This is a genomic window from Exiguobacterium sp. s194 (genome assembly GCF_018618275.1).
GTDB classification, from domain to species: Bacteria; Bacillota; Bacilli; order Exiguobacteriales; family Exiguobacteriaceae; genus Exiguobacterium; species Exiguobacterium chiriqhucha.
On record NZ_JACSLT010000007.1, the window covers coordinates 115,344 to 206,510 of the forward strand.

At 53.4% G+C, this 91,167-nt stretch carries 86 protein-coding genes, 1 tRNA gene, 2 rRNA genes and 3 riboswitches (1 of these 92 cut by a window edge); of the genes, 21 read left to right on the plus strand and 68 right to left on the minus strand.

Going from position 1 to position 91,167, the window contains the following annotated elements; genetic code table 11:
• A protein-coding gene (locus KNP85_RS10340; protein ID WP_214715530.1) for a hypothetical protein crosses the window boundary here: on the plus strand, positions 1-344 show its 3' end. It extends 526 nt beyond the left edge of the window; the window shows 344 of its 870 coding nt (coding positions 527-870); the start codon falls outside the window, past its left edge; it ends in the stop codon at positions 342-344.
• A 56-nt stretch (positions 345-400) separates the two neighbouring features.
• Here KNP85_RS10340 and KNP85_RS10345 read toward each other — a convergent pair whose 3' ends face one another.
• A complete protein-coding gene (locus KNP85_RS10345) occupies positions 401-772 on the minus strand; it encodes a hypothetical protein (RefSeq protein ID WP_029596068.1) in 372 nt (123 codons plus the stop codon).
• Positions 773-875: 103 nt separating this feature from the next.
• Between KNP85_RS10345 and KNP85_RS10350 the strand changes: the two genes are divergently transcribed.
• The gene (locus KNP85_RS10350; RefSeq protein WP_029596069.1) at positions 876-1,289 is read left to right on the plus strand and encodes a VOC family protein; all 414 of its coding nucleotides are present in this window, start codon (positions 876-878) and stop codon (positions 1,287-1,289) included.
• A gap of 9 nt (positions 1,290-1,298) precedes the next feature.
• Here KNP85_RS10350 and KNP85_RS10355 read toward each other — a convergent pair whose 3' ends face one another.
• Positions 1,299-2,348 (minus strand): NAD(P)/FAD-dependent oxidoreductase, encoded by a 1,050-nt coding sequence (locus KNP85_RS10355; protein ID WP_214715532.1) that lies wholly within the window; start codon positions 2,346-2,348, stop codon positions 1,299-1,301.
• 189 nt (positions 2,349-2,537) lie between these two features.
• Between KNP85_RS10355 and KNP85_RS10360 the strand changes: the two genes are divergently transcribed.
• On the plus strand, positions 2,538-3,386 hold the full coding sequence (locus tag KNP85_RS10360) for an ABC transporter ATP-binding protein (RefSeq protein ID WP_214715534.1): 849 nt from the start codon (positions 2,538-2,540) through the stop codon (positions 3,384-3,386).
• 107 nt (positions 3,387-3,493) lie between these two features.
• Positions 3,494-4,048 carry a methyltransferase family protein gene (locus KNP85_RS10365; RefSeq protein ID WP_021065269.1) on the plus strand — a complete coding sequence of 185 codons (555 nt, stop codon included), beginning with the start codon at positions 3,494-3,496 and terminating at the stop codon, positions 4,046-4,048.
• A gap of 47 nt (positions 4,049-4,095) precedes the next feature.
• On the opposite strand, the gene KNP85_RS10370 is transcribed toward KNP85_RS10365, so the two are convergent.
• Positions 4,096-4,905, minus strand: coding sequence for a DUF368 domain-containing protein (locus KNP85_RS10370; protein WP_214715536.1), 810 nt, complete (start codon positions 4,903-4,905; stop codon positions 4,096-4,098).
• Between the two features lie 85 nt (positions 4,906-4,990).
• The gene (locus KNP85_RS10375) at positions 4,991-5,557 is read right to left on the minus strand and encodes a GNAT family N-acetyltransferase (protein ID WP_241764610.1); all 567 of its coding nucleotides are present in this window, start codon (positions 5,555-5,557) and stop codon (positions 4,991-4,993) included.
• 97 nt (positions 5,558-5,654) lie between these two features.
• Between KNP85_RS10375 and KNP85_RS10380 the strand changes: the two genes are divergently transcribed.
• A complete protein-coding gene (locus KNP85_RS10380; protein WP_021065266.1) occupies positions 5,655-6,407 on the plus strand; it encodes a sugar nucleotide-binding protein in 753 nt (250 codons plus the stop codon).
• 20 nt (positions 6,408-6,427) lie between these two features.
• On the opposite strand, the gene cypC is transcribed toward KNP85_RS10380, so the two are convergent.
• A complete protein-coding gene (gene cypC, locus KNP85_RS10385; protein ID WP_353048049.1) occupies positions 6,428-7,675 on the minus strand; it encodes a CYP152 family fatty-acid peroxygenase CypC in 1,248 nt (415 codons plus the stop codon).
• 79 nt (positions 7,676-7,754) lie between these two features.
• Between cypC and KNP85_RS10390 the strand changes: the two genes are divergently transcribed.
• Positions 7,755-8,114 carry a potassium channel family protein gene (locus KNP85_RS10390; RefSeq protein ID WP_021065264.1) on the plus strand — a complete coding sequence of 120 codons (360 nt, stop codon included), beginning with the start codon at positions 7,755-7,757 and terminating at the stop codon, positions 8,112-8,114.
• An 18-nt stretch (positions 8,115-8,132) separates the two neighbouring features.
• On the opposite strand, the gene KNP85_RS10395 is transcribed toward KNP85_RS10390, so the two are convergent.
• Both KNP85_RS10395 and yidD read right to left on the minus strand, forming a co-directional pair.
• Positions 8,133-9,491 (minus strand): alanine/glycine:cation symporter family protein, encoded by a 1,359-nt coding sequence (locus KNP85_RS10395; protein WP_021065263.1) that lies wholly within the window; start codon positions 9,489-9,491, stop codon positions 8,133-8,135.
• Between the two features lie 129 nt (positions 9,492-9,620).
• Entirely contained in the window at positions 9,621-9,896 is a 276-nt protein-coding gene (gene yidD / locus KNP85_RS10400; RefSeq protein WP_082665786.1) for a membrane protein insertion efficiency factor YidD, read from the minus strand.
• 198 nt (positions 9,897-10,094) lie between these two features.
• Here yidD and KNP85_RS10405 point away from each other — a divergent pair, with 198 nt between their 5' ends.
• Positions 10,095-10,877, plus strand: a complete 783-nt coding sequence (locus tag KNP85_RS10405; protein WP_058765705.1) for a pyrroline-5-carboxylate reductase family protein — start codon at positions 10,095-10,097, stop codon at positions 10,875-10,877.
• A 37-nt stretch (positions 10,878-10,914) separates the two neighbouring features.
• On the opposite strand, the gene KNP85_RS10410 is transcribed toward KNP85_RS10405, so the two are convergent.
• From KNP85_RS10410 to KNP85_RS10435, 6 genes are all read right to left on the minus strand, one after another.
• Entirely contained in the window at positions 10,915-11,619 is a 705-nt protein-coding gene (locus KNP85_RS10410) for a DUF554 domain-containing protein (protein ID WP_021065260.1), read from the minus strand.
• A gap of 159 nt (positions 11,620-11,778) precedes the next feature.
• Positions 11,779-11,851 (minus strand) — tRNA-Val (locus KNP85_RS10415).
• 87 nt (positions 11,852-11,938) lie between these two features.
• Positions 11,939-12,496, minus strand: coding sequence for a GNAT family N-acetyltransferase (locus KNP85_RS10420; RefSeq protein WP_029596076.1), 558 nt, complete (start codon positions 12,494-12,496; stop codon positions 11,939-11,941).
• A 67-nt stretch (positions 12,497-12,563) separates the two neighbouring features.
• Positions 12,564-12,878, minus strand: coding sequence for a DMT family transporter (locus tag KNP85_RS10425; RefSeq protein WP_021065258.1), 315 nt, complete (start codon positions 12,876-12,878; stop codon positions 12,564-12,566).
• Positions 12,875-13,204, minus strand: a complete 330-nt coding sequence (locus KNP85_RS10430) for a DMT family transporter (RefSeq protein ID WP_029596077.1) — start codon at positions 13,202-13,204, stop codon at positions 12,875-12,877. The genes KNP85_RS10425 and KNP85_RS10430 overlap by 4 nt, the downstream gene beginning before the upstream one ends.
• A gap of 11 nt (positions 13,205-13,215) precedes the next feature.
• Positions 13,216-13,794: a TetR/AcrR family transcriptional regulator gene (locus KNP85_RS10435; RefSeq protein ID WP_021065256.1), complete on the minus strand. Its 579-nt coding sequence runs from the start codon at positions 13,792-13,794 to the stop codon at positions 13,216-13,218.
• Positions 13,795-13,920: 126 nt separating this feature from the next.
• Here KNP85_RS10435 and KNP85_RS10440 point away from each other — a divergent pair, with 126 nt between their 5' ends.
• Complete coding sequence (locus KNP85_RS10440; protein ID WP_214715538.1) at positions 13,921-14,703, plus strand: alpha/beta hydrolase; 783 nt, start codon at positions 13,921-13,923, stop codon at positions 14,701-14,703.
• 41 nt (positions 14,704-14,744) lie between these two features.
• Here the strand turns inward: KNP85_RS10440 and KNP85_RS10445 are convergent, their stop codons facing one another.
• Positions 14,745-15,983: an aminopeptidase gene (locus KNP85_RS10445; RefSeq protein WP_214715540.1), complete on the minus strand. Its 1,239-nt coding sequence runs from the start codon at positions 15,981-15,983 to the stop codon at positions 14,745-14,747.
• Between the two features lie 113 nt (positions 15,984-16,096).
• Between KNP85_RS10445 and KNP85_RS10450 the strand changes: the two genes are divergently transcribed.
• The 3 genes from KNP85_RS10450 to KNP85_RS10460 all read left to right on the plus strand — a co-directional run bounded on the left by KNP85_RS10450 (position 16,097) and on the right by KNP85_RS10460 (position 20,162).
• Positions 16,097-16,504 (plus strand): YkvA family protein, encoded by a 408-nt coding sequence (locus KNP85_RS10450; protein ID WP_021065253.1) that lies wholly within the window; start codon positions 16,097-16,099, stop codon positions 16,502-16,504.
• Between the two features lie 87 nt (positions 16,505-16,591).
• Positions 16,592-17,458, plus strand: a complete 867-nt coding sequence (locus KNP85_RS10455) for a YitT family protein (protein WP_021065252.1) — start codon at positions 16,592-16,594, stop codon at positions 17,456-17,458.
• Positions 17,459-17,558: 100 nt separating this feature from the next.
• Positions 17,559-20,162: a putative bifunctional diguanylate cyclase/phosphodiesterase gene (locus tag KNP85_RS10460; RefSeq protein ID WP_251136281.1), complete on the plus strand. Its 2,604-nt coding sequence runs from the start codon at positions 17,559-17,561 to the stop codon at positions 20,160-20,162.
• A 40-nt stretch (positions 20,163-20,202) separates the two neighbouring features.
• Here KNP85_RS10460 and KNP85_RS10465 read toward each other — a convergent pair whose 3' ends face one another.
• Positions 20,203-22,272, minus strand: coding sequence for an alpha-amylase family protein (locus KNP85_RS10465; protein WP_251135300.1), 2,070 nt, complete (start codon positions 22,270-22,272; stop codon positions 20,203-20,205).
• A gap of 165 nt (positions 22,273-22,437) precedes the next feature.
• On the opposite strand from KNP85_RS10465, the gene KNP85_RS10470 reads away from it, so the two are divergent.
• On the plus strand, positions 22,438-23,058 hold the full coding sequence (locus KNP85_RS10470) for a CHASE3 domain-containing protein (protein WP_236355795.1): 621 nt from the start codon (positions 22,438-22,440) through the stop codon (positions 23,056-23,058).
• 35 nt (positions 23,059-23,093) lie between these two features.
• On the opposite strand, the gene KNP85_RS10475 is transcribed toward KNP85_RS10470, so the two are convergent.
• Entirely contained in the window at positions 23,094-25,127 is a 2,034-nt protein-coding gene (locus tag KNP85_RS10475) for a heavy metal translocating P-type ATPase (RefSeq protein WP_214715542.1), read from the minus strand.
• 104 nt (positions 25,128-25,231) lie between these two features.
• Positions 25,232-25,606 (minus strand): ArsR/SmtB family transcription factor, encoded by a 375-nt coding sequence (locus KNP85_RS10480; RefSeq protein WP_021065247.1) that lies wholly within the window; start codon positions 25,604-25,606, stop codon positions 25,232-25,234.
• 146 nt (positions 25,607-25,752) lie between these two features.
• Here KNP85_RS10480 and yhfH point away from each other — a divergent pair, with 146 nt between their 5' ends.
• Complete coding sequence (yhfH, locus tag KNP85_RS10485) at positions 25,753-25,911, plus strand: protein YhfH (RefSeq protein ID WP_021065246.1); 159 nt, start codon at positions 25,753-25,755, stop codon at positions 25,909-25,911.
• A gap of 34 nt (positions 25,912-25,945) precedes the next feature.
• On the opposite strand, the gene KNP85_RS10490 is transcribed toward yhfH, so the two are convergent.
• From KNP85_RS10490 to KNP85_RS10500, 3 genes are all read right to left on the minus strand, one after another.
• Complete coding sequence (locus tag KNP85_RS10490; protein ID WP_029596084.1) at positions 25,946-26,290, minus strand: fluoride efflux transporter FluC; 345 nt, start codon at positions 26,288-26,290, stop codon at positions 25,946-25,948.
• Positions 26,287-26,691 carry a fluoride efflux transporter CrcB gene (crcB, locus tag KNP85_RS10495; protein WP_021065244.1) on the minus strand — a complete coding sequence of 135 codons (405 nt, stop codon included), beginning with the start codon at positions 26,689-26,691 and terminating at the stop codon, positions 26,287-26,289. Before crcB ends, KNP85_RS10490 begins: the two co-directional genes overlap by 4 nt.
• An 89-nt stretch (positions 26,692-26,780) precedes the next feature.
• Positions 26,781-27,983 (minus strand): ornithine--oxo-acid transaminase, encoded by a 1,203-nt coding sequence (locus KNP85_RS10500; RefSeq protein ID WP_021065243.1) that lies wholly within the window; start codon positions 27,981-27,983, stop codon positions 26,781-26,783.
• 156 nt (positions 27,984-28,139) lie between these two features.
• Here KNP85_RS10500 and KNP85_RS10505 point away from each other — a divergent pair, with 156 nt between their 5' ends.
• Positions 28,140-30,182 carry a bifunctional diguanylate cyclase/phosphodiesterase gene (locus KNP85_RS10505; RefSeq protein WP_058765698.1) on the plus strand — a complete coding sequence of 681 codons (2,043 nt, stop codon included), beginning with the start codon at positions 28,140-28,142 and terminating at the stop codon, positions 30,180-30,182.
• A gap of 41 nt (positions 30,183-30,223) precedes the next feature.
• Here the strand turns inward: KNP85_RS10505 and KNP85_RS10510 are convergent, their stop codons facing one another.
• Positions 30,224-31,627 (minus strand): basic amino acid/polyamine antiporter, encoded by a 1,404-nt coding sequence (locus KNP85_RS10510; protein ID WP_021065241.1) that lies wholly within the window; start codon positions 31,625-31,627, stop codon positions 30,224-30,226.
• 224 nt (positions 31,628-31,851) lie between these two features.
• On the opposite strand from KNP85_RS10510, the gene KNP85_RS10515 reads away from it, so the two are divergent.
• Positions 31,852-33,480 carry a peptide ABC transporter substrate-binding protein gene (locus tag KNP85_RS10515; protein ID WP_021065240.1) on the plus strand — a complete coding sequence of 543 codons (1,629 nt, stop codon included), beginning with the start codon at positions 31,852-31,854 and terminating at the stop codon, positions 33,478-33,480.
• Between the two features lie 114 nt (positions 33,481-33,594).
• Here KNP85_RS10515 and KNP85_RS10520 read toward each other — a convergent pair whose 3' ends face one another.
• The 3 genes from KNP85_RS10520 to ade form a co-directional block, all read right to left on the minus strand.
• Positions 33,595-35,187 (minus strand): Na+/H+ antiporter NhaC family protein, encoded by a 1,593-nt coding sequence (locus KNP85_RS10520; protein ID WP_214802926.1) that lies wholly within the window; start codon positions 35,185-35,187, stop codon positions 33,595-33,597.
• A 112-nt stretch (positions 35,188-35,299) separates the two neighbouring features.
• A riboswitch (Lysine riboswitch) is annotated at positions 35,300-35,474 on the minus strand.
• Between the two features lie 57 nt (positions 35,475-35,531).
• Positions 35,532-35,816: a hypothetical protein gene (locus KNP85_RS10525; protein ID WP_021065238.1), complete on the minus strand. Its 285-nt coding sequence runs from the start codon at positions 35,814-35,816 to the stop codon at positions 35,532-35,534.
• Between the two features lie 117 nt (positions 35,817-35,933).
• Entirely contained in the window at positions 35,934-37,643 is a 1,710-nt protein-coding gene (ade, locus tag KNP85_RS10530; protein WP_214715548.1) for an adenine deaminase, read from the minus strand.
• Between the two features lie 120 nt (positions 37,644-37,763).
• Between ade and KNP85_RS10535 the strand changes: the two genes are divergently transcribed.
• Both KNP85_RS10535 and KNP85_RS10540 read left to right on the plus strand, forming a co-directional pair.
• Positions 37,764-38,291 carry a gamma carbonic anhydrase family protein gene (locus tag KNP85_RS10535; protein ID WP_029596089.1) on the plus strand — a complete coding sequence of 176 codons (528 nt, stop codon included), beginning with the start codon at positions 37,764-37,766 and terminating at the stop codon, positions 38,289-38,291.
• 119 nt (positions 38,292-38,410) lie between these two features.
• The gene (locus KNP85_RS10540; RefSeq protein WP_214802928.1) at positions 38,411-38,590 is read left to right on the plus strand and encodes a hypothetical protein; all 180 of its coding nucleotides are present in this window, start codon (positions 38,411-38,413) and stop codon (positions 38,588-38,590) included.
• A 143-nt stretch (positions 38,591-38,733) separates the two neighbouring features.
• On the opposite strand, the gene KNP85_RS10545 is transcribed toward KNP85_RS10540, so the two are convergent.
• The 11 genes from KNP85_RS10545 to KNP85_RS10595 all read right to left on the minus strand — a co-directional run bounded on the left by KNP85_RS10545 (position 38,734) and on the right by KNP85_RS10595 (position 49,224).
• Positions 38,734-39,282 (minus strand): nitroreductase family protein, encoded by a 549-nt coding sequence (locus tag KNP85_RS10545; RefSeq protein ID WP_214715550.1) that lies wholly within the window; start codon positions 39,280-39,282, stop codon positions 38,734-38,736.
• Between the two features lie 117 nt (positions 39,283-39,399).
• Positions 39,400-40,692: a diaminopimelate decarboxylase gene (lysA, locus tag KNP85_RS10550; protein WP_058765694.1), complete on the minus strand. Its 1,293-nt coding sequence runs from the start codon at positions 40,690-40,692 to the stop codon at positions 39,400-39,402.
• Positions 40,662-41,750 carry an alanine racemase gene (gene alr, locus KNP85_RS10555; RefSeq protein WP_214802930.1) on the minus strand — a complete coding sequence of 363 codons (1,089 nt, stop codon included), beginning with the start codon at positions 41,748-41,750 and terminating at the stop codon, positions 40,662-40,664. The genes lysA and alr overlap by 31 nt, the downstream gene beginning before the upstream one ends.
• A gap of 13 nt (positions 41,751-41,763) precedes the next feature.
• Complete coding sequence (locus KNP85_RS10560; RefSeq protein ID WP_021065231.1) at positions 41,764-42,690, minus strand: branched-chain amino acid transaminase; 927 nt, start codon at positions 42,688-42,690, stop codon at positions 41,764-41,766.
• A gap of 46 nt (positions 42,691-42,736) precedes the next feature.
• The gene (gene dapD / locus KNP85_RS10565; RefSeq protein WP_021065230.1) at positions 42,737-43,444 is read right to left on the minus strand and encodes a 2,3,4,5-tetrahydropyridine-2,6-dicarboxylate N-acetyltransferase; all 708 of its coding nucleotides are present in this window, start codon (positions 43,442-43,444) and stop codon (positions 42,737-42,739) included.
• Positions 43,422-44,171 carry a 4-hydroxy-tetrahydrodipicolinate reductase gene (gene dapB, locus KNP85_RS10570; protein ID WP_029596093.1) on the minus strand — a complete coding sequence of 250 codons (750 nt, stop codon included), beginning with the start codon at positions 44,169-44,171 and terminating at the stop codon, positions 43,422-43,424. Before dapB ends, dapD begins: the two co-directional genes overlap by 23 nt.
• Positions 44,168-45,049, minus strand: coding sequence for a 4-hydroxy-tetrahydrodipicolinate synthase (dapA, locus tag KNP85_RS10575; protein WP_021065228.1), 882 nt, complete (start codon positions 45,047-45,049; stop codon positions 44,168-44,170). Before dapA ends, dapB begins: the two co-directional genes overlap by 4 nt.
• A gap of 12 nt (positions 45,050-45,061) precedes the next feature.
• The gene (locus KNP85_RS10580; protein ID WP_214756703.1) at positions 45,062-46,057 is read right to left on the minus strand and encodes an aspartate-semialdehyde dehydrogenase; all 996 of its coding nucleotides are present in this window, start codon (positions 46,055-46,057) and stop codon (positions 45,062-45,064) included.
• Between the two features lie 12 nt (positions 46,058-46,069).
• Positions 46,070-47,269 (minus strand): aspartate kinase, encoded by a 1,200-nt coding sequence (locus KNP85_RS10585; protein WP_021065226.1) that lies wholly within the window; start codon positions 47,267-47,269, stop codon positions 46,070-46,072.
• A 114-nt stretch (positions 47,270-47,383) separates the two neighbouring features.
• A riboswitch (Lysine riboswitch) is annotated at positions 47,384-47,564 on the minus strand.
• A gap of 77 nt (positions 47,565-47,641) precedes the next feature.
• Complete coding sequence (locus KNP85_RS10590; RefSeq protein ID WP_214802933.1) at positions 47,642-48,070, minus strand: GNAT family N-acetyltransferase; 429 nt, start codon at positions 48,068-48,070, stop codon at positions 47,642-47,644.
• Complete coding sequence (locus KNP85_RS10595; RefSeq protein WP_214802935.1) at positions 48,064-49,224, minus strand: alanyl-tRNA editing protein; 1,161 nt, start codon at positions 49,222-49,224, stop codon at positions 48,064-48,066. Before KNP85_RS10595 ends, KNP85_RS10590 begins: the two co-directional genes overlap by 7 nt.
• Before the next feature lie 96 nt (positions 49,225-49,320).
• Between KNP85_RS10595 and KNP85_RS10600 the strand changes: the two genes are divergently transcribed.
• Entirely contained in the window at positions 49,321-50,049 is a 729-nt protein-coding gene (locus tag KNP85_RS10600; protein ID WP_029596096.1) for a GntR family transcriptional regulator, read from the plus strand.
• Positions 50,050-50,081: 32 nt separating this feature from the next.
• Here the strand turns inward: KNP85_RS10600 and KNP85_RS10605 are convergent, their stop codons facing one another.
• The 4 genes from KNP85_RS10605 to KNP85_RS10620 all read right to left on the minus strand — a co-directional run bounded on the left by KNP85_RS10605 (position 50,082) and on the right by KNP85_RS10620 (position 54,786).
• Positions 50,082-51,185: an LCP family protein gene (locus tag KNP85_RS10605; RefSeq protein WP_021065222.1), complete on the minus strand. Its 1,104-nt coding sequence runs from the start codon at positions 51,183-51,185 to the stop codon at positions 50,082-50,084.
• Positions 51,186-51,336: 151 nt separating this feature from the next.
• The gene (gene nagB / locus KNP85_RS10610; RefSeq protein ID WP_058765690.1) at positions 51,337-52,101 is read right to left on the minus strand and encodes a glucosamine-6-phosphate deaminase; all 765 of its coding nucleotides are present in this window, start codon (positions 52,099-52,101) and stop codon (positions 51,337-51,339) included.
• Complete coding sequence (gene nagA, locus KNP85_RS10615) at positions 52,098-53,243, minus strand: N-acetylglucosamine-6-phosphate deacetylase (protein ID WP_214802938.1); 1,146 nt, start codon at positions 53,241-53,243, stop codon at positions 52,098-52,100. Before nagA ends, nagB begins: the two co-directional genes overlap by 4 nt.
• 172 nt (positions 53,244-53,415) lie before the next feature.
• The gene (locus KNP85_RS10620; protein ID WP_029596101.1) at positions 53,416-54,786 is read right to left on the minus strand and encodes an MATE family efflux transporter; all 1,371 of its coding nucleotides are present in this window, start codon (positions 54,784-54,786) and stop codon (positions 53,416-53,418) included.
• 37 nt (positions 54,787-54,823) lie between these two features.
• On the opposite strand from KNP85_RS10620, the gene KNP85_RS10625 reads away from it, so the two are divergent.
• Positions 54,824-55,597 carry a CHAD domain-containing protein gene (locus KNP85_RS10625; protein ID WP_214802941.1) on the plus strand — a complete coding sequence of 258 codons (774 nt, stop codon included), beginning with the start codon at positions 54,824-54,826 and terminating at the stop codon, positions 55,595-55,597.
• Here KNP85_RS10625 and glsA read toward each other — a convergent pair.
• Positions 55,594-56,535: a glutaminase A gene (gene glsA, locus KNP85_RS10630; RefSeq protein WP_021065217.1), complete on the minus strand. Its 942-nt coding sequence runs from the start codon at positions 56,533-56,535 to the stop codon at positions 55,594-55,596. The two genes, KNP85_RS10625 and glsA, sit on opposite strands and share 4 nt — an antisense overlap.
• A 58-nt stretch (positions 56,536-56,593) precedes the next feature.
• Positions 56,594-56,767, minus strand: coding sequence for a hypothetical protein (locus tag KNP85_RS10635; protein ID WP_021065216.1), 174 nt, complete (start codon positions 56,765-56,767; stop codon positions 56,594-56,596).
• A 110-nt stretch (positions 56,768-56,877) separates the two neighbouring features.
• Here KNP85_RS10635 and hemG point away from each other — a divergent pair, with 110 nt between their 5' ends.
• Complete coding sequence (gene hemG, locus KNP85_RS10640) at positions 56,878-58,242, plus strand: protoporphyrinogen oxidase (RefSeq protein WP_214802944.1); 1,365 nt, start codon at positions 56,878-56,880, stop codon at positions 58,240-58,242.
• Positions 58,239-59,312 carry a TIGR04053 family radical SAM/SPASM domain-containing protein gene (locus KNP85_RS10645; RefSeq protein WP_214802947.1) on the plus strand — a complete coding sequence of 358 codons (1,074 nt, stop codon included), beginning with the start codon at positions 58,239-58,241 and terminating at the stop codon, positions 59,310-59,312. The genes hemG and KNP85_RS10645 overlap by 4 nt, the downstream gene beginning before the upstream one ends.
• A gap of 38 nt (positions 59,313-59,350) precedes the next feature.
• Here KNP85_RS10645 and clpB read toward each other — a convergent pair whose 3' ends face one another.
• The 27 genes from clpB to KNP85_RS10780 all read right to left on the minus strand — a co-directional run.
• Entirely contained in the window at positions 59,351-61,942 is a 2,592-nt protein-coding gene (gene clpB, locus KNP85_RS10650; RefSeq protein WP_058765687.1) for an ATP-dependent chaperone ClpB, read from the minus strand.
• Positions 61,943-61,960: 18 nt separating this feature from the next.
• Positions 61,961-62,827 carry a DnaJ C-terminal domain-containing protein gene (locus KNP85_RS10655; RefSeq protein ID WP_021065212.1) on the minus strand — a complete coding sequence of 289 codons (867 nt, stop codon included), beginning with the start codon at positions 62,825-62,827 and terminating at the stop codon, positions 61,961-61,963.
• A gap of 140 nt (positions 62,828-62,967) precedes the next feature.
• Positions 62,968-64,140 (minus strand): CamS family sex pheromone protein, encoded by a 1,173-nt coding sequence (locus KNP85_RS10660; RefSeq protein WP_058765686.1) that lies wholly within the window; start codon positions 64,138-64,140, stop codon positions 62,968-62,970.
• Between the two features lie 141 nt (positions 64,141-64,281).
• On the minus strand, positions 64,282-66,147 hold the full coding sequence (locus KNP85_RS10665) for a DUF7507 domain-containing protein (protein ID WP_214802950.1): 1,866 nt from the start codon (positions 66,145-66,147) through the stop codon (positions 64,282-64,284).
• 226 nt (positions 66,148-66,373) lie between these two features.
• Positions 66,374-68,368 (minus strand): NAD-dependent DNA ligase LigA, encoded by a 1,995-nt coding sequence (gene ligA, locus KNP85_RS10670; protein WP_214802952.1) that lies wholly within the window; start codon positions 68,366-68,368, stop codon positions 66,374-66,376.
• 9 nt (positions 68,369-68,377) lie between these two features.
• Complete coding sequence (pcrA, locus tag KNP85_RS10675) at positions 68,378-70,594, minus strand: DNA helicase PcrA (protein ID WP_021065208.1); 2,217 nt, start codon at positions 70,592-70,594, stop codon at positions 68,378-68,380.
• A 38-nt stretch (positions 70,595-70,632) separates the two neighbouring features.
• Positions 70,633-71,310, minus strand: a complete 678-nt coding sequence (gene pcrB / locus KNP85_RS10680; RefSeq protein WP_214802955.1) for a heptaprenylglyceryl phosphate synthase — start codon at positions 71,308-71,310, stop codon at positions 70,633-70,635.
• A 93-nt stretch (positions 71,311-71,403) separates the two neighbouring features.
• A complete protein-coding gene (locus KNP85_RS10685; protein WP_021065206.1) occupies positions 71,404-71,640 on the minus strand; it encodes a hypothetical protein in 237 nt (78 codons plus the stop codon).
• A 12-nt stretch (positions 71,641-71,652) separates the two neighbouring features.
• A complete protein-coding gene (locus tag KNP85_RS10690) occupies positions 71,653-73,035 on the minus strand; it encodes a TrkH family potassium uptake protein (RefSeq protein WP_214802958.1) in 1,383 nt (460 codons plus the stop codon).
• Between the two features lie 36 nt (positions 73,036-73,071).
• A complete protein-coding gene (locus KNP85_RS10695) occupies positions 73,072-73,377 on the minus strand; it encodes a YerC/YecD family TrpR-related protein (RefSeq protein WP_021065204.1) in 306 nt (101 codons plus the stop codon).
• A 67-nt stretch (positions 73,378-73,444) separates the two neighbouring features.
• Positions 73,445-75,187 (minus strand): adenine deaminase C-terminal domain-containing protein, encoded by a 1,743-nt coding sequence (locus KNP85_RS10700; RefSeq protein ID WP_131472918.1) that lies wholly within the window; start codon positions 75,185-75,187, stop codon positions 73,445-73,447.
• A 179-nt stretch (positions 75,188-75,366) separates the two neighbouring features.
• Positions 75,367-77,652 carry a bifunctional diguanylate cyclase/phosphodiesterase gene (locus tag KNP85_RS10705; RefSeq protein WP_353048939.1) on the minus strand — a complete coding sequence of 762 codons (2,286 nt, stop codon included), beginning with the start codon at positions 77,650-77,652 and terminating at the stop codon, positions 75,367-75,369.
• Between the two features lie 99 nt (positions 77,653-77,751).
• Positions 77,752-79,005 carry a phosphoribosylamine--glycine ligase gene (gene purD / locus KNP85_RS10710; protein WP_214802964.1) on the minus strand — a complete coding sequence of 418 codons (1,254 nt, stop codon included), beginning with the start codon at positions 79,003-79,005 and terminating at the stop codon, positions 77,752-77,754.
• 13 nt (positions 79,006-79,018) lie between these two features.
• The gene (gene purH, locus KNP85_RS10715) at positions 79,019-80,539 is read right to left on the minus strand and encodes a bifunctional phosphoribosylaminoimidazolecarboxamide formyltransferase/IMP cyclohydrolase (RefSeq protein ID WP_058765680.1); all 1,521 of its coding nucleotides are present in this window, start codon (positions 80,537-80,539) and stop codon (positions 79,019-79,021) included.
• Positions 80,536-81,114 (minus strand): phosphoribosylglycinamide formyltransferase, encoded by a 579-nt coding sequence (gene purN, locus KNP85_RS10720; RefSeq protein WP_214802967.1) that lies wholly within the window; start codon positions 81,112-81,114, stop codon positions 80,536-80,538. Before purN ends, purH begins: the two co-directional genes overlap by 4 nt.
• The gene (gene purM, locus KNP85_RS10725; RefSeq protein ID WP_021065198.1) at positions 81,111-82,145 is read right to left on the minus strand and encodes a phosphoribosylformylglycinamidine cyclo-ligase; all 1,035 of its coding nucleotides are present in this window, start codon (positions 82,143-82,145) and stop codon (positions 81,111-81,113) included. The genes purN and purM overlap by 4 nt, the downstream gene beginning before the upstream one ends.
• 12 nt (positions 82,146-82,157) lie before the next feature.
• Complete coding sequence (purF, locus tag KNP85_RS10730) at positions 82,158-83,567, minus strand: amidophosphoribosyltransferase (RefSeq protein ID WP_058765678.1); 1,410 nt, start codon at positions 83,565-83,567, stop codon at positions 82,158-82,160.
• Positions 83,543-85,762: a phosphoribosylformylglycinamidine synthase subunit PurL gene (purL, locus tag KNP85_RS10735; RefSeq protein WP_214802969.1), complete on the minus strand. Its 2,220-nt coding sequence runs from the start codon at positions 85,760-85,762 to the stop codon at positions 83,543-83,545. The genes purF and purL overlap by 25 nt, the downstream gene beginning before the upstream one ends.
• Positions 85,746-86,426, minus strand: a complete 681-nt coding sequence (gene purQ, locus KNP85_RS10740) for a phosphoribosylformylglycinamidine synthase subunit PurQ (protein ID WP_029596116.1) — start codon at positions 86,424-86,426, stop codon at positions 85,746-85,748. The genes purL and purQ overlap by 17 nt, the downstream gene beginning before the upstream one ends.
• A complete protein-coding gene (gene purS / locus KNP85_RS10745; protein WP_021065194.1) occupies positions 86,423-86,665 on the minus strand; it encodes a phosphoribosylformylglycinamidine synthase subunit PurS in 243 nt (80 codons plus the stop codon). The genes purQ and purS overlap by 4 nt, the downstream gene beginning before the upstream one ends.
• A complete protein-coding gene (gene purC, locus KNP85_RS10750) occupies positions 86,662-87,366 on the minus strand; it encodes a phosphoribosylaminoimidazolesuccinocarboxamide synthase (protein ID WP_021065193.1) in 705 nt (234 codons plus the stop codon). The genes purS and purC overlap by 4 nt, the downstream gene beginning before the upstream one ends.
• Before the next feature lie 48 nt (positions 87,367-87,414).
• On the minus strand, positions 87,415-88,707 hold the full coding sequence (purB, locus tag KNP85_RS10755; protein WP_021065192.1) for an adenylosuccinate lyase: 1,293 nt from the start codon (positions 88,705-88,707) through the stop codon (positions 87,415-87,417).
• Complete coding sequence (gene purK / locus KNP85_RS10760) at positions 88,704-89,798, minus strand: 5-(carboxyamino)imidazole ribonucleotide synthase (protein ID WP_214802971.1); 1,095 nt, start codon at positions 89,796-89,798, stop codon at positions 88,704-88,706. Before purK ends, purB begins: the two co-directional genes overlap by 4 nt.
• Positions 89,798-90,286: a 5-(carboxyamino)imidazole ribonucleotide mutase gene (gene purE / locus KNP85_RS10765; RefSeq protein WP_021065190.1), complete on the minus strand. Its 489-nt coding sequence runs from the start codon at positions 90,284-90,286 to the stop codon at positions 89,798-89,800. Before purE ends, purK begins: the two co-directional genes overlap by 1 nt.
• A gap of 69 nt (positions 90,287-90,355) precedes the next feature.
• Positions 90,356-90,457: riboswitch (purine riboswitch) on the minus strand.
• Positions 90,458-90,597: 140 nt separating this feature from the next.
• The gene (locus KNP85_RS10770; RefSeq protein ID WP_021065189.1) at positions 90,598-90,789 is read right to left on the minus strand and encodes an NETI motif-containing protein; all 192 of its coding nucleotides are present in this window, start codon (positions 90,787-90,789) and stop codon (positions 90,598-90,600) included.
• Between the two features lie 83 nt (positions 90,790-90,872).
• Positions 90,873-90,988, minus strand: a 5S ribosomal RNA gene (gene rrf, locus KNP85_RS10775).
• Between the two features lie 58 nt (positions 90,989-91,046).
• A 23S ribosomal RNA gene (locus KNP85_RS10780) occupies positions 91,047-91,167 on the minus strand; the annotation flags it as partial.

The window sequence follows — 91,167 nt, forward strand, 5'->3', positions numbered from 1 at the left end:
CCCTTACGGCTCGGGCACTTGATATGCTCCATCGAAGGCAAACAATCTTTTATTCGTTAAAATGGAAAGGCACCGTGGTCGGTACGATGTACGGCGAGATTAAGCAAGGTCGATTGTACCTCCACGAGTTGCATATCGTTGGCCAAAAAGAATTTACTCAAGAAGGCATCTCATTTTTTCAGCAATCATACTATGATAAATTTAAAAAGACAGAATTGATGAGTGTCACTGCCACTTCGATGCAGACACACGTCCTGCACGCTTTATACGAGCAAGGCGCCCGTCCAACGCCATCATCCACTTATACATTATTGAAGTATTTGACTCCAGCGCGAACGGATTAATAAAAAAAACACGAAACGTCCGCGGTCCGTCAATCAGACTCGTTCGTTTCGTGTTTTTATTCGGCAGCGTTTGTCGAATCCATCGCGAGCGGTGGCATCTTTTCAAAGAGATTGGTCCGAAGACCCGTATCACGTCGGTCCAACGATTCAATCCGGTCGAACTGAATTTCACGATCCGTCACACTGAACCAGTACGTGATGTGGGGCTCGTCTGTAAACCGCAGGGCGTAGTTCGAACCGTTCAAGTGAAAGTCCACTTCTGTGGATAGAAGTTCAGATGGGCCAATTTTTTTATGGGTCGTCAAGCGTTCCAGAACGACTTGCTCTTCATTGATCCGATAGTCGACAAACGTCGCAAGTGAGAGTCCAAACACAAATGACACCAGCGCGAACGCGCTGACCAATCCAAGAGTGATCTTTCCGTTCATTTCGCCGTCCCTCCCTCTTTTAGTATATCGGATTCCGACAAAACGTTGTGAAGTGACAATTTGTTCAAGTTTCGTCAAACTAGAGCGAGAGGAGGGAACAACCATGCACATTGACCATACCGGAATCGCCGTCCGTGACTTAGACGAGGCGATCGCATTTTACACGACCGTTCTACAAGGAAAGTTGGTCGACCGTTATACGAACACAGCCATCGGCGTCGAGACGGAGATTGCCGTCATCCACGTGGGTGACGACGTAATTGAACTATTATTGCCGACGAGTCCGACCAGCCCAATCGCTCGCTTCATGAAAGCGCGTGGTAAAGGTGTTCACCATATCGCCTATCGCGTCGAGGATTTGGACGAGTCAATCGAGTCACTTAAACGTGACGGTGTAACTTTTTTAGAGGACACGTTGCGGACGACGGCCAAAGGCCGGCGCCTCATCTATATGGACCCCCGTCATTCCGGAGGCGTCATCGTCGAACTATGTGATTATCCAACAATAAAGCAGTGAGGGCTCCCCTCACTGCTTTTGTAATGCCTGTTCGATGATATCCCGGTTCTTCGTTTTCAATCGTTCGTTATGGGATGATACCATTGCGGTTTTCGTCGCGTCCGGATCGATGAACGTTTTCGCTCGGTTGACAGCGTTGGCCGCATCTTGGAAAGCACCCGCAATCAGATGGACTTTCCCTTCATGCGTCAAAATGTCGCCCGCTGCGTATAGACCTGGCACCGACGACTCACTGCTCGCATTGCCTTTCACGTAAAAATCGTTCACCATCTCGACTTGAAGCTCACATTCCCCGAGAAGCGCTGTATCCTGCTCATACCCATGATTGATGACGACCTCGTCCACTTCCACAACCTCGCGGGCGCCTGTTCCGCAATCGACGAGAGCGACGGCATGAATCGTCGTCCCGTCCCGGGAAATCAAATCCTCGATTTGCGTATGCAATCGACAGTCGACACGTCCACAGAGGAGCTTATCGACTTGCGACTCATGTCCTTTAAGCGCCTCTTTTCGATACGTCAAAATGACACGCTCGGCAATCGGTTCAAGCTCGTTGGCCCAATCAATCGCACTGTTGCCGCCACCCGAAATCAACACCGTCTTCCCTTTGAACGCCATGAGCGATTTGACCGTATAGTGTAAGTTGGAGACCTCGAAGCGCTCCGCTCCGCTAATATCAATTTTCTGCGGTTGCAGGATACCACTTCCTGTCGCGACAATGACCGTTTTCGATCGATGTTGCCCGTGCGTCGTATCCAATACGAAATGGCCATCGTGATCTTTCGTCATCGCTTCGACCTTTTCTCCGAGCACGACGGTCGGGTCGAACGTCAAGCCTTGTTCTACCAGTTGTTCGATGAGTCGAGCCCCGGTCATCGGCGTGACACCCCCGACGTCCCAAATCATCTTCTCTGGATAGACATGGATTTTCCCGCCGAGATGCGGTTGAAACTCAATCAATTTCGTTTTCATCCCCCGCAATCCGCTGTAAAACGTCGCATATAGCCCGGCCGGTCCGCCTCCAATAATCGTTACATCATATAGGTCCTGTTCGCTCATCGTCCTCACCCTTCCTCAAAACTCCTGCGCCATTGATTCTCATTCTCATTCACTATACCGCGAATTAGACCGCTCGACAATCTATTTTGACATCAAACAAACATTGACACGATGTGTCGCACTTGCTATAGTAAACTCGATATTGAGAATCATTATCACGGGCGTCATTTACGGAAAGGGGAATCCATCATGTCACGGATACATACGACGGATATCAAGGTCGGATATGGGGACAAGACGATTGTAAAACAATTGAGCTTGTCGATTCCCGACCATAAAATCACGACGATTATCGGACCGAACGGTTGTGGAAAATCGACGCTCTTAAAAGCGATGACACGGATTCTTTCTCCATCTGCTGGCGCTGTGCATTTAGACGGGGCCGACATCGCGAAATGTAATACGAAAGAGATTGCCCGTAAAATGGCCATCTTGCCGCAAACGCCGGAAGGTGCCGGCGGCTTGACCGTCGGCGAACTCGTCTCCTACGGTCGATTCCCTTATCAGTCCGGATTTGGACGCCTCTCGAAACATGACCATGAAGTCATCGATTGGGCACTCGATGTGACCGGGACGCTCGCTTATAAAGACCGCAGCGTCGACGCCCTGTCTGGGGGACAACGTCAACGCGTGTGGATTGCGATGGCACTCGCCCAAGAGACCGATTTAATCTTCTTGGATGAACCGACGACTTACCTTGATTTGGCCCATCAGCTCGAAGTGCTCGAACTGCTCGAAACGCTCAATCGAGAGCAAGGGCGGACCATCGTCATGGTGCTCCACGATTTGAACCAGGCCGCTCGCTTTGCCGATCATATCGTTGCGATGAAAGACGGCGAGGTGCTCGCGACCGGTTCGGCTGAGGAAGTCATTTGTCCGCTCGTGCTCAGACAAGTGTTCCATATCGATGCCATCATCGGGCGTGACCCCCGGACCGAAAAACCGATGTGTCTCACTTACCATTTGATTAAAGATGAGCTAAAAGAAGCGCCCCCTGCCCAGCAGGCCGCCGCAACTTTGCTTGCCAATGCCCGTTAGGCTTTCTTGACGTCCCGCACATCGCGAGACGTTTTTTCGTCTCCTGCACGTTAGTGAGGAGGAAGACACGGGTAATACATCGAAGGTATTGAAAAAGGAGGCACGTTATGGATTGGCTCGATGGATTATTTGTTCTCACCTCGGTCGCTTGGCTATATGAAATTTGGCGATACCGAAACCGGTCCGAACCGACCGATGGTGCCAGTGAGCACGCCAGTTTTTATATCGTCTCATTGATGATGGTTACCGTATTCGCTATCTCGATCGGACTTTCTGTTTGGACCGATACACGTCAGGCCACACTGCAACGCCTGCTCGGCCTGAGCGGGTTCATCGCCGGTGTCTCACTTCGCTATTGGGGCATCCGACAATTGCGCCATCAGTTCACCCGCCACGTCGTCGTCCGGCCCGCGGATGAGCTCGTCAGTTCGGGACCGTATCGTTATTTACGCCACCCCCTCTACACAGGGCTCTTATTTATCACGTTCGGATTTTCACTCTTTTTCGCACCTTGGACGATTGCTCTCGTCGGTACATGTTTGATGAGTCTCGCTCTCTTATGGCGCATCCATATCGAGGAGAAGATGTTGACGTCTCACTTCGGTGTGACGTATCAGACGTGGGCCAAGTCACGTAAACGCTTGATCCCGTTCATTTATTAAGCAAAAAACATGCACGCTCGTCTTCATTGACGGGCGTGCATGTTTGGTTAAACGGAGAAACGTCCAAGTAGACGGACGATGATGAATCCAGCGAAGAACGAGAAGATACTGAGTATCCACATGATTGTCGTGTCCGGCAGACCTGGGAACACGACCGCAAGCGAGCCGATGACCAACCCGATGATGACCGAAAACGTCATGCCCGGAAAATGACCGAGCAAATAGCGAATCACTTTACTGCTGACGATAAAACCGACGGCCACTCCAAGACCGACGATGCCGATAATGAGCAAGTTCAAGTTCGACAACGCGCTGATGACGGTCGGATACACCCCGATCAAAAGCAATACGAATGAGCCACTGATTCCCGGCAACAACATCGCCATACTGCCGAGCCATCCTGAGAAGAACAAGAGAATCGTCGTCCCTGTCGAGAGTTCCGTGATGATCGCCGTATCTGCTGGTTTGATGATTGCCATGCTGGCCACAAGAATCGCTCCGATGACCATCGCGACGATATGCACCGGTCGCATGACGGCTCTCGTTCGAAATTCAAAGAAGAGCATCGGGATAATCCCGAGAATCAATCCGATGAAAAAGAACTGGGTCGGTTCATAATATTCGAGCAAGAGGAACTCAATCACGCGGCTGAGTCCTAAAATCGCCCCTGCCATTCCAATCCCGAGCGGAATCAAGAACAACAAGTGCTGTTTCCAATGCCGACTGAAGATACCACTGATTGCTTCAATCAAACGGTCATAAATTCCTAAAATGACTGCAATCGTCCCGCCGCTGACGCCAGGAATCAAATCACTCGTTCCCATCGCGATGCCGCGCAACATATTCTTCCACTCCATACACAATCTCCTTTTTCTCTCTCAATGTGATCAAGCCTATAGTATAGCCGAGTCCCGATCGGTTTGCATCGGTTTCGTGACGTGTTCAGGCGTTCTCGCTTACCGTAAACGTCATATAATCGAACCGTCCCCCGGATATCTCAATCTCTTTCTCTTTCATAAAGCCGAGACGTTCATACAATCGACCTGCTGCCGGGTTCGTCTGATCGACGTTGAGCGTGACGCGAGGAATGTTCATGGCACGCGCATGAGCAATCGCCTGTTGAATCAAGCCCGTCCCAATCCCGCGTCCGCCGAACGTCGCGTCGACGGCGACCGAGTCGATATACAGGACGTCGCCTTCCGTTTCGACATCCAACTCGTCGGGCTGACCGTTTGTCCGGAGCCAAGCTTTAATCGGTTCGTCGAGCATTGCCGCCTGCTCGCCGTGATACGCAATCAGGATGCCTGCAATCGTCGCATCGGATTCGGCCACCCATATGTTCTCGTAGCTCAAGCGGTTGCCAGGCTGACCAATCCACATCGCGAGTCGATCGAGCACGTGCTCTTGATCGGATGTGCCGGTCAATGAATAGGCGATTTCATGAATCGCCGTATAGACGAGCGGTGCAATCTGCAACTGATCGTCCGGTGTCGCTTTTCGAATATTCATCATTATCGCCTCCACTCAACAGTCTAGCATAAAGCTGTCCACAAAGGGTTTGTCAGTTCGTGAAGTGTGGGATGATAGAAACAAAAGGGAGGAATGCATGATGAAAGCAATTTTGACTGGTATGAACGGGACCGTCGCCCCCGTCGTCGCCGAGACGTTAACGCGGCATGGCATCGAGCCCGTGGCCTGGGACCGAACGAAAGTATCGACCACAGATGAGGCCGAGATGCGACGTTTCATCGAATCGGTGCGTCCGAACTACTTTCTTCATATCGGGATGGGTGCCGTCGAATGGGCCGACACGCTAGCTCGGCTATGCGGAGAATATAAGATTCCATTTCTCTTCACGAGCACCGTCTCGGTGTTCTCTGACAACGTGACAGGGCCAATCACACCGGACATGCCTCCTGACGCGACCGATGAATACGGGGCTTATAAGCGGGCCTGCGAAGAGACGATTGCCCGGACCAATCCTGGTGCCCAAATCGTACGGCTCGGTTGGCAAATCGGGCATCGTGCCGGTTCGAATAACATGATGGATTATTTCGAGAACGAGATGAAACGACATGGCGTCATCGTCGCGAGTGCCCACTGGTATCCGTCTTGTTCGTTTTTGGAAGACACGGCCGATGCCTTGTTCGAGATTTTGACGAAGCGCGGGCCCGGCCTGTACCAATTGAACGGTAATTCGAGTCACTCTCTGTATGACATCGCGATGGCGCTCAAAGAGTCACATGATACGTCGTGGCAAATCGAACAGACTGATGAACCGAAACGTGATAATCGAATGGTCGATACGAATATCACGATTCAACCGATTACAAAACGGTTAGCGTTACACACGAAATGAGTCGCCCGCGGGCGACTCATTTATTTGTTCTTTCGAATTTGATTCAGCACGAAACGGCTCTTCGGTAAACTCGGCAAATCGACAAAGCTATAACTGAGGTCTTGCGGCGGCACCTCGTAACGGTAACGTGTTAGGAACACGTCGATCGTCTCACGCATGATTGCAATCGTCACGTGCTCCCCCGCACAGCGGTGTCCGAAATCGACATCCCCGCCACCTTGCGGAATGAACGTGAACGGACTTTCCATCCAGTCTTTGAACCGATCGGGGTTGAATGTATCCGGTTCCGCCCACAAGGAAGGATCATGATTCGTCCCATATAAGTCGAGCAAGACGAGCGTCCCTTCTTCGAACGTAAATCCGTTCCACTCGAAATCTTGCTTGACCCTCGCAGCGGTCACGGGGAAAAATGGATAAAAGCGTCTCACTTCTTGGACGAACCATGTCGGTTCGGTCTCACAACGAACCAATCGATCCCGCGCTTCTGGAAATTGGTGGAGCGCCAATACAGTGAACAACACATAAATCGAGACGGCAACGGTCGGGCGCAATATATTGATCACTTCGACAGCAACGACGTCGGCCGGAAGCAGATGACCCGCTTCATCCCGATGCCAAGAAAATTCATATAACGCTGTTTGTTCGTTTGGGAGAAGCCGGTTCTTCCGCACTTCTTCGACCATGCCACGCACCCACGCCTCGGCCGAGGAGCGGGCCGCTCGCCCACGAACATGTTTTGGTCCGAGCGCAGTCCCAGATTCAAATAGCAATCGCATCTCGTCCGTCCGGCGAGCTACTTCGCTTTCACGGAGCGGGACCCCCGCCCATTCACAGACGGCCCGCATGAGAACTTCTTGCGCCGTGTCATAGAGCACCGTCTCGTCAGCCGACGCGTCGAGCGCCCGTTCCCACTCCCGGCTGACGAGCTTCGTTAACCGCTTGATATTTTGGGGGAACATGAGCGCCATGAACATCTGTTTGCGATGTGTATGGGCCGAGCCGTCTAACGTCTGCACCCCGTCCTCACCGAATAGTGTTTTCAGCAACCGTTTCGGTGCCGCATCTTTGCGCACGAACTTGTCCGCGTCATAAAACAAGGCTGCCGCCTCGCCGCCTCCGAGACAGATGACTCGTTCGCCGAGCAAGCGTGTTTCAAACAGATTGGACTGGAAGCTCTTCCGGCGGTTCGGGACGTATAAATATCCTTCCCGTAGGAACGCCAGGCTATGATCGAGCCCTTCTTCTTTTGGAATCAGTCGTGTCATCATGATCATCCTCTCCAGTTTTGCTATAAAGGATGTTCCCCTGTTGCTAGCGAACAAACCTATAGGGAAAGGAGGAAATGAAATGCTATCTTTCATCTTGACGTTCCGGCGCATGTTCCGCGGGATTTGGCGTGGCTTGAAGGATGCGGAGTTTCAAGTCTTGTTCAGTCTCGCCTTCCTGACCATCCTCTCCGGGACACTGTTCTACTCACGCTTCGAAGACATGCGTTGGCTCGATGCCCTGTATTTCAGTGTCGTCACACTCACGACAATCGGCTATGGGGATTTTGTCCCGACGACCGATATCGGCAAAGTGTTCACGATCGGCTATGTCATCACGGGTGTCGGTATCATGGTCGGTTTCATCACGAAAGTGTTCGACCATCTTCAACAAGCACGGCTCGAAGAGGTTCGCAAACGAAATACGCCACCGTCCCCGTGAGGATGGTGGCGTATTGGTTTAAGAGGCTTTTCGATTTCGATTTTCGAGTTCGAGCTGTTGATTGAATCGCTTCGTCTCAGCAATGACGACACCCGACAAGAACAGTAAGCCAATCAAGTTCGGGATGGCCATCAAGCCGTTGAACACGTCCGAGAGCGCCCAAACCAAGTTGAGGTTCGTCGTCATCGCACCGAGACCGGCAACGAGAACGAACGCAATCCGATAAGGAAGAATCGATTTTTGACCGAACAAGTAATGAATCGACCGTTCCCCGTAGTATGACCACCCGAGCACCGTCGAATAGGCGAACATGACGAGTCCAATCGTCACGATATAACCGCCGGCCGGTCCAAGGAATTGCTCGAACGTCGCCGTCGTCAATTCGACCCCCTCGAGGCCCGAACCGATTTGACCGCCCATGACGAGCGTGATTCCCGTGACAGAACAGACGATGAGCGTATCGAGAAACACTTGCGTCATCGAGACGAGCGCCTGACGTCCCGGCATATCCGTTTTAGCAGCCGCTGCGGCAATCGGCGCCGAACCGAGACCTGCCTCGTTCGAGAAGACGCCGCGCGCCACACCGTAACGAATGGCGGCCCCGATGGCTCCGCCACCAATTGCTTCGGCACTGAACGTGCTGCTGAAGATGAGGGCGATGGCATCCGGAATGAGCGTATAGTTCATCACCATAATCAACAATCCGCTGCCGAGATAAAAGACGATCATGACTGGTACGAAGTAACTGACGACGCGACCGATTGATTTGACACCGCCCAAGATGACCGCGCCTGTGAAAATCATAATCAAGATACCAGAGACATACAACGGCACGTCAAAGGTCGTCTTGAGCGCCATCGCGACCGAGTTCGTCTGCACCCCGTTCCCAATCCCAAATGCCGCGAGCGAGGCGAATCCTGCGAATGCGACGGCGAGCCAACGTTGCTTCAAGCCACGTTCTAAGTAATACATCGGCCCCCCGGCCATTTGTCCGCGTTCATCGGTCACCCGATATTTAACGGCGAGCACGGCTTCGGCGTATTTCGTCGCCATACCGAAAAATCCGGATACCCACATCCAGACGATCGCCCCCGGTCCACCGAGCACGACCGCGGTCGCAACCCCGACGATATTCCCCGTACCGACGGTTGCTGCGAGCGCCGTCATGAGCGCTTGGAAGTGACTGATATCCCCTTTCGATGTTTTGTCTTGATTTTTAGAAAACGCGAGCTTCAATGCGTACGGCAACTTCGTGACTTGAAGTCCCCCGAGCCGTACCGTCAAGTAGATGCCTGTCCCCACAAGCAAAATCAATAACGGTGGTCCCCACACAAAGTTCGAAATCGTACCGATGAGTTCACTGAACGATTGACTCATATTGAATTCCCCTTCCCCTTATGTAATCGTACACCTCTATTTTTTCAGAATACTTAGAAGATTGTCAAAAGTATTGTAATAAAACAACAATTTGATTTTTAAGCTGTATCTAAAACAGCGAGCCGCCGGTTAGACGTCTCGCTGAGAAGGGGGTTTTTCACGTTGTAAAGGGGCGCGCCAATCAAATTCATCCGGCACGTAGTCGAGTCCGCCTGAATGAAACGGTTGGCATCGCATTAAGCGGCGAGTCGTCAAATACCCACCTTTAAGGGCACCATGCTTTTCAATCGCCTCGATTCCATAGTGCGAACACGTCGGATAAAAACGGCAAGTCGGCGGTTTCAACGGCGAGATGAACCGTTGATACCCTTGAATCCCCCGCACTAACACTCGTTTCACTCTCATCGCCTCCAGTTTGATTACTGCCATAATAGCTTGCCCGGGCCAGCTTGTCATCTATGGCGCATGCGACAATCAAATGACAAATCGCTCATCTTTTTTTCCTTTGTTTTACAATTTGAGCACGATGGGCGCTATTTGTTGCGTCATTTGTTATGATAAGCAACATGTATACGACCGAATCTATATGAAGAGGTGACGAGAATGAATATTTTAATGGTAGGTGCAGGATCGATGAGTGAGTCACTCGTACGCGGATGGCTTGCCTCAGGTGTGTTGCCTGAACAAATCACGATGACGAACCGGAGTGACCGGACCCGTTTGACAGCGTTACAGGCCGAGCTCGGCGTGCAAATCGTCGACGAAGAGGATGTCAACGCGTATGACATCGTCGTCCTCGCGATGCAACCGGACGGAGTCATTCCTTACGTGCAATCTAAAACGTGGAGCACACCGCTCCTCGTCTCCGTAGCAGCTCATATCGAACCGAGCGAGATTGAAGAGGCGTCAGGTCTCCCTGCCGTCTGCGCGATGCCGAATACCCCAGTCGCTTATCGGAGCGGGATGACCGGACTCTGGTTCGGCCCAGAGACCGATGATACGGTCCGTGAGACCGCGACGGCGCTGTTTGAACGCGTCGGACGGACGGCCGTGACGGATGCGAAGACGATGTCCGCCTTCATGGCTGCCGCCGGATGCAGCCCCGCTTTCTTTTATGAAATCGTCGGTTCGATGACGCCCGTCTTGACCGATGCCGGTTTCGATGAAGCGACGGCGCGCCAAATCGTCGCCCAGGCGATGAAAGGATCGGCTGAACTGTTGCTTCACGAGACACGGCCGACGAACGACTTGATTGCGGACGTGGCCGCGCCAGACGGTCCGACCGACCGCGGTGTCGGTGTGCTCCGCTCGCGCGATTTAGCAGACGTCATGGCTTCTGCCCTTCGCGAAAGTGCGAGAGAAGAAGTCGAACAACCGAAGAATTGAAAAAATCCGAGAAACGCATCGCGTCTCTCGGATTTTTTTATTGGACGATATGTAAAATCGAGACGATGACCGCGACCATCAAGATTCCCGGCAATAAGTTCGCGACACGAATCCGCGTGATGCCGACCAAGTTCAACCCAATCGCGACAATCATGACACCACCGGTCGCCGTCATCTCTAAAATAAAGTCATCCATGAGCGACTCCGGGATGAACTTCATGATTTGAATGGCGAGCAAGGCGATTGCCCCTTGGTATAAGAGAACCGGGACAGCCGAGAACATGACCCCGATGCCGAGCGTCGAGCTGAGGACGAGTGCCGTGAAACCGTCAATCAATCCTTTCGTATAGAGGACGTCATGATCCCCGCGTAATCCGCTGTCGAGCGCGCCGATGACGGCCATCGCCCCAATGACGAAGATGAGCGTCGCCGTGATGAAGCCCTCGGCGATACTTGACTTGCTCTTGCCCCCGAGGCGGCGTTCCAATTGATAGCCGACCTCGTTCAACTTCTCATCGAGCTTCCACCATTCGCCGAGTGCGGCCCCGATGACGAGACTGCCGATGACGATTAAAAAGTTCTCACTTTTCATCCCCATTTGAACGCCAAGCAAGACGACGGCGAGACCGATGGCTGCGGTGACCGTCTCTTTCATTCGTTCGGGGATGCGGTGAAACAAGAGTCCAAGTAATGTGCCAATCACGATCAACGCCGCGTTGACGATTGTTCCGGTTAAGACCATCGTATAATTCCCCGTTTCTGTATGTATTGAGAGGAATATACCAACTGTTTATGTAGGCTGTCAATTGAAAGAAAAACAAAAAAAAAGCCACTTCTCGCAAGAAGTGGCGTCGCGGAAACCCACGTTCCTATGGGTTTCGCATCGGGTTTGGCACCCAAGTGATTCTGACTGGGCTCGAACCAGCGACCTCTACCCTGTCAAGGTAGCGCTCTCCCAGCTGAGCTACAGAATCAGGTCGTGTCCTCTCTTAAGGACACTATTAATATATCAAGAAACTAATGCCTTGGCAACTGTTTTTTAAAACTTTTTTTTACTTTTTTTAACGCGTCATTTCTTCCCGTTTCATATGGCGGCACAACCGTTCTAAATCACCGGCATATACCGAGACGAGCATGCCTTGATATTCGGTATCCCGATCCCAATGCAGTCCGTTCGCTTTCGCGACCCGTTGCGATGGGACGTTATCCGGATGAATCAAGGAAATGATCTCTTTCTCACCTTCTTCGAACGCATGACGCATGAGACGAGCCGCTGCCTCGCGTCCGTAGCCCATATGCCAATGCTTCGGCGCCAACCAATATCCGACTTCAAGTTCAATCGTGCCGTCGAGTTCATGGAGCAACGTGCCGGCATGACCGATTGGCTCGTCATTTTCATGCGACATCAATTTGAGCAACCCGGTTTGACGACCCGTCTGATAGCGGGCCAACTGGCGCTCGAACCATTCGATCGTCTGTTCATCCGTATATGGCTTTCCATCCGGGCTAATGAAACGCATCACGCGCGGATCTTGGAGTAGCGATTTCACGAAATAAAAATCAGCAATCGTGTAAGGTTCGAGTCGTAGACGCTCGGATTGCAGTTTGATATGACTCATCGTCCCCGCCCCTTTCGTTCACAGTCTGAACTATTCAATTCCCGTTTTTATTCGAAGCTAATCCTGATCACGCGACAACTTTTAATCCGATGACACTCCCGATAATAAGCAATAAGAAGAAGATACGCCACCGGTCCCGCGATTCGTTCAAATACAGCATGCCGAGCACGACGCCGCCGGCCGCCCCAATCCCGACCCAAATCGAATATGCCAGCCCGAGCGGGAGCGTCTCGAGAGAGCGCGACAACAAATAAAAACTTAAGGCAAACGTTCCGACGGACAAGATCGACCATTTAACAATCTGATAGCCTTTCGATTTTCCCATCCAAAAGACCGCCATCATCTCGGCAAGACCCGCGCCAATCAAAAATACCCAACTCATGCCGATTCTCCTCCTGTCACTTGTTTCAGTCCAATCACACCGATGAGGAGCGTCGCGATAAAGACGAGCTTCATGCCGGTCAGCGCCTCATCGAACAAGACTGCACCGACGATGACCGTTCCGACGGCCCCGATGCCGGTGAACACTGCATAACCGGTCCCGGCCGGTAACGTCCGGAACGACATCGCCAACAACCCAAAGCTCACAACTAATAAGAGAACGGTCACCACGCTCGGACCGAGCACCGTGAAGCCGTTCGACAGTTTCATCGTCGTGGCCCAGACGATTTCAAGCAGGCCGGCTAGAATGAGCCAAACCCAGGCCATTTGATCTTGTTTCATGTCCATCCGACTCCTTTCTTATAGATGGTGAATGCGGCCTGTTGCCGCTTGACGCGATTCGTCTCGAGCGTGAAGAGTGAGATGAGCGCGCCGTCGAGAAAACAATAGTAGGCATCGTAAACGTCCTCGAGCGACTGTTCGGGTAACGCCCCTTGCTCCATCGCCAATCGAAACTGTTCTTTCTCAAACGCTTGCAAGTCCGTCTCGACCGACCCGAGCGTCGTCTCGATGAACAATCGCAATTCAGGCGGCGGGACGAGCAACATCCGCTTCGTCAGCATCCATGTCTCCTCTTCTTCAAAGAAGCGAATCAACGTCTCGACGATGGCCTCGATCCGTTCGAGCGGTGCCGCGCCCTCAGTGGCGTCCCGCGCTTCTCGCCAGACGCGATCGTAACGATCTGCCATGTCCTCGACGACTTGTTTGAACAATTGCTCTTTTCCTTCGATATGGGCGTATAGCGACGCTTTCTTAATGCCAACATCCTCGGCGAGTGCCGCTAATGATAGTCCTTCATACCCTTCAAGCGCAAAGCGCCGCCGTGCCGCCAGCTCGATTCGTTGTTTCGTATTCATCCGTCATCGACCCCTTTCTTCATTATCACTTTACCTAACGAACGGTAGGTAGTCAAGTGTCGCGATTGCATTTCTCGTCCACACCCGGCAAACTAAAACCAGTTGACTGCGAAAGGAGCGCTTTATATGCTCGACCAATTCAGCTTCACCTTACCGACCGAGGCCATACGTGGCCGGAAGCGGATTGTCCGTGTCTATCGTCCCGACTTCGTGTCGGCTGACGAACGAATCCCGGTCCTCTATATGCACGACGGTCAAAACGTGTTCGACGGCAAGACCGCCACGATCGGCGAAGGTTGGTCAATCGACCGCCACATCGAGGACTTGCAATTGCCGCTCATGGTCGTCGCCATCGCGAGTGCCCCGGACTGGCTCGACCGCTACGATGAGTATTCGTTTTATGAGGATGAGATGCTATATCGCCGAATCGGGCCGGAACTCGCCAAGACACGGCCCACGCTCGGCGGGAGAGGTCGGGCTTACGCCGACTGGCTCATGAAAGAGTTGAAGCCGTGGATTGATGAACGCTACGCGACCGACCCGGACAACGTCGGCGTGATGGGCAGCTCGATGGGCGGGGTCATCTCGCTCTATATGATGACGGCCTATCCGTCCATCCGGCGCGTCGGCTCGCTCTCGACAGCCGCTTGGGCCAATCTCGACTCCCTCATTCGGGATGTGAAGCAGGCCGATGTGACGGCGCGTCTCTATATGGACATCGGGACGAACGAGACGAGCGGACCGATCACGCCCGAGGATTACCTCTATACGAACGCGAAACTCGTCGAGACGGTCGCGCGAACAGGGATCGCCTTCCGCTATGAAGTCGAGCCCGGTGCCGTCCATAATGAAATCGCGTGGCGGCGTCGGCTACCGAACGCCCTCGCCTTCCTCTATGAATTGACATAAAAAAGAGACGAATTCCACGAAGGGATTCGTCTCTTGCTTGATTAAATGACCCAGTTGCCGTCACGCATGATGGCTTCGCGTGAACCGTCTTCGAGTTCGCCGTCGATGTTCATCTCGGCCGAGCCGATCATGAAGTCGACGTGTGTCATCGAGTCGTTCGCACCGTTCTCGGCGAGCTCTTCAGCTGACATTTGCGGTCCGCCTTCGAGACATGTCGAGTAGGCGCGTCCGAGCGCCAAGTGGCATGATGCGTTCTCGTCGAACAACGTGTTATAGAAAAGGAGACCCGAGTTCGAGATTGGTGAGTCGTCCGGCACGAGCGCAACTTCTCCGATACGACGCGCCCCTTCATCGAGGTTCAACAACTCATCGAGTGCCTGTTGGCCTTGTTTCGCTTCCGCCTTCACGACTTTCCCGCCTTCGAACCAAAGCGTGAACCCATCAATCAAGTTGCCGCTGTAGCTGAGCGGTTTCGTGCTCGAGACGTGTCCTTCGACCGAATCTTTATCAGCGAGCGTGAACACTTCTTCGGTCGGCATGTTGGCGATGAAATCGACGCCGTCGATGTTCGGACCGCCGCCGCCAAGGAAGACGTGCTTTTTCGGCAAGCCGATCGTCAATTCCGTGCCCGGTGCCTTGTAGTGGAGCTTCGCATACTTCTTATTCGTGAGTAATGTCGCTCGTTCACGGAGCGATGCGTCATGCGTATCCCACGCCGCAACGACATCCGGTTGGTCCATTCGCGTCGCTTCGAAAATCGCTTTCCAAAGGGCCGGTACAGCGTCTTCACGGTCTGGGAAGACTTTCTTCGCCCACGCTTCCGAAGCGCCAGCGACGATTGACCAGCTGACGTTGTCGCTCATGACGTATTTACGCCATTTGGCAAGTGCCACGCCGGCAGCACGATTCGAGTCCGCGATGCGTGATGACTCAACGCCGTTCAGTGCGTCCGGGTCGTCGCTGACGATTGATAGGAAGGCTGTCTTCTCTTCGGCCAATTGTTCAAAGCGTGCCTTGAGCCATTCCGGGTATTCTTTGAAGGCATCCGCCGGGGCGTTGAAGTAACGGACTTTCGTCGTCTCTTCGTCGCTCCAGTTGACATACACTTGTTTCGCGCCAGCCGCGTAAGCTGCTTTCACGATTTGACGGACGAGCGGTGCTTGGCTAATATCAGCTCGGACTTCGAGCTGTTGGCCCGGCTGAATGTTGACGCCTTTTTTGACGGCAAGCTCAGCGTAGCGGGCAAATTCTGCCTCGGTCGGCATGGTTACAGTAGACATATGTACAGTTCCTCCTTTTTCACTTATTTCTATTTTCTTAAATTTTCGGAAAAGTTGCAACCAAATCGCAAAAACGGGCATATTAGTAGATGAAGACAGAAGGAGGAATATACATGTCAGATTGGAAAACGACGTACACACACTTTTTAACAAGCGCGACCGAGGACTATACCAACAAAGAAAAATTGGGTGACCTCTTGGTCCAAGGTGAACTCGCTCTCGCTAAAGTGACAGTCGATGTCGCGTCAAGCGAGATTAGCAATATCGAACGGGAAGAAGAACTGACGCTCTACTTCCAAATGAAACAATTGCTCAATATGTTGCGCGCCCTCTATAACGACCAGTTCGAGATGCAGCCAGACAAACAGCATGCCCTCGTCGCCGCCGTCCTCTACTTCGTATCCCCATTCGATGCGATTCCGGATGACGCTCCGCTCGGCTTATTCGATGACGCTCAAGTCATCGATTACGTTCATGAACAGCTCGCAAGTGATATCGACCGCTTCCATAATGAATTGTAATCATTCGACGCTTGAAATTCCGACATCGTCGGAGTACGCTTGAATGAGTTTATTTCAAAGGGGGCGTATGGCGCCTAGCCATTATCTATGTACGCAAAAACTAGAAAACGGATCGCCGTCGAGACGACCTTGTTCATCATCGCCGGAACGATTCTACAATCGATTTTTGTCGGTCTATTGCTCAAACCAAACGAAATCGGGTCCGGGGGTATCGTCGGGATCACGTTGATCGTCAATGAACTGTTCAACACGCCGATTGGATTCACGCAACTCGTCTTGAATATCCCGCTCTTCATCGTCGGGATTAAATATCTGGGGAAACGGTTCATTCTCATGACCGGCCTCGTCGTCGTCTTATCATCCATCTTGATTGACACGTTGCCCGTGCTCATCCCGCCGACACCGCTCGATGACCCGCTCGTCGCCTCGGTGTTCAGTGGGATCGTTTCCGGCCTCGGGCTCGCCCTGCTGTTGTTCGCAGGCGCTTCGACCGGAGGACTCGACATTCTCGGGAAAGTCATTTATACGAACAACCGGAACTTATCACTCCCGAAAATCTTTTTGACACAAGATATCATCGTCTATATCCTCGTGTTCATCACGTTCGACATTAAAGCGGTCATGTATGCGCTCGTTCTCAGTTTCGTCCGGTCGCGGACGTTGTTGACGATTCACCGGTTCTTCTCGGCGCAGAAGCAGTGTTTCATCATCTGTAAGAAAGCCGATGAAATCAACCTTGTCATCAAGCAGAACTTGAAACGCGGCGTCACGATTATGGACGCGACCGGCGGTTACTCGAACGACTCGAAGAAGATGTTGTATGTCGTCGTCCAGAACAACGAAATTCCAAAACTGCGTCAAATCGTCTCCGAGATTGATTCAGAAGCGTTCGTCACCGTCTCCGAAATCGATTCGGTCGTCGGTAACTTCAAAGAACATTCGTATACACTTTAATCGACAGCGAGTTGCTGTCGATTTTTTTGTGTAACAAACGCATGAACAATCCGATAATAATGGTGAGCCTCTTAGACATATACAGAAGGAGGTGCATGAGTTGACCAACCACTCGTTGCGCCAAACAGTCCCCGCTTTGCTCGTCGGGACCTTTTTTCTCGGACTTTTATTGATTCTGTTCACCCCTTACGCCTTGAGAGAGACGAGTTTGTTCGTCTATTTCACGGCGGTCACTCTCATCGCGACCGTCTTCAGCGCGACGGCCGTGTTTCAAAATCGTGGGATGCGACGCTACATACATTTACTGATTAGCGCCGGCAATGTCTGCTTCATCGCTTATTTGGTCGGACACCATTTTGGCGCATCGACAGCAATCAACCATATGCCGTTCATTCAGAACTTTTTTTATTTGATTATGTCGCTGATTGTCATCACGCAATCGATTGAAATTCGGACATTGAAACTGCGAACATTCGACATTTTCGCCTTGTTCAGCTTCGTGTTGATCGGGGCGTTGCATCTGTTCATTTATTCGAACGACGGTGGGCGTTATGCGGCTCACTTGAACGGGTTTGAAGAACAGATGGTGTTGATTAGTCTCTACATGATGCTCGGCTTCCTGTACTTGAATCGCATCACCTCGGTCGGCCAAACGTTCCGTGTGCTCTTGTTGATCGGCATTCTCGGCTTCACGACCGCCTCGATTTTGAACCAATTGCTCATCTTCAACGGCATCGGCCATGAGTTGGTGCACCTGCTTCAAGTGAGTAGCATCTTTATCATTTCAATCAGCTACGTGTTCGATGAATCGAGAGAAGATGCCCTCGTCTATGACTCCGTGTTCGACTACGTCGTCTATAGCGCGATCGTCATGCTATTCATGCTCGCCTCGGATCGGCTGCTCGGCACATCTGTGCTCGACTCGATGACGGCGAACGCCGTCTTGTTGCTGCTCATCCGTCAGTTCGTCGTCGCCAAACAAAACGCATTGATCAGTCACCGTTTACATACCGTCAATACCGACCTCGAAGTCGCGGTGACGACGAAGGCGCATGAACTCGAGGTCCGCGAACAACAGTATCGCTCGCTATTCGCCTATCATGCCGAACCGATTTTCTTGTTCGACCTCCATGGCGAAGTATTGTCTGTGAACGTGGCCGGCAGCTCGGTGCTTGGTCATGATACGGAAACGTTGATTGGCTCCAACATTTTAGACATTATCGAACAAAAAGACCGGTCCGCCTATGCGACCGTGTTGCACGATTTAACGAACGGTCGCCCCCGGACGCTCGACGTCGATGTCGTCACCGAAGACGGGGCGAAACGGGTGTGGCAGTTGATGAACATTCCGATGATTATCGACGGCGAAGTCGAAGGCATCTATGCGATCGTCAAGGACATCACGCAAATGATCGTCCAACAAGAACAGATTTATTATCAAGCGAACCATGACAGTCTGACCGGGCTTCATAACCGCTACGCCCTGCAAGAACAGATTGAACGGCTGATCGCGGAAGGACGTCCGTTCTCGCTCATGTTCTCCGACCTCGACGGTTTTAAAGAAATTAACGACCAGTTCGGCCATCATATGGGTGACGAGTTGTTGCAACATATCGGTAAACGTCTGCGGGGCGCCTTGTTGCCGAACGAGTATGCGGGCCGGCTCGGTGGTGACGAATTCATCGTTGTCGCCGAGCATGACGACGATGAGATGCTCGTCGAACGGTTACGGCGCTCCGTCTATCGTCCGCCGTACTTCATGGGCGGGACGCTCGTCGAGATTCACGCGTCCATCGGTATCGTCCGCTATCCTGAACACGGTTCGACGCTCAAGCATTTGCTGTCGAACGCCGACCTTGCCATGTATAAGGCGAAGGACAAAGGACGCAACGAGACCGTTTTGTTCGCTCCTGAATTACGGGCCCACAAAGAAGAGCGCAAACTGTTGATGGAAGGGCTTGATACCGCCCTCGAGAAAGGCGAGATCTCACTTTATCTTCAGCCTCAAGTTGACGCTTCGACGAAAGCCATCATCGGGGCCGAGGCGCTCATGCGTTGGCAACGAGATGGCGTCTTCATCCCGCCAAGCCAGTTCATCCCGATTGCCGAAGAGACGGGGCATATCCATGATCTCGGCCGCTGGATGATTCATGAAACATTCCAATTGATGTACGCATTCGAGCAAGGCGATATCGATTTACCAAAACTATCGGTCAACCTATCCGTCCGCCAACTGTTCGATGAGCACTTAATCGAATATTTGACGACGTTATTCGAACGGTTCCCGATTGAACCTGGCCGACTTAACTTCGAGTTGACCGAGACGGTCGCGGCCCATCAATCCGACCGCGTGTTGACACGGATTCTCGAGTTGAAGGCGCTTGGCATCAAACTGTCGATCGACGATTTCGGTACCGGCTACAGCTCGCTCGCCTACCTCGTCCGCTATCCAATCGATGAGCTGAAAATCCCGCGCGAGTTCACGATGCAACTCGAAGAAAACCGGGAGTATCAGACCGTCACCGCGACCATTGTCGCGATGGCCCGGCAACTCGGGATGGCGCTCGTCGCTGAAGGTGTCGAGACCGAGTATCAAGAGAATTTCTTACGGAAAATCGGCTGTGATTCGATGCAAGGCTATCGCTATGCGAAACCGATGCCACTCGATGAGTTTGTTATTTACTATATGAAGCAGACGATGTAACGAACATGCCCCGAACCGGTATCCGGTTCGGGGCATTTGCTTATTTCATCTCATAAATCTTCACTTCGCCCGGCTTCAAATCGACCCACAGGTCCCAATTCTCGTCGAACGAATGCTCGGCGTACGGCCATGACGTCGGTGAGTACACCATCTCGGCGAAACGGCTCGCGTTCCAGTTGCGGCGTCGTACCCCGTCGAGCGGGACTTTCCCTTGCAACGGTTGGTGCATATCCGTATTGGCCACGACGAGAAGCGTCTCGTTCGTATCCGGACGCAACCAAGCGAGACCGATGAACGGCGCATGCATATGTGCCATGGCGAGCGGTTCGAAATGACTCGGGTTGACCAGGACGTCCAACCAACGACGACGCACCTCGGCCACTTGATGCATCAGTTCGATCATCTCGTCTCGCTCGGGATGATCCCAATGGAACTGGTACGCATCGAAGAAAGCAAGCTTTCCAAAGTATGGATCGGTCGGGAAGAGTTGATACGCTTCTTCCGGTCGGCAGTCGAGCCCGGTGTTCATCGGCTGTGTCTCATACAGTTCGAGTCCAGAGTTCGTCATCGGGACGCCGTTCGGTACGAAGCCGTTCAAGACGGTGAGCAAGCGACTCGCCTGCCGTCCCCCATCTCGTGTCGCGATACGGCGCGTGTCTGCCGTTTCTCCGGCCGCAAACACCGGTAACGGTAAGAAGCGCGAGTCATAAACGAACTGGTGCGTCTCATGTGTATCAAAGCGTGGCTCTTTATAGAACCCGTACCCGATAATCATGTTATAGCCCGCTTCTTTCGCCGCCCACGCACCGATTTCAATCAATTCTTCAGCGATGAAGCTGAAGTTGGCGTCGAGTTCACGCGGTTGCTGTAGAATCCGTTGCGCCAAATCGACCGGCAAGGCGTGCCCCATGTCGATGCGAGCTCCATCAATCCCATATTCACGCTGATAGTGCGGAATGATGTCGGCGAGCATCGCCCAGAGCGGCTCGTTGATTTGATCGCCTCGGAATTGATTCGATTTGATCGAGTCGAACAAGATATAAGGTGCCAAGTTCGCTTCGCTCACGTAAGGTGCTGCCGCTGTCGGGTGGTCCAAGAACAGACGGAAATACGTCACATCTGACCATGGTGGCTGCGGATCATTGATGCAATCGGAGAAGGCTGGAGCGGTCGTCAAGCCGAACTCGCGCTCGATGACGGCAAGCAAGTTCTCTTCTGGATGCTCGAGCAAGTACGCTCTCACCGTCTCCCACTTGTCCGCATCGACGAGATTCGGTGCCATCGAGAAGCGACGTAAGTGCGCCCAGACGTCTTCTGACCCATAAATCATAGGTAAGAAAGCATGCTCTGGTTTCACGTTCTCACCAATTCCTGGTACGTGCGGCGGATGATAGTAATCGAGTTCGGTCACCGGAATCCAATAAAACCATTCCGGATTTTCGAGAATGAGTCGGTTGTCACGAGCACATGTACGCGGGATGACATCGATGACGACACGAATCCCCACCATGTGACATGCTTCGACGAACGCCGCGAACTCTTCTTCGACCGTCAAGCCGTCTCCGGTCAACGTCTCTTTCAGTTCCTCATCGATTCCAAAAAAATCTTGCACGGCATAAGGAGAACCAAATTCGCCTTTTTTGTTTTTATGACTGTGTTGCGAGATTGGCAATAAGAACAATGTGTCGATTCCCATATAAAGGAGATGCGGAATCAACGCGAGCGTTTTGACGAACGTCCCTGTGTCTTTCATGCCGATCGAGTTCTCCATTTCGACATAACCTGATCCATCATGATCCCATGATGTCGACGTCCGGACTTGCATCGAGTAGACCGAGGCCCGCTTGATCCAATCGCCGCCAGTTTGCAAATATCCGTCCGCTTGGGCGACCGATTGATGGTAACCCCGTCCGTCGACCGCATGGGGAAGAATAGCTTTTTCAATCGTCTCGATCAAGAAATCATACGGATTGACCCGTTCGACCCCATCACGTACAGGCTCTGAAGCGAATTGCAGCCGGTTCCATAACGTCGGAATCTCATAATGGACGTTCGTTCGTTTATCTTTCAAGACTTGGTGCAACTTGATTAACGATGAGTTCTCTGGCATGTGTATTCTCCTTGTGAATAAAATCGTTCCTCTATCATTGTAAACGATATCAAGAAACGCATTACTATATATTTATACCTTTACCCGATTTTTTCCTTTTCCAAAAAAATATTTTGCGGTGAAATCAGGAAGTATTGTACGATGTTTACAGAAGGAGGGATGACCATGTCCCAACGAAAATGGCTGACCGTACTCATTTCGTTATCCGTCTTATCCATCCTCGTTCTCGCTAGTTTCGCCTTCCAACTTCGCGACACGACAAGGCAAATCGAATCGATTCACGGTCAACGTCTCGACTCGTATGACGCCATCGAGGATATCATGTATTTCAACATCGAACGAGCCAACGCCATCCGTGGTCTTCTCGCCTATGAAGACCGGCGCTTTTTAGAATCGTATTACAGTATGTCCCAGCAAGCAGAAGAATTGAAAACATCCATTGCGAATGATCCCGGCACTCCGAGCTCACTCATCGATTTGCTCCATCGCGACGGGATTTGGGAGCAAGGGGCTGATCAAGTGCTCGTCCTCTATGAAAGGGGCGACATCGAAGCCGCGACCGACCTCGCTGAAACGATGACTGATCAACGTCAAACGATTCTCGAAGATTTGCGTGCCTTAAAAAAGATGCAGTATGACGACATCCGCAAACAATTGATTGCGACGGAGAATCAAATCGATGTGCTGATGCAAGCGCTCACGTCCATCGCCATCCTCCTTAGCGCTGCGATTATCGTCATTTTATTTTTGATTTTCAAAACACGCAAAAAGAACCGACCCCAGTGAGTCGGTTCCCAGCCTCGAGCATGCTCGAGGTTTTTTTATTTGGCGTGAATCAATCGGGCGGCATTTCCGATAGCGAGTAAGGCGACCCCGACATCGGCAAACACGGCTTCCCACATCGAGGCGAGTCCGAATACGCCGAGTAAGAGGAAGAGCGCCTTCATCCCGAACGCGAACGTAATGTTTTGCCAGACAATCCGTCGTGTCTTTTTGCTCAAATCAATCGCCGCCACAACATCGTGTGGGGCATCATTCATGAGAACAAGGTCAGCTGCTGCGACCGCAGTATCACTACCGACACCACCCATCACGAGTCCGACATCAGCACGCGCAAGCGCCGCCGCATCGTTCAAGCCATCACCGACAAAAGCGACCTTGCCGGTTGTTGCCAACCGCTCGACTTCCGTTACTTTTTGATGTGGAAGCAACTCGCTGTACACTTCATCGATGCCAATCGCTGAACCGACGGCATTCGCGACTTCTTGCCGATCACCCGTCAGCATGACTGTCCGATATCCGTATTGTTTCAACGCACGAATCGTCTGTTCCGCATCCGCCTTCACTTCGTCCCTCAACTCGATTCGTCCGAGCCAGCGATCATTTTTCACGACATGCACAATCGTCCCCGACGTCTCCGTCGGGATCGAGCAGCCCAATTTTTTCATATAGCGGGCACTACCGACGTAAATGCGGTGTTCACCCTCTATAGCCATCAGTCCGTAACCCGGCTCTTCTTGGATTGTTGCGAACGGCGCGACCGGACCGGCTTGCTCGACGATTGCTTTTGCAAGCGGATGCGTCGAAGCCATCTCGACTCGGGACGCAAGTTGGAGCAACTCGTCCTTCGTCAATTCTCCATTCGTCGCGATATCCGTCACTTCAAAACGTCCCGTCGTGAGCGTTCCGGTCTTATCAAAGATAACCGTCTCAACTTCGGCGAGGACGTCCAAATACTCGCCGCCTTTCACTAAAATGCCACGCCGCGAGCCAGCACCAATTCCACCGAAATAACCGAGCGGAATTGAGATCACTAAGGCACACGGACAACTAATGACGAGGAAGATTAAAGCCCGGTACACCCACTCCTCCAAATTTCCGACAAACAATGGCGGGACAAACGCGACCACAGCCGCTAAAACGACGACGATTGGCGTGTACACTTTGGCTAACCTTGTAATCATCTGTTCCGTCTTCGCCTTGTTCATGCTCGCCTGTTCAACGAGGGCAATCATCTTTTGAAGACTCGACTCCGCAGCCGGTCGCTCGACCCGAACTTCGAGCCGCCCTTCGAGGTTGATCATGCCGGCCAATACGTCTTCACCAGGCCCGACTTGGCGTGGCAACGACTCTCCTGTCAGAGAAGCCGTATCCAGTGAGCTGTCCCCTTGTAACACCTGACCATCCATCGGCACTTGTTCACCAGCCCGCACTATGATGACGGAGCCGACCGTTACGTCCTCAGGTCGTTGCTCAACTTCTAGCCCCTCAACAAGAACGCGTGCGCGTGTCGGTTTCAAATTCAATAGCGATTGAATCGACCGCCGTGAAGCGTGGACCGCTTTCGCTTGGAAATACTCACCGAGTTGATAAAACAGCATGACGGCGACCGCTTCCGGATACTCCGAAATCGCAATCGCACCGACCGTCGCAATCGTCATTAAAAATTTCTCATCAAACCATTCCCGATGCCATACGTTACGAAATGCGGCATAGACGACATCATAACCCGCAACCACGTAGGCGATTCCGTACACGACAAGCGAATCGGTATACAGACCGACGAGCAGGAATGCGAATGCAATCCCGAACCGCCATAACAAGCGACTCGACATAGGTACTTCCTCATCATCTTTCACAAAATGAGCACCCGGTTCAATTCGCGCCATCGACGCTTCGATAGCCCGTAGCGTCTCCGTATGATCCTTCGAATCATTCCATTCGATAATCATTCGACTTGTCGCAAAATCAATCTGACAAGCGGCGACACTGTCCTCTCCCGTCACACTCTTCTCGATTTTGGCGGCGCAGTTCGTACATGTAATCCCTTCGACGGGCAATGCATCTCGTTTCATCTTAATTTCGCCCCTTTTATATTCAAACGTTCATTTGAATATATCGTAACGCGGTCGCCTCACAATTACAACCGAAAAAAAGCCGACTGGAATCCCAGTCAGCCTCACGTGTCTGATTCAGTCTCATCTTGCTCGGCGCTATGGGCCATCGCAATCTCGACGAGCAACCGGACGTGGTCATCGTCGAGCGAATAATAAACGACTTTTCCATCCTTTCGATATTTGACAAGTCCTTGCTCGAGCAATGTCCGTAAGTGATGGGACGCCGTGGCATTCGAATGTTTAATCACGGCCGCCACGTCACAGACGCACAGTTCCGCTTCGAGCGTGAGCACGTAGAGCACTTTAAGTCGGGTCGGATCGGCGAACGCTTTGAATAATCGACTGACCCGCGTCGCATCAAGATCGGTCAACGCTTGTTGTAATACCCCGACATCCTCATTCTGAATGGCAATCGTTTCGCATTGGGGTGCTTTCATCCATCTCACCTCATTTTCTATACTCTCATTCTAACAAAATCCGATTTATAAATCTGTTATATATTATTGTTGACTTATCACCCTCTGTTATAATACAATCAAAACAACATAACAGCTACGTTACTTAAATAAAGGGGGCAGTTATAATGAATGAATGGGCAAGCCGACTTGAATCTTCCGTCGAATTTTATCGGAAGTTACCGGACAAGACGTGTCAAGAGTGCGGGAAACAGATGGATGAGCAGTGCGAGTCTTACGAGAACACGTGCCCATCTTGTGCTGAAAAACTCCAACTTAGCGAATAAAACAATCCCTCGGAAACGTGTTCCGAGGGATTTGTCATGGCAGATGATAACCGAGATAGGCCGCCAGCAGACCAAGTACATAGGTCGCAAGCAAATACATCCCGAAACGAAGCCAGTCTTTGGCGACGAACCGCATCACTTCGAGCTTGAACGTCGAGAACGTCGTGAACGAACCGAGAAAGCCGACACCGAGTCCGAGCATGAGCGACGGGCCGGCACTCGACGCATATAAATAGCCGAGACAAAACGACCCACTCACATTGACGAACAGCGTCGCCCACGGGAACATAGATGTCGTCCATGTTTTGACGAGCTGACCAATGCCAAACCGTGCCATCGCTCCAAAGAACGCCCCCAGCATAATGATGGCGATCGTCATCGCACCACCTCTTCTCGCCTGAACTGTTTGAACCGACGCCGTCCGAACCAAAACCCGAGCCACGAACTGAACAGACCGAGCATAAGGCTTAGTGTCACGTAGAGCAAGGCCATGCCAATTGCGCCGGACTCCAGCAACTCAATCGTCTCCACACTGAACGTCGAGAACGTCGTGAACGAGCCGATGAATCCTGTTCCGACCGCGGTGACGACACTCGGGGAGAGTCGTCCGGACCGAAACAAGAAGTGTGTCAGCCAACCGAGCGCGAAACTGCCTGATAAATTGATGAGCAGCGTCCCGAGCGGAAACATACCGACCCAAAACGTCTCGATGCCCGTGCCGATCCCATAACGTGCCAAGGCTCCTAGCGCTCCTGCCAAACCGACGTATACATATAGCATCGCCAGGCCTCCCTTCAAAAAAACACCTGCCGCGCGCACGTCGCGAGACAGGTGTTGAGTCTGTAACCATTATACCAAGCGATGCGTGATCACGAAATAGCTGCTGGTGCGAACACGGCCGAGATGGCCTCGAACGCCTCATCGAGCTCCTCTTTCGTGATGACGAGTGGTGGTGCCAATCGAATCACCGTCTCATGTGTCTCTTTGCAGAGTAGGCCACGTTCTTTAAGCGCCTCACAGTATGGACGGGCTGCTTCCGTCAATTCGATCCCGATGAACAGACCGCGACCGCGCACATCTTTAATGAGCGGATTGTCGATTGATTTCAAACGGTCCATGAAATATGTCCCGAGTTCGAGAGAACGTTGTGGCAACTGCTCTTCTTCTAACACTTCGAGTGACGCGATCGACACGGCCGCCGCGAGCGGATTCCCTCCGAACGTCGAACCGTGTGAGCCTGGATTGAATACACTCAAGACGTTTTCATTGGCCGCCACACACGATACCGGGAACACGCCGCCCCCGAGCGCTTTTCCGAGAATATACATATCTGGCTCCACATCTTCCCATTCGATGGCGAACCATTTACCTGAGCGACCGAGCCCTGACTGAATCTCATCGGCCACAAATAACACGTTATGCTGTTGGCACAGTTCACTGGCTCGTTTCAAGTAACCAGCCGGTGGGATGATGATGCCGGCTTCGCCTTGAATCGGTTCGACGATGAACGCCGCCGTATTTTCAGTGATGGCCGCCTCGAACGCATCGATGTCACCGTACGGCACGACTTTAAACCCTGGCAATAGCGGCCCGAATCCACGTTGGTATTCCGCTTCTGTCGACATCGACACCGCCGCCATCGTCCGGCCGTGGAAGTTGCCCGAGCAGACGATGATTTCCGCTTGACCTGGGATTTGTTTCACTTCATACGCCCAGCGCCGCGACGCTTTGACAGCCGTTTCGACTGCTTCCGCACCCGTATTCATCGGCAACACCATCTCTTTGTTTGTAAGCGCTGCCACTTTTTTGTAGAAACGACCGAGTTGATCATTGTAAAACGCACGTGACGTCAGCGTGATTTTATCGGCTTGGTCCTTAAGCGCTTGAATGATTTTCGGATGACAATGACCTTGGTTGACGGCCGAATAGGCACTCAACATATCCATGTAGCGATTCCCCTCTGGGTCTGTCACCCAGATCCCCCTCGCTTCCGAGATGACGATTGGAAGTGGATGATAATTGTGCGCCCCGAATTTCTCTGTCAATTCAATCACTTCTTGTGTCTTTGACATTTGATTTCCCCCTTATCAAAAAACTATCTTACTCCTTCAGTATATGATGACCGTCTTTCTTTTGACAACGACCAACTTGCCCATTCCTCGGTTTGGCAAAATAAGGTACACTGAACGTAGAATATGATTCATTTGATGTAGATTGGAGGAAACAATGTGGCTTCATTGCGTGATTTGCCGATTGACGAGTTTATCGATGCTTTATCTGTCCCATGCTGTTACATCAATCTCGATGGCAACGTCCTGCTGTGGAACGAATATGCGGAAACGCTGTTCGGATGGGGACGAGACGAGGTGCTTCACCATCCGCTCCCTGTTGTCCAACACTTACAGGATGCGCTTGAATCCTGGTCACCGATGCTCCTTCAATATCCGTTCTCGACGACGGCGATGACGCCGTTCAAACATAAAAACGGATCAGTCGTCTATGCGACTGCTTATTTACAATCTTTTTCCATCAACGACTATACGGGGTACTTCCTTGCGTTCCTGCCGAAAGGATTTGGGCCGCTCATCAGCACGGAACAGTTCAATCTGCTTCACCACTTTCAAGCGATGATTGAACAATCGACGTATTATTTGGCAACAAACGCTTACGGCGAGATTACAGAAATCAATCCGTTGCTATGCGGGTTAATCGGCGCACCCGATCATCAATTCATCGGTCGTAACTGGTTCGAGCTCATCCATCCGTCATTTGAGAATCATCCGCTTGCCGAGGACGTGCTTCAAGCACTTACGACCGACCGCATCTGGAACGGTGAAATGCCTGTCCGTTCCGAGCGGCATGTCCGCAACATGTGTTGGCTCAATTTGACGGTCGTCCCGATTCTGAGTGATGAAGGCGAAATTGTACAGTATACCGCCTTCGGCTTTGACGTCTCAGATAAAAAGCGACTCGAGCAAGAGGTCAATTATCTCGCGTACCATAACGATTTGACCGGACTCTTGAACAAGAAAGGATGGCTCCGTCAGTACAGCCACGTGTTGACGGATGTCGATCAGGGAGATGGCTTGGTTCACGTCGCCTTGTTCGATATCGATCGCTTCAAAATCATCAATGAATCGTTTGGTTCACGCGTCGGCAACGAATTGCTCCTTCAAATCAAGGACCGGGCCGCGCAGTTCTTGCCTGAGACGAGCGTCATGTTCCATCCGTCGGGCGGTTTGTTCGGGTTGATTTTCTTTGAACAGTCGAAAGAAGAAGTGTTCCAGTTGCTGCGCCAACTGCAACATGAATTGCAGCGTCCGTTCCGGATTTATCATCACTCCATCATGGTATCGATTTCCATCGGGTGTGTCTTCTATCCGTCCGCCACATCTTCATTAGAAGAACTGTACACGCGCGCCGAGAGCGCCCTGTTCAAAGGCAAACGAATCGGTGTCGGGACGATCCAGTTCGTCACGAAAGATATGGACGATGCGTTCTCACGTCAAATCCATATCGAGAAAGCACTTTATCAAGCACTTGAAGAAAAACATTTCTATTTAGAATATCAACCAAAATATGAGTTAAAGACCGACACGCTCATCGGGTTCGAGGCGCTTCTCCGTTGGCATCATGATGAACTCGGACAGATCCCACCTTCAGAGTTCATCCCACTCGCCGAGGAGATGGCACTCATCGTCCCAATCAACAACTGGGTCATTCTTGAGGCGGCCAAACAGTTGAAAGTCTGGCAGCAACTCGTCGATCGCCCGTTGTCGATGGCCGTCAACATTTCACCGAATCAATTCCGGAGCGACAGCTTCATCAATACGCTCCGTAATATCAAGCAACAGCTCAATTTGAACCCGTCCGACATCATCCTCGAGATTACCGAGAGTCTCGTCATGCAGCAGACGGACGAGATTATCGCCCGGATGGATCAAATCAAACGTCTCGATTATCGCCTATCCATCGACGACTTCGGGACCGGCTTCTCGTCACTGCAATACTTGAAGTCGTTCCCGGTCGACGAGCTAAAAATCGATAAAGTCTTCCTCGATGATTGGTTGACGTCGAAGTCACACTTACTCGATGTCATCGTCCACCTCGGCAAGAGCCTGAATCTGCACGTCGTGGCCGAGGGTGTCGAGGACCAAGAGATGCTCGACCACTTGAAGCAAACCGCTTGCGACTCGTTCCAAGGGTTCTTGTACGCCAAGCCGCTTCCTCCAATTGAAGTCGTTCGCTTATTGACGGACAACAGTCAATGAAAAAAGTCATCGCGCGTCTCCCGACGTACGATGACTTTTTATTATAGGCTAATTGTCGCCGTCCATAGTCCATATACACCGTACGTGGCTGCCAAGAGGATGACGACCGCAATCATGTATTGCAACCGGCTGAGGTACGGCCGGCCTTGTTCGCGTTCGGCCAACATGAAGACGAACACGCCCGGCGCGTACAAAATCATGGCGATGAGCATATACTCGACACCTGACGCATAAAGGAGCCAGGCCGCATAAACGGTCGCAATCCCGGACATGACGAGCATCGGGCGTGTTCCGGTCCGCCGTGCCTCTTTCCAACCGAACAAGGCCGAGAACAAATACGGCACGAGCGCAGCGATGCCGGCGATGCTCGAGAGCACCAAGTACGTCTGTTCCGAGAAGAGAGCGATGATGGTGACGAGTTGCGTGAACGCTTGTGTGATGAACAAGGCGCTCACCGGCGTCTCATTTCGATTGAGCCGATTGAACAGTTTCGGGAACACGCCGTCACGACTGGCGACGTACGAAATCTCCGTCGCGAGAATCGTCCACCCGAGCAGGGCACCCGAGAGCGAGACGAGGAGTCCGATGTTGATGATGGTCGCACCGACCGGTCCGACGACAGCCTCGAGCACGTACGCCATCGACGGTTCCGAAAGTGCCGCGAGTTGTTCCTGGGTCATCACCCCGAACGATAAAATCGAGATCATCATATAAATGACAAGCGTTCCAACGAGTCCGATCACCGTCGCCCGACCGACGTCTCGTTTATGACGAGCCCGTGATGATAGGACGACCGCCCCTTCAATCCCGACGAACGCCCAAAGCGTCACGAGCATCGTCGACTTCACTTGCGGGAACACTTGTGACCAGCTGAATCCAGATTGACCCCAGAAGTCGATTTGGAACGTATCGATTCGAAACGCAAACAAGATGAGGACAATAAACAAAAAGATGGGTACAAGTTTTGCGATCGTCGTGACGATATTGAGTAGCGCCGCTTCTCTCATCCCGCGCGAGATAATCCAAAACAGCCCCCAAATGACGACCGCACTCATAAGTAAGCGGAACGTCCGGTGCTCGGCTGAAAAGATCGGGAAGAAGTAGCTGAGCGTGCTGAAGATTAACGTGATGTTCGCGACCGTCCCGATCCACGCCGACATCCAGTAGCCCCACCCGCTATTGAATCCGACAAACTTGCCGAATCCTTCTTTCGCATAGGCGTAAATCCCACCTTCAAGTTCAGGACGTGTATTAGCTAAAAATTGGAACACGAACGCGAGCATGACCATCCCGATACCGGTGATCGTCCATCCGATTAACACTGAACCGACTCCAGCACCTTGTGCCATCGCTCCCGGTAAATTAAATGCGCCTCCGCCAATCATCGTTCCAACGACCATGGCAGCGAGCCCAAAAAAGCCGATTCCGGCTGACTGTGACTTCATTTAAAACCCTCCACAAAAAGTTGACGTCTGACGAATAACTATACATCGATAATGTATAATCATTCGATGATTTCCTTATTCTACTGAAACTAATGGTGTTTAGATAGGTATTTTGCTAATGTTTATATTTTCGAATAATTTAAAAAATTTTATTGCGCATTCATCTTGTTTGTAGTTTAATTGCAATATATTCGAAACAATCAGAATTTTCGGGAGGTAACACAATGCGCAACAAAAAATGGTTAGCTTTATCGGGTGTCGCTTTGCTTGCGACAGCAGCATGTGGCGGTGGAGAAGAAACAACAGATTCGTCTGAAGGGTCTTCATCAAGTGATGCGAAAAAGGAAATCACGCTCGTCTCGGCGACAGATTTACCACAGCTCGATCCGACGCTCACAACGGACTCGACGTCAATCATCGTGACGAACAACGTCTTCGAGGGACTGTATCGTCTGGATGAAAATAACCAACCGGTACCCGGAATTGCTGAAGACGTAGAAATTTCAGAAGATGGACTTACATACACCTTCAAATTGCGTGACGCGAACTGGTCAGACGGTTCACCGGTCACAGCTGAAGATTTCGTCTACTCATGGAAACGTGCCCTCAATCCTGAGACAGGTGCCGAGTACGCGTATATCCTTCAAGATTTGAAAAACGCCAATAAGATTCTCGCAGGCGAAGAAGAACTCGATACGCTTGGCGCGAAAGCGCTCGATGAGAAGACACTCGAAGTACAATTGGAGGCACCTGCCCCTTACTTCCTCGGGTTGACAGGATTCCCGACGTACATGCCGCAAAAGCAAGAGTTCGTCGAAGAACAAGGCGAGTCGTTTGCGACAGCTGTCGATAAGACACTTTACAACGGACCATACGTGTTAGATAGCTGGCAAGACAATGAAGGTTGGGTCTATAAAAAGAACCCTGAGTATTGGGACGCTGAAAACGTCAAGATGGATACGATCAACGTCAAGGTCGTTAAAGAAGTCGCGACGGGCGTCAACTTGTTCGAATCGGGCGAAGTCGATTACACGCTCTTGTCATCTGAATTCGTTCCACAATTCCAAGACTCGGATGAGTTCAAGACACGTGCCGACGCACGAATCAACTTCCTTCGTTTCAACCAGAAGAACGAATCACTTCAAAACGTCAACATTCGTGAGGCACTCGCAAAAGGCTTCGATAAGCAAGGCGTCACAGACGTCATCTTGACGGACGGTTCACAGCCGGCCAACTATATCGTCGCGAAAGACTTCACGTTCACAGAAGATGGAGCTGACTTCCGCGAGAAGTATCCAGACCTTCAAAGCTATAACGTCGACGAGGCGAAAGCTGCATGGGAGAAAGGTCTTGCCGAACTCGGTGTCGAGACAATCGAACTTGAGTTCCTCTCACGTGACGAAGAAGCGTTCAAGAAAGTCAACGAGTATATCAAAGGTGAGCTCGAGAAGAACCTTCCTGGCCTCACACTTAACATTAAGCAACAGCCGTTCAAAAACTTCCTTGAACTTGAAGGCGCTGGCGACTATGACGTCTCCGCTGCCGGTTGGGGCCCTGACTATCAAGATCCGATGACGTACCTCGACATGTGGGTCACAGACGGTCCGTTCAACCGCATGGCTTACTCGAACGACGAGTACGACAAGTTGATTCAAGGCGCGAAACAAGAAGCCGATCAAATGAAACGTTGGGAAGCGATGCAAGAAGCCGAACGCATCTTGCTCGAAGATGATTTCGCGATCGCACCGATTTACCAAAAAGGTGAAGCTTACCTTGAGCGTTCAAACATCGAAAACATGTACCGCCACCCGTTCGGAGCTGACGCTAGCTTCAAATGGTTGGACGTCAACTAACCCACAAACCCTGCCGCTTGCTTGCGGCAGGGTTTGTTTGTTGGGGCTATGCCGTTGTGACGCAAAAAAAAGGGGGCGTACCACGAAGTTGTGGTACGTCCCCTATCTAGATGATTACGCTTCGCGCTCAGCCCGCATATCGGCTGGTACGCGTCCGCGTTTTGAAATGATTTGTGCAATGATGAGAGCCACGATGAACGTCGCGAGGGCTGCAAAGAATCCAATCCACATCGATCCCGAAACACCGAGTACCAAATATCCGACAGCTGCCACGCCCGCTGAAATCAACGCGTATGGAAGTTGCGTCAACACGTGGTCGATATGGTGCGATCCAGCACCCGTCGAACTGAGAATCGTCGTATCCGAGATTGGTGAACAGTGGTCTCCGAACACCGCTCCGGCGAGAACAGCGGCAAGTGTCGGAAGCAAGAGCTCCGGCTCGACTGCCATAATCAAATCGGCTCCGATTGGAAGCATGAGACCGAACGTCCCCCAGCTCGTTCCTGTCGAGAACGCCATGAGACCGGCGATCATGAACAAGAGGAACGGCAAGTAAGATGGTGAAATCGAATCCGTAACGAAACTTGCCAAGTAGTCACCTGTCTTCATGTCACCGATGACGGCGATAATCGTCCAAGCAAACAACAAGATGAGCACGGCTGGCCACATGGCGCGAATTCCGCCCCATGTCGCTTGTCCATAGTCTTTCGCCGGAATCTTGCGGCCAATCAACAATAAGAGGGCGACAATCAAGCTGATGACAGCACCCGTTACGAGTGAACGTGTCACGTCTGTTGATTCGAACGCTCCGATCAACGAGAAGCTCTGACCGTCAGCGGCAAGCGCCTGTCCGCCCGTGTAGAGCATGGCCGACACCGTCGCGATAATCAAGGCAATAATCGGAACGATCAAGTCACGTACTTTTCCGCCTTCATGTTCGTTCAAGTCTTCACTCATCCCCATCGGTGCACCTTTCGATGTATCGTAGAGCTCCCCTTGGAGGGCACGGAGTTCATGTGTGCGCATCGGTCCGATGGCAAGTCCCGTGTAGGCGACGTAAGCCGTCAAGAGAAGCGCGAATACCGCGTAGAAGTTCATCGGGATGATTTGGATGAACGCTGAGAACGATGAGTAGCTATCAATCGAATACTTCGCCAGGATACCTGCGATGATGGCGATGATATAAGCTCCCCAACTCGAGAGCGGGCTGATGACGCAGACCGGTGCGGCAGTCGAGTCAATCATGTAGGCGAGTTTTGCACGTGATACTTTTTTACGGTCTGTGAGCGGTCGGCTGATGTTCCCGACGGCTAAACTGTTAAAGTAATCGTCGATGAAAATTAAAATCCCAAGTCCGAACGAGAGGAGACGAGCACCACGGGCTGTCTTGACGTTTGAAGCGGCCCACTCTCCGAACGCGCGGGCGCCGCCCGACGTTTGGATGATCGATGACAAAATCCCAAGCAAGAGCAAGAACGCAATCAAGAGCACGTTCCATTCATTAATGGCTCCGTCGGCCCAGAATAATGCGATGACGTTCGACCACAAATATTGAATCGATTCGAGCGGGTTAAAATTGTGAAGCAATAAGACCCCTGCAATAATCCCGACACCGAGTGACGGAATGACTTTCCGTGTTGTGATGGCCATAATAATGGCCAATAAAGCCGGTACGAGTGAGAGTACCGAAGTTGAATAATCTACCATGTGATTTCCTCCTCTTTTGTTAGAGATGAGGCCCCCCTATGCTTAAAAAAACGCAAAGCGAGGGCATCGGCAACAAAGCCGACACCCTCGCTGGATGTTCCGTCTTTCTTAGCCGACTTGGAGCGCTCCATACGTAAATATGTATGGCAGTCTGACGGGTATTTCCCGTCAGCCCAGCACAAAGTCAGAGACATGACTTTACACTTCGGCGATCTTGCCTTTCTGTAGTCTTCACCGTTGTCATCCTCGGACTACTTACTCATCAGCATCGCACCTCTACCTCATCGATAGCACGAATATTCATTTAAAGTTACGTCTAAATTATCATAGGTCATAGTGACTAATCAATAGTTTTTTTCATCTCGGATGATTTGTTTCAACACCGCGAGTGCAGCCTGGTCGTCTGACTCGACCGCTTTAAAGAAATCACTAAAGAAATGATATAAGACAAAACGCTCGGCGTGTGACGTCGTATGTTCTTTAATCGTTAAGAAAATAAGGTGACGCAATCGCCGTTTCGTCCGCGTCTCGTCGGGCAATTCTTGACATCGGTCTTGGAAGGCACGATATACAGAATTGATCAAATCCCCATGTTCATCATACGACCGGTTGTAAGCAACTTGTTCCATCTGTGATATCCCCCCTTTCCATATTTACCGATGAAACTTGTCGTAACTATACCAACTTAAGCCGAGCCGTTCAATCGTTTCGGGTCGTTCTTAACAAAAATCATACGTTAGACTGACTTACGACTCGATGAATGAGAACGTCGTCACGTCGAATAGTCCCATATCGGTCAATTTCAAATCCGGGATGACCGGAAGCGCCAGGAACGACATCGTCAAATACGGGTTGAAGTGACGATGGGCCCCGACGACGTCGAGCGCATCGTTCAACTGTTCGAGCACGTCCGCCACTTCCGCATACGGACGTTTCGTCATGAGTCCACCAATTTCAAGCGGTAAGACGGCCAGCACCTTGCCTTCTGACACCGCGACGACCCCACCGCCCACTTTTTCAAGCGTCTCGGCAGCGAGCAACATATCGTCCGGGCTCACCCCGGCGATGACGAGGTTATGGCTGTCGTGCGCGACCGTGGCCGCGAGCGCCCCTCGTTTCAAGCCGAAACCGGTTACCGGTGCGAGGGCCATATGACCCGTCCCGTGGTGGCGTTCGATGACGGCGAGCGTGGCGATATCTTGCTTGAGGTCGGCTCCGGACGCGTCAGGTGTGAAGACCAGACGCTGTCGCTTCGTCAAGAGACTATTCGGCAATACTTGAATCACATCGACCGCTTCTTCCTTTACGGCCAAACGGAACGAATCCGCCGTCAAGTCCGGCAGCTTCAGCTCACCTTTCATCGGTTTCGGCACTTCAATCCCGTCAGCCTCGAACGTCGCCTTACCATCTTTAGCGACGACTTTCCCGTTCACGTAGACGGTGTCAATCGTTACCGATTCGACGTCTGACAAGATGACAAAGTTCGCGCGCTTGCCCGGGGCGATAGCACCCACGTCGGTTAATCCATACGCCTCGGCCGCGTGCAGACTGGCAACGGCATAGGCCGTCTCTGGCTTGACGCCTTGTTTGATGGCCATGCGAATGTTGTAGTCGATCCCACCCTCAACGACGAGATCGTCCAAATGCTTATCGTCCGTACAGAATAAGAACCGGTGGGCGTTGCTCTCCGTGATGGCCCGGCTGACTTTTTCCACGTTCCGGGCAACCGACCCTTCACGAATTTGAACGTAAAAGCCGCGACGCACCCGTTCGAGCGCCTCCTCAGCCGTCGTACACTCATGATCGGTCATGATGCCGGCCGTGCGATACACGTTCAACTGATCCGGGCCAAGACCTGAGGCATGACCGTCGACGACTTTTCCGGCAAGTTCTGTCTGGGCGATCTTTTGAAGCATATCCGCACTCCCCGACTCGACGGACGGATAGTCCATCACTTCGCCGAGACCGTGGACGCCCGGATCTCCTAAAAACGGTGCCAAGTCCTCGGCGTATAGCTTCGCACCTGCGTGCTCGAACGGTGTCGCCGGCACACAGCTTGGGAGCATCATGCGCACATCGAGCGGCAAGCCTTTGGCATCCGCCAACATATACTCAATTCCGAGCGCCCCGTTGACGTTCGCAATCTCATGCGGATCGGCGATGACCGTCGTGACTCCGAGCGGCAGGACCGCCTTGGCGAACTCGTGAGGCGGTACCATCGATGATTCAATATGGACGTGTGAATCGATGAACGACGGTGCGAGCGTCCAGGACGGGTCGTGGTATTCCGTCTCCCCTTCGTAGCCGTCCCCGATGGCCACGATGTATCCCGCATCGATAGCGACATCCGTGCGAATCATCTCACGACTGTAGACGTCGATGACCGCCACATCTTTAAAGACGACCGCTGCTTTCTTTTTCTTCGCCGCGATGTCGATCAAATGTTGTTTCTCCATCTGTGTGTCTCCTTTTTCCTACGTATTTTTACTATCTTAACAAGAATAATCTTTCAGGTGCAATTTCTTTTTCAACTTATGCGACAATGAAAGCATATCTGTTTGAAAGGGGTTACACTTATGCAGTACAAATTAGGCAAATTGATGCCGCAAGTTGACGAGACGGTTTTTCTCGCACCTGGATCCCACGTGATCGGTGATGTCACCATCGGCGCCCATTCCGGCGTCTGGTTCAACACGGTCATTCGAGGCGATGAGGGACCGATTCGCATCGGTTCTTACGTGAATATCCAAGACGGATCGATGGTCCACCAATATGAAGGTTCCCCGACAGTCATTCATGACCGCGTCTCCATCGGACATATGGCGATGATTCACGGCTGTGAGATTGAAGAAGGTTGTCTCATCGGGATGCATGCCACCGTTCTCGACGGGGCAAAAATCGGGAAGGGCTCGTTCATCGCCGCTGGTGCTCTCGTCACACCGAACATGCAAATTCCGGAAGGCGTCATGGTCATGGGCGTGCCTGCCAAAGTCGTCCGTCCGCTCAACGACGAAGATCGCTTCATCATGGAACGGACCGTCAACAAATATGCGAAGCGAGCCGAGCAGTACAGACAGACGTGTGAACCACTGACATCCACATAAAGTTTGTGAAAGCGTTTACAAGATTCATAAAATGTTAACGATTTCCCCGATTTTTCTTTATGTTTCCTTTGTATACTGAGGATGTAGTCAAGCCGACGTGTCGAAAGGGGCCAATTTGTATGTATCCAAATCATGCCGAACTGATGTTAGACTTGTACGCTTCGTCCGTTAACCCAAGCTATTGCCTGCATATCGAGGATTCGTTCGATGATACGCTACAAGGTACACATCGAGAGGTTTGGGAACGACTGCAATTGGATAATAATACAGAGAAAGAAATTAAAACTGAGGGAACGTGAACACAATGATTCCAACGAATGTCATTCAAGACTGGCTTGCAGCCAAGTTAAAAAAATAAACTGAGCGCTCACATGAACGGCTCAGTCTCATTGACCTATAAAGATTGGCCCGGTCGTAGTCACCTACGCTCGGGCCTTTTCGTTCACTCAAAAATTGTCAAACTAGCGTCAATCGATTGACGTTGCTTCGTCGGTGGCACGTCTTCGTAACGACCGAGCTGGAGTAACCCGACAAACGTCTCCCCTTCAGCTCCAATCATCTCTTGAAGCCTGGCATCCTCAAAAATACCGCCCGTCCGCCAGACGAGGCCGATTTGTTGCTCACTACACAATAAATGAAAGTTTTGAATCATCGTCGCTGTCGCGAGTAGCGCATCTTTCTTCCCTTTGTCCGTCTCGAACGCTTTCGTCGTTACATAGACACATGCGGCCGCGTTACGAATCCGCCCGGCGATCTTTTCACGTTTCGATTCCGGTCCATCTTGAAACGCCGGCTCGAGCGCCTGAAGCAAGACGTCTTTTCCATCCCCGTTGAACAAATAGAGATTCCACGGTTCGACTTTGTTATGAAACGGCGCTTGGTGAGCTGACGCCAACAACTCATAGAGTACTTTCGTCGCAATTGGTTCTTCCGTGAATATGCGAATCGTCCGCCGCGATTCAATCAACTGTTGTCCTGCTGTCTTTTCCATTGAAGTCACTTCCCCCTCTGTTCTCTCTCCCCCATCATAATTAAAAGCATTTCTCATTTGAAGAAGAACGACTTCCATTAAAAAACGCATCCCTGAATCAGGAATGCGTTTATGGCGTCACGTCGATTGTCCGACAATCTCACAGGCGACCAAGTCTTCGAGCGTCTGTCTCCGGACGACGAGACGATGTGTCCCGTCTTTCACGAAGACGACGGCCGGGCGGAGCATCTGGTTATAGTTGCTTGCCATCGAGAAGTTATACGCTCCCGTCGCTTTGACGAGCAAGAGATCACCAGCTTCGACCGGCGGGATAAGCGAACGGTTCGAGATGATGTCTCCCGACTCGCAGCACGCCCCGACGATTTTCGCCTCGAGCGTCTTCGCTTCATCCATCCGTGTCGCCGCAATGACGTCATATTCAGCGTCATAGAGAGCGGGACGAATGTTATCCGTCATCCCTCCATCGACCGAGACGTACGTGCGGACACCGCTCACTTCTTTCACCGTCCCGACTTCATAGAGCGTCGCGCCGGCGTTGGCGACGAGCCAACGGCCCGGTTCAATGCCGATTTTCGGAAGCGGCAAGCCGAAGCGTTCCACTTCCGCGACGAGCGTGTCCATCACTTGCGTCATCGTGTCGGCGAAGTCGAGCGGGTCGTCCGACTCGAGATAGGCGACACCGAAGCCGCCACCGATATTCAAGACGTCGGCCGTATACCCCGTCTCTTGACGAATCGTCTCGATGAAGTTGACCATCGTTTTGACCGTATTGATGAACAGCGTCGGTTCTTGAATCTGCGAGCCGACGTGACAGTGAATGCCTCGCAGTTGCAGTCGCTCCGCTTGTAGCGTCGCTTTGATCGCTTCGAGATACGTATCATCATGGGTCGGAAAACCGAACTTCGTATCGACCCCGCCCGTCTGAATCGCCTCATGGGCGCCTCCGACGACTTGTGGGACGATGCGGAGCAAGACATCGACGTCTACCCCTTGCTCAGCGGCCAGACCCGACAACAGCCCAATCTCACGCATGTTGTCGATGGTGAAGTGGGTAATTCCGTTCTCGAGCGCGAACGTGATGTCCTGCACCGTCTTGTTCGAGCCGTGGACGTGAATCCGGTCAGCCGGGACACCGGCGTGGAGCGCGACGAACATCTCGCCCCGCGAGACGACGTCGATGCTCAGACCCGCTGCCATCACTTTATCGTATACGGCCGCAATCGACATCGCTTTCGATGCGTACAGCGCGTACGTGTTCGGATACTTGTCGAGGAACGCGTTCCGGACAAGGTCGAGACGACGTTCGAGTTCAGGCTCGCTCATGATATAGAGCGGTGTCCCGTACGTCGCTTGAAGTTCACGGACGGACACGCCTTCGATCATACAAACTGATTGGTTGGTGGTGTACATACATTGCCTCCTTCAAAGCGATGCGGGACACGCCATGAGCGTGCGCATAATTGTTCTGAGTTATTGGCGTGACCGGTACGGGTCACGTCATCGATTTTCGTAAGATGGCCATACAGCTCCACATAATCTCCGACTTGTACGGTATCATCGACGCGTAAAAAACTGTGGCTCATGAAAATGTTGCTGATGAACGGATAGGCTCGTCCGTCGATATGGGCTGGTAAGAAGCGCCGGGCTCGCATGAGTCCGTCACCATAGCCGACCGAGAGCACGGCGATGCGTTCTTTCGTCTCGGCCGTGTAGCCCGTACCGTAACCGACGTGGGCACCGGCCTCGATGTCATGCACGGCGACGACTTCTGTTTCCCAGCGAAACGCCGGGATGAGCCAATCGACCGGTTCGACCGAAGAGTAGCCGTAGAGAAAGATGCCGACACGGACGTGTGTGCAATGCCCAAGACGCGGATCCGCTTGAAGCGTCGCTGCACTGTTGGCTGCGTGCACGATGTCGAACGTATGCCGCTCCATGAGACGATTCGACCAGTCGGCGAACCGTTCCACGTGCACACTGTGCTCGATTTCGGCGTTATCCGCGTCAGCGAGTGGGAAGTGTGTACATAACCCGACAAGATCGAGCCCCTCGTCTTGGCAAAAGGCGACGATGGCCAACGCTTCCTGGAACGTCTTCGCACCGAAGCGGTTCATGCCGACGTCGAGCTTCAAATGAAGCCGGACCCCGTCGAGCTGGTCCCGTTGCGAGACGAGCCAGTCATAGGAACCGATGGCGACGTCAAGTTGGTCACGATGGACGCTTGTCCACTCGTATACCGGGTTCATGACAAGAACGCGTGCTTCCGGAGCTGATGCCCGGACCTCGCTCGCCTCGTCAAGCGTCGTCACCATGAAGTGACGCACCCCTTCTTCGTACAGTGTCGTCACAACTGGCTCCATCCCTAAGTTATAGGCGTTGTTTTTTACGACGGCGAACACCGGTCGGCCAAGCGCTTCAATCCGACGTTTGTTTTCGCGAACCGCATTCAAGTCAATTGTGACTCCCATACAAAAAACTCCTTTACTCTTTGACTCCAGCTTTGACGAACGTGACCCAATCACGGTGGCCTGCGATTTGTCCTGTCACAGCCTCACGGTAACGCGAGAGCATATTCGTCGCGACCGTTTGAACGCCGCCACCAATCGAAATATTGTCGATTTCGATGACGCTCGTCACTTCAGCCGCCGTTCCTGTCAAGAAAATCTCATCTGCGACATATAGTTCGTCACGTCCGATGTGGCGTTCGATGACCTCGAACCCTTCCTCACGGGCAAGTTCGATCACCGTTTGACGCGTGATGCCGTCGAGCACCGAGCAATCGAGTGACGGTGTGAAAATTTTGTTTCCTTTTACGAGGAAGATGTTGGCGACGCTCGCCTCGCTGACGTTTCCGTTCATGTCGAGGGCAATCGCTTCGTCATATCCATCACGGACCGCTTCTCCTTTAAGGAGTTGCGAGTTCATATAGTTCGCTGCCGCTTTCGCTTGCATCGGCATCATCGTCGAAGAGACGCGGCGATACGAGGCGACTTTCGCACGGATTCCGACCGTCTTGCTGAAATATTCGCCGAGCGGCCAGCACGAGATCGCGACGTGTACTTTTGTTTCCTGCGTCGGCATGAGTGCCTGCCAAGGTGTGCCGAGGAAAACGAATGGGCGGATGTAACAAGCTTCAAATCCGTTGCGTTCAATCAATTCGATTGTTGCTTGTTCGAGCTCATCGACCGTGTACGGCAAGTCGACGTGATAGTATGCACACGAACGAACGAGTCGCTCCAAGTGTTCACGGAGTCGGAAGATGGCCGGGCCTTCCTCTGTGTGGTATGCCCGAATCCCTTCAAAGAACCCACTACCGTAGTGAATTGCGTGCGTCATGATACTCGTGTTCGCATCACTCGGCTCGATCCAAGCCCCGTCTTGCCACATCCATTGTCCATACTGTTCCATTGTTCAACTCTCCCATTCATTTTTGATATTTTCTGTCTATTATACGTTACAGGGAGCGTAAGTCATCAACAAGTTGTGTTTTTTCTGCGGTTTTTTCATCTTTTTGCTTAATGACGCGGGCTGGTGTACCGGCAACGACGACGCCTGGCGGTACGTCTTGCGTGACGACACTACCTGCTGCGACAACGGCATTTTCACCGATGCGGACGCCTTCCAAAATGACGGCGTTCGCACCGACCATGACACCGTCTTCGATGATGACCGGATCTTTTGAAGGTGGCTCAAGAACACCCGCCACGACAGCGCCAGCGCCAAGGTGGACGTTTTTCCCGAGTGTCCCGCGGGCACCGATGACCGCGTTCATATCGACCATCGACCCGTCACCGATGACGGCACCGATATTGATGACAGCACCCATCATGACGACGACGTTGTTCCCGATTTGAACGTGGTCGCGAATGAACGAACCTGGTTCGATGCGGGCATTCAACTGCGTCGTATCGAGCATCGGTACGGCGCTGTTCCGGCGATCGTACTCGAGGTGCGTGTCCGTGATGACGGCAGCGTTCGCTTCTAGGAAAGCAGCCGCACGTTCAGCCGTTGTAAGGAACAGTTTCGACTCGTCTGTTCCAAAAGCTTTGGCATCTTCGATTGTCAGACCGGCCAATTGACCGTTAACGTACAATTTGACAGGCGTTTCTTTCTTGGCATCTTTAATGTATTGCGCGATTTCATAAGCGTTTGTGAGTAACATGAGTGGCCTCCTCGTATAGGTTCGTTAAATTGTATAGTCCGGCTGGGCGGTCAAGAATCGTTGCCGCCGCAGCGAGTGCCCCGTTCGCGAAGACGCGTTTGGACAGGGCCGTGTGTTTCAATTCAAGCATTTCGTCGTCTCCGGCAAAGAGGACGGTATGTTCTCCAAAAATCGTCCCCCCGCGTACCGAATGCATGCCGAGTTCATCGGCTGCACGCGCTTCGCGGCGCGGTGTCCGGTCATATACCGGTGTCACGTCGCGTTTCGCCTCGATGGCACGGGCGAGCAATTCCGCCGTCCCGCTCGGTGCATCGACTTTTTTGCGGTGGTGCGCCTCAATCACTTCGATGTCATAACCGAGCGTGAGCGGGACGAGTTGGTCGAGCAACTGTTTCAGGAGCGCGATCCCATAAGACGTATTATACGACTGGAAAATCGGGATCTCCTGAGACGCCGCTTCAATTTTGGCGAGCTCTGCTTCCGAGAAGCCCGTCGTCGCGATGACGAGCGGGATTTGCTTGGCTTTCCCGAACGCGAGTACGTCATCCAACAACGCCGGGTTCGAGAAGTCGATGACGACATCGACGTCGGCCTCTACATCTTGTATCGAGACGGGATGTTCCCCTCCGGCCGGTGAGACGATGGCTGCAACGGTCAAGTTTTGTGTCCGTGCGACTTCTTCGACGATCTGTCCCATCGCGCCGTATCCATGAATGAGTAAGTTCACTGTCTCACCTCATTGAACTGCTCCATTGCCGATAACAAGCGGGCCTCGGCCGTCGCGCTCATCGGGACGAGCGGGAGACGTGGTGCACCGAACTCGAAGCCGCGTGCATTCAATGCTGCTTTGACCGGAATCGGATTCACTTCCGCGAACAATTCGTCGATGACCGGGAGCAGTCGGAGCTGCCATGTGCGTGCCGTTTCCAAATCTCCGGCGAGGAGCGCTTCAGCTAATGCGACCGTTGCACCCGGATAGACGTTCGAAAGGACCGAGACAACACCTTGCGCCCCCCAAGCCATATAAGGAAGGATTTGATCATCGTTCCCGCAATAGACTGGGAAGCCTTCCGGCACGTGCGCCATCATTTGAGCCATCACTGAGATATCCCCGCTCGCTTCTTTGAGCGCAGCGATGCGTGGGTGATCAGCGAGTTCCCCAACCGTTGCCGGATCAAGGGCGACGCCCGTCCGCGATGGTACGTTGTAGAGCATGAGCGGAATCGGTGACGCGTCGGCAATCGCTGTGAAGTGGGCAATCAGACCCGCTTGCGTCGACTTGTTGTAATAAGGCGTGACGACCATCGCCATCTCGGCTCCGAGTTCGGCGGCCCGTTTCGTCTTTTGAATGCTGAGCGCCGTGTTGTTCGACCCGGTTCCGGCGATGATAACGGCGCGGCCGGCAGCGACTTCAATCGCTTTGACGAGAAGCGTCTCGAACTCTTCGTCCGTGATGGTCATGCCCTCACCAGTCGTTCCCCCGATCACGAGACCGCTGACACCTTCTTTAATTTGATCTTCAATCAACGCTTCCCACGCTGTGAGATTTAGCTGACCGTCTGCTTGAAACGGTGTAGCGAGTGCGGTTGCGACTCCTGTGAACATATAATCTCCCCCTTATTTCGTAGCAGTCTGCCCAATCATGCATTGGGCGATTTGGACGGCGTTCGCTGCCGCGCCTTTTCGAACGTTATCAGCGACGCACCAAAGATGGAACGTGTTCGGCTGTGACTCGTCGACACGGATACGACCGACGTACACGTCGTCTGTCCCGTTCGCATCGAGCGGTGTCGGATAGACGAGCTCCGCTGGGTTATCCATCAAGACGATACCTGGCGCGTCCGCGAGCACGGCTTTCACTTCGGCGAGCGTCGCGTCGCGGTCGAGCGTGACTGTGATGGAGACGGCGTGGCTGTTGCGGACCGGGACACGGACACATGTTGCGGTGACACCGAGGTTCGGCGCGTTTAAAATCTTGCGTGTCTCTTCAATCATCTTCTGTTCTTCTTTCGTATAACCGTTCTCTAAGAACACATCAATGTGTGGCAAGACGTTATCGTAAATCGGATACGGATAGTTCTTCGGCTCTTCCCCACGTGCTCCGCGTTCCAAGTCTTCAATCCCTTTTTGGCCCGAGCCAGAGACGGCTTGATACGACGTATAGGCGACACGCGTCAATCCGTATACTTCCGCGAGTGGTGCGAGCGCGACGACCGATTGGATCGTCGAGCAGTTCGGGTTGGCGATGAGCGTCTTGTCCGGGCTCAGTTCGACTCGGTTCACTTCCGGTACGATGAGCGGAATGTCCGCCTGCATCCGGAATGCACTCGAGTTGTCGATGACGATGACACCTTGTTCACTCAGGCGAGGCGCATATTGTTCACTGATGCTCCCACCGGCTGAGAAGAGCGCGATATCGATTGGGTCCGCATAAATCGCGTCCGACAGTTCCCGGATGACGACGTCCTTGCCGTTCACGTTCACGGTCTTCCCGGCCGAACGAGATGATGCGTACAACATCAATTCGTTAATCGGGAATTCATACTCGGTCAATACTTCAATCATCTTTTGGCCGACGGCACCGGTCGCACCGACGACGGCTACGTTATACATGTGGCGTCCTCCTTATAACTTGAAGCGGGTCGCGATGGCCGCGACGGCTGCTTCGACGTCTTGTTCGTTAATCGTGTACGAGATGCTAATCTCGGATGTCGTGACTTGATAGAATGGGATTCCGCTCTCGCGGAACGTGGCGAACAGTTCGGCTGCGACACCGGTCGCGTCACGCATGCCGATGCCGACGACCGAGATTTTCGCATGCTCGGTATGACGGTCGATTTTGATTTGTGGGAACGTCTCAGTCAGTTCCGCGAGCGCCTCTTCGAGAAACGCTTCTTCATCGAGCGGACAGGTGAACGACAGGAATACTTCACCATCGAACGCGGTCTGACTGATCATATCGATATTGACATGACGCTGTGACAATTTCTCGAAAATGTCGGCAACTCCTGCCACCGAATGTGGAATATGTTTGATTGAGACGCTGAGCACGTTCTTCACGACGCTCACGCTCGTCACCGCTTTTTGTTCCATCGCCTGTGTCATATCCATGATCCATGTTCCTCCTTCGCTCGCAAGCGTCTTTCCTACAAAGATGTTCACATCAAATTTTTTCGCGAGCTCTACGCTACGCATCTCCATCACTTTCGACCCGAGCGCGCTCATCTCCATCATCTCGTCATACGAGACGGTATCTAATCGGCGGGCCGTCGGATGGATGCGCGGGTCAGCCGTATAAACACCGGCGACGTCTGTGTAAATCTCACAGCGTTTGCTGAGGACGGCGGCCAAGGCGACAGCGGTCGTATCCGATCCGCCTCGTCCGAGCGTCGTCACATCACCGAACTCGTTGACACCTTGGAAACCGGCGACGATGACGACGTCATATGTCCGGAGCTTCTCTTCGAGCACTTCTTTGCGAATCGCCTTGATTTTACTTTTCGTGTGAATGCCCATCGTGTCGATCCCGGCTTGTTGTCCGGTAAGCGAGATGGCAGCCACGCCTCGAGAGTTTAAAGCGATGCTGAGCAGGCTGATCGTCTGCTCCTCACCGACCGCGAGCAAGCGGTCCAGTTCACGAATCATCGGGCGTTCCGTGATTTGTTTGGCGAGTGACAACAGTGAGTCAGTCGTTTTCCCCATCGCGGAGACGACGACGACAAGTTTTTCTCCGGCCGCGGCCCGTGTCTGTAAATATTCGGAAATGGCCTGGATTTGTTCAATCGTGGCAACGGAGCTGCCTCCAAATTTCAATACGGTTGTCATCAGGTTCCCCACTTTCATGATGTCCACCAACAGAAAAAGCGGCAGACCGGTAGGAAGCACTCTCCCTACGGTCTGCCGCTTGTACGCGCAGTTGAAAAACGATTAAAGAATCGTTCCGTAGATAGCGCTCCATGGCATTTCATCCATGGCAGTGTAGGCGTTATTCACGACTACCCCAGCCTTCGTTCGTACGCATGCGAACGTCGACTTCGGCGAAATTCCCCTTTCGGCTCGATCCGGAATGCGTCCGTGTCGATCAAGCGTACTCATGTCATTCGCAACCTCTATCTGTCAGTTGTTAGTTTTAGTTATAACAAATGCATCCCGGCTTGCCAACCTTTTTTTAGAAAAAAGGAAAATTTCTAAAAACAATCACCATGTCTTCTTCATCATCCGATGCGGGATGTCCGCGTCTAAAAATTCGTCACCATACGCCTCGTATCCGAGACGCTCATAGAAAGGGAGTGCCGTCAGTTGAGCGCCAAGTTTGAGCTCATGTAACTCGCTCGTCCGGGCGACGGACTCGATAGCGAGCATAACCTCCTTGGCATACCCGTTGCCGCGCGCCGAAGCGAGTGTGGCGACCCGCTCGACTTTCCCGACCGCGTCACCGATTGGACGCAGACGCGCCGTCGTCACCGGCTCACCGTCCACTGTCCCGACGAAATGGATGCAGTCTGGGTCAAGCTCATCATACTCGATTTCAGGGGCGATGCCTTGCTCGTGAATAAACACTGTCGCCCGCACAACCCGTGCCTGTTCAATCAGTTCTGCTCCCGTGCCGTGCTCACTCTTCAACATGATACCATCCCTTCCTGAAGCCGTTTCACGATTTCTGCCGTCGCGCGTTCCAACTCGATGACCGATTCGAATCGGGCCTGGGCTTGTTTATGACTGCCGCCACCGCGACCGATGCCGAGGTCGTCGAGCGTCCGTTTTAAGAATTTACCGATAGCGATGTCATGTGTCCCGTCATGCATGAGCCATAGCTTTTGACCCGTATGATTGGCTCCGACAGCGATTCGGCCCGTCGCGGCGATGCGTTCGACGATGGTCGTCGTCAACGTCTCCGCTTCCGTCTTACCGATATGGGTGATGACGTAATTGTCTTCCTGCAAAAAGGCAGCGACTTTCGCTTTCGCGACGCGCGCCTCGAGCGCCTTCACTTCCTTGTCCCGCTCGAGACGAAGATTTCGTTCCTCGAGGACACGGGCAGCGACCGTCTCGTTCGTCGTCGATAACGTTTGGTGAATCGTCCGCAACGCCGTCCGTGACGAATGGATGGCGGACAAGGCCCGGTGACCGGCAACATACGTCAAACGAACGTTCCCACGAACTTTCTTCATCGAGGTCACATGGACGATTCCAAGTTGGCCGGTCGTCTCGACATGTGTCCCACCGCACGCGTTGTAATCGAGTCCCTCAATGTCGACGATCCGGATCATCCCGGTGCGATCGGTCGGTTTGCGTAACCGATCGACCTCGACCTCTGCGGACGCGAGTTCGTACGTGGAGACGGGACGGTTCTCAAAGATGATGCGTTGCACGTCTCGTTCCAACGACTCGATTTGAGTCCAATCGAGCGTCTCTGTCTCGATTTCAAGCGACGACTCCTCTTGTCCGATGCCGAAGCTGAGCGTCTGAATGCCGTATTCGTCTTCCAATAAAGCTGTCAACACGTGCTGAGCCGTGTGTTGAATCGAGTGGTCGTGACGGATCGCTTCATCGACTATGCCGGTCACGAACGTCCCACGTTCGAGCCCCGGTTCGACTAAATGCCAGACGACCTCCTCGACCCGTTGCACATCGAGAACGGGTCGTCCGTCGAGTGTTCCGACGTCCGGAGGTTGGCCCCCGCCTTCCGCATAAAATAATGTGGATTCAAGCGCGACCCACGTCCCGCGCGCATCGGTGCGCACGTCGGTCACCGTCGTTTCAAATTGCCATGGCTTCATCTTGATCGCCGCCTTTTCTGTAGGATATGTTCAGACAACTAGTCTAATTTGGTCTATAATAAGAAACACTTACTTTAGCAGTCAGGAGCGATATGCATGTTACAGATTGATAAACAATCACCGCTACCTATTTATTATCAAATCGAAGCCTATTTAAAGCAACAAATAGATGCCGGCGAGCTCCAACCCGGGGAATCCATCCCATCCGAACGGGAGTTTTCCGAGCGCTATAACGTGAGCCGGATGACGGTCCGCCAAGCCATCACAAACTTGGTCAACGCCGGTTATTTGAGCCGTCAAAAAGGCCGAGGCACGTTCGTCGCCAACAAGAAAATCACGATGGCCTTGTCCGGATTGACAAGTTTCTCGGAAGAAATCAAACATCGGGGCATGCGTCCGTTTAGCCGCCTGTTGTCGTTCCAGACGATTTCAGCCCCGGCCAAAATCGCCCAAAAATTGAGCGTCGCGCTCGACACGCCCGTCTATGAGATGCGACGTCTCCGTCTCGCCGATGAGAACGTGCTCGCCCTCGAGACGGCATACATCCCGGTCGCCTTACTACCGAACTTGACCGAGACAGATGCCGTCGGTTCGATTTACGAGTTCGCCGAGCAGTCGGGGCTCCGGTTGAAGAATGCGACCCAAACCCTCGAGGCGAGGAGCGCGGGACCGGAGGAAGCAAAGCTGTTGACGATTTCTCCGAACGCCCCTGTGCTCTTAATCGACCAACGGACGTATCTCGAGAACGGGGACATGTTCGAGTATAGCCGTTCCTTGTTCCGCGGCGACGCCTACTCATTCACCGTCGCGATGGAACGCACATAAAAAATGGTTTGCCGCGGACGGCAAACCATTTTTTATTGTGCTTCGTACGTGATTCCAGCTGGGTCGTACATATACGTCTCAAGCTCGGTATCGGTCATCGGCTCGACTTCATTCCCGGCATCGGCCTGTTGGACGCGATAACGAACTTCTTCGAGCAACGGCTCGTTCAAGAAGTAATAGAAATGACCGTCGACACCGCGGGCCCCTTCACCGGTCAACTGATATTGAACCGTGTTGTTGAGGGCGCCGACGTCCTCGATTAAACGCATATAATCGTTCGGACCGAGCGTCGTCTGCATGTTGTCCCCGACTGCTTTCAACACTTTGTCGTAGTTGTTGATGAGCGACGTGCCGAGCGCTTGGTCAAGGACGGCATTGATGACTTCCATCTGACGCTGTCCGCGACCGATGTCTCCGCGTGGGTCGTCATAGCGGTTACGGACGTAAGCGAGTGCCTCTTCGCCCGATAACTGCTGAAGCCCTGCTTCGACTTGGACGACTTCTCGTGAGGCGTCGTAACTCTTCTGTTCAGACGAGAACGGGACGTCGATTTCGACCCCGCCGACGGCATCGATGAAGTCGACGAACCCTTGGAAGTTGAGGGAGACGACGTGGTCGATGTCGATGCCGACCAAGTCTTCAATCGTGTTCGTCGCCATCCGCATACCGTTGTTCGGGTTCGATTCATCCATCGACCCGAAGTAATAGGCGTGCGTGATTTTGTCTTGATCGAGACCCGTCTTACCGTACGGGATATTGAAGCCCGTATAGTCGATGTTGACGTACGAGTCACGCGGGATGCTGAGCATCGTCGTCTGTTTGTTTTTCTTATTCAGAATGACGACAATCATGACGTCAGACCGACCATACTCGCCGCGCGCTTTCTTCTGCGGGGACAAGTCCGTCCCGAGCACGAGGAAGCTCTCGGTATCCTCTTTATCAAATCGAGTCGGTTCGATAGTCGGATCATCCTCAAGCGTCACTTGAGTACCTGACAGCATGTTATGCGCTTTATAAAAAGCCGTTCCATACATGCTTGAGCCAACGATGACGGCAATCAATACAAGGGCGCTGAACAGCTTATAAAACGCAGACGGGCCTTTGCGCCGTCTACGAGCTTGGGTTCTTGAATTCATGAGTTTCTCCTTCGCGATCGAATGATATGAGCTTCACCTATTATAGAGGAAACCTCGACTTTTGTCGAAAACGTTTTGATTACAAATCCATTTCCATACAATTTCCCACAGTTAACGAGAAAAAAACCTGGAGACACTTGTCTCCAGGTCATCAAGCTCGGATCGAAAAGAATCGGTCGGCCGCTTCACTGCCACGCGCCTGTAACACATCGCTACAAGCCGAGGCCGCCTCGGCATCGAGCACGATGGTCACACTTGGATGCGCCTGTAAGATGGAAGCCGGCCAGTCAATCGTCGGCACGCTCTCAATCATGTGATGCACCGCTTCGGCTTTACGGGTACCGGTCGCGACGAGGACGATCTCGCGTGCGTTCATAATCGTATCGAGTCCCATCGTGATGGCCTGCGTCGGCACGTCTTCGATTGAATCGAAGAAACGGCGGTTCGCTTCACGCGTCGACTCGGTCAGTTCGGTCACATGCGTCTTCGCATCGAGCGCGGTACCCGGCTCATTGAAGGCGATATGTCCGTTCTCTCCGATGCCTAGCAATTGCAGGTCGACACCAATCGAGCGGACGAGCTGTTCATAGCGAGCCGCTTCCGCTTCCGGGTCGGCCGCGTCACCGTGAGGCAGATGGCTCTGTTTGAATGGGATGTCATTGAACAGCTTCTCTTCCATGAAGTGATGATAGCTTTGCGGATGACTCGGCGCGAGCCCGATATACTCATCAAGATTGACGCTCGTCACATGACTGCAGTCGAGCCGATCTCGTTTGAACATCTGATACATCCCGACCGGTGTACTGCCCGTCGCGAGTCCGAGCACGAAATCGCGCTTCCCGGCGACCCGTTCCTTGATGAGTGTATATGCGATTTCTTCTGCGTCCGTCGGTGTGTTCGCCACTAATATGTTCATTGCATGTCCTCCTTCGAATAACTGACCTGTCCTTGATGAATCGTCGTCACGACCGTCATCGCGTCATCCCAAATGACGAGATCCGCGTCGAAGCCAGGCGCGATGGCCCCTTTGTTCGTCAAACCGAACTCACGCGCTTGGTTCGCCGACGTCATCTTCACCGCTTCTTGCACCGTGCATCCCGTGTATAACAGCATGTTGCGGAACGCCGCGTCCATCGTCAAGACGCTGCCGGCCAAGTTCCCGGCTTCGAGTCGAGCCGCCCCGCCTTCGACGATGACCGGTTGACCCCCGAGTTCATAACGGCCGTCCGGAAGACCTTTGGCGCGCATCGCATCCGTAATGACGACGAGACCGTCTGCCCCTTTCATGCGATAGGCGAAGTCGACCATCTCGTGACGGCTGTGAATCCCGTCTGGAATGATTTCAACCATGACGTCCCGCTCCAACAGACAATAGCCGACCGTTCCCGGCTCCCGATGATGAATCCCTCGCATCTGATTGTATAAGTGCGTGCCATGCTTGACGTTCGCTTCCTTGTTCTCGGCAAACGTGGCGTTCGTGTGTCCGGTCGATCCGATTGCACCGGTCTCACCCATCACCTGTTCAAGCTCACGTGCTCCCGGACGTTCCGGCGCATACGTGACGAGGCGAATGTGACCGCCCGCTTCCTGTTGCCATGTGCGGAATTGACTTGCATCGGGATCGATAATATATTCGGCCGGCTGTGCCCCCGCATTGTCGACGTTGACGAACGGTCCCTCTAGATGGATGCCGACGAGTGACGTGTCTCCCGCCTCGATGACAGTCCGGGCTGCTTGCAACGCCTTCGTAATGGCAGTCGGTGACTGTGTAATCGTCGTCGCAAAATAAGACGTCACACCTTCAGCGAGCATCGAACGGCTGAGATGACGTAGTCGATCCACGTCCGCATCCATCGTATCGACGTCGTAACCGCCATGGATGTGGACGTCAATCATGCCTGGCGTCACGAGTGCCCCACGAACGTCAATCTCTTTATCTGTTCCTGCCTGATAGTCCTCCATCGCACCGACGCTCACAATCGTCTTGCCATCGAATTGGATATAGCCTCGTTCGCACGTTTCGTCCCCCGAAACGATGTGTGCATTGATGATCACCATAATCGGTCATCCACCTTTCTTCAAGTAGCTTCATCGTTATCATATCAAAAACCAGTATAGTTGTATAGACCAATATTACTAACTGACAAACTCGATTTCCCCAGTTCTTTGCCCATCCTGTTTCCCCCTCAAACAACAAAAAGGCTGACGCCGTAGCGTCAACCTGTCTCGGTTAGGATGTTTCGTTCGTAATCGGTTGGGCCTCATACCGTTTGACGATATGAATGAGACGCATGACCAGCAACACGGCTCCGGCCGCTAGACCCGCAATCAAACCAATCCAATAGCCGTCCGGTCCGAAACCGAACTGTTCGGCAAGCGCATAGCCGAGCGGGAGGCCGATGACCCAATAGGCGATGAGCGACAAGATGAGCGTCACGTTGACGTCCTTGAACCCGCGTAAAATCCCTTGAATCGGGGCGGCGACCGCATCCGATAATTGGAAGAAGACCGCAAAAATCATGAAGTGGGCCGCGAGTTCCACGACGGCCGCATCGTTCGTATAGATGGCCGCAACCCGTTCATTTTGCCAAAACAGAAGCGCTCCCGAGAATGATGACACACCGAGACAAAGGACGATACCGATTTTGGCATAGCGTACGGCATCCTTCAGCCTCCGGGCCCCGAGCTCATAGCCCACGACAATCGTCAGCGCGCTCGACGCGGACAACGGCAACATATAGACAAATGAAGCGAAGTTGATGGCCGCTTGGTGGGCCGCGACGATATTGTCTCCATATTCACTCAAGAGCAACGTCACCGCCGCAAAGATGCTCACTTCCGCAAAAATGGCGAGACCGATTGGTGTCCCGAGCTTGAGCAGTTCTTTCTGTCTCGGCCAGAAGATACGCTCCACTGAGCGCAAGAAACGATATTCAAGGAAAGGCTTGCCGTTCCGGACAAACGCGAACGCCATAAAGAAGAGCAACCAATATGTGATGGCCGAGGCGATTCCCGCCCCGACACCGCCATAGGCCGGGACGCCGAGTTTTCCAAAGATGAAGATGTAATTTAATCCGACGTTAATGGGTAACCCTAATAGTATAAGTAGCATCGAGATTCGCGTTTTGCCGAGCGAGTCCATGAGCGTGCGTAGCACGTTGAACAAGAACATCGGCAACACCCCGAATCCGAGTGCGAGCAAATACCCTTTGGCAATCCGTTTCCCTTCCTCACTCAGTCCCATGCCGTCGACAGCCGTCGGGACGAGCCAAAAGCCGAGCACGAGCGTCGCGATGCTCAGACCGATCGCTAAGTATACGCCTTGGTACAGCGTCCGTTGAATCTGCTGGATATTGCGGGCCCCGAGCGCCTGGGCGACGATTGGGGCGACAGCGAGCAGAATCCCGCTCAACCCCGTATACACCGGCATCCATAAACTCGACCCGACACCGACACCCGCCAAATCGACGGCGCCGGCTCGGCCCGACATGACTGTGTCAAAAAAGCTGATTAAGTAAAAGGACACTTGTGTCACCAAAATCGGGAAGAAGATGGTGAAGAACAGTTTGATTTTTTCATTTAGTGAATGTGTTTGATACATGGGCAACCTCATCTCATTTCAGAAAGGAAAAATTAGAATGAATCAACGGAATGCGGAAAAATTAAAATATGAGCTGTTAGAGACGTGGAACACGTTCAATCATTATATGACCGAGGCGCTCACGTTTCAAAACAGTGAAGATATCCACCAAGCCCGGGTCCATCTACGCAAGCTATTGACGTTCATGCAACTGTACGACACGAAGCCTTCGACGTATCGTCAATTGAAACAGTTGATGGAGGCGCTGGGTGCGGTGCGTGACGGAGACGTCCTGCTTGAAGGGCTCGCCGTCGAGACCGAGCTCGATCAAGCTTTTGTTGAGCATGTCGAAACACAACGGGCCAAGGACCGCACGCTGTTGAAAGCGCGTGTGACCGAAAAAATGACGCCTTCGCTTGACCAGCAAGTCCGTCGTTTCATCGGCGGGCAGCTGTTCCGTGCCATTCGGAAACAAGATGCGGCGGCCTTTCTCGATAAAGCCAAAGCCGAACGTAAGCGCCGCATCGCGACCCATCACGCAGCGACGAAACGGAACGACCGGCTCGATACCCTCCACAAAGTCCGGCTCGCCGTGAAGCGGGAGCGCTATTTGAATGAGTACTTATTGAACTATGAGCCGAGCGCCTCAAAAGACCAAGTTCAAAAACTGAAGCGGCTCCAGACCGAACTTGGTGATATGAATGACCGGCATCAGCTGTTGTTGCGCTGGACCGATTTCACGCCGCCCGCCGCCTTGACCGACGACTATAAAGAAGTCGTCCAGAAGCTGCACACCCGACTCGACGAATCGGTCGACGCCATCAAGCTTTAGCGCGACGTGTAGCGTTCGACGAGCAGTTCAAGCAACTTCATCCCGGCAATCGAGTTCCCTTTTGAATCAAGGGCAGGCCCAAAAATACCAAAGCCGACATCACTCAATCCGAGCTCGTGTTTGCCGGTCGCGAGAATCGCACCCGACACCCCGCTCTTTCCAGGCAGGCCGACACGGACGGCAAATTCACCCGATGCGTCGTACATGCCGCACGTCGTCATGATGGCTTTGACGATACGGACGACGCGACGCGGAATCAATTCCTCGCCTGTGACCGGGTCTTCGCCGTTACCGGATAGAATCCGGCCGATGCGAGCCAAGTCAAAACAATCGATTTCGATGGCACACTGTTTCGTATACACATCGATAATCTCATCGACATCGCCCTCGACGATTCCGTGATGGCGCATGAAATAGAGCAAGGCCCGGTTCAAGTCGGTCGTCTCGTATTCCGAGCGAGCGACTTTTTCGTTATACGTGACTTCCTCGACCGGGACATCGAGCAACGTCGCCAAAAATTGACGGAACTGATAGATTTTCAGCTCCGCCGTGTCCCCTAAAATCATGCTCGTGACCGCGAGCGCCCCGGCGTTAATCATCGGATTGAGCGGTTTCGATGGCACCGTCTCTTCGAGTTTGGCAATCGAATTGAACGCATCCCCCGTCGGTTCCATGCCGACTTTCGAGAACACGTAATCTTCTCCGAACTCCATCAAGACGTAACAGAGCGTCAACGCCTTCGAGACGCTTTGAATCGTGAACTTATGATGGACGTCCCCCGCATGAATATAAGAACCATCAGGTAGGCAAATCGCCACGCCGAGCAAATCATCTTGTACATGCGCGAGCTCCGGAATATAGTCGGCGACTTTTCCTTGTGCTGTGTACGGACGACACTCGTCGACCAAATGCGCCAACTGCTGTTCCAATACGTTCATCCAATCACCTCATGTCCGATAGTTTTTACCCGGGTCATCTTAACATATTTGAAGACGGTTAACCATCAAGTGGACCGTCTTCCTTATCCGGCTTATACCATTCCTCGTCGGCCCATATGACCGATGGGCTGTCCTCGTCACCTTCGAGCTTCTCACCATGCCGATTCATCGAGACGATGAACGCGATAATACCGACCACGACGACCGCCGCCGTTATCCCGAACCAAACCATAAGTGGTCCTCCTTCCAATCGTGACGAATTTGTCTAGAACCGTGTGAGACTTATCCTATGTCTACGTCAACATTCTCGGTACCGTTAGTAGGAATACTACATAGAAATGGGTGAATGGATTGAACAAGATTGCAATCATCGGTGGAGGGATTACCGGCATGGCCGCCGCGTATTATGCGAAACAGGCGGGAGCGCATGTCACATTGTATGAAGCAAGTGACCGGATTGGCGGAAAAATCAAGACCGTTTATCGAGACGGCTTCGTCTTAGAATGCGGGCCGGACGGATATATGGCCCGTAAGCCGACATTGACCGAGCTGATCACCGAACTTGGGCTTGACGACGATCTCGTCCGGTCGATGACCGGGACCTCGTACATTTACGTCCGGAACCGACTGCGACAGATGCCCGCAGGTTCGGTTATGGGCATCCCGACCAAGTTCTGGCCGATGGTCAAGACGGATCTGTTCACGTGGCGCGGCAAGTTTCGGGCCGGTATGGACCTCGTCTTGCCCCGCGTCTATGCGGGATCAGATATCTCGCTCGATACGTTCTTTCGGGCCCGGCTCGGGTCGGAAGTCGTTGAGGCGATGATCGAACCGCTCCTGTCTGGGATTTACAATGGTACGCTCGACGATATGAGCATCGAGTCTACTTTCCCTCAGTTTATCACGATTGAACAAAAAACACGCAGCCTGATTCTCGGTATGAAAGCATTGACACCTCCTGTCCAAGCCGGTGTCAAACCGCGCGAGGCCGGGAAATTTCTATCGCTCGGCCAAGGGCTTGGTGTCTTGATTGAGGCGCTCCGTCCATCGATTGACCGCCTCTGTCTCGGGACACAGGTCGCGGCAGTCCGGCCCCATGAAGTGGTGCTCGAGGACGGAACGGTCGAGTCGTTTGACGGCATCGTGTTAGCCACCTCGCCGAACGCGCTCGGCCCTCTACTAGGTCTCCCGGAAGCGGAACGGTTGTCGTCATTGAAACGCACGTCTTCCATCACCGTGCTCGCGGCGTTTGAGAAAACAGACGTCGAGTCACTCGACGGGACGGGCTACGTCATCGCCAAAAGCGAAGGCAACGCCTTGACCGCTTGTAGCTGGATGCATAAGAAATGGCCGCATATGGCACCCGATAACAAGGCGCTGTTACGCGTCTACATCGGCTCCGCGTTCGTTCCCGACCTGTTGACGGAATCCGACGAGACGATTGCCGACTTCGCGCTCCGTGAGCTTCAAAAAATTCAACACGTCGGTAACCCGATCTTCACGAGAGTCGAGCGTCATGTCGACACGATGCCGCAGTATGAGGTCGGCCATAAACAATACGTGCGCGCGTTCGAGGAAACATTGTCCTCCCTCGACGGCGTCGAAGCTTGTGGGGCGATTTTACACGGCGTCGGTCTCCCCGACTGCGTCGACTCGGCCAAACAAGCCGTCACCCGCATCATGGCAAGACAGGTGGTGTCCGTATGAAACAAATCGACTACAACGAAAATCCGTTCATCGTCATTTGGGAAGTGACACGCGCCTGTGCACTGTCATGCGTCCATTGCCGGGCCGAGGCCCAGTTCCATCGTTATCCGGGTGAACTCGACACCGCCCAAGGTAAGGCGCTCATCCGCGACATTCATGCGATGGACAACCCGATTCTTGTTTTCACAGGTGGCGATCCGCTCATGCGCGAAGACTTGTTCGAGTTGACGGAATACGCCGCCTCGCTCGGCATGCGCGTATCGATGACCCCATCGGCAACGCCACGCGTGACCCATGACGCCGTCAAACGGGCGAAAGATGCCGGATTGACGCGTTGGGCGTTCTCGCTCGACGGTCCGGACGCCAAGTCACACGACTATTTCCGGGGTACCCGCGGCAGTTTCGAACGGACGTTGCGCGGCATCTCTTATTTCCGGGAAGAAGGCATGTCATTCCAAATCAATACGACGGTCACGGAATATAACGTCGATCAACTCCCGGACATCGCCAAACTCGTCGGTGAACTCGGTGTGTCGGTGTGGACGCTGTTCTTCCTCGTGCCGACCGGCCGCGGGTCGCTCCTGCAGCCCATCTCCCCAGAACGGCATGAAGAAGTACTCCGCTGGGCGTTCGCTTTGCAAGAACACGTCCCATTCATCATCTCGACGACCGAAGCCCAGTTTTATCGGCGTATCGCCCGGCAAGAGAACTTGAAACGAAAACAAGTTGGATTGTCGCCCATCGGCCATCCGCATGACGATCTCGCCAAGGCACCCCGCGGCACGAATGACGGGAACGGTTTCGTGTTCATCTCGCATACGGGCGACGTGCAGCCGTCCGGTTTCTTACCGATTACGTGCGGCAACGTGAAACAAACACCGCTCGCCGAGATTTACCGGCACCACCCGGTTTTTAAATCACTACGCGATCCCGATACCCACCACGGAAAATGCGGCTACTGCGAGTATCGTTACGTATGCGGCGGCTCGCGGGCTCGCGCTTATGCCGTCACCGGCGACTATAAGGCCGAAGAACCGTACTGCATCTATCAACCTACACCTATCTCATAAACAAAGAGCGCCGGCATCAGCCAGCGCTCTTTCAATGTTTAATGCGTCACCGTCGCGGGACGAAGCGTCAACTCGTCGTTCTCGACATCGATGACGACCGTCTGGCCGTCCTCGATATCTCCGGCGAGAATACTACGGGCAAGTTTCGTCTCAATCGTCCGTTGTACGTACCGGTTGATCGGACGGGCCCCGAACTGTGGCTCATACGCCTCGTCGGCGATGAACACTTTCGCTGCATCCGTGATCTCGATTTGAATCGAGCGCGCCGTCAAGCGACTACCCATGCGCGCGACCGCTTTCTCGACGATTTGGCCGATTTGAGCCCGCGTGAGCGGATGGAACAAAATCGTCTCATCGACCCGGTTCAAAAACTCGGGACGGAAGTGGCGGCGGAGCCGCTCGATGACTTGGCGTTCTTCCGCCTCATCGATGACACCATCTTTCGCCGCTTCGAGCAAGATGTCGGCCCCGATGTTCGATGTCATGATGACGATTGTGTTTTTGAAGTCGACGACACGTCCGTGCGAATCGGTCAAGCGACCATCATCGAGCAGTTGCAGCAAGATGTTGAACACATCGGCGTGCGCTTTCTCGACCTCATCGAGCAGGAGCACCGAGTACGGGTTGCGGCGGACTGCTTCCGTCAACTGACCGCCCTCTTCATAGCCGATATAACCTGGAGGCGCCCCGACGAGACGCGACACGGCGTGTTTCTCCATATACTCGCTCATGTCGAGACGTACGATATGGTCTTCCGAGTCGAACATCGCCTCGGCGAGCGCTTTCCCGAGTTCGGTCTTCCCGACACCCGTCGGTCCGAGGAACAAAAACGAGCCGATCGGACGGTTCGGATCTTTAATGCCGGCTCGAGCCCGAATGACGGCATCACTGACGAGGCGAATCGCATCGTCTTGTCCGAAGACACGTTGATGGAGCACCGTCTCGAGGTTGAGCAACTTGTCTCGCTCTCCTTCGGTCAATTTCGTCACGGGGATCCCCGTCCATTTCGAGACGACCTCGGCGATCTCTTCCTCGGTCACTTCTTCGCGGACGAGTTCACGTGTCACCGAACCGGCGAGCCGTTCCGCTTCCGCGAGTTCACGCTCGAGTTCCGGGATACGGCCATATTTGAGCTCGGAGGCCCGGTTCAAATCGTAGCGGCTCTCAGCTTCTTGCAGTTCGAGCTTCACTTTCTCCAAGTCGCCACGGATGTGTTGCACGCGATGCGTCGACTCTTTCTCGTTCTCCCAACGGAGTCGGAGCGCGTCCGACTGTTCGCGAATCGAGGCGAGTTCTTGTTGCAGCGCATCGAGTCGTTTCTTCGAGGCGTCATCACTTTCTTTCTTCAAGGCCGCCTCCTCAATCTCGAGTTGCATGACGCGGCGTACGAGTTCATCGAGTTCGGCCGGCATCGATTCCATCTCCGTCCGAATCATCGCACACGACTCATCGACGAGATCAATCGCCTTGTCCGGCATGAACCGGTCGGTGATGTAGCGGTTCGATAAGACGGCCGCTGCGACGAGCGCGTTGTCATGAATGCGGACACCGTGGTGAATCTCGAAGCGTTCTTTCAAACCGCGCAAAATCGACACCGTGTCTTCGACGTCCGGTTCGTCGACGAGCACTTGTTGGAAACGGCGCTCAAGTGCCGGGTCCTTCTCGATATATTGGCGATACTCATCGAGTGTCGTCGCGCCGATGCAGTGGAGTTCGCCGCGGGCGAGCATCGGTTTGAGCATGTTCCCGGCATCCATCGCCCCTTCGGACTTGCCGGCCCCGACAATCGTATGCAGTTCGTCAATGAAGAGGATGATTTTCCCTTCCGCTTCTTTCACTTCGTTCAAGACAGCTTGGAGCCGCTCTTCGAACTCACCGCGATATTTGGCCCCGGCGACGAGCGAACTCATATCGAGGCTGAAAATCGTCTTATCTTTCAAGCTTTCCGGAACGTCACCGCGAACGATGCGTTGGGCGAGCCCTTCGACGATCGCCGTCTTCCCGACACCCGGTTCTCCGATTAAGACCGGATTGTTTTTCGTCTTCCGGCTCAAGATGCGGATGACGCGCCGAATCTCGCTATCACGCCCGATGACGGGATCGATTTTGCCGGTCTTCACTTCTTGAATCAAGTCGCGGCCATACTTCGTCAAGACGTCATACGTCGCTTCCGGCGACTTCGACGTGATGCGCCGATTTCCGCGGACGGCGACGAGCGCCTCGCGTAGTTTCTCTTCGGTCACACCTTTGCGCTCGAGCATGCTTTGCGCTTGGCTCTTATTCATAATGATGCCGAGCAGGACGTGCTCGACCGAGACGTACTCGTCACTCATACCGGTCGCTTCCCGCTCCGCCGTCGTCAACACGTTCAACAGCGAGGCCGAAATCATCGGCGTCGTCGGCGTTTGAAGCTTCGGTGCGTTCTTGAGTGCCATCGCGACCTCGGCCTCAATCTCGGCGACGCTCAGCTCCATTTTTTGCAGTAGGAGCGGCGCGATGCCGTCCGTTTGTGAAATCATCGATGCCAAGACGTGCCATTCGTTCATCTCGCTATGGTGGTACTGTTTCGCAAGTGCCTGCGAACTGACGATGCCTTCATGTGCTTTATCGGTAAATCGATTGAAATCCATTCTGCTTCCTCCTTAGGCTCAACGTTCGAGTTGTTCGTAAACAGATCGGTGGCCGGCGTCTAGCGGCAAGTCGACTTCGAGTTGGACGAAGAGATCCGACCGGACTTTCGAGGCGGTCATGAACCCGCGCCCTGGGATGCGCATCCGTTGACCCGGGCGTGACCCCGGTTTCACTTTCAGTTTGACCCGGCCACCATCTAATGTCGCCACGACGACTTCTGTGCCGTCGAGGAAAGCGAGCGGGCGCAACCGTTTGACGGTAATGACGTTCGCTCCTTCTCGACGGTACGTATCATCATCCGTGAAATGCAGCTCGACGTACACGTCGCCGCGGTCACCCGCTTGTCCGACCTTGCTGCTCTTACCTTTGAGCCGTAACTTCTGCCCTTCGTGGGCGCCTTGCGGGATTTTCACGTTGACCGTTCCCGTCTGGAGACGCAGACTCACTTTGGAATCAGACGTCAATTGACTGAGTGGGACGTTGACACGGACCGTCTCATCCAGGTCTTCTTCGACCGCTTGATTAAAGAAGCTACCAAACATGTCCTCGAACCCGAACGTCCGCGACGTCGTCCGTGACCCGCCGCCAAACTGACGGAACAAGTCTTCGAACTGGGCCGATCCTTCCCCATATCCGTCGCCGCTGTAAGTCCCTCCGCCGAACGTCGGTCCTTCTGGACTGCCATAGCGGTCATAGTTCGCTTTCTTATCAGGATCACTCAGCACATCGAACGCTTCTTGGATTGCTTTGAACTTGTCCTGTGCGCCCGAGTCTTTGTTCACATCCGGATGGTATTGTTTTGCCAGTTTTCGATACGCTCGCTTAATGTCTTGGTCGGACGCCTCTTTCGGCACGCCAAGGACGTCATAATAGTTTTTTGCCATCTCGTTTCACCTCACCTATTTCTTTCCCGATTCTGTTAAGTCTATTCTACCGATTTGGTCAAAGAAGGTCAAAGAATTTCCTCGTTACTTAGCATACGAAAAAAAGAAGGCATTCGTTTCATCACGATGCCTTCTTACGATTAGAAATATACTCTCGGACTGTCCATGCCTTCTTCGAACACGATGGTCACTTCTTGTTGGCCACCGAGTGAGGTGACGTTGATGCGGACCGGTACGTTCCGGTTGTACTCCCACCGGTTCTCGAGCAGACCGACGACGTGCTGGGTGAACCCGACGAGCTCGGCCCGGCTATAAAACTGGATGGGGATGTCGATTTCGATTCGTGACAACTCTCCGTTTTGATAGAAGCCTTTTCCAATCATTCCGCTGAAATCCGGGAACACATCGGCAATCCGGTCACTGAAGAGGGAGAACTTTTGGGCATCGTCGCGCACTTCGGTCGTCGCCGTGACGGACGGGAAGTAATAATAGGTCTCATCGATGGCGGTCCAGTCGTTCGCCGCCACTTCATTGGCTGAGCCGACGAATGCCGATTTGATATAGTTCCCTGGTGTCGGTGAACCTTGCGGGGCTTTCATATACAACGCGACGTTGATATCGAGGTCTTTAAAGTCCTCACGTTTCCGCAACTGGGCGACGAGTTCATTCGCCATGCGTTCTCCTTCAGCGATGACTTTCTTCTCGTCCAACTTTTCCGTATAGGTCGGACCGAAGTTCGGCGCCTGGAACACGTACTCTTGATTCAAAATCAAGGCGAACGACACACCGCCGAGTTGATACCCACTATCCGTTTTCGTCATATAGTTTTGTTCGACGAGCGATGCCAAATAGAGTGGCGACTTTTTGTTCTCTTCGACGAACTGCTCCTCGGCCACTTCGGCCGTGCCGTTCGCATATGCCGGGTTGAGCGGAACGAGACCTTCTGACGTTTTGTCTTTACGGCCAAGCAGACGCGATACATCTTCACTCGTCAATAGCTGTCCTTCTTGATAGGCGTACTTCTCCGGATCGAACGCGCCGGTCGAATGGCGCATGAGGCCGAGCTCCACTTCTTCGAGCTCGAGCGATGAGCTGACTTGACGTTGCGCCAGTCCTCGGGCCGCAGCTGGTTTAAACGGAATGACCATCTGGTAATATGAATCACGCGCTTGAATCGCTTGAGTGACCCCTTCGGCTGCCGTCTCTTCGCCTGTCGGTGTGACTTCTTCTTCCCCCATCGGGATTTTCATAGAGCATCCGCCGAGAAAAACCGTCGCGGCGAGAGCTGGGATGAGCATCTGTTTCCATTTCATCTATGTCTGAACTCCTTTAATGATTCGTTTCGTTACACTTCGTCCATTATAACAAAATCATCCGTTGAAAAAAGTGTCGAAGCGGAATCAGTGCCAATTCACAGCAAAACACCCTTCAACTCGAGTTGAAGGGTGTCCACGTCATGCTTTCGGAGATGGGCGACGTCGATGAGTCAAGAACAAGAGACCGAGCACGATCAAGACGAGTCCGAGTACCGTTCCCCACGTTTTTGTCGTGCCGGTCATCGGAAGGGTCGCTTGGTCTGGCGTCACCGGAGTCGTTGGTTCCGGCACATAAACCGATTCATCTTGGTCATCACGGTTATCGTTGCCCGGTTTTGGAAGGTTTTGCTTCACGTGCACGGTCGCCTCGACCGTCCGCGACACGCGCGCCTCACGATTGACTTCGAACGTGAACGTCGTCCGGTTCGTGAGCACTGCGCCGGCCCGCACATCATAAGATGGCAAGAGTACTTTCTCCATCTCGAGTACGACCTCTTCGCCGGGGATTAATCCGTTCTCGACTTCGGCCAGAGCACGCATGCCGTCTCGGAGCGTCTCGGTCGTCTCGCGCTGTTCTTTGGTCGTCAACGCCCCGCTCGTCCATTCGTCGATGACGTCGACGAAGTACAAGGTGACGTTCGACGTGTTCGTGATTGTATACGTATAGCGAATCGCCTCACCTGGATGCACCGTTTCGGGACGCGCCGTCTTCGTGACGGTGAAGTCAGCTTGATTCAATAAGACGATTTGTTGGCTCTCGGCATCGATGACTCGACCGTAAGCATCGGTCGCAGCGACGCGGAACACGTTCCCGATTTCAGGAGCGCTCGTCCGATCGTAATCGGTTGGAATCAATAAGTTGACGGTCGCCTCGACTCGTTCCCCAGCGAGAAGCCCATCATCGCCGACGAGTGCCAATAAGCGCTCGCGGACGTTTGCATTGAACGTGTCGACCGCCTTGGCGTCGATGTCGCCGCTAAAAAACTCATCTTCGATGGATGTAATCGTGAGCGCCGTCTCGCCTGTGTTCTCGATAACGAACGTATACGGAATCATCCCACCGACGACGGCTTGATCAATGTTTGCCTCTTTCCCGACCTCAAGGCCAATCGTCTCGTTCGGTACGACCGTGACGCTCGCTTCCGTACAAGCTGCCGGAACGGTCTCGTCTTCAACACCGATACAGAACGTATTCGTCACAACGGTCTCACTCGTCACGTCTGGTGCGAACGTGTCGAACTGAATCGTCGTCGTTCCGACCGGTATCGTCGGGAACGTCCAATCAAAGGCAGGCGGTCCGCTCACGGTCGTTGGAGCGACCGAGCCTTCCGGACCGAGCACTTCGACCGAATCCGCGACGACGGTCAACGCTTCGGGCACTGTGTCGGTCACAGATAAGTTCTCAATCGGAGCGCCCGTCACATCGATAACGAGCCGATACGTCACCAAATCTCCGCCTAACACACGTTCAATCGGCCCGTCGGCACCGAGCACCAATTGATCGATGGCAACTGCTGGACTAGCGGAAGGTGCGGCCACTTCTTCTGTGACAGGTTCCTCTGGTGAGGGCTCCGGTTCAACGAGCGGGGGCTCGACCGGTATGTCGACGTCCGGAACCGTCTCCGTCCCGTCACCACCCGGTTCGCTCGACTCGCCTGCAAGCTCCTTCATCTGAAACGCATAGACGGCGTTCGGAAATGAATAAGGAACACCGGCTTTGTCATACAAGGTGACTTGATCGATCGTCGTCAAGTCGATTTCTGTCGCATCAATCATGAACCGCCAAATCGTTGACGTCTCACGCGCCCCGTAATACGTGACGTCTGCGTAAATCAAACTCGCGTCATCGTACGCTTCGATTTCTTCAGGGCTCAAATCAATTTGTGCATAAATTGGCATAGGTGTCATTGTCGTGTTCGCGTAACTTCCATGCGGTGCCCACATGCCAATCAATACGAGGACGAATGTGATGAGTGCGATGAAACGTCGGTTGGTGCGTTGCATGATGGTCCCCTCCTCTAAGGTGTGACGAACGTCTGCGATGACACGCTCCGGCACAGGAGAGGGATGGAGGATGAGTGTGCGCGAGTCGTGGTGTAAGGTCTTGGTGTCGAAAAGTATTTGTAGATACTAATCATTACCCGTCCCGTGAGGACCCGAACCTGCTCGAAAACGGAAACGTTTTAAAATCAGGTCAATGAAAAAAGGCCCTCCCACCGGAGGACCTCATTCAAGATGGGTCGGCTAAGAAGGCGAGCAACGCCGCCTCATCCCACACTTCGATGCCAAGTGACTCGGCTTTCGTCAATTTCGAACCTGCCTTCTCACCGGCGACGAGGAGGTCGGTGTTCTTGCTGACGCTGCCTGTGACGCTCGCACCGAGCAGTTCGAGTTGCTTCCCGGCTTCGCCACGCGTCATCTCATGCAGTTTCCCGGTCAAGACGACCGTCTTTCCGGCGAGTGGCGCATCGGCGTCGACCGGTCGTTTCGCACCTTTGAACGTCAAATTGACACCTGCCGCTCCGAGGTCACGGACGAGGTCACGCGCTTCCGGCTTCTCGAAGTATAAGACGATCGATTCAGCCATCTTCGTACCGATGCCATCGATGGACGTCAATTCGTCGACCGATGCCTCCATGACCGCTTCCATCGTCTCGAACCGTTCCGCAATCAACACGGCCGCTTTTTGGCCGACGAGGCGGATACCGAGCGCGAACAAGACACGCTCGAGCGAATTCTGTTTCGATTGTTCAATCGCCGCGAGCAGATTCGTCACCGACGTCTCGCCCATCCGGTCGAGCGCGAGCAACGCATCCCGGTCGAGACGATACAGGTCGGCCACGTTACGGACGAGGTCAGACGCATGGAGTTGCGTAATCACTTTCTCGCCGAGCCCATCGATATTCATCGCCGGGCGCGATACGAAATGAATCAGCCCTTCGAGCAGTTGGGCCGGGCATTCTGGATTGACGCAGCGATGGTCCGCCTCGCCTTCTAACCGGACGAGTTCAGATTCACAAGCTGGACAATGCGTCGGGAAGACGATTTCCGTCTCCTCCCCGGTCCGCTCACTGACGAGCGCCGAGACGACGGCCGGGATGACGTCCCCGGCTTTCTTGATGACGACGCGGTCTCCGATGTGAAGGTCCTTCTCTACAATGAAGTCCTCATTATGGAGCGTCGCATATGTCACGGTCGAACCGGCGACCGAGACCGGTGCAAAGCGCGCGCGCGGCGTGACTTTCCCGGTCCGTCCGACACTGAAGTCGACGTCTTCAATCGTCGTCACGACTTCCTCGGCCGGGAACTTATAGGCGACGGCCCAACGCGGACTCTTCGCCGTGAAGCCGAGCTGTTCTTGCTCTTCGTAAGCTGCGACTTTGATGACGATGCCGTCAATCTCGTACGGCAACTCCGACCGCTTCGTCACATACGTTTCAATATAGTCCCATAACTCATCGGCCGTATGACACGTCGTGTATTCTTGGCTGACGGCAATCCCGAGACGGCGCAAATATTCGAGCGACTCGTCATGCGAGGCGACGAGATCGTCCGTCGAGACGAGCCCGTAGGCGAAGAACGCCAAGTTCCGCGACGCCGCGATTTTCGAGTCGAGCTGCCGGAGCGAACCTGCCGCCGCATTGCGTGGGTTGGCGAATAGTGGTTCGCCGAGGCGTTCCCGCTCGTCGTTCAAATGTTCGAACGACCGTTTCGGCATGTACGCCTCACCGCGCACCTCGAACGTGACGTCCTCGTTCAACCGGAGCGGAATCGAGCGGATCGTCTTCAAGTTTTGCGTGATGTCTTCCCCAGTCGTCCCGTCCCCGCGCGTCGCGCCACGGACGAGCCGACCCTCTTCGTATTTCAGCGACACGGCGAGCCCGTCAAACTTGAGCTCGGCGACGAACAGCGGACTATAGCCGAGATCTTTCTCAATCCGTTCGACCCATTCGACGAGTTCTTCTTTGGAGAAGACGTTCCCGAGCGACAGCATCGGCGTGTCATGTGTCACTTTGACGAACGCATCGAGCGGGACGCCGCCGACACGTTGCGTCGGTGAATCCGGACTCCGGAGTTCCGGATAGTCCGTCTCGATTTCAATCAATTCGTTCATGAGACGGTCGTATTCCGCATCTGGTACACTCGGTCGGTCGAGCACATAATATTCATACCCGTATTGATTTAACTTTTGACGAATCGCTTCAACGCGTTCTGCCATCTCCATATGATCACCTCACGCTTTTTCGATCGGGGCAAACTTGGCGAGCAGGCGCTTGATGCCGACTGCCGGGAAAGCGATATCGAGCTCGAGCTGATCGCCTTCGCCACGCGTCTGAACGACCGTGCCTTGTCCCCATTTCTTATGATTGGCCTTGTCCCCGACGTTCCAACCGATTGATTCGGCGCCGGACGACTGGGCAAGTTTTGGTTTCGGTTTCGAGCTGAAGCCGTTCACAGGAAGTTTCCCCGGCGACTCGACTGGATTCCATGGCATCGGCTTCTTCGCTTTGCCCGATCGCTCCAAGAGTGTCTCTGGCAACTCGTGCAAGAAGCGCGACTCCGGGTTGTTTTGGAAACGCCCGTACAACATGCGGGACTGGGCCCGTGTCAAATAGAGACGTTTCTCGGCCCGCGTGATGCCGACGTATGCGAGACGGCGTTCTTCTTCCATCTCTTCCGGGTCGTTCAAGGCACGGCTGTGCGGGAACAACCCTTCTTCCATCCCAATCAAGAAGACGACAGGGAACTCAAGTCCCTTGGCCGAGTGTAGCGTCATGAGTGTGACTTGGTGCAACTCGTCGACTTCTTCGAGCGTGTCGAGGTCCGAAACGAGCGTCAAATCGGTCAAGAAGGCGACGAGTGTCTGCTCGTCACTCTCTTTCTCAAAGTTTTGGGCGACCGAGAGGAACTCTTGCAAGTTCTCAAGGCGGCTCTCGGCTTCGAGCGTCTTCTCGATTTTGAGCATCTCTTCGTAGCCTGACTTCTTCAACACTTCTTCAATCAATTCCGAGATGGACAAGTAGTCGGCCATTTGACGCAAATCGACCATCAATTGACGGAACTCGGCGAGCTTCGTCGCTGTGCGCGGCGCAATGCCCGACAGTTCGATGTCACGAATCGCTTCCATGAGCGACACGCCTTGCATCCCGGCGAAGTCGCCGAGCTTATCGACCGTCGCGGCGCCGATGCCGCGCTTCGGTTCGTTGACGACACGGACGAATGAGATGTCCTCGTCTGGGTTGGCGATTAAGCGCAAATACGCCAAGATATCCTTGATTTCTTTTCGTTCATAGAACTTCGTCCCGCCGACCATCTTATACGGGATGTTCGACTTGAGGAGCATTTCCTCGAGTCCGCGCGATTGGGCGTTCGTCCGGTACAGGACGGCCATCTCGCCGTAATCGATGCCTTCTTGGCGGAGCTCCTTCATCTGATTGATGATGAAGAACGCTTCATCCCGGTCATCCGAGGCGACATGCAAGAGGAGTTTCTCGCCTTCGACGTTCTCGGTCCAAAGCTGCTTGTCTTTTCGACCTGAGTTGTTTTGAATGACGCCGTTCGCCGCTTCCAAAATCCGCTTCGTCGACCGATAGTTTTGTTCGAGCAAGATGACGTGCGCGCTCGGATAATCCTTCTCGAACGTCAAGATGTTGGCGATGTCGGCGCCGCGCCAGCGATAAATCGACTGATCCGAGTCACCGACGACACACAAGTTCTCATGCGCCTGCGCGAGCAACTTGACGAGCGTGTATTGGGCCCGGTTCGTATCTTGATACTCGTCGACGTGGATGTATTGGAACTTCTTCTGATAAAACGCGAGCACGTCCGGCGCTTCCTGGAACAACTGAATCGCCTTCATGATCAAGTCGTCAAAGTCGAGCACGTTGTTTTGCTTCAATTTCTTCTCATACGCCGTGTAGACGTCCGAGATGACTTTCTCGTACGGGTTGTTGCCGACGAGTGCGGCCGCATCTTGCGGCGTGCGTAGCTCGTTCTTATGGTTCGAAATCATACCGAGGAGCGTCCGTGGCTCATATTTTTTCGGGTCAAGGTTCAACTCTTTAAGCACTTGCTTGATGGCCGTCAACTGATCGGACGAGTCGAGAATCGAGAAGTTCCGGTCATAACGGATGCGATCGATGTCACGCCGTAAAATCCGAACACACATCGAGTGGAACGTCGAAATCCAAATATCGTCCGCGACGCCACCGACGAGGCGGGCGATCCGGTCTTTCATCTCGCGAGCCGCTTTGTTCGTGAACGTAATGGCGAGAATGTTCCACGGCGCGATTTGTTTCGACGCCATCAAGTAGGCGACGCGATGCGTCAAGACACGTGTTTTCCCAGACCCTGCCCCGGCCATGATGAGCAACGGGCCGTCCGTATATTTGACCGCCTCCGCTTGCGGAGGGTTCATGCCTTTGACTAATTCTTCACTCAAGTTATACATAATCGTTTCCTTTCCCTATCCAAACATTTGTTCTTATTTTATCGGAGTGCTGCGACAGTCGCAAGCGCTCCTTCGAAATTGTCATAAATTACATTGCCGACGACGATCGTATCCACGTGTTCGGCCATTACTCGGGCCGACTCGTATCCGGTGATGCCGCCTCCATAAAACAGATGGGCGTCCGGCACGGCCAGTCGCACTTCTTGGACGAGCTCGACCGATCCGAACGTGCCGCTATACTCCACATACAAGGAAGGCAGGCGGAACAAACGATGTCCCGCTTCCGCATAGGCGATGGCTGTCTCGATGGACAAATCGGTCTTCGCCTCGGTCACGTGGGCCACTTTCGCATCGGGATTCAAGACGATATACCCTTGTCCGGTCACATCAGCGTGAAACAAGTGTCCGTATCGTTCGAACGCCCTCGTTTGATGACCGATGACCCAGTCCACGGTGCCCGCGTTCAAGACGGTCGGAATGAAATAGTGGTCGAAGCCTCGAATCACTTGCTCGGGATGGCTCATCTCGAGCGCGAGCGGGATGCCGCATCCTTCGAGACGAGTATAGAGCGCGAACGTGTTTTCCGCGTCGACCCCGTCCGTCCCACCGATGAGGAAAGCGTCCGTGCCCGAACGGATGAGCGCTGCGAGCGCCGAATCATTGAGCGGTTTATTCGGATCAAGTTTAAAAACGTGGCGCCACGATTGAAAATCCATTCGGCTTCCCTCCCATTCGATACCTTCTCTAGTGTAGCGATTTTTCCCGTCGCTTGCATCTGTTGAACAAAAAAAGACTTGCCGAGGCAAGTCTCAAGCACGTCTGGCGTGCGTCTTTTGTTCGCGGGCCGTCATCCATTTGGCGACGACGAGTGCGAACAGCCCGTAAACCGGGATGAACCAGAGCGGATTGGCCAAAAAGAAGCCGAGCACTGGAATCTCGAGTAACGGTGAATCTGGCGAGCAGAGCGCCGTTCCGTTCACGACCGCGATGAACGGTAAGACCGGGACGGCGAACACGTAACCAAAATTGATCCAAAAAGCCTTCATGATCTGAGCTCCTTAGCCTAAGATGATTGATTCTTTCGGATAGTTGTACATCCGTTTCGGCTGTCTCCGCTGCAAAATCAAGATGAAGGCGATGACACCGATTCGACCGATGAACATTAAAATCGTGAGTACCCATTTTCCGACGTTACTGAACTCTGCCGACAGACCGACCGACAAGCCGGTCGTTCCGAACGCCGAGCACGCCTCGAACAAGATGCGGGTAAGCGATGCGTCTTCAAAGAAGGTGAGCACCATGACCCCCGTGAGCAGGACAGCGAGTGACACCGTGATGATGACGAACGCTTTCCAAATATCCTCGAGCACAATCTCGCGCCCGAAAATTTTGATGGACGAGTCCCCGCGAATGAACGCGACGACCCCGAGCACGGCGACGGCGAACGTCGTCGTCCGAATCCCCCCGCCGACCGAGGACGGGGACGCCCCGATGAACATCAGAATCGATAACAATAACATACTGCCTTCCGAGAACAGGTTGACGTCTACCGTCGTCAAGCCCCCGTTTCGCGTCGTCACGGACTGGAACAAGGAATCCGAGAGCGCGAGCCAGAGCGGTAATTCTTTGAAGGCGTTATTGTATTCAAATAGAAACAAGCCGACGGTCCCGACCGCAATCAAGATGAAAAACGTCGATACCGTCAATTTCGTAAACAACGAGAAGCGGCGCGGGAAATTCTCGCGTTTTCGCATAATGCGGTTCGTCAAATACGTGCGAATCTCGACGAGGACCGGGAAACCGATGGCACCACCGGTCATGAGCGCGATTTGCGTAAAGATGACGAACGGGTCTTCCCGGAACGGTGCGAGCGAACTTCCGGTGATATCGAACCCGGCGTTCGTCGTCGCACTGATCGAGCCGAACAGGCCTTGCAGGAACGCTTCGTTGGCCGTATCAAAGTAATTTAAGTAATGGACCCCGAGCATGATGGCCCCGATCGCTTCAATCGTGATAACGGTGATGACAATCTCAGTGATATATTTGATAATCCCTGCCATCGACGTCTGGTTCTGGTCCCGTAAAATCAGCTGCCGCTCGCGAAAGCCAATCCGCTTCCCGAGCAAAATCCACATGATGACGTGCAAACTGATCAGACCGACCCCGCTCACTTGAACGATGAACAGGATGATGAACAGCCCGAACGTCGAAAACGTATCCGTCACGACGATTGGCGTCAAGCCGGTGACACTGACACAGCTGACCGCAAAAAAGACGAGATCGGTGAACGTGATGGTGACACCCGGCTGTCGCGCAATCGGTAAGGCGAGCAAAATGACAGATAACACGACTGCCGCGCTATAAATCAACACGAGCGTCTGGACCGGCGTCAGCTTCCGAAAGAACAACTGTAAATTTCGTTTCATGAACTTGTCTTGCATCTCGCCCCTCCTCTCCCATCAAAAACAAGATGACTCTTACGAGTCACCTTCTGATTGTTTTAGACGTTCAAGGGCAAGATCATAACCGCCAGACCCGTAGTTCAAGCAACGCTTGACACGGGAGATGGTGGCTGTCGAAGCACCTGTCGCTTCTTCAATTTTATGATATGTGCTACCTTCACGAATTTGGCGGGCCACTTCAAGCCGTTGGGCGAGCGCCTGCACTTCGTTCACGGTCGCTAAATCTTCAAATAGTTGATAACAGTCTTCGAGTGTATCGAGCTTCAAAATCGCCTCAAACAGCTGATCGAGCTCTCGTCCTCGTAATTTATCGAGTTGCATCCGCAAGCATCCTCTCTCATCGTACTTCTTTATCATTCTAAAGCACGACCGGCTCGGACTCAACTGTTCATCGTAAAATTGCCGGAAATAGTATTTGTTTCTTCATCACTTCGTAAATCCCGAGCGGTGTGGCCCGCACATATGGCAAGTGCGTCGACGCCAAGAACAAGAGCGTATAAATCGGGTCTTCGAATTTGTATCCACGAATCAGTAGCTCGGCCCGCAACCCTTCTTCTTGGACAATCAACCGTTCGACCGGCTCCTTCGACGTCATGCCACAGAGCGGGAGCGGGATTTCCGCAATCACCTCACCGCGGTCGACAAGGACGATGCCGCCGCCAAGTTCCTTCATCCGCTCGAACGCCGTCAACATGTCTTGTTTGCATTTCCCAAGAATCAAATAGTCACCGCTAATCGAATACGAACTAACGAGGCCGCCGAAGTCGTTGGCGAATCCTTTCAGCACCGTATTGAGGCGCCATTTTCCTTCTTTATCGAGCAGCATGAGGAACGACTCGTCCCCGTCACGTGGCAGCTCATCTTGTCCGGTATCGTGCGTGATTTTGAACAGCTTCATGATGACCGAGTTGACCATGTCGAGCCCGACCGGCATGCTGAACGATAAGTCGTTCGGCGTCAGTTCGATGTCGACGTTCGTCGACGGCATCAAGGCAAGCGCCGCATCGACGAGCTCGTTCGGAAATTCGGACGTCCCGTCCCGATAAATCCATTGCCCTTTGGCAATGACAGCGCTCGGGCGTGGCTCATCAACCGCATCCAAAATATTGAGATGGGCGATGCGTCCCGGCGCAATCGAACCGAGGACGTGGTCGAGCCCGAAGTGTCGCGCCACGTTCAACGAGACGATGCGGTATGCTTCAATTGGAGGCAAACCCGCCTCAATCATGATTTTCACGAGCGCGTCTTGTAACCCGTCTTGATAAAATCCTGGCGTCGACCCGTCTGTCGTGACCATCACATGATCGAACGCCTCGAGTCCGGCGTCGAGCAGACCACGGATGAGTCCCGGAAGGTCAGGACGAATGGAAGAGTGACGGAGTGTTGTCGTATAGCCGTGTTCGAGCCGGCAGAGCGCTTCTTCGGCCGTCATCGCTTCATGGTCGCTGTGAACACCCATCAACGCCATCTTCGTCAACGTCTTCGCCGAAGCCCCTGGGAAGTGTCCTTCGACCGGGAGACCGCACGTCTCCGCATCGAGCATCCACTGAAGCATCTCGTCATCACCTTTTAACGTCCGTGGCCAGGCCGTCAATTCTCCGGCCATGATGACGTCCGGGTGATTGAACCAAGCGTGAATCCGCTCGGAGTCGACGAGAACGCTATCACGGTCAAGTTCGGTCTGCGTATCGAGACGCGCCCACCAGTACGTGCTCGTCGGAAGCTGTTGCATCGCTTCCAGTTGCGCAAACGCTTGCTCCTTATTTTGTAAAAAAAGAAGCATGTTGTCATTCACGAGCGTTGTCGTCCCCCGCTCACCTGCATACTTCGACAGCGTCGCCGGATTATATAGTTGGAATGGATGCGCGTGCGGCTCGATATAGCCCGGCACGATGTATTTCCCTGACATATCCACCGTCTCGACGGCGGCTTTCGGTACATCTGGCCCGACATAGACGATTCGGTCATGCTCAATCCATATGTTTGCTTGTTTCCACTGCTTCACGTACATATTTAAGTATGTGGCATTCGTCAATACGAGCGAAGGTGGTCTGACTTGGCTCACGACTTCTAATTGTGACCGAATCATCGCTTTAGACCACGGTGCCCGCGCCGATCGTTTTGGTGGCATCGAACCCAATCCTCCCTTAATCGCCTCGCCATTATTATTAGAAAATAATTTTGTAAGCGTTTTCTTTCATCTGATTCAAGTTTACCTTTTCTCTGAAAGGCTCGCAAGCTATGTTGCCCATTGTAACGGAATTCACATGAAATTCACACAAATAAAGACGTCTCCCGCGGGAGACGACTTCACCAATCGTACATCGTGACCGTCTTTTTCAAATAATGCTCGAGTTGAGCGAGCGGAACGGGCTTGCTGTAATGATAGCCTTGAATGAGGGAGCTGCTATGTTCGAGCACGAAGGCAAGCTGTTCCGGACGTTCGACTCCTTCGGTGACGATATCGAGCCCGAGCGTGTGGAACGTCTGATATAACCCTTCGAGCAACGCCCGGTCGAACGTGTTCTCCGGAATCCCTTTGACGAAATTCTGGTCGATTTTAATCAAGTCGAGTTGGAGCGACTGTAAAAACGACAGCGACGACGTGCCGACCCCGAAGTCATCGAGCGAGATTTTGACGCCGATGGCCTTGAGCGATTGAATGAACTGCTGAAGTTCGTATAAATTGCCGCCGACCTCGCTCTCGGTGATTTCCACATGGAGACGGTGAGGGTCAAATCTCGAACTCATCAACACTCGTTCTAATGAAGCTAAAAACGAACCGTCGGCGATTTGGCGCTTCGACACGTTAATCGAAAGGAACAAGTGATGTCGTTCCACGTGGTCTTTCATCTCTGTGACCGCTTGTTCGAGCACCCAACGACCCAAATCAGAGATGAGACCGAGCTGTTCGGCGACAGGGATGAAGAGTCCAGGTGAGATTTGACCTTTCGCCGGATGGTTCCAACGAATGAGCGCCTCCACGCCACGTACGGCAAACGGTCGCGGCGACACGATCGGTTGATAATACAGTTCGAATTCATCATGTTCGAGCGCATGGCGCAAGTCACGCTCCATCTCGAGCGTCTGTAAGTAGTGGCTTCCATCCTCGATTTCTTGGAACGTGAGCACTCGATTCTTTCCTGACAGTTTTGCCTCATGAATGACGACATCGAGCCGTCCCATCATCATCTCGTACGTATGGTGCGGTTCGGCACAAGTGAACACATCGATACCGATTGTCGCCGCCATCCCCTTCACCCCGTTGACTTCGGCCCAATCCTTCAAGTCTTTGATCAAACGCCGGGCGACCGGCTGCAATTGTTCGAGCGTCCAGCTTGGGTGGACGAACATGAATTCATCGGCACCGATTCGGGCGACAAATCCGTCTTCTTTATAAAAGTTGAGTCGGGAAGCGATATAAATCAGGACGGCGTCGCCTGTCCGGTGTCCGTACTGGTCGTTGATGCGCCGGAAATCGTCCAAGTCCAAACCGAGCACACCGATTTGGTTTTGTTTGCCACGTACGTTCGAGAAGTAGTCCTCAAGCGCGAGCCGGTTCGGGAGCACCGTCAACGCGTCACGAAACGCTCGGTCAATCACTTCGGCACGTGTGTCTTCGAGTGCCGCGAGCACTTCATTCATGCTCGTCGCCATCTGTTCAATCTCATCGTGGCTGTTCGCGTCACGACTGAGCCGGAGCCGGCTATCCCGTTCGAGTGTAATCACTTTCAACTCACTGACGATTTCCATGAGACGTCGAATCACGACCCGGTGAATCGTCCACAGCAACGAAAAGAACAGACCGAGCCCAAGGACGACGAGGGCAATCATCCCGAGTCGCAACATCGCCACCGTATTTTCATAATGTGTTTGTTCGACGGTGAATTTGACTTCGAAATCGGACTGTTGAAACACGGTGCCAAGCGGAATCACGACGTCGGTCCCCGCATCGCCATCCGTGATGACCGTCTGATTTTGACGCGCGGGTTGAATCGTCAATGGAATTTTCGTCTGAGTGCTCATGTCCGCCATGAAGGCCGGGTCGACGAACTCGAGCATGACGAGCGTACCTTGACTTGGACCACTACTATCACTTCGTAAAATCGGGTGACTGACGTACAGCGTCGGACCGAAATCACTCGCATAGATGCCGTTTTGCGTACCTTCCTGATCGCTTAATCGAGAAGTGACCGCCTTGATGAGCGTTTGTTGATCGGTTTTTGACAACGTCGTGCTCGCTGAACGGAACGACGAGTAGAACGCTTCTCCGTCCCGGTCCAAATAGACGATGGCATTGACGCTCAAGTTTTCAAGCGATTCCTCGCTAATGTTACTTTGGACATAGGAGGCGTTCCGTCGTTGAACGAACGTGTACGTGTCATTCCAGACGGCCCAATCGACGAGTGTGCGCTCGAGCGTATGCTTCCGATTGGCGAGCGTCTCTGACACGCTCGCGACTTGACTCTCGACCGTCTGCCGATCTTGTTCCATGCTCTTCTCGATAAAATAAGGGCGGACCCCAAAAAAGATGACTCCGACAAACACGACTATATTCACGGCCACCGCAATCATGAGCTTCGTCCGAATGCGCACGTCGACCACCTTCTTCCTTCAATCTACTCCATTATTGTAGAGCAGGAAGCGTGAATTCCCTTCTTTTCGCATGAAAAAAAGGACGGGTTGACCCATCCTTTAAAAAATACGTGCCAACGCCCGTCCCCCGATGTCTCGACGGTAGAACGTCTGTGGCAAATCAAGTTGTTCGAGTGCCGTATAGACGGCATGTTTCGCTTCGAGCAAGGTCGGTTTTGTCGACGTGAGCACGAACAAGCGTCCCCCGTTGCCGACGATGTCCGCCCCGTCACGGGTCGTGCCCGCATGGAACACGAGCACATCGTCTCGTAAGTCACCGAAGCCTGATAGTACCTGTCCGGTCGTCGCTCGATCAGGATAGCCTTCTGCCGCGACGACGACTCCAATCGTATAGCCTTCCACCCATTCAATCGGATACGTTTTTTGGTCCACGACCGCCTCGATGACGTCGAGGAGAGGAGATGCCAAGTTCGGGAGAATGACCTCGGTCTCGGGATCGCCGAACCGAGCGTTGAACTCGATTACCTTCGGGCCATCCGCCGTCAAGATGAGGCCTGCATACAAGAACCCTTCGAACGGAGTACCTCGTTCGACCATCGTCCGCGCGAGCGGGAAGAGCACGCGCTCGACCGCTTCCGCGTACACGGCATCGTCGAGATGAGGCATCGGACTGTATGCGCCCATGCCACCCGTATTCGGCCCTTTGTCTCCGTCAAACGCACGCTTGTGATCTTGTGACGTGATCATCGGGATGACGTGCTCGCCTGAGACGAACGCCATGAGCGAGAACTCTTCCCCGTCTAAAAACTCTTCGATGACGACACGGGACTGATCCCCGAACTTATCGGTGCCGAAGATGTCGTGAATCGCCGCCCGCGCCTCATCGAGTGTGAACGCGACGGTCACGCCTTTCCCGGCAGCGAGTCCGTCCGCTTTGACGACGAGCGGGGCTTCCGACTGATCGATATGACGTAGCGCCGACGCTGCGTCGGTAAACGTATCATATCCCGCTGTCGGAATATTTGCTTCGCGCATCACTTCTTTGGCGAACGCCTTGCTACCCTCGAGGAGCGCTGCCGCTTTCGTCGGTCCGAAGATGTGTTGACCTTCTGCTTGGAACGTATCGACGACACCGGCCATCAGGGCCGATTCGGGGCCGACAATCGTCCAGTCGATTCCTTCGCGCTTCGCAAACCCAACAAGGGCCGAAACATCCGTCTCTTCAATCGGCACGCACGTCACACCGTCCATATTGAGATTACCTGGGGCGACGAACACCTCATGTCCGTCTTGTCCCAGTTTCCAGGCGAGCGCGTGTTCACGGCCGCCACGTCCAATGACGAGTACGTTCATCTTATCGCTCCTCTCAATGTTTGAAGTGTCGAACTGACGTGAACACCATCGTGATGCCGTGACGGTTCGCCGCTTCGATCGACTCTTCGTCACGAATCGATCCGCCCGGTTGAATGATGGCCGTGATCCCGGCCGCAGCCGCAGCCTCGACCGTATCGCCCATCGGGAAGAACGCATCGCTACCGAGAGCGGCCCCTTGAGCACGTTCCCCTGCTTGTTCGAAAGCGATTTTCGCCGCGCCGACGCGGTTCATCTGTCCCGCACCGATGCCGATTGTCGTCTCGTCTTTGGCGACGACGATGGCGTTGGATTTCACGTGTTTCACGACACGCCACGCAAGTTTCAAATCTTCCCATTCAGACGCCGTCGGACGACGGTCCGTCACGATTTGGCATGACGCATCATCGAGTGTGACGTCGTCCCCATCTTGTACGAGGAGACCTCCCGCGACGGCTGTCAAGCGCATCCCTGTCATCTGGCCCATATCGAGCGTCAATAACCGAAGATTCTTTTTCTCTTTCAATCGGTCAAGTGCTGCCTCACTAAAGGATGGCGCGATGATGATTTCTAGGAAGATGTTGCGGAGCGCCTCTGCCGTTTCCACATCGACTTCACGGTTCAAGGCGACGATGCCTCCAAAAATCGAGACCGGATCGGCCGCATGGGCTCTTGAGAACGCCTGGCTGATTGTCTGTCCGACAGCGACACCGCACGGGTTCATATGTTTGACGACGACCGCTGCCGGCTCCGTCAATTCGCTGAGCGCCTCGAGCGCCGCATTCGTATCTTGGATATTGTTATATGAAAGTTCTTTGCCGTGCAGTTGCTTCGCGTTCGCGAGCGTCATCCCGTGATAGAGCGGCGTCTTATAAAACGCTGCCTGCTGGTGCGGGTTTTCCCCGTAACGGAGGTCTTGTACTTTCTCATACGTGACCGTGAGCTGTTCCGGGAACGTCTCGCCGATCTGCTGCCCTAAATAGTCGGCAATCAAGGCGTCATACGCCGCCGTGTGACGGAACGCTTTTGTCGCAAGACGTTGACGTGTTTCGAACGTCGTCCCGCCGGCACGAACCGCTTCGGCCACATGACCGTAGTCGGCCGGATCAACGACGACCGTCACGCTGGCATGGTTTTTCGCGGCTGACCGGAGCATGCTCGGTCCACCGATATCGATATTTTCAATCGCTTCTTCATACGTCGCATTCTCTTTCGCAATCGTCTGTTTGAACGGGTATAAGTTGACGACGACATAGTCGATTGGCTCGATGTCATGGTCTCTCATCTGTTCGACGTGCGAGTCCAAATCGCGGCGTCCGAGCAGGCCACCGTGAACGAGCGGATGGAGCGTCTTCACGCGTCCGTCGAGCATCTCTGGGAACGACGTCACTGCTGAGATGTTTTTTACCGGAAGGCCGGCCGCGATGAGCGCTGCTTCCGTCCCGCCTGTCGAAATGAGTTCGATGCCCGCTTCATGCAACGCCTGCGCGAGCTCGACGATTCCTGTTTTATCTGACACACTCAGTAATGCTCTCACTTGAAAACCTCCTGTTGGATAAACACTTGTTGTAGTACGCGCGGATAGAGCTGATGCTCGACCGCTTGGATGCGTCTTGCCGCTTCGGCCGCATCACAGCCTGCGATGGCGACGTCTTGTTGGGCGATGATCGGTCCCGTGTCCATCCCGGCATCGACGTAATGAACCGTGACCCCGCTCGTCGGCACATTCGCCGCGAGCGCCTGACCGATGGCGTCTTTTCCAGGGAATGCCGGTAAGAGCGACGGATGGATGTTAATGATATGGTTCGGATATGCTGACAGTAACACATCCCCAATCAACCGCATATACCCGGCCAAGACGATATAGTCGGTGCCGAGTGCCTGTAATAAGACGAGTATCTCTTGTTCGAATTCAGCTTTTGAGGCGTACGTCTTCGGTTCGAACGAGAAGGTCGGGATGTTGAACCGATCGGCCCGCTCGAGTACTTGCGCTTCTGGTTTGTCCGTGACGAGCAGGACACATTCCCCTGACAAGTCGCCTCGGTCAATGGCTTGCCAAATCGCTTCGGCGTTGCTACCGGACCCGGAGGCGAAGATGGCAAACTTTTTCATTGGTCGACCCCCATGATGCGGACACCCGGTTTGGCATCGACTTTCCCGATGCGATGCGACGTCTCTCCGGCGCGCTCGAGCGCAGCTTCGACAGCTTCGACATCTTCAGGACGGACTGCGATCATGAAGCCGATACCCATATTGAACACGTTGAACATCTCTTGTTTCGAGACATGCCCGACTTGTTCGAGCCAGTCGAACACGGGCAGGCTCGGCCAATTCGATGCGTCGAATGTGACACCGAGGCCTTCCGGCAGCATGCGTGGCACGTTCTCGTAAAAACCGCCGCCCGTGATATGGGCCATGCCTTGGACACGCCCCGTCGCGATGGCCGCTTTCGCCGCCTCGGAATAGATGCGCGTCGGCAACAAAAGGGCGTTCCCGAGCGTCGTGTCGAGCATGGCGATCTCATCAGTGTAGGCGAGCCCTTGCGATTCGACGATATGGCGGACGAGCGAGAATCCGTTTGAATGGACACCCGATGATGCGAGTCCGAGGACGATGTCCCCCGCTTCAATCGTCCGTCCATCGATCAGTGCTTCCTTCTCGACGACACCGACGGCGAATCCGGCGATGTCATATTCGCCGTCCGGATACATCCCCGGCATCTCGGCCGTCTCGCCTCCAACGAGGGCACAGCCCGCTTGGACACAGCCTTCGGCGACTCCTGCGACGATGCGCTCAAGTTTGGCCGGTTCCGCTTTTCCGGTCGCGATATAGTCTAAGAAATAAAGCGGTTCGGCCCCGTGGACGAGACAGTCATTGACACACATCGCCACACAGTCAATTCCAATCGTATCATGTTGGTCGAGCGCGAACGCGAGTTTGAGTTTCGTGCCGACCCCATCCGTTCCGCTGACGAGAATCGGATGTTTCAACTGCATCGAGCCAAGGTCAATCATCGCACCAAAACTACCGAGCCCGGTCATCACTTCTGGACGCATCGTCCGTGCAACGTGACGCTTCATGCGTGATACTGCCTCATAACCTGCCTCTAAATTCACACCCGCTTGTTCATATCTTAAACTCATCGTCAGTCCCCCTCAAGCTTTTGTCTCTGTTACAAGTTCCGCCAGTTCAGTTGGATAAAGTCCGGTGAAGCAAGCGGCGCACTGCCCGCGCAAGTTCCCTTCGAACGGCCGGTCGATTGCTTCGACCGTCCCATCCAATGTGAGGAACGCCAGTGAATCGGCCCCAATCTCTTCTTTAATCTCTTCGATGGATTTGGTGGCCGCAATCAACTCTTCCTTTGATGATGTATCGATGCCGTAATAGCACGGATGCTTGATCGGTGGTGACGTGATGCGCACATGCACTTCGGTCGCCCCGGCTTCACGGAGCAGTTTGACGATGCGTCGGCTCGTCGTCCCGCGAACGATTGAGTCGTCGACCATGATGACCCGCTTCCCGTTCACGACACCTCGCAGCGCCGACAGTTTCATCTTGACGCCGCGCTCCCGTAACTCTTGCGACGGTTGAATGAACGTCCGGCCGACGTATCGGTTTTTGATGAGTCCCATCTCGTACGGAATCCCGCTCGCCTCAGCGTAACCGATGGCCGCTGAGATACTCGAATCAGGGACGCCGGTGACGACGTCCGCTTCGACCGGTGCCTCGTCGAACATCTTTTTCCCCATCGCCTTACGGGCCGTGTGCACGTTGACGCCATCGATGATCGAATCCGGCCGCGAGAAGTAGATGTATTCCATTGAACACATCGCGCGGACCGAGGCCTCGCTGTACCGCTCCGATACAATCCCGTCTTGCGTGATCATAAGGAGCTCCCCTGGTTCGACATCACGTACGTACGTCGCCCCCACGACGTCGAACGCACATGTCTCTGAGGCGAATACGTAGGCTCCGTCCTCGGTCTGGCCGAGCGAGAGCGGACGTAATCCGTGAACATCGACTCCGACGTAGAGCGCGTCTTCCGTTAAGAAGAGGAAGGCGAACGCTCCGACGAGACGAGCCAAGCTATCCGCGATTCGCTCTTTCATCGAGTTGCCGCGGCTCCGCTTAATCAAGTGGGCGACGACTTCCGTGTCAGATGTCGTCTGAAAAATCGCACCTTCCGCTTCGAGCATATGTTTCAACTCGTTGGCGTTGACGAGATTCCCGTTGTGCGCCATCGCCAAATCGCCCGTGAGCGACTTGAAGTGGAGCGGTTGGACGTTCTCGAGCGTGTTGCCGCCTGCCGTCGAATAACGGACATGACCGATAGCGTGATGCCCGGTCAATGCATCGAGCGACGGTTCGTCGAACACTTCAGCGACGAGGCCGAGCCCGCGTTTGGCGTGCAAGCGCTCGCCGTCAGCCGTGACGATGCCTGTCCCTTCTTGTCCCCGGTGTTGCAGACTGTGGAGGCCGTAGTAGGCGAGATGTGACGCTTCGTGGTGATTAAATACCCCGAATACCCCGCACTCCTCGTTCATGCCTCGGATGTCATATAACATGGAATAGCTCCTTCCCATACCCGTTCAAGTTCCGTGACGTCCATTTCGATTAGGCGGTCGCTCGCACGCACCGTCAATTGTGGCGTGTCTGTCACCTGTCCGATGCGTGTCGCCTTCGTCAACTTCGCGAACGCATCGGCCTGATGTGGCGCGACTGTGATGAGGAACCGTGACTGTGATTCGCTGAAAAGTGTCGTCACGAGATCTGTGTCGACTGTGACGTCTGCGCCGAAGCCCGTGCCGAACACGAGTTCAGGGAGTGCTGCGGCGAGTCCACCTTCCGATACGTCGTGGGCCGCCGTGACAAGTCCTTCCCGGATTGCTGCGAGGAGCGCTTGTTGCTGACGGCTCTCCGTCTCCAGGTCAAGCGTCGGCGCCTGTCCGCTCACTTGACCGTCTTGCAACATTTGAAGCGCACTGCCACCGAACTCAGGTTTTGTCTCCCCGAGCAAGAAGATGATGTCGCCTGCTGCTTTCGCGAACGACGTCGTGATATGTTCCGGTTTGTCAATCAAGCCGACCATGCCGACGACCGGCGTCGGATAAATCGCCGTCCCGTTCGACTCATTGTAAAGCGAAACGTTCCCACCGATGACTGGTGTGTCGAGGGCACGGCACGCTTCTGCCATCCCTTCGACAGCTTGATCGAGCTGCCAAAACCCTTCTGGCTTGTCCGGGCTACCGAAGTTCAAGCAGTCCGTGAGGGCGAGCGGTGTGGCGCCGCTGACAACGATGTTGCGCGCTGCCTCTGCGACCGCAATCGCACCACCGACACGTGGGTCGAGGTACACGTATTTGGCGTTGCAGTCCGTCGTCATCGCGAGTGCTTTGTCTGTGTCGCGAATCCGGATGACGGCCGCATCACTTCCTGGCGCGACGACAGTTGACGTTTGGACCATATGGTCGTATTGCTCATACACCCAACGTTTCGAGGCAATCGTCGGCATGGCGAGCACGTCTTTCCATGTCGTGAGTACGTCCGTGACGACCGGTTGGACCGGTGCCATCGCTTGGAACGTCTCATAATATGCCGGTACTTTCGACGGCTTATGGTAGACCGGTGCGTCTTCTGCGAGCGCGTCGACCGGTACTTCGGCTGCGACTTCCCCGTGATGGAGAAGACGGAGTACTTTTTCTTCGATGACGACACCGACTTTGATCGCATGAAGTCCCCACTTCGTGACGATTGCTTCGATTTCATCTTCATGCCCTGCCTTGACGACGAGAAGCATCCGCTCTTGTGACTCGGACAACATCATCTCATATGGCGTCATGTCAGCCTCGCGTTGTGGGACGAGGTCGAGGTTCATCTCGATGCCCATGCCTGCCTTCGATGCCATCTCGGCTGAAGACGACGTGAGACCAGCCGCTCCCATGTCTTGGATCCCGACGAGGGCTGGGTGCTTAATGACTTCCAAACACGCCTCAATCAACAGTTTCTCCATGAATGGGTCCCCGACTTGGACGGCCGGGCGTTTCTCGTCCGCATCCTCACCGAGTTCTTCCGAGGCGAACGTCGCCCCGTGAATGCCGTCGCGTCCTGTCGTTGCGCCGACGTACATGACCGAGTTGCCGACACCTTCGGCAATCCCTTTTTGAATGTCTTCATGGCGAATGAGTCCGACGCACATCGCGTTGACGAGCGGGTTGCCGGCATAGGCCGGGTCGAACGCGACTTCCCCACCGACCGTCGGGATGCCGACACAGTTGCCGTAACCGGCGATGCCGGAGACGACGTGGCCGAAAAGATGTTTCACACGTGATTCGTTCAAATCTCCGAAGCGGAGCGAGTTGAGGAGTGCGACCGGTCGCGCACCCATCGAGAAGATGTCGCGGATAATCCCGCCGACACCTGTCGCCGCACCTTGGTACGGCTCAATCGCCGATGGATGGTTATGGCTCTCGATTTTGAATGCGACGGCCTGGCCATCGCCAATGTCGACGATGCCGGCACCTTCCCCAGGTCCTTGAAGGACGTGTTTCCCAGTAGTCGGGAATTTCCGGAGGACAGGCTTCGAGTTTTTGTACGAACAGTGTTCAGACCACATGACCGAGAATAACCCGATCTCTGTATAATTCGGCTCACGACCGAGTAGTGAGACGACGAGCGCGTATTCCTCATCGGTCAAGCCCATCGTGGCGTAAAGTCGCTCTTCACGGATGTGTGTTGCTGTCGGTTCAGTTGTAAGTAGCATGTCGAGTCCCCCATTTCACCATCGAAGTGAATAATCGTTTGCCATCTTCCCCGCCTAAGAGTGCTTCGACCGCTCGTTCCGGGTGTGGCATCATTCCGAGTACGTTGCCTTGTACGTTCGTGATTCCTGCGATATTCGCGACCGATCCATTCGGATTGTCGGTATACGTGAAGGCGATTTGCCCGTTCGCACGGAGCGTCTCGAGTGTCGCCTCGTCACAGTAGTAGTTGCCTTCCCCGTGCGCGATTGGGACTTGAATCGTCTCCCCGAGCTCATAATCGTTCGTGAACATCGTCTCGTTCGTTTCGACTTTCAATTCGACTGTCTTGCACATGAACTTCAAATCACGGTTGCGCATCAATACGCCCGGTAGGAGTCCCGCTTCGACGAGCACTTGGAATCCGTTACAGACGCCGAGCACTGGACGCCCTTCTTCGGCGAATCGTTTCACTTCGTTCATAATCGGTGAGAACTGGGCGATGGCACCACAGCGCAAGTAGTCCCCGTATGAGAAACCGCCTGGTAGGAGCACACCATCGTACCCATCAAGCGACGTTTCCGTATGGAACACATAGTCCGCTTCTTCGCCGAGGACATCTTTTACGGCATGATACATGTCGAGGTCACAGTTCGATCCGGGGAAGACGATGACAGCGAATTTCATGCGAGTACCCCCATCTCGATTCGATAGTTCTCGATAACCGTGTTGACGAGCAACTTCTCACACATGTCACGCACCATCGCTTCGGTCGTCTCATCTGCCACTTGAAGCTCGATGACTTTCCCGATGCGTACCGACTCTACCCCTGTAAAACCGAGATGTTCGAGCCCACCTTTTACGGCGACGCCTTGTGGATCCAGTACACTTTCACGTAATGTCACGTACACGTTTACTTTTTTCATCGGTCCATTCCCCCTATGCGTGTTAACAGTTGGCTGTATGTGTCTGTCAGAGATCCAAGGTCTCTGCGGAAAACGTCTTTATCGAGCTTTTGTTTCGTCTCTTTGTCCCAAAGCCGGCACGTGTCTGGTGAGATTTCATCGGCAAGGATGATCGTGCCATCGACTTTACCGAACTCAAGTTTGAAATCGATTAAATCGATGCCATGTTCATTGAAGAAATCGAGCAACACATCGTTGACCCACAGACCAAGTTGTCGCAATGTTTCGACTTCTTTGTGTGTGGCAACTTGCAGTAAACGGATATGATCCTCCGTTAAGAGTGGATCTCCGAGTGCGTCATCTTTATAGTAAAACTCGACAATCGGTGACAGGAGCGGTGTCCCTTCTTCCCAACCGAGTCGTTTGGCAAGGCTTCCGGCGGCGACGTTGCGAACGACGACCTCGAGCGGAATGATATCGACACGGCGCACGAGCTGCTCGCGATCCGATAGTCGCTTAATGAAATGCGTCGGAATCTTGTTATCGTGCATGAGTTCGAACAAGCGCGTCGTGATGGCATTGTTCAACACGCCTTTGCCGGCGATTGATTCTTTCTTCTCCCCGTTAAATGCTGTCGCGTCGTCTTTATAATAAACGCGGAGCACACCCTGTTCTTCAGTCTCAAATAACGCTTTCGCTTTACCTTCGTAGATTGCTTCCATCTGTATCGTCCCCCTTAAAAGTGAGAGGGGCATGAAGCCCCTCAACGATCACAAACCACAGCGTTCAAAAATAACATCGACACGGCGCACGTGATGGCTCGGGTCGAATAGGTCGTCGAGCTCGTCACTCGTGAAGAGTGCGCCCATCTCGGCGTCTTGTTCAATCAAGGTGCGGAACATCGTCTCTTCTTCCCACGCCTGCATCGCCTTCGGTTGAACGGCATCATAAGCGGCTTCGCGCGACCATCCTTTTTCAATCAACGCGAGCAAGATGCGTTGGGAGAAGATAATGCCAAACGTCCGGTCCATGTTCCGGCGCATATTGTCCGGGAAGACCGTCAAGTTCTTCACGATATTGCCAAAGCGGTTCAACATGTAGTTGAGGAGACTCGTCGCATCCGGAAGAATGATCCGTTCTGCTGATGAGTGTGAGATGTCACGTTCATGCCAGAGTGGGACGTTCTCATACGCCGTCACCATATGACCGCGAATGACACGGGCCAGGCCGGTCATGTTCTCTGAACCGATCGGGTTACGTTTATGCGGCATTGCTGACGATCCTTTTTGTCCTTTGGCGAAGAATTCTTCGACCTCACGTGTCTCTGTCTTTTGGAGGCCGCGAATCTCTGTCGCCATCTTCTCAATCGATGTGGCAATCAATGCGAGCGTGGACATGTATTCGGCGTGTCGGTCACGTTGTAACGTCTGCGTCGAAATCGGTGCTGCTTGAATCCCTAATTTGTCACACACATACGATTCGATGAACGGATCGATGTTTGCGAACGTGCCGACCGCACCACTCATCTTGCCGAATTCAATCGTCTCACGGGCTGCCATGAACCGTTTCTTGTTGCGCTTCATCTCTTCGTACCAAAGGGCGAGCTTCAATCCGAACGTCGTCGGTTCTGCGTGGACACCGTGTGTACGGCCCATCATGATGTCATACTTATGTGCTCTAGCTTTTTCAGCGAGGATGTCGATGAAACGGTCGATGTCAGCTTCTAAAATATCGTTCGCTTGCTTAATCAAGTACGATAAGGCCGTATCGACGACGTCTGTCGAAGTCAGTCCGTAATGCACCCACTTCTTCTCTTCACCGAGTGTCTCTGAGACGGCACGGGTGAATGCGATGACGTCATGACGTGTCTCTTGCTCGATTTCAAGGATGCGTTCGACATCAAACGATGCCTTGTCCCATAAGACGGCGACATCTTCCTTCGGGATGATACCAAGTTCGCTCCACGCCTCGCAGGCGTACAGCTCTACTTGGAGCCATGCCTCAAATTTATTCTGGTCTGTCCAAATCGCCGCCATCTCAGGACGGGTATAACGTGAAATCATAAAACGGTCTCCTTCCAAATTGCCAATTGTTCGATGGTCTGAAGCGCTTCTTCGACGGAAGCGGCAATCACGTTCAAATGCCCCATTTTCCGCCCCTGCTTCGCTTCTTCTTTCCCATACAAATGTAGTTTAACATTCGACGGTAACGTTTGCGGGTTCAGCTCGTCCATATGTTCGCCTAACAGGTTGACCATGACGATTGGTGTGTAAAGCGTCGTTCGCCCAAGCTTCATCCCGGTGATTGCCCGAATGTGTTGCTCGAACTGTGATGTCTCACAGGCATCAATCGTGTAATGCCCTGAGTTGTGAGGGCGTGGCGCAAGTTCATTCACGTACAATGAACCGTCTTCCATAATGAACAACTCAACCGCAAGCGTACCAATCAGTCCGATGTGGTCAGCGAGTTGGAGGGCCAAATGACGCGCCTCCTCTAAAATATCAGGCTCCACTCGTGCCGGTACAATCGAAAGATATAAAATATTGTTTCGATGAATGTTCTCGCTGATGGGGAACGTCGTCGTCTCGTGCGTCCCTCTCGTCACGATAACAGAGATTTCTTTTTTAAAAGGAAGCCAAGCTTCGGCCACATATTCCGTCTCTTCGAACTGATCTGTGAACGAGCGTACGTCTTGTTCTGAACGTATTACCGTTTGACCTTTACCGTCATAACCAAAACGGCACGTCTTAATCACAAACGGAAAACCTAACACGTCTCTTGCTCGAATGACATCACGGACGGAACGGACTGGAACGTACGGTGCGACTTGAAGACCTGCCCCTTCAATCATTTGTTTTTCAAAGATTCGATGCTGTGTCGCCTTCAAGACATCCATCCCTTGAGGACATTTGTCAGCAATGGCCTCAATCATCGCTGTATCAATGTTCTCAAATTCATAGGTGATGACGTCTGAACGATGTGCAAGTTCACGTGCTGCCGTTACGTCGTCAAATGCGGCGACGATGCTTGGTGCAACCTGAGCGGCGGGCGCGTTTGCGTTTGGATCGAGGCTTAGCGTTTCGTACCCCATAGCACTCGCACTGAGAGACATCATGCGACCTAACTGACCTCCACCTAAAATGCCGATTCTCATTAGATTAGTTCCTCCGTCGCTTGAAGTGCCATATCGCGCTTCGCTTGGCGATATGTATCTAGGCGTTCAACCAGTGCGGGGAATTGCAGGCTGAGGATTTGAACGGCGAGTAGGGCCGCGTTCGTCGCCCCGGCACGTCCGATAGCGACCGTTGCCACTGGTACTCCTGCAGGCATTTGAACAATCGAGAGCAAGGAATCAAGTCCATTTAACGCTTTAGATTGAACAGGCACTCCGATGACAGGAAGCGTTGTTTTCGCTGCGACCATTCCCGGTAAATGGGCTGCTCCTCCTGCGCCTGCAATGATGACTTGTATGCCTCTCGCACGGGCCTCTTCAGCATATTCAAACATTAAGTCCGGCGTCCGATGTGCCGAGACAACTTGTTTTTCATATGGAATACTCAATTCTTCTAGGATGTCACAAGCATGGCGCATCGTTTCCCAATCAGACGAGCTACCCATGATCACACCTACTGTTGCCTTCATTCAAATGTCCCCCTTAAATAAAGAAATCCCTAAACCGAATAACCAGTTTAGGGTATAGGCCACGACAAAAAAATGTCGACTATACCCCATAGTCTGATCAGAATCGGCGATCAGGTAGAAACTTGCGAGCCATTTCCTCGCGATTATATGGAGCACTATTTAATTTGTTATTAACTCACACGCCTATCGTACCTTGTTCTTTCAAAACATGTCAACAAACTGCGAACAATTTAATTGTCTGAATATTTATCGTTCGTCTTTAGTGGTGTTAAAATACAAAAAAACCGCCACGCATTCGTGACGGTTTGGCATTATGATTCGAGAGCAACGCACTCAAACAAAATCGATTGATGGGAATGTACAGGTTCGTCTTTGGTTCCCGTTTGTTCAAAGACAGGCTTTTCAATCCTACGTACCGGGCGATACCCCATTTGAGCAATTCGATTTAAACAGTCATCGATTGTCTCGTTTGGCTCGACGTATACTTTGATTTTTTTGGCCATCTGTTCTTCCTCTCTTTCATTTGAATCACGATATAAATAAAAAAAGCGGCGGCCCTTGAGCGAATGCTCCAGAACCACCGTTTGCCTGGCGACGTCCTATCCTCACAGGGGGAGACCCCCAACTACTTTCGGCGCTGAAGTGCTTAACTTCCGTGTTCGGCATGGGAACGGGTGTGACCACTTCGCCATCGCCACCAGACATAGAGAGATCGTTCTCTCAAAACTGAAGACTCATCAATTCACACAAACCATTAGACTAGATCAAAGCCTCGACCGATTAGTATCATTCAGCTCCACACGTCGCCGTGCTTCCACCCATGACCTATCTACCTCATCGTCTCTGAGGGGTCTTTCTTGATTGCTCAAAGGGAAATCTCA

What these genes read in the sequence shown, in the direction of transcription:
- KNP85_RS10345 (WP_029596068.1), bottom strand. Translation starts at nt 772, where the DNA reads ATGAACGGAAAGATCACTCTTGGATTGGTCAGCGCGTTCGCGCTGGTG.
- KNP85_RS10350 (WP_029596069.1), top strand. Translation starts at nt 876, where the DNA reads ATGCACATTGACCATACCGGAATCGCCGTCCGTGACTTAGACGAGGCG.
- KNP85_RS10355 (WP_214715532.1), bottom strand. Translation starts at nt 2,348, where the DNA reads ATGAGCGAACAGGACCTATATGATGTAACGATTATTGGAGGCGGACCG.
- KNP85_RS10360 (WP_214715534.1), top strand. Translation starts at nt 2,538, where the DNA reads ATGTCACGGATACATACGACGGATATCAAGGTCGGATATGGGGACAAG.
- KNP85_RS10365 (WP_021065269.1), top strand. Translation starts at nt 3,494, where the DNA reads ATGGATTGGCTCGATGGATTATTTGTTCTCACCTCGGTCGCTTGGCTA.
- KNP85_RS10370 (WP_214715536.1), bottom strand. Translation starts at nt 4,905, where the DNA reads ATGGAGTGGAAGAATATGTTGCGCGGCATCGCGATGGGAACGAGTGAT.
- KNP85_RS10375 (WP_241764610.1), bottom strand. Translation starts at nt 5,557, where the DNA reads ATGAATATTCGAAAAGCGACACCGGACGATCAGTTGCAGATTGCACCG.
- KNP85_RS10380 (WP_021065266.1), top strand. Translation starts at nt 5,655, where the DNA reads ATGATGAAAGCAATTTTGACTGGTATGAACGGGACCGTCGCCCCCGTC.
- cypC (WP_353048049.1), bottom strand. Translation starts at nt 7,675, where the DNA reads ATGATGACACGACTGATTCCAAAAGAAGAAGGGCTCGATCATAGCCTG.
- KNP85_RS10390 (WP_021065264.1), top strand. Translation starts at nt 7,755, where the DNA reads ATGCTATCTTTCATCTTGACGTTCCGGCGCATGTTCCGCGGGATTTGG.
- KNP85_RS10395 (WP_021065263.1), bottom strand. Translation starts at nt 9,491, where the DNA reads ATGAGTCAATCGTTCAGTGAACTCATCGGTACGATTTCGAACTTTGTG.
- yidD (WP_082665786.1), bottom strand. Translation starts at nt 9,896, where the DNA reads ATGAGAGTGAAACGAGTGTTAGTGCGGGGGATTCAAGGGTATCAACGG.
- KNP85_RS10405 (WP_058765705.1), top strand. Translation starts at nt 10,095, where the DNA reads ATGAATATTTTAATGGTAGGTGCAGGATCGATGAGTGAGTCACTCGTA.
- KNP85_RS10410 (WP_021065260.1), bottom strand. Translation starts at nt 11,619, where the DNA reads ATGGTCTTAACCGGAACAATCGTCAACGCGGCGTTGATCGTGATTGGC.
- KNP85_RS10420 (WP_029596076.1), bottom strand. Translation starts at nt 12,496, where the DNA reads ATGAGTCATATCAAACTGCAATCCGAGCGTCTACGACTCGAACCTTAC.
- KNP85_RS10425 (WP_021065258.1), bottom strand. Translation starts at nt 12,878, where the DNA reads ATGAGTTGGGTATTTTTGATTGGCGCGGGTCTTGCCGAGATGATGGCG.
- KNP85_RS10430 (WP_029596077.1), bottom strand. Translation starts at nt 13,204, where the DNA reads ATGGCCTGGGTTTGGCTCATTCTAGCCGGCCTGCTTGAAATCGTCTGG.
- KNP85_RS10435 (WP_021065256.1), bottom strand. Translation starts at nt 13,794, where the DNA reads ATGAATACGAAACAACGAATCGAGCTGGCGGCACGGCGGCGCTTTGCG.
- KNP85_RS10440 (WP_214715538.1), top strand. Translation starts at nt 13,921, where the DNA reads ATGCTCGACCAATTCAGCTTCACCTTACCGACCGAGGCCATACGTGGC.
- KNP85_RS10445 (WP_214715540.1), bottom strand. Translation starts at nt 15,983, where the DNA reads ATGTCTACTGTAACCATGCCGACCGAGGCAGAATTTGCCCGCTACGCT.
- KNP85_RS10450 (WP_021065253.1), top strand. Translation starts at nt 16,097, where the DNA reads ATGTCAGATTGGAAAACGACGTACACACACTTTTTAACAAGCGCGACC.
- KNP85_RS10455 (WP_021065252.1), top strand. Translation starts at nt 16,592, where the DNA reads ATGTACGCAAAAACTAGAAAACGGATCGCCGTCGAGACGACCTTGTTC.
- KNP85_RS10465 (WP_251135300.1), bottom strand. Translation starts at nt 22,272, where the DNA reads ATGCCAGAGAACTCATCGTTAATCAAGTTGCACCAAGTCTTGAAAGAT.
- KNP85_RS10470 (WP_236355795.1), top strand. Translation starts at nt 22,438, where the DNA reads ATGTCCCAACGAAAATGGCTGACCGTACTCATTTCGTTATCCGTCTTA.
- KNP85_RS10475 (WP_214715542.1), bottom strand. Translation starts at nt 25,127, where the DNA reads ATGAAACGAGATGCATTGCCCGTCGAAGGGATTACATGTACGAACTGC.
- KNP85_RS10480 (WP_021065247.1), bottom strand. Translation starts at nt 25,606, where the DNA reads ATGAAAGCACCCCAATGCGAAACGATTGCCATTCAGAATGAGGATGTC.
- yhfH (WP_021065246.1), top strand. Translation starts at nt 25,753, where the DNA reads ATGAATGAATGGGCAAGCCGACTTGAATCTTCCGTCGAATTTTATCGG.
- KNP85_RS10490 (WP_029596084.1), bottom strand. Translation starts at nt 26,290, where the DNA reads ATGACGATCGCCATCATTATGCTGGGGGCGTTCTTTGGAGCGATGGCA.
- crcB (WP_021065244.1), bottom strand. Translation starts at nt 26,691, where the DNA reads ATGCTATATGTATACGTCGGTTTGGCAGGAGCGCTAGGAGCCTTGGCA.
- KNP85_RS10500 (WP_021065243.1), bottom strand. Translation starts at nt 27,983, where the DNA reads ATGTCAAAGACACAAGAAGTGATTGAATTGACAGAGAAATTCGGGGCG.
- KNP85_RS10510 (WP_021065241.1), bottom strand. Translation starts at nt 31,627, where the DNA reads ATGAAGTCACAGTCAGCCGGAATCGGCTTTTTTGGGCTCGCTGCCATG.
- KNP85_RS10515 (WP_021065240.1), top strand. Translation starts at nt 31,852, where the DNA reads ATGCGCAACAAAAAATGGTTAGCTTTATCGGGTGTCGCTTTGCTTGCG.
- KNP85_RS10520 (WP_214802926.1), bottom strand. Translation starts at nt 35,187, where the DNA reads ATGGTAGATTATTCAACTTCGGTACTCTCACTCGTACCGGCTTTATTG.
- KNP85_RS10525 (WP_021065238.1), bottom strand. Translation starts at nt 35,816, where the DNA reads ATGGAACAAGTTGCTTACAACCGGTCGTATGATGAACATGGGGATTTG.
- ade (WP_214715548.1), bottom strand. Translation starts at nt 37,643, where the DNA reads ATGGAGAAACAACATTTGATCGACATCGCGGCGAAGAAAAAGAAAGCA.
- KNP85_RS10535 (WP_029596089.1), top strand. Translation starts at nt 37,764, where the DNA reads ATGCAGTACAAATTAGGCAAATTGATGCCGCAAGTTGACGAGACGGTT.
- KNP85_RS10540 (WP_214802928.1), top strand. Translation starts at nt 38,411, where the DNA reads ATGTATCCAAATCATGCCGAACTGATGTTAGACTTGTACGCTTCGTCC.
- KNP85_RS10545 (WP_214715550.1), bottom strand. Translation starts at nt 39,282, where the DNA reads ATGGAAAAGACAGCAGGACAACAGTTGATTGAATCGCGGCGGACGATT.
- lysA (WP_058765694.1), bottom strand. Translation starts at nt 40,692, where the DNA reads ATGTACACCACCAACCAATCAGTTTGTATGATCGAAGGCGTGTCCGTC.
- alr (WP_214802930.1), bottom strand. Translation starts at nt 41,750, where the DNA reads ATGGGAGTCACAATTGACTTGAATGCGGTTCGCGAAAACAAACGTCGG.
- KNP85_RS10560 (WP_021065231.1), bottom strand. Translation starts at nt 42,690, where the DNA reads ATGGAACAGTATGGACAATGGATGTGGCAAGACGGGGCTTGGATCGAG.
- dapD (WP_021065230.1), bottom strand. Translation starts at nt 43,444, where the DNA reads ATGTTACTCACAAACGCTTATGAAATCGCGCAATACATTAAAGATGCC.
- dapA (WP_021065228.1), bottom strand. Translation starts at nt 45,049, where the DNA reads ATGTTCACAGGAGTCGCAACCGCACTCGCTACACCGTTTCAAGCAGAC.
- KNP85_RS10580 (WP_214756703.1), bottom strand. Translation starts at nt 46,057, where the DNA reads ATGTATAACGTAGCCGTCGTCGGTGCGACCGGTGCCGTCGGCCAAAAG.
- KNP85_RS10585 (WP_021065226.1), bottom strand. Translation starts at nt 47,269, where the DNA reads ATGACAACCGTATTGAAATTTGGAGGCAGCTCCGTTGCCACGATTGAA.
- KNP85_RS10590 (WP_214802933.1), bottom strand. Translation starts at nt 48,070, where the DNA reads ATGTTGAAGAGTGAGCACGGCACGGGAGCAGAACTGATTGAACAGGCA.
- KNP85_RS10595 (WP_214802935.1), bottom strand. Translation starts at nt 49,224, where the DNA reads ATGAAGCCATGGCAATTTGAAACGACGGTGACCGACGTGCGCACCGAT.
- KNP85_RS10600 (WP_029596096.1), top strand. Translation starts at nt 49,321, where the DNA reads ATGTTACAGATTGATAAACAATCACCGCTACCTATTTATTATCAAATC.
- KNP85_RS10605 (WP_021065222.1), bottom strand. Translation starts at nt 51,185, where the DNA reads ATGAATTCAAGAACCCAAGCTCGTAGACGGCGCAAAGGCCCGTCTGCG.
- nagB (WP_058765690.1), bottom strand. Translation starts at nt 52,101, where the DNA reads ATGAACATATTAGTGGCGAACACACCGACGGACGCAGAAGAAATCGCA.
- nagA (WP_214802938.1), bottom strand. Translation starts at nt 53,243, where the DNA reads ATGGTGATCATCAATGCACACATCGTTTCGGGGGACGAAACGTGCGAA.
- KNP85_RS10620 (WP_029596101.1), bottom strand. Translation starts at nt 54,786, where the DNA reads ATGTATCAAACACATTCACTAAATGAAAAAATCAAACTGTTCTTCACC.
- KNP85_RS10625 (WP_214802941.1), top strand. Translation starts at nt 54,824, where the DNA reads ATGAATCAACGGAATGCGGAAAAATTAAAATATGAGCTGTTAGAGACG.
- glsA (WP_021065217.1), bottom strand. Translation starts at nt 56,535, where the DNA reads ATGAACGTATTGGAACAGCAGTTGGCGCATTTGGTCGACGAGTGTCGT.
- KNP85_RS10635 (WP_021065216.1), bottom strand. Translation starts at nt 56,767, where the DNA reads ATGGTTTGGTTCGGGATAACGGCGGCGGTCGTCGTGGTCGGTATTATC.
- KNP85_RS10645 (WP_214802947.1), top strand. Translation starts at nt 58,239, where the DNA reads ATGAAACAAATCGACTACAACGAAAATCCGTTCATCGTCATTTGGGAA.
- clpB (WP_058765687.1), bottom strand. Translation starts at nt 61,942, where the DNA reads ATGGATTTCAATCGATTTACCGATAAAGCACATGAAGGCATCGTCAGT.
- KNP85_RS10655 (WP_021065212.1), bottom strand. Translation starts at nt 62,827, where the DNA reads ATGGCAAAAAACTATTATGACGTCCTTGGCGTGCCGAAAGAGGCGTCC.
- KNP85_RS10660 (WP_058765686.1), bottom strand. Translation starts at nt 64,140, where the DNA reads ATGAAATGGAAACAGATGCTCATCCCAGCTCTCGCCGCGACGGTTTTT.
- KNP85_RS10665 (WP_214802950.1), bottom strand. Translation starts at nt 66,147, where the DNA reads ATGCAACGCACCAACCGACGTTTCATCGCACTCATCACATTCGTCCTC.
- ligA (WP_214802952.1), bottom strand. Translation starts at nt 68,368, where the DNA reads ATGGAGATGGCAGAACGCGTTGAAGCGATTCGTCAAAAGTTAAATCAA.
- pcrA (WP_021065208.1), bottom strand. Translation starts at nt 70,594, where the DNA reads ATGTATAACTTGAGTGAAGAATTAGTCAAAGGCATGAACCCTCCGCAA.
- pcrB (WP_214802955.1), bottom strand. Translation starts at nt 71,310, where the DNA reads ATGGATTTTCAATCGTGGCGCCACGTTTTTAAACTTGATCCGAATAAA.
- KNP85_RS10685 (WP_021065206.1), bottom strand. Translation starts at nt 71,640, where the DNA reads ATGAAGGCTTTTTGGATCAATTTTGGTTACGTGTTCGCCGTCCCGGTC.
- KNP85_RS10690 (WP_214802958.1), bottom strand. Translation starts at nt 73,035, where the DNA reads ATGCAAGACAAGTTCATGAAACGAAATTTACAGTTGTTCTTTCGGAAG.
- KNP85_RS10695 (WP_021065204.1), bottom strand. Translation starts at nt 73,377, where the DNA reads ATGCAACTCGATAAATTACGAGGACGAGAGCTCGATCAGCTGTTTGAG.
- KNP85_RS10700 (WP_131472918.1), bottom strand. Translation starts at nt 75,187, where the DNA reads ATGCCACCAAAACGATCGGCGCGGGCACCGTGGTCTAAAGCGATGATT.
- purD (WP_214802964.1), bottom strand. Translation starts at nt 79,005, where the DNA reads ATGAACGTACTCGTCATTGGACGTGGCGGCCGTGAACACGCGCTCGCC.
- purN (WP_214802967.1), bottom strand. Translation starts at nt 81,114, where the DNA reads ATGAAAAAGTTTGCCATCTTCGCCTCCGGGTCCGGTAGCAACGCCGAA.
- purM (WP_021065198.1), bottom strand. Translation starts at nt 82,145, where the DNA reads ATGAGTTTAAGATATGAACAAGCGGGTGTGAATTTAGAGGCAGGTTAT.
- purF (WP_058765678.1), bottom strand. Translation starts at nt 83,567, where the DNA reads ATGTTATATGACATCCGAGGCATGAACGAGGAGTGCGGGGTATTCGGG.
- purL (WP_214802969.1), bottom strand. Translation starts at nt 85,762, where the DNA reads ATGCTACTTACAACTGAACCGACAGCAACACACATCCGTGAAGAGCGA.
- purQ (WP_029596116.1), bottom strand. Translation starts at nt 86,426, where the DNA reads ATGAAATTCGCTGTCATCGTCTTCCCCGGATCGAACTGTGACCTCGAC.
- purS (WP_021065194.1), bottom strand. Translation starts at nt 86,665, where the DNA reads ATGAAAAAAGTAAACGTGTACGTGACATTACGTGAAAGTGTACTGGAT.
- purC (WP_021065193.1), bottom strand. Translation starts at nt 87,366, where the DNA reads ATGGAAGCAATCTACGAAGGTAAAGCGAAAGCGTTATTTGAGACTGAA.
- purB (WP_021065192.1), bottom strand. Translation starts at nt 88,707, where the DNA reads ATGATTTCACGTTATACCCGTCCTGAGATGGCGGCGATTTGGACAGAC.
- purK (WP_214802971.1), bottom strand. Translation starts at nt 89,798, where the DNA reads ATGAGAATCGGCATTTTAGGTGGAGGTCAGTTAGGTCGCATGATGTCT.
- purE (WP_021065190.1), bottom strand. Translation starts at nt 90,286, where the DNA reads ATGAAGGCAACAGTAGGTGTGATCATGGGTAGCTCGTCTGATTGGGAA.
- KNP85_RS10770 (WP_021065189.1), bottom strand. Translation starts at nt 90,789, where the DNA reads ATGGCCAAAAAAATCAAAGTATACGTCGAGCCAAACGAGACAATCGAT.